General features: G+C 46.6%; 95 protein-coding genes and 2 pseudogenes (2 of these 97 only partly in view). 40 read left to right on the top strand and 57 right to left on the bottom strand.

Features of this window, described 5'->3' with window-relative positions:
• Positions 1 to 655, bottom strand: the beginning of a protein-coding gene (locus tag K7I13_RS09465) for an NAD(P)/FAD-dependent oxidoreductase (RefSeq protein WP_255945022.1). It extends 1019 nt beyond the left edge of the window; only the first 655 of its 1674 coding nucleotides appear in the window; its start codon is at positions 653 to 655; its stop codon lies off the left edge, out of view.
• A 300-nt stretch (positions 656 to 955) separates the two neighbouring features.
• On the opposite strand from K7I13_RS09465, the gene K7I13_RS09460 reads away from it, so the two are divergent.
• Entirely contained in the window at positions 956 to 2227 is a 1272-nt protein-coding gene (locus K7I13_RS09460) for an amidohydrolase family protein (RefSeq protein WP_255945020.1), read from the top strand.
• Between the two features lie 12 nt (positions 2228 to 2239).
• On the opposite strand, the gene K7I13_RS09455 is transcribed toward K7I13_RS09460, so the two are convergent.
• Positions 2240 to 4132: an ABC-F family ATP-binding cassette domain-containing protein gene (locus K7I13_RS09455; RefSeq protein ID WP_255945018.1), complete on the bottom strand. Its 1893-nt coding sequence runs from the start codon at positions 4130 to 4132 to the stop codon at positions 2240 to 2242.
• Between the two features lie 80 nt (positions 4133 to 4212).
• Here K7I13_RS09455 and nth point away from each other — a divergent pair.
• Positions 4213 to 4844: pseudogene (nth, locus tag K7I13_RS09450) on the top strand (endonuclease III).
• A gap of 85 nt (positions 4845 to 4929) precedes the next feature.
• On the opposite strand, the gene K7I13_RS09445 reads toward nth, so the two are convergent.
• Positions 4930 to 6042, bottom strand: coding sequence for a DNA adenine methylase (locus tag K7I13_RS09445; protein WP_255945016.1), 1113 nt, complete (start codon positions 6040 to 6042; stop codon positions 4930 to 4932).
• A 179-nt stretch (positions 6043 to 6221) separates the two neighbouring features.
• On the opposite strand from K7I13_RS09445, the gene K7I13_RS09440 reads away from it, so the two are divergent.
• On the top strand, positions 6222 to 6383 hold the full coding sequence (locus tag K7I13_RS09440; RefSeq protein ID WP_255945015.1) for a FeoB-associated Cys-rich membrane protein: 162 nt from the start codon (positions 6222 to 6224) through the stop codon (positions 6381 to 6383).
• Positions 6384 to 6409: 26 nt separating this feature from the next.
• On the opposite strand, the gene K7I13_RS09435 is transcribed toward K7I13_RS09440, so the two are convergent.
• The 20 genes from K7I13_RS09435 to K7I13_RS09340 all read right to left on the bottom strand — a co-directional run bounded on the left by K7I13_RS09435 (position 6410) and on the right by K7I13_RS09340 (position 42367).
• On the bottom strand, positions 6410 to 8212 hold the full coding sequence (locus K7I13_RS09435; RefSeq protein WP_255945014.1) for an ATP-binding protein: 1803 nt from the start codon (positions 8210 to 8212) through the stop codon (positions 6410 to 6412).
• Between the two features lie 79 nt (positions 8213 to 8291).
• A complete protein-coding gene (locus K7I13_RS09430; protein ID WP_255945013.1) occupies positions 8292 to 8510 on the bottom strand; it encodes a hypothetical protein in 219 nt (72 codons plus the stop codon).
• Between the two features lie 207 nt (positions 8511 to 8717).
• The gene (locus K7I13_RS09425) at positions 8718 to 10118 is read right to left on the bottom strand and encodes an MATE family efflux transporter (RefSeq protein WP_255945012.1); all 1401 of its coding nucleotides are present in this window, start codon (positions 10116 to 10118) and stop codon (positions 8718 to 8720) included.
• Between the two features lie 240 nt (positions 10119 to 10358).
• Positions 10359 to 11030, bottom strand: coding sequence for a 1-acyl-sn-glycerol-3-phosphate acyltransferase (locus K7I13_RS09420; protein ID WP_255945011.1), 672 nt, complete (start codon positions 11028 to 11030; stop codon positions 10359 to 10361).
• Between the two features lie 59 nt (positions 11031 to 11089).
• Positions 11090 to 12136, bottom strand: a complete 1047-nt coding sequence (locus K7I13_RS09415) for a glycosyltransferase family 2 protein (RefSeq protein ID WP_255945010.1) — start codon at positions 12134 to 12136, stop codon at positions 11090 to 11092.
• Positions 12137 to 12248: 112 nt separating this feature from the next.
• The gene (locus K7I13_RS09410) at positions 12249 to 12935 is read right to left on the bottom strand and encodes a tetratricopeptide repeat protein (protein WP_255945009.1); all 687 of its coding nucleotides are present in this window, start codon (positions 12933 to 12935) and stop codon (positions 12249 to 12251) included.
• A gap of 275 nt (positions 12936 to 13210) precedes the next feature.
• On the bottom strand, positions 13211 to 13693 hold the full coding sequence (locus tag K7I13_RS09405) for an HD domain-containing protein (protein WP_255945008.1): 483 nt from the start codon (positions 13691 to 13693) through the stop codon (positions 13211 to 13213).
• A gap of 210 nt (positions 13694 to 13903) precedes the next feature.
• On the bottom strand, positions 13904 to 14923 hold the full coding sequence (locus K7I13_RS09400; protein ID WP_255945007.1) for a Gfo/Idh/MocA family protein: 1020 nt from the start codon (positions 14921 to 14923) through the stop codon (positions 13904 to 13906).
• Positions 14924 to 15138: 215 nt separating this feature from the next.
• Entirely contained in the window at positions 15139 to 15522 is a 384-nt protein-coding gene (locus K7I13_RS09395) for a VOC family protein (protein WP_255945006.1), read from the bottom strand.
• Between the two features lie 47 nt (positions 15523 to 15569).
• The gene (locus K7I13_RS09390) at positions 15570 to 17723 is read right to left on the bottom strand and encodes a methyl-accepting chemotaxis protein (protein WP_255945005.1); all 2154 of its coding nucleotides are present in this window, start codon (positions 17721 to 17723) and stop codon (positions 15570 to 15572) included.
• 286 nt (positions 17724 to 18009) lie between these two features.
• Positions 18010 to 18387 (bottom strand): SH3 domain-containing protein, encoded by a 378-nt coding sequence (locus K7I13_RS09385; protein ID WP_255949286.1) that lies wholly within the window; start codon positions 18385 to 18387, stop codon positions 18010 to 18012.
• A gap of 464 nt (positions 18388 to 18851) precedes the next feature.
• Positions 18852 to 19274, bottom strand: a complete 423-nt coding sequence (locus tag K7I13_RS09380) for a hypothetical protein (protein ID WP_255945004.1) — start codon at positions 19272 to 19274, stop codon at positions 18852 to 18854.
• The gene (locus K7I13_RS09375; RefSeq protein ID WP_255945003.1) at positions 19271 to 23740 is read right to left on the bottom strand and encodes a hypothetical protein; all 4470 of its coding nucleotides are present in this window, start codon (positions 23738 to 23740) and stop codon (positions 19271 to 19273) included. Before K7I13_RS09375 ends, K7I13_RS09380 begins: the two co-directional genes overlap by 4 nt.
• On the bottom strand, positions 23733 to 29525 hold the full coding sequence (locus K7I13_RS09370; RefSeq protein WP_255945002.1) for an OmpL47-type beta-barrel domain-containing protein: 5793 nt from the start codon (positions 29523 to 29525) through the stop codon (positions 23733 to 23735). Before K7I13_RS09370 ends, K7I13_RS09375 begins: the two co-directional genes overlap by 8 nt.
• Positions 29504 to 35062: a hypothetical protein gene (locus tag K7I13_RS09365; RefSeq protein WP_255945001.1), complete on the bottom strand. Its 5559-nt coding sequence runs from the start codon at positions 35060 to 35062 to the stop codon at positions 29504 to 29506. The genes K7I13_RS09370 and K7I13_RS09365 overlap by 22 nt, the downstream gene beginning before the upstream one ends.
• Positions 35063 to 35100: 38 nt before the next feature.
• Positions 35101 to 37374, bottom strand: coding sequence for a hypothetical protein (locus K7I13_RS09360; protein ID WP_255945000.1), 2274 nt, complete (start codon positions 37372 to 37374; stop codon positions 35101 to 35103).
• Entirely contained in the window at positions 37365 to 39101 is a 1737-nt protein-coding gene (locus tag K7I13_RS09355) for an OmpL47-type beta-barrel domain-containing protein (protein ID WP_255944999.1), read from the bottom strand. The genes K7I13_RS09360 and K7I13_RS09355 overlap by 10 nt, the downstream gene beginning before the upstream one ends.
• A 5-nt stretch (positions 39102 to 39106) precedes the next feature.
• Positions 39107 to 40582 (bottom strand): hypothetical protein, encoded by a 1476-nt coding sequence (locus tag K7I13_RS09350; protein WP_255944998.1) that lies wholly within the window; start codon positions 40580 to 40582, stop codon positions 39107 to 39109.
• 658 nt (positions 40583 to 41240) lie between these two features.
• Positions 41241 to 41480, bottom strand: coding sequence for a thioredoxin domain-containing protein (locus K7I13_RS09345; RefSeq protein WP_255944997.1), 240 nt, complete (start codon positions 41478 to 41480; stop codon positions 41241 to 41243).
• Between the two features lie 17 nt (positions 41481 to 41497).
• On the bottom strand, positions 41498 to 42367 hold the full coding sequence (locus tag K7I13_RS09340) for a patatin-like phospholipase family protein (RefSeq protein ID WP_255944996.1): 870 nt from the start codon (positions 42365 to 42367) through the stop codon (positions 41498 to 41500).
• 336 nt (positions 42368 to 42703) lie between these two features.
• Between K7I13_RS09340 and K7I13_RS09335 the strand changes: the two genes are divergently transcribed.
• Entirely contained in the window at positions 42704 to 43465 is a 762-nt protein-coding gene (locus tag K7I13_RS09335; protein ID WP_255944995.1) for a transglutaminase-like domain-containing protein, read from the top strand.
• Positions 43466 to 43538: 73 nt separating this feature from the next.
• Here K7I13_RS09335 and K7I13_RS09330 read toward each other — a convergent pair whose 3' ends face one another.
• Positions 43539 to 44162, bottom strand: coding sequence for a hypothetical protein (locus tag K7I13_RS09330; protein ID WP_255944994.1), 624 nt, complete (start codon positions 44160 to 44162; stop codon positions 43539 to 43541).
• A gap of 267 nt (positions 44163 to 44429) precedes the next feature.
• On the opposite strand from K7I13_RS09330, the gene K7I13_RS09325 reads away from it, so the two are divergent.
• From K7I13_RS09325 to K7I13_RS09305, 5 genes are all read left to right on the top strand, one after another.
• Positions 44430 to 44780 (top strand): TolC family protein, encoded by a 351-nt coding sequence (locus K7I13_RS09325; protein WP_255944993.1) that lies wholly within the window; start codon positions 44430 to 44432, stop codon positions 44778 to 44780.
• A 50-nt stretch (positions 44781 to 44830) separates the two neighbouring features.
• The gene (locus tag K7I13_RS09320) at positions 44831 to 45652 is read left to right on the top strand and encodes a TolC family protein (protein WP_500789607.1); all 822 of its coding nucleotides are present in this window, start codon (positions 44831 to 44833) and stop codon (positions 45650 to 45652) included.
• Between the two features lie 56 nt (positions 45653 to 45708).
• Positions 45709 to 46671, top strand: coding sequence for an efflux RND transporter periplasmic adaptor subunit (locus tag K7I13_RS09315; protein ID WP_255944992.1), 963 nt, complete (start codon positions 45709 to 45711; stop codon positions 46669 to 46671).
• Positions 46668 to 49805 carry an efflux RND transporter permease subunit gene (locus K7I13_RS09310; protein ID WP_255944991.1) on the top strand — a complete coding sequence of 1046 codons (3138 nt, stop codon included), beginning with the start codon at positions 46668 to 46670 and terminating at the stop codon, positions 49803 to 49805. Before K7I13_RS09315 ends, K7I13_RS09310 begins: the two co-directional genes overlap by 4 nt.
• Before the next feature lie 150 nt (positions 49806 to 49955).
• Positions 49956 to 50459: a YchJ family protein gene (locus K7I13_RS09305; protein ID WP_255944990.1), complete on the top strand. Its 504-nt coding sequence runs from the start codon at positions 49956 to 49958 to the stop codon at positions 50457 to 50459.
• A gap of 15 nt (positions 50460 to 50474) precedes the next feature.
• On the opposite strand, the gene K7I13_RS09300 is transcribed toward K7I13_RS09305, so the two are convergent.
• From K7I13_RS09300 to K7I13_RS09290, 3 genes are read right to left on the bottom strand one after another with little or no spacing between them, the layout of a single operon-like run.
• Positions 50475 to 51290 (bottom strand): ABC transporter permease, encoded by an 816-nt coding sequence (locus K7I13_RS09300; RefSeq protein WP_255944989.1) that lies wholly within the window; start codon positions 51288 to 51290, stop codon positions 50475 to 50477.
• A complete protein-coding gene (locus K7I13_RS09295) occupies positions 51287 to 51457 on the bottom strand; it encodes a hypothetical protein (RefSeq protein ID WP_255944988.1) in 171 nt (56 codons plus the stop codon). The genes K7I13_RS09300 and K7I13_RS09295 overlap by 4 nt, the downstream gene beginning before the upstream one ends.
• Positions 51458 to 51516: 59 nt before the next feature.
• Positions 51517 to 52158, bottom strand: a complete 642-nt coding sequence (locus K7I13_RS09290; RefSeq protein ID WP_255944987.1) for an ABC transporter ATP-binding protein — start codon at positions 52156 to 52158, stop codon at positions 51517 to 51519.
• Positions 52159 to 52450: 292 nt separating this feature from the next.
• Between K7I13_RS09290 and K7I13_RS09285 the strand changes: the two genes are divergently transcribed.
• Both K7I13_RS09285 and K7I13_RS09280 read left to right on the top strand, forming a co-directional pair.
• Positions 52451 to 55735, top strand: coding sequence for a response regulator (locus K7I13_RS09285; RefSeq protein WP_255944986.1), 3285 nt, complete (start codon positions 52451 to 52453; stop codon positions 55733 to 55735).
• Complete coding sequence (locus K7I13_RS09280) at positions 55719 to 56780, top strand: HD-GYP domain-containing protein (protein ID WP_255944985.1); 1062 nt, start codon at positions 55719 to 55721, stop codon at positions 56778 to 56780. Before K7I13_RS09285 ends, K7I13_RS09280 begins: the two co-directional genes overlap by 17 nt.
• Before the next feature lie 2 nt (positions 56781 to 56782).
• Here K7I13_RS09280 and K7I13_RS09275 read toward each other — a convergent pair whose 3' ends face one another.
• The 3 genes from K7I13_RS09275 to K7I13_RS09265 are packed head-to-tail and all read right to left on the bottom strand — an operon-like array spanning position 56783 to position 59088.
• Positions 56783 to 57679, bottom strand: coding sequence for a DMT family transporter (locus K7I13_RS09275; RefSeq protein WP_255944984.1), 897 nt, complete (start codon positions 57677 to 57679; stop codon positions 56783 to 56785).
• The gene (locus tag K7I13_RS09270) at positions 57676 to 58323 is read right to left on the bottom strand and encodes a GNAT family N-acetyltransferase (protein ID WP_255944983.1); all 648 of its coding nucleotides are present in this window, start codon (positions 58321 to 58323) and stop codon (positions 57676 to 57678) included. Before K7I13_RS09270 ends, K7I13_RS09275 begins: the two co-directional genes overlap by 4 nt.
• Positions 58324 to 58329: 6 nt before the next feature.
• Positions 58330 to 59088 carry a uracil-DNA glycosylase family protein gene (locus K7I13_RS09265; protein WP_255944982.1) on the bottom strand — a complete coding sequence of 253 codons (759 nt, stop codon included), beginning with the start codon at positions 59086 to 59088 and terminating at the stop codon, positions 58330 to 58332.
• Positions 59089 to 59221: 133 nt separating this feature from the next.
• On the opposite strand from K7I13_RS09265, the gene K7I13_RS09260 reads away from it, so the two are divergent.
• Positions 59222 to 60124 carry an alpha-hydroxy-acid oxidizing protein gene (locus K7I13_RS09260; protein WP_255944981.1) on the top strand — a complete coding sequence of 301 codons (903 nt, stop codon included), beginning with the start codon at positions 59222 to 59224 and terminating at the stop codon, positions 60122 to 60124.
• A 194-nt stretch (positions 60125 to 60318) separates the two neighbouring features.
• Here the strand turns inward: K7I13_RS09260 and K7I13_RS09255 are convergent, their stop codons facing one another.
• The 4 genes from K7I13_RS09255 to K7I13_RS09240 form a co-directional block, all read right to left on the bottom strand.
• The gene (locus tag K7I13_RS09255) at positions 60319 to 60528 is read right to left on the bottom strand and encodes a PG0541 family transporter-associated protein (protein WP_255944980.1); all 210 of its coding nucleotides are present in this window, start codon (positions 60526 to 60528) and stop codon (positions 60319 to 60321) included.
• 1 nt (position 60529) lies between these two features.
• On the bottom strand, positions 60530 to 63679 hold the full coding sequence (locus tag K7I13_RS09250; protein ID WP_255944979.1) for an efflux RND transporter permease subunit: 3150 nt from the start codon (positions 63677 to 63679) through the stop codon (positions 60530 to 60532).
• Positions 63676 to 64605, bottom strand: coding sequence for an efflux RND transporter periplasmic adaptor subunit (locus K7I13_RS09245; protein WP_255944978.1), 930 nt, complete (start codon positions 64603 to 64605; stop codon positions 63676 to 63678). The genes K7I13_RS09250 and K7I13_RS09245 overlap by 4 nt, the downstream gene beginning before the upstream one ends.
• Before the next feature lie 198 nt (positions 64606 to 64803).
• Positions 64804 to 66051 carry a TolC family protein gene (locus K7I13_RS09240; protein ID WP_255944977.1) on the bottom strand — a complete coding sequence of 416 codons (1248 nt, stop codon included), beginning with the start codon at positions 66049 to 66051 and terminating at the stop codon, positions 64804 to 64806.
• Positions 66052 to 66227: 176 nt separating this feature from the next.
• Between K7I13_RS09240 and K7I13_RS09235 the strand changes: the two genes are divergently transcribed.
• Both K7I13_RS09235 and K7I13_RS09230 read left to right on the top strand, forming a co-directional pair.
• The gene (locus K7I13_RS09235; RefSeq protein WP_255944976.1) at positions 66228 to 66977 is read left to right on the top strand and encodes a response regulator transcription factor; all 750 of its coding nucleotides are present in this window, start codon (positions 66228 to 66230) and stop codon (positions 66975 to 66977) included.
• 214 nt (positions 66978 to 67191) lie between these two features.
• Positions 67192 to 67638 (top strand): MarR family winged helix-turn-helix transcriptional regulator, encoded by a 447-nt coding sequence (locus tag K7I13_RS09230; protein ID WP_255944975.1) that lies wholly within the window; start codon positions 67192 to 67194, stop codon positions 67636 to 67638.
• Between the two features lie 112 nt (positions 67639 to 67750).
• Here the strand turns inward: K7I13_RS09230 and K7I13_RS09225 are convergent, their stop codons facing one another.
• From K7I13_RS09225 to hflX, 6 genes are all read right to left on the bottom strand, one after another.
• A complete protein-coding gene (locus K7I13_RS09225; protein ID WP_255944974.1) occupies positions 67751 to 68251 on the bottom strand; it encodes a hypothetical protein in 501 nt (166 codons plus the stop codon).
• Positions 68248 to 68820, bottom strand: a complete 573-nt coding sequence (locus K7I13_RS09220; protein WP_255944973.1) for an RNA polymerase sigma factor — start codon at positions 68818 to 68820, stop codon at positions 68248 to 68250. The genes K7I13_RS09225 and K7I13_RS09220 overlap by 4 nt, the downstream gene beginning before the upstream one ends.
• Before the next feature lie 36 nt (positions 68821 to 68856).
• A complete protein-coding gene (locus tag K7I13_RS09215) occupies positions 68857 to 69171 on the bottom strand; it encodes a hypothetical protein (RefSeq protein WP_369413660.1) in 315 nt (104 codons plus the stop codon).
• 74 nt (positions 69172 to 69245) lie between these two features.
• Positions 69246 to 69410, bottom strand: coding sequence for a flagellar basal body-associated FliL family protein (locus tag K7I13_RS09210; protein ID WP_255944972.1), 165 nt, complete (start codon positions 69408 to 69410; stop codon positions 69246 to 69248).
• 14 nt (positions 69411 to 69424) lie between these two features.
• Positions 69425 to 69751: a hypothetical protein gene (locus K7I13_RS09205; protein ID WP_255944971.1), complete on the bottom strand. Its 327-nt coding sequence runs from the start codon at positions 69749 to 69751 to the stop codon at positions 69425 to 69427.
• A complete protein-coding gene (gene hflX / locus K7I13_RS09200) occupies positions 69735 to 71006 on the bottom strand; it encodes a GTPase HflX (RefSeq protein ID WP_255944970.1) in 1272 nt (423 codons plus the stop codon). Before hflX ends, K7I13_RS09205 begins: the two co-directional genes overlap by 17 nt.
• Positions 71007 to 71176: 170 nt before the next feature.
• Between hflX and K7I13_RS09195 the strand changes: the two genes are divergently transcribed.
• Positions 71177 to 71491, top strand: coding sequence for a hypothetical protein (locus K7I13_RS09195; RefSeq protein WP_255944969.1), 315 nt, complete (start codon positions 71177 to 71179; stop codon positions 71489 to 71491).
• Positions 71492 to 71546: 55 nt separating this feature from the next.
• Here K7I13_RS09195 and K7I13_RS09190 read toward each other — a convergent pair whose 3' ends face one another.
• Complete coding sequence (locus K7I13_RS09190; RefSeq protein WP_255944968.1) at positions 71547 to 72401, bottom strand: HAD family hydrolase; 855 nt, start codon at positions 72399 to 72401, stop codon at positions 71547 to 71549.
• Positions 72402 to 72670: 269 nt separating this feature from the next.
• Positions 72671 to 73114 (bottom strand): DUF3788 domain-containing protein, encoded by a 444-nt coding sequence (locus tag K7I13_RS09185; protein ID WP_255944967.1) that lies wholly within the window; start codon positions 73112 to 73114, stop codon positions 72671 to 72673.
• 155 nt (positions 73115 to 73269) lie between these two features.
• Between K7I13_RS09185 and K7I13_RS09180 the strand changes: the two genes are divergently transcribed.
• From K7I13_RS09180 to K7I13_RS09170, 3 genes are all read left to right on the top strand, one after another.
• Entirely contained in the window at positions 73270 to 73545 is a 276-nt protein-coding gene (locus K7I13_RS09180) for a metal-sensing transcriptional repressor (RefSeq protein WP_255944966.1), read from the top strand.
• A gap of 107 nt (positions 73546 to 73652) precedes the next feature.
• A complete protein-coding gene (locus K7I13_RS09175) occupies positions 73653 to 75512 on the top strand; it encodes a heavy metal translocating P-type ATPase (protein ID WP_255944965.1) in 1860 nt (619 codons plus the stop codon).
• Entirely contained in the window at positions 75509 to 75688 is a 180-nt protein-coding gene (locus K7I13_RS09170) for a hypothetical protein (RefSeq protein WP_255944964.1), read from the top strand. The genes K7I13_RS09175 and K7I13_RS09170 overlap by 4 nt, the downstream gene beginning before the upstream one ends.
• A gap of 49 nt (positions 75689 to 75737) precedes the next feature.
• Here the strand turns inward: K7I13_RS09170 and recQ are convergent, their stop codons facing one another.
• Together recQ and K7I13_RS09160 are read right to left on the bottom strand one after the other, a co-directional pair.
• Positions 75738 to 77567, bottom strand: coding sequence for a DNA helicase RecQ (gene recQ, locus K7I13_RS09165; RefSeq protein WP_255949282.1), 1830 nt, complete (start codon positions 77565 to 77567; stop codon positions 75738 to 75740).
• An 11-nt stretch (positions 77568 to 77578) separates the two neighbouring features.
• On the bottom strand, positions 77579 to 79186 hold the full coding sequence (locus K7I13_RS09160) for a peptide chain release factor 3 (RefSeq protein WP_255944963.1): 1608 nt from the start codon (positions 79184 to 79186) through the stop codon (positions 77579 to 77581).
• A 377-nt stretch (positions 79187 to 79563) separates the two neighbouring features.
• Here K7I13_RS09160 and K7I13_RS09155 point away from each other — a divergent pair, with 377 nt between their 5' ends.
• The 7 genes from K7I13_RS09155 to K7I13_RS09130 all read left to right on the top strand — a co-directional run bounded on the left by K7I13_RS09155 (position 79564) and on the right by K7I13_RS09130 (position 86832).
• Positions 79564 to 80808, top strand: coding sequence for a YARHG domain-containing protein (locus K7I13_RS09155; RefSeq protein ID WP_255944962.1), 1245 nt, complete (start codon positions 79564 to 79566; stop codon positions 80806 to 80808).
• Between the two features lie 332 nt (positions 80809 to 81140).
• Positions 81141 to 81806 carry a ZIP family metal transporter gene (locus K7I13_RS09150; protein ID WP_500789606.1) on the top strand — a complete coding sequence of 222 codons (666 nt, stop codon included), beginning with the start codon at positions 81141 to 81143 and terminating at the stop codon, positions 81804 to 81806.
• Entirely contained in the window at positions 81734 to 81955 is a 222-nt protein-coding gene (locus K7I13_RS15985; protein WP_500789605.1) for a ZIP family metal transporter, read from the top strand. Before K7I13_RS09150 ends, K7I13_RS15985 begins: the two co-directional genes overlap by 73 nt.
• A gap of 275 nt (positions 81956 to 82230) precedes the next feature.
• Positions 82231 to 83502, top strand: coding sequence for a membrane protein insertase YidC (gene yidC / locus K7I13_RS09145; protein ID WP_255944961.1), 1272 nt, complete (start codon positions 82231 to 82233; stop codon positions 83500 to 83502).
• 119 nt (positions 83503 to 83621) lie between these two features.
• The gene (locus K7I13_RS09140) at positions 83622 to 84893 is read left to right on the top strand and encodes an alkaline phosphatase family protein (protein ID WP_255944960.1); all 1272 of its coding nucleotides are present in this window, start codon (positions 83622 to 83624) and stop codon (positions 84891 to 84893) included.
• On the top strand, positions 84886 to 86199 hold the full coding sequence (locus K7I13_RS09135) for a CDP-glycerol glycerophosphotransferase family protein (RefSeq protein WP_255944959.1): 1314 nt from the start codon (positions 84886 to 84888) through the stop codon (positions 86197 to 86199). The genes K7I13_RS09140 and K7I13_RS09135 overlap by 8 nt, the downstream gene beginning before the upstream one ends.
• A 402-nt stretch (positions 86200 to 86601) precedes the next feature.
• On the top strand, positions 86602 to 86832 hold the full coding sequence (locus K7I13_RS09130) for a hypothetical protein (protein ID WP_255944958.1): 231 nt from the start codon (positions 86602 to 86604) through the stop codon (positions 86830 to 86832).
• 72 nt (positions 86833 to 86904) lie between these two features.
• Here K7I13_RS09130 and pheT read toward each other — a convergent pair.
• Positions 86905 to 88622, bottom strand: a pseudogene (gene pheT / locus K7I13_RS09125) (phenylalanine--tRNA ligase subunit beta).
• 54 nt (positions 88623 to 88676) lie between these two features.
• Positions 88677 to 90233, bottom strand: coding sequence for a phenylalanine--tRNA ligase subunit alpha (gene pheS / locus K7I13_RS09120; protein ID WP_255944957.1), 1557 nt, complete (start codon positions 90231 to 90233; stop codon positions 88677 to 88679).
• A gap of 445 nt (positions 90234 to 90678) precedes the next feature.
• Here pheS and K7I13_RS09115 point away from each other — a divergent pair, with 445 nt between their 5' ends.
• Positions 90679 to 90999, top strand: coding sequence for a DUF4143 domain-containing protein (locus K7I13_RS09115; RefSeq protein WP_255944956.1), 321 nt, complete (start codon positions 90679 to 90681; stop codon positions 90997 to 90999).
• Positions 91000 to 91132: 133 nt separating this feature from the next.
• On the opposite strand, the gene K7I13_RS09110 is transcribed toward K7I13_RS09115, so the two are convergent.
• From K7I13_RS09110 to K7I13_RS09075, 8 genes are all read right to left on the bottom strand, one after another.
• Positions 91133 to 91546: a hypothetical protein gene (locus tag K7I13_RS09110; protein ID WP_255944955.1), complete on the bottom strand. Its 414-nt coding sequence runs from the start codon at positions 91544 to 91546 to the stop codon at positions 91133 to 91135.
• A 539-nt stretch (positions 91547 to 92085) separates the two neighbouring features.
• Positions 92086 to 92775 (bottom strand): hypothetical protein, encoded by a 690-nt coding sequence (locus K7I13_RS09105; RefSeq protein ID WP_255944954.1) that lies wholly within the window; start codon positions 92773 to 92775, stop codon positions 92086 to 92088.
• Positions 92772 to 93401 (bottom strand): rhomboid family intramembrane serine protease, encoded by a 630-nt coding sequence (locus K7I13_RS09100; protein ID WP_255949280.1) that lies wholly within the window; start codon positions 93399 to 93401, stop codon positions 92772 to 92774. Before K7I13_RS09100 ends, K7I13_RS09105 begins: the two co-directional genes overlap by 4 nt.
• Positions 93402 to 93409: 8 nt before the next feature.
• Positions 93410 to 95032: an alpha-glucosidase gene (locus K7I13_RS09095; RefSeq protein WP_255944953.1), complete on the bottom strand. Its 1623-nt coding sequence runs from the start codon at positions 95030 to 95032 to the stop codon at positions 93410 to 93412.
• Between the two features lie 21 nt (positions 95033 to 95053).
• Positions 95054 to 96100, bottom strand: a complete 1047-nt coding sequence (gene dgcA, locus K7I13_RS09090) for a diguanylate cyclase DgcA (RefSeq protein WP_255944952.1) — start codon at positions 96098 to 96100, stop codon at positions 95054 to 95056.
• A 5-nt stretch (positions 96101 to 96105) separates the two neighbouring features.
• A complete protein-coding gene (locus K7I13_RS09085; protein ID WP_255944951.1) occupies positions 96106 to 97737 on the bottom strand; it encodes a DUF5312 family protein in 1632 nt (543 codons plus the stop codon).
• A 108-nt stretch (positions 97738 to 97845) separates the two neighbouring features.
• Entirely contained in the window at positions 97846 to 98856 is a 1011-nt protein-coding gene (gene dusB, locus K7I13_RS09080) for a tRNA dihydrouridine synthase DusB (protein WP_255944950.1), read from the bottom strand.
• Positions 98853 to 99626: a TatD family hydrolase gene (locus K7I13_RS09075; protein ID WP_255944949.1), complete on the bottom strand. Its 774-nt coding sequence runs from the start codon at positions 99624 to 99626 to the stop codon at positions 98853 to 98855. Before K7I13_RS09075 ends, dusB begins: the two co-directional genes overlap by 4 nt.
• A gap of 391 nt (positions 99627 to 100017) precedes the next feature.
• Here K7I13_RS09075 and K7I13_RS09070 point away from each other — a divergent pair, with 391 nt between their 5' ends.
• From K7I13_RS09070 to K7I13_RS09055, 4 genes are read left to right on the top strand one after another with little or no spacing between them, the layout of a single operon-like run.
• Complete coding sequence (locus K7I13_RS09070; RefSeq protein WP_255944948.1) at positions 100018 to 100905, top strand: M23 family metallopeptidase; 888 nt, start codon at positions 100018 to 100020, stop codon at positions 100903 to 100905.
• 16 nt (positions 100906 to 100921) lie between these two features.
• On the top strand, positions 100922 to 101368 hold the full coding sequence (locus tag K7I13_RS09065) for a bactofilin family protein (RefSeq protein ID WP_255944947.1): 447 nt from the start codon (positions 100922 to 100924) through the stop codon (positions 101366 to 101368).
• A complete protein-coding gene (locus tag K7I13_RS09060; protein WP_255944946.1) occupies positions 101368 to 101898 on the top strand; it encodes a YaaR family protein in 531 nt (176 codons plus the stop codon). The genes K7I13_RS09065 and K7I13_RS09060 overlap by 1 nt, the downstream gene beginning before the upstream one ends.
• 23 nt (positions 101899 to 101921) lie before the next feature.
• A complete protein-coding gene (locus K7I13_RS09055) occupies positions 101922 to 102863 on the top strand; it encodes a PSP1 domain-containing protein (protein ID WP_255944945.1) in 942 nt (313 codons plus the stop codon).
• A 6-nt stretch (positions 102864 to 102869) separates the two neighbouring features.
• Here K7I13_RS09055 and K7I13_RS09050 read toward each other — a convergent pair whose 3' ends face one another.
• The 3 genes from K7I13_RS09050 to K7I13_RS09040 form a co-directional block, all read right to left on the bottom strand.
• Entirely contained in the window at positions 102870 to 105347 is a 2478-nt protein-coding gene (locus tag K7I13_RS09050; RefSeq protein WP_255944944.1) for a hypothetical protein, read from the bottom strand.
• A 249-nt stretch (positions 105348 to 105596) separates the two neighbouring features.
• Positions 105597 to 106409 carry a class I SAM-dependent methyltransferase gene (locus tag K7I13_RS09045; RefSeq protein ID WP_255944943.1) on the bottom strand — a complete coding sequence of 271 codons (813 nt, stop codon included), beginning with the start codon at positions 106407 to 106409 and terminating at the stop codon, positions 105597 to 105599.
• Positions 106410 to 106794: 385 nt separating this feature from the next.
• Positions 106795 to 107178, bottom strand: coding sequence for a metal-dependent transcriptional regulator (locus K7I13_RS09040; protein ID WP_255944942.1), 384 nt, complete (start codon positions 107176 to 107178; stop codon positions 106795 to 106797).
• 764 nt (positions 107179 to 107942) lie between these two features.
• Between K7I13_RS09040 and K7I13_RS09035 the strand changes: the two genes are divergently transcribed.
• From K7I13_RS09035 to K7I13_RS08990, 10 genes are all read left to right on the top strand, one after another.
• Complete coding sequence (locus K7I13_RS09035; RefSeq protein WP_255944941.1) at positions 107943 to 108488, top strand: methylated-DNA--[protein]-cysteine S-methyltransferase; 546 nt, start codon at positions 107943 to 107945, stop codon at positions 108486 to 108488.
• A gap of 17 nt (positions 108489 to 108505) precedes the next feature.
• Entirely contained in the window at positions 108506 to 108853 is a 348-nt protein-coding gene (locus K7I13_RS09030) for an antibiotic biosynthesis monooxygenase family protein (protein ID WP_255944940.1), read from the top strand.
• A gap of 194 nt (positions 108854 to 109047) precedes the next feature.
• Positions 109048 to 109806, top strand: a complete 759-nt coding sequence (locus K7I13_RS09025) for a GNAT family N-acetyltransferase (RefSeq protein WP_255944939.1) — start codon at positions 109048 to 109050, stop codon at positions 109804 to 109806.
• A gap of 340 nt (positions 109807 to 110146) precedes the next feature.
• Positions 110147 to 110821: a DUF1007 family protein gene (locus K7I13_RS09020; RefSeq protein ID WP_255944938.1), complete on the top strand. Its 675-nt coding sequence runs from the start codon at positions 110147 to 110149 to the stop codon at positions 110819 to 110821.
• Positions 110822 to 110923: 102 nt separating this feature from the next.
• Positions 110924 to 111733, top strand: a complete 810-nt coding sequence (locus K7I13_RS09015) for a nickel/cobalt transporter (protein WP_255944937.1) — start codon at positions 110924 to 110926, stop codon at positions 111731 to 111733.
• A 137-nt stretch (positions 111734 to 111870) separates the two neighbouring features.
• Entirely contained in the window at positions 111871 to 112662 is a 792-nt protein-coding gene (locus tag K7I13_RS09010; RefSeq protein WP_255944936.1) for an amidohydrolase family protein, read from the top strand.
• Positions 112659 to 113138: a flavin reductase family protein gene (locus tag K7I13_RS09005; protein WP_255944935.1), complete on the top strand. Its 480-nt coding sequence runs from the start codon at positions 112659 to 112661 to the stop codon at positions 113136 to 113138. The genes K7I13_RS09010 and K7I13_RS09005 overlap by 4 nt, the downstream gene beginning before the upstream one ends.
• Before the next feature lie 164 nt (positions 113139 to 113302).
• Entirely contained in the window at positions 113303 to 114289 is a 987-nt protein-coding gene (locus tag K7I13_RS09000) for an efflux RND transporter periplasmic adaptor subunit (RefSeq protein WP_255944934.1), read from the top strand.
• Entirely contained in the window at positions 114276 to 115265 is a 990-nt protein-coding gene (locus K7I13_RS08995) for an efflux RND transporter permease subunit (protein WP_255944933.1), read from the top strand. The genes K7I13_RS09000 and K7I13_RS08995 overlap by 14 nt, the downstream gene beginning before the upstream one ends.
• Positions 115181 to 115343: the 5' portion of an efflux RND transporter permease subunit gene (locus K7I13_RS08990; protein ID WP_255944932.1), read on the top strand. Its footprint extends 2009 nt past the window's final position; the window shows 163 of its 2172 coding nt (coding positions 1-163); it begins with the start codon at positions 115181 to 115183; its stop codon lies beyond the right edge, outside the window. The genes K7I13_RS08995 and K7I13_RS08990 overlap by 85 nt, the downstream gene beginning before the upstream one ends.

The raw sequence follows: 115343 nt of genomic DNA, 5'->3' as shown, positions 1-115343 counted from the left end.
TAATCCCGGGAAGCCGGTCAGTACCGATATGCGGATGGGCGTCAGTGAGAATGGATGAGTCTGCGCCATGCCAGTGAAAAATCCGGAGAATCCTGTCTATATTTCCCCGTTTGTTTGATCTGCTGTATACCTTGCCGTCGGAAAAAGTCCCGGCGCCGCCCTCCCCGAAACAGTAATTTGAATCAGGATTGACTGTCTGCCTTGTACTGATAGCCGCTATATCCTGCTTGCGGTCTGACGCCGGAGGCCCCCGCTCAACTATAACGGGGGTAATACCGTCTTCGATAAGACGCAGCGCGGCAAAAAGGCCGGCGGGACCGGAACCCACAATTACCACTTTTTTACCGGGATCGCATTTTTTCCATGCCGGCACAAAAACACTTCCGTCCCCACCGGAAGGAATCTCTTCCGGTGACGGCGGGCCGTCTATATAAACGGTATATTTTAAATGTATTCTGATCCTTCCCCGGCGCGCGTCTATTGATTTTTTCCTGAAAACCAGCGCAGATATCCTGTCGCCGGAGACATGAATTCCGTTCCGTGAAAGTTCCTGACAGATTTTTTCCCTGACCAGCAACGGATTATTTTCTTCACCGGGCAATACGGTGATCATTACTTCCTGTACCATATAACCAGGAGTATAATCTTTTTTCATGAAAAGCGTAAATAACCTTATGCCTGATATGTTTTTTCCATTCAGCAACCGGGCTGTCTCAGCCTGGCATAGCGAAGAGAATTTTATTACCCGGGGCTATAATTCAAATTATTTTATTCCGGGTTGGCCCGGAGGGTTTGTAACAACTGAAAAAAACAGTATATTATAGTCAAATAATTTAAATTATTTGACTATTTCCGGTTATAAGTGTTCTGATATAAAAAATCAGCTAATTCTTTATATCAGAACACTTAAATTGAAGGTGTATACAATCAATGTACCATTTCTAAAGGAGTTTTTATGTCCGACCGGTTTAACAAAAATACTAATTTAAAATCCCTTGCATTTGACAGCCATTTGCATATACTTCCGATTGATCATGTATGTCTTTCTTCCTACTATTCTTTTATAAGAAAAAATGCCCTTGAAGAGTCATTCGCGGTGGCGACCTCGGCGGATTATATATTCAAAAGCCTGTTTCCGAATACTGATGAACTACCGAATGTACTCAGCGTTATGGAAAACAAACCGGCGGCAATGCTTATGCTGCTCGAAGACGATCTGAGGGGAAAATTCGGAGATCCGAAAGAACGGAAAAATCTCATAATTACCGATGACGGCCTCAATATCTGCGGGACCCATTATGATTATCTGGTGCTTACTCCTTTGATAATGGATTTTGAGCTTCCTGATTTTGTCCCTGACGCGTATTATGACCGCACCCCGAAACATGACCTGAAAGATCAGGCCCTTGATATTCTTGGGGGAATGCAGATTTACAGGAAAGAACGCCCCGGCGGAAAACTCATAGTCCGGCCCTATTTCGGAATGAACCCCCACTACAGAACGGGAGAGGAGATTGAAGGATACCTTCATAATTATTTTGACTCCTGGTCACCTCTGGGAAAAGAAGCGCTGAAAACCTGGGACAAGCTTCCCGGAGAAAGAATAAGGGACGGTGTTATTCCGAACAATTCCTTTACCGGCATTAAATTATACCCTCCCCTGAATTTCGATCCCTGGCCGGACGATTACGGACAGCGTGAAAAACTTAAGCTGCTGTATTCATACTGTGAAAAAAAACAGATACCGATAATTACCCATTGTGACGATCAGGGGTTCCGCGTGCTTCGGCTCGATGAGTCCTTCAAGGTTACCAGCCCGGAACGGTGGGCGCTTGTTCTGGAAGAATATCCCGACTTGTATCTTGATATTGCCCATTTCGGCAAACAGTATTACAAGGGCATGCGTTTCCGGCCTCACAGAAGCTGGGAAGAAATGATTCTCGAGCTGATACTGAAATACCCGAACGTTTATTCCGACTTTTCATTTACCGGCTTTGAAAAACCTTTCTGGGATACTATAGGAAAACTTCTCGCTTCCTATACACCTGACGAAGCGGAAACAATCGCGGACAGGCTTCTCTTTGGAACTGACTGGCCCCTCTGCCTGATGAAAATAGATTCGGCATACACGTATTGGGACCAGTTTATTACTTCATCCCTGCCGGATGCCGTCAAACAGAAATTCCTGAACGGAAATCCGGTGCGTTTTCATTTCAGGGAATCCTGAACGGAAAACCGATTACTCCTGCCCGCAGGATTCAAGATATTCCCAGCGGGTATACTTTTCCCCAATCTTTCCGGTAATTTCGTCATATTCGGCGGTAATTATTCCGAGCCTGCTGAAATCTTTTTCTCCGCCGGAAAGAAGGTTTTCAAGCTCGATTTTTCTGGTCTCAAGGCCTTCTATTTCCGATTCAATATTTTCAAATTCCTTCTGTTCCTTATAACTCAATTTTTTCTTCGGTCCCGACTCCGCTTTGCTTCCGGCTGTTGCCGGCGGAGAATCTTTTTTCTCCTTTATTTTCACAGCGGCCTGCTGGTCACGGTAAAGGAGATAATCCGAGCAGCTGCCGGGAAATCCCGAAATACGTCCATCTTCTTCCAGAACAAACAGGGATTCTACCGTGCGGTCCATAAAATACCGGTCATGGGAAACAACAAGAAGACAGCCGGAATACTGATTGAGAAATGATTCAAGAACGCTCATTGTATATATGTCAAAATCATTCGTCGGCTCATCCAGAACCAGAAAATTGGGATTCGCCATAAGGACCCTGATAAGATATACCCGTTTTCTTTCTCCGCCCGAAAGGGTTTCCAGAGGCGAAAACTGTATTTTTCCTCCGAAGCCGAAACTTTCCAGAAAGCGGGCGGCCGAAACGGTTTTGCCGTCCGCAAGCCGGATTATTTCAGCGGCTTCCCTTATATAATCCAGAACGGTCTGTCCGGTATCTTCAAACACCGGATTCTGGCAATAATAACCGAAAACCGTATTTTGTCCGGGGACAACGGAACCCGAATCGGGAGCAAGCGTTCCTGTCAGCATATTCAAAAGGGTCGTCTTCCCGGACCCGTTTTCCCCGAATACGCCTATTCTTTCTCCCTTTTTGAAGGTATGGGTAAAATCCGAAATAATGGCGCAGGAGCCGAACTGTTTTGAAATGTGTTTTGCCTCAAGGACCTTCCCTCCCAGACGCCTTTCTTCCACGCCAAAAGAAAAACCGCTTTCCTGTTCGGGACGGACCCGGTCCATCATTTGCCTGATCGCGTCTATACGGGCTTTCGCCTTTGTTCCGCGCGCCTTTGGCCCGCGCAGCAGCCACTCCCGCTCTGTCCGCAGAACAGACTCTATTCTGGCGTCAGTCCGCACGGCGAGTTCCTCGGCCTCCGCTTTTTTTTCCAGATACTGTGAAAAATTTCCGGCATAGTGAACAAGACGGGCCTGTTCCAGCTCATATATGGACGTACATACAGTATCCAGAAAGTAGCGGTCATGGGTTACCATAAAAACAGACCGGGGTGTTGTCCTGAGATATTCTTCCAGCCAGGCGATTGTATCAATATCAAGATGATTGGTGGGTTCATCAAGCAGCAGCAGTTTTGTATCGTCAATAAGGACCCGGGCCAGGGCAACTTTTTTTACCATGCCTCCGCTGAGAATTCCCATTCCGGCTTCAAGGTCGGTTATTCCGAGCCTGGCAAGTACGGAGCGGATCTGGGCTTCATAATCCCACAGATTGCCCGCGGTCATCTTCTGGGACAGTTCATCCATGAGCTGAAGTTCGCGGGGAGAACTGTTTCCGGCCGCGGCGCGGGAACAGACAGCTTCATAGGCCCTGATTGTCCGGAGCCCCGGGCTTTCACTTTTAAATATATGGTCGAGGATTGAATCTTCAGGATTAAAGGAAGGGTTCTGCGGCAAAAAGGAAATACCGGCTTCCCGGTTAAGGGCAATCGTTCCCGCGTCAGGACTGATCTGCCCGGCAAGACAGTTCAGAAGAGTTGTCTTGCCGCTTCCGTTCCTCCCTATGAGAGCGGCCTTTTCACCCTCATCAAAGCCGAAGGATATGCCGGTAAAAAGGGGGTATTCCCTGCCCATTTTTGTCAGACCGCTGACGGATAACAGATTCATGGAAAAAGTATATCAGGTTAACGGCAAAATGGGAAACACCGGCACTGGCAAAACCAGGAAAACCGGAGTATACTTGGAATATGAAAATGTTAAATCAGGAACAGATACGGGAAGTTTTTGAACGTTTCAAAAAGAACAATCCGGACCCGAAAACAGAGCTTGAAAACCATAACACTTTTACCCTCCTTGTTTCCGTGGTATTATCGGCCCAGATGACCGACAAGGGGTCAATATAGCGACGAAACCCCTTTTTGCTGTAGCCGACACTCCTGAAAAAATGTACGCCCTCGGCGAAGAAAAACTGAGAGAATATATCAAATCAATCAATCTGTACAGGAACAAGGCAAAGTACGTTATCGCTTTGAGCAAAATCCTTATTGATAAATACAACGGGGAAGTTCCGGGAACCCGCGAAGAACTTGAAAGCCTTCCCGGCGTCGGAAGAAAATCAGCAAGCGTTGTGCTGAATGTCGCTTTCGGCAAGCCGGAAATGCCGGTGGACACCCACCTGCTCAGGATTTGCCCGAGAATAGGATTGAGCGCGTCAACTACACCTCTGGGAGTTGAAAAGGACCTGCTGAAAATCATTCCCAAAGAATACCTGATGAACGCCCATCACTGGCTGATCCTGCACGGACGATATGTCTGCACGGCCCACAATCCGAAATGTGAAACATGCTGTATATCTGATATCTGCGCAAAAAATCTGTAAGGCAGAAATACCGCATACACCTCAAACCGGTATTCTATGTGTATAACCGACTGCCGGTCGCTAACAGTGTTAGATAATTTCTTTCCTATTTTTTTTCTAGAATATACAGATATTCCGTTACGTGAATGTTTCTGCCGTTCAGGTTCCGGCTGCCCCGGAACGCCGTATACGGTATTTCAAGAATTTCGAGCGCGCCGAAGCCGGTCAGAATATTCTGCATTTCCCCAAGACTGATGAACCCTTCGGAATTAAATGAAACAACAAGATATTTCGCCCTGATATGTTCGACAAGATCGGTAAAGGCAGAGACAGCGGCCTGACGCCGGTTAAAGCGCGACCGCTTCCAGTTTTCCGGAATGCCGGAAACCGGTGAAATTTTCTCCGGCACGCGGTAATCGGTAAGCAGATTAAGCATAAAATAATTCGAACCGTAAGGATGCTGGTTATACGGAGGATCGATATAAGCTATATCAACCTCCGGGACCGCGGCGCATACTTCGTTTGCGTCCCCGGAAAAGATATGCGTCTCGCATTCAAAATTACTGAATACAGGATACTGGAGCCGGATATCTCCGCATATCCTTGAAAGGGCATCCCTGTTTTTTCCGCCGAACTGGCCGACGCCTGTTTCCCGGTTTTTGTAAAACCCTTTAAAAACTCCCGCGGTATTCGCATGAATTGAAGCTTCCGAAAGAAGAGGCGCGAGAAAAAAATCCTGGAACTGTTCAGGAAGGGAAGAAATATAACTCCGCGCGGTATCCAGATACCTGGCGTTGCGGGAGGTGTAAAACACCCTCTCATCTTTCCTGATATTGGTATCATCCTGCGGAGCGTATAAACCGCTGATAATTCCGGGAACAAGCGGCTCCGTATCGAGCCTGCCCGAAATTTCCGAATACAGTTCCCGGAGAGCGGCTTCATCCAGTACGGTACTGTTTGCCAGATAGCACCGGTTAATAACCGCCGCATAGGGTTCCAGGTCATTCACGGCAAGAAGCGACGCATATTTTTTAAAATAGCGTGAAACCACGCCGGAACCTGAAAAAACATCAAAAAAGCTGTGCCGGGACTGTCCGGTCCGTTTCCGTATTCTGCCGACGGCTTCGCCGATAAAGGGCAGAAGATTCCTTTTGTTTCCGAGGTAGGTTATCAGCTGGTCCGTGAGAAAACAGGGATTTTCTTCTTGCTGTTCAGTCATTGTCTTTTACTGTATCCTAAAAATACAGTTTCGGAAACAGCCGGAAGTCCCGGCGGCGTATTCTGTATTTGACTTTTGTGGAAAAAACGGATACATTTAAGTTAGTTAACGCTAACAATAACATACCCCGCAGAGCTGCGGGGTATTAAATCCTCGCCTCGAATAAACAGGATGAAATTATGGCAACAATAATAATCAGTATACTATTATTAGCCGCTTTTGCTTTTGCACTATACAGTATTCTGAAAAAGAAGGGAAAGAACAGCTGCTGTGAGGGATGCAGCGGATGCGCGGGTATGACCGGAGAAAACCAGGATACCTGCCCCGGCTGCAAAAAGTAATATCCAAAATCAGATACGCGATTTTATTATGTGAGATAGGACGCGACAGTCTGAAGCAGTATACCCGCGTCAATCGGTTTCGCGATATGCTCGTTCATTCCGGCCTTTTTGCAGCGTTCCACATCCTCCGAGAAGGCATTTGCGGTCATCGCAATAATAGGGACGGTCCGGGCATGGGAATTGTCAAGTTTCCTGATTTTTTCCGAAGCAGTATATCCGTCCAGAATCGGCATATGTATATCCATGAAAATAATATCATAGCGTTCCGGGTTCGCTTCAAATAAATCAAGGGCAAGCTGGCCGTTTTCGGCGCATTCAACTTCAATACCGGTATCTTCAAGCAGGGCTATAACAATTTCACGGTTAATGGCCATATCCTCGGCAAGGAGCGCCGTATATCCCCCAAACTGATAGACTGCCGCTTCTTTTTCTTCCTGCCGGGGATTCAGCATATCGGTAGAACCCCGTTCGATACGGAAACGTAAGGTAAAGCAGCTTCCCTCTCCGGGAGTGCTTTCCACGGATATTTCACCGTCCATCAATTCGATGATGCTCTTGGTTATCGCCAGGCCAAGGCCGGTCCCCCCAAAGCGCCGGGCGGTCCCCCGGTCGGCCTGCTCAAAGGCATTGAATAAATGTTCCAGCTGGCCGGAGGAAATACCGATCCCGTTGTCCCTCACGCTTACTTCAAGTTCATCCCATGCGTCGCGGGTATCAATCCGACTGAGAGTCAGTTTAATTTCTCCCTGCTCCGGAGTAAATTTGACGGCATTTGAAAGGAGATTGATAAGGACCTGGGTTAATCGCATATCATCACCGACTACAACATCAGGTACATCGGGCGCAATATTCACAATAAGATCCTGTTTTTTTTCAGCGGCCCGGACCCCTATAATGCTTTTAATATTATAAATTGCCGCGATGAGATTAAACGGCTCGTGGGCCAGCTCGAGTTTTCCGGCTTCGATTTTTGACATATCGAGAATGTCATTAATGAGCCCGAGCAGCTGGTTGGACGCGGCGTCAATTTTATCCAGGCAGTCATTTATTCTGTCCATATCGCCGCTTTTTCTGGCGATGGCCGCCATTCCGGTGATGGCATTGATCGGCGTCCGGATTTCATGGCTCATCTTTGCCAGAAAATCTCCCTTGGCGCGGGTACTTGACAGCGCCTCTTCGCGGGCCTGCACAAGATTCTGTGTCATTTCATTGCGCAGCAGGGCGTTCGCGATAAGAAGACTGCCGGAACGGAGTATGGTTTCTTCTCCTTCGGAAAATTCGCGCTCCGTGTGGCAGTCATCAAAACCAACGAATCCCCAGAATTTATCCTGGAGGAAAACAGGCACGACCAGAATGGAAACGATCCCCTGCGGAAGGAGATGTTCCTGTTCTTTCCGGGAAAGATTTTTCACCAGTCCATTTATGCACTGACCGAAGGGGAGCGTATCTATCCAGCCCGGAATCTTTACATAGGGAACATCGGTGGTATACTCAGTACCCTGCTGGGGTTCGGCGCCTTCCGACCATTCAAAAAGCTGGGTGCAGCACAGCTGCCCGTCCTTGTTATGATTTTTCCAGATATACATCCGGTCAACGCCGACTGTGGTCGCCATCATCTCCATGCATTTCTGCAGGGAGGTTTCAAATTCATCCACATCCGACGCCAGCAGGATCGACGCCACATCATTTACCGTATGCAGGAGTTCATCCTGCATTATGATTTCCCTGAGTCTGGTTTCAATTTCCGCCTGAAGATCCCTGTTACTGGTTTCAATGTGTTTAAAGGCTTTTTGCAGCTCGCTGTTTTTTTCATACAGGGAATTTGTCATATATATCTGGTTTTGAACCAGGAAAAAATAAAGACGGCCCCGAGAAAAAACATGACCCCGACAAAAAGGAAGATCGGGTCTACATCCCGCAGTAGAACATCAAGCGCCCCACAATATATCCCACGATAAAGATAAAGGGCATAAAACGTGAAATAAACCCGGCAATCCGGACATGCCTGGACTGGCGGCTGGTTTTATTTTCTGAAGATTTTATCAGGCTATTATACCGGATGGCGGTAATGGTCATAAGAACACCGCCGGTCATGATCAAAATAGCGCAGAAGACCCGGAGCAGCATAGTATCGTTTCCCTTATCATTGTTCTTTACTGATTATATAACTTCCTTTAATCTGTGCGGTCCTATTGAAAACACCGCACTGGGTTCCTTTAATAATACGATATTTTCATGAATACCGCAAATAGTTAGAGAGGAATTGTCCGGAAAGAACCCGAAAAATGCGGATTTTTCCCTTTTTTGCGGAAAAACCGTCAGGCTTTTCCGCGGCTACATGATTACTTCGTCACCCTTACCCATCAGTGTAAGGTTTTTGAGCCATCGTTCCTTGCTGAGCTGCCAGGCGGCGACTCCAACTTTCACAAAATCAGTAATCTTAACAATTGCGTACATCGCGACCGGCCCGAAATCCGTAAACCAGGCAAGCAGGAAAATCCCCGGAAGGAAAAGAACCGTATTCACGCTTACGTCAACCCAGGCCCCCATAATCGCGTCTCCGCCCGCGCGGGCTATGGCAAACTGGGCGTTCAGGTAGGTCCAGACAGGCATATATGCGGATATGATCCAGAGAAGATTGCGGGTCACAATTCTGGAATCGGCGGACAGGTTGCCGAAAACCAGCGGGACAAGCAGGACTGAAAAAGACTCTATCAGGGCGATAAAACAGCCGAGTATAAAGGCCCCGTTCTTGAGCCAGCGCGCCTGATCGCGGGCAGCGTCAATTTCATTTTTCCCGAGGGTGCCGCCTACAATAACGCCGATTGCGGTATGTATGCCGCCGAAAATCAGCATAAAGAGGTTCGCAATGGCCCAGCCCGCCGCCATTCCGGAAACGATTTCAGCCCCGCCCCTGCCGTTGTAAACGGCTGTCATAATGGTTTCAATTATAACCCAGGAAAGCTCCGAGGCAAACAGCAGGCCCGACTTCCGCAGAATGGTCAGGAAAAGCTTTATCTTTATTTTAAACAAATCCCTGATCCGGGAATAAAACAGCGGACGGGTTTTCCTGATATATACTATGTATATTACCATTTCAACAATGCGGGCTATTATCGTCGCGATAGCCGCTCCCCTGACTTCGAGCCGGGGAGCCCCGAGGTTCCCGTAAATGAAAACCCAGTTAAAAAAGGTGTTTACCAGTGTGGCCGCGACGGAAATCACCAGGGGAGGTTTTACATTGCCTGTTTCCCTGAAGGACGTAGCGATACTTGTCGAAATGCCGATAGGGATCAGGGTAAAAATAATAAGTGCCAGATACTCGCTCCCGGCCTCGACAATTTCCGCGCTCTGGGTATTTCTGTTGACCAGAAGGCCAAGGAGCTGTTTCGGAAAAAAGGCGCACGCGAGGCCCACAACTATGGCGAGGATCATGGAAACATGAAATTTGAAGCGGAAAGACTGCTGCATGCCGTCCGAATCTTTTGCCCCGTTATACTGGGACATGAAAATTCCGCCGGCCACGGAAATGGTGTTCATTGAGACAAAGAAAATAAACAGGAGCTGGTTTGTTACATTGACTCCGCTCATTTTTACGTCGCCAAGTCCGGCAACCATAAAATTGTCAATAAGGGAAACAACATTCTGTAAAAGGGCCTGAAGCATTACGGGAATTGCAATGGCCAAAGCAGACTTGTAAAAAGCGGGACTGCCAAAGTGAGTTCGTTTAATCATATTGAGACTATACTGAATGTGAAAAATATTTACCAGCCGGAAGGAGTGATTTATTATGAGAAAAACATGGGAAATCTTTTTACGGAACAGTTTTCAGTATTAATCAACAAGCACGCCCTTAACGGACGGGATATTAAGCCCTCATGCGAAAACCCTATTCGGTATTGATACCCTTAATGCGGGCCATTTTTCCGCGGAAAAAAGCCCCGCAGCCATTACGCGAATTAATCTCATCCTGGATTATCTGCTGTACAGCCAGAGCGAACTGGCGGACGGAATCCATACAGACTTCACCGTTTTCATCCCGGGTAATATATTCGGACGGATAAACCGGATCAAGGGCAACAAGGGTTTCCCTGGGAAAGGCCCGGCCCAGAAAAGAAAAGGGTTTGAAGTTCCCTTCGGAAAAGACAGTAACAAGGGGATAACCGGAACATCAAAGTAGGCTGACAGGAGAAAGGCGCCGGTTTTGAATTCGACAACATTCTGATTGTACCGGTAACATTCACCTTCCGGATAAAAATGTATAAAGCGCCGGTACCGGAACGCTTCTTCGCATGATTCATAGAAACGTTTAAGCCCTTCCTTTCCCCGAGGGAGGGGCATGCCTCCGAGGAGGCGGGTAAGAGTGCCTATAACGGGAGCTTCGGCCGTCGGTTCAAGAAGCGTATGCCACATACGGTTCGGCAATACTATACCGCTGACCTTCACGGGATCGAGAAAGGTGGTGTGGTTCGAGACCAGCACGGCGCGGGAAATTCCTGCAAATTTTTTTCTGTTTTCATAGGCTGTGGAATGCATCATGGAATTCACAGCCTGGGCAATCGGCCATATCACATAAAAGGTCATGGCTGAAGCTATTCTGAAAGACAGCGAAGTGTCTATCAGGGGACGTCCACGTTTATACGGCATACATTTTCCTCAGTTAACACAATATCAGTATCAGAGAACTTTTTATTCGTAAGGAATGCTCAGGTTACCACACGCTCTTTCCAGACAAAGCCTTTTCCGGAAACAGTCCTGAACCACGACCAGCCCGCCATATACAGCAAATTGATAAAAAGAAGAGGCCACAGCAGTGCGTAATACCATGTTATCTTCCGGTCAATAAACAGCATAAGCCAGTCAAGTGTGTATAGGATATTAACAATAATGAGAGGAATTGTATACGGGTTTCCCGTAATCAGGAAATAAAACAGGAGGGGAAACGGACATAAAAGAAACAGGAACACAGCGATAACCGCAATAAAAAGCACCAGAGAATTCTTATTGAAAAAATCGAAAATGTTTTTACCTATTCCATGAACAGCGTTGGTATATCCGGAATACATCCGGCAGCAGACCTGATTGCTGATATCAAGAAACATAGTCTTGTAACCCAGGCTCTTTATATAGCGGGCCAGATAAATGTCCTCGCTTGTCTTTTTCTTTACGGCTTCATACCCGCCGTTTTTTTTGAAAACATCACTTTTTACCGCGATATACTGTCCGACCGCGGTCGAAAAAACTGACGCCTTTGAAAGGCGGTTCAAGAAAAGAGGAACAATAAAGCCTGTCAGCAAATACATCAGGGGAACGGTCATTTTTTCACCAAAAGTCCTTACGTCCTGCCCAATATACCCCGATACAAAGTCGGCTTTCAGCTCGTCCATATTGCTTACTGCCCAGGAAATTGATGTGGGCTGGTGAATGGTATCGGCATCGGTAAAAATCAGGATTTCACCTTTTGCATGGGCGGAAAGCTGCTGAAGCGCAAAAGGTTTCCCGTACCAGTCCGCGTGAAGGGGCTCGCCCTTGAATACCCGTATACGGGAATGCTCCGAAGCCATTCTTTTCAGAATGGCCATAGTCCCATCGGAAGAGTTATCATCAAGTACCAGTATTTCATAGTTCAGGTAATTCTGGTTGAGCAGGGAATTGAGGCAGGCTTCTATCAGTTGTTCTTCGTTCCGCGCAGGAATCAGCACGGAAACCAGGGGGCCGTCTGTCCGGGTTGCCGGCTTGGTCAATTTTTTCATATAGAGGATATTTCCCGCGGCAAGTACAAAAAAATAAACGGCCAGCACAACAATAATGAGACAGTATATGTCCCCATTATGTGAATAAATCCCTGCATATCATCATCCCGTTTTAAGTTTTACTTAGCATTTTTTGGACATATTTGTTTGTTGGATACACGGTGAGTGACTTCTCGAGCCAGGGCCGCGCATCCTGGTACTTTTTCTGTTCAAAATAGGCATAGCCTATGGCGGAGTATACATTAAACCGGTCGTCTTTTTCCATACCCGCATCGTTTTCAGTAATAATATCTTCCATCATTTTTATGCCTTTCTTAAAATTGTTGAAAGGGGACGGAGCGTATACATAACGCGCCGCAATCATATACTGGGCGGCCGCATTTTTCGGGTTAAGCTCAAGCGCTTTTTTCGCGTTTGACTCGACCTTCAATCCGTTCGCCATGGCATAGCCAACAGATTTTACCGCGCAGGCCTGGGAAATATTATCCGCAAGCATTTGATACCCTTCCGAAGTCGGCTTCAGCGCAAGCGCTTTTTCCGCCCAGTCTATGCCTTTTTCATAGCAGGCCGCCGCTTCGTTTTTGCGCTCTTCATACTGATAGGCCCTGCCCAGCATATATTCACAGCGGGAAAGTATTACATACAATTCCTGCCCGGTAAGTGTTTCGCCGGCTGTTTTAACCGTCGCTTCATATACAGGCACAATCTCATCCGCGGTAAGTTCCTGCTCGTATAAGGCGTCTCTTAAAACGATAAACCAGTCAGGAAGTGTTTCCGCATATATTATTAGAACACTCAAAAACAGAAAAGTTGCACTGAAGAATATTTTACGTATCATACACATATAATAAACATTTTTATATCAAATAGCTACATTCCGTCTTTTTTTATATACAATTAACTGCGGGGCATAAGGAGTCTTTTATATGGTGAAAAAAGAGTTTGCAGCGGATTATCCGGTGTGATGAGGGATGGTTGTATGCAAGCGGCAAAAAATTGTGAAGGAAAACTTTGGATAATGCCCTTTCCTGCCATACGGACAGGAAAGGTTTCAGGCGGCAGGACTGCTGACGCTTACCGGTTGCGGGAAGCGATTTTAACCCGGCAAAGCCTCGGTATTCGCTTGATAAAAGTCAGGGCTTCCATAAAAGCGCAGATTTTATCAACCAGAGAAACTATATAGGTTTCAAGAAACCGGGGAAACCTGCCGCAGAGAGGGAACATATGCAGGGCAATGATTTCTTCTTCCCTGCGGTTAAGTTTTGTTATTACACGGGCATTTTCCAGCGCGATCCGGGGATGCAGGAGGACATGACTTTTGGTATTTTCCGGCGATAAATCCTGCCAGTAATAAAAGAAGAGGTCATGCAGGAGTCCCGCCCTCGCGGCGTCCCTGTAATGGAGTCCGAAAATTCTGCATATAAGAAAACTGTAATATGAAACATTAAGCGAATGACGCAGCCGGGAAATATCGCCGTGCTGCGCATAGTGTTCAAGGTTTTGGACATCAGGGCTGAAAATCAGATCGCCCACACAATTCATGTACTTTTTTACCAAAGCCTTTTTAATGGAATCCAGACTGATTCCTGCTGTTAAAGAAGTAATTATTCTGCCTCCGTTGATAGTATCTGTTTCGTAATACTACAAAAGTAATATACTATTAAAAACAAAAACGGTATATACCTGTTACAGAATTCCTTTTCAAAAGGAGTTTGCTGTATTTGTATAATAATTCTGCATGTTTTTATGCGCGGGGTCAACTATTGGTTACTTCCATTTGCGTACGGAATTGAGGAATTCAATGACACGCAGGCCGTCTGAGGCCCCGGACACAGGCAGCCGCGAGGGATCGCGGACACAGGCGACGGCGTCTTTCAGCATATTGGTAAAATATCCGCTTTTTCCCTTAAACCCGTCTTCCGTCTTTTCAAGCGACCGGAAACCCTGTGCGTAGGGACTTTCCGCGCTTTGCCAGACTTCGTAGATTCCGTTTCCTATCCGCAGCAGGCCCCGGCTGCAGGAAAACTCAAGCTCAAAGACCAGATGGTCCCGGCCCGCGCCAAGTTCAAAGATAAAGGGGATTTCCGCTCCGGCCTCCGGAGGCTGAACACGGCCATAAAGATATGCCGTACCTTCACGGGAATCAAGGGGAACGCCCTGGCGTTTTGCATAATGGAGTCCTGAATTACACAGATACATAAGGGCGTCCGCGAGGTGGGTGCCGTCATGCCAGAAAACATCAATCAGCCGTCTTTTTTCGCCCATATACAGACAGCAGCGCACGGATAACAGCCTTCCGAGAAAGCCTTCTTCCAGGACCTTTTTTGCGGCAGCATAATCCTCCGCGTAACGGCGTTCATGATTTGTAATGATCCGGACCCCATACTGCTTTTGCAGGGAATTTATGCGGCGGGCCGCTTTCAGGGTGTCGGCAACCGGCTTTTCACAGACAATGACCGGGACGCCTCTTGAAGCCGCGAGCCCGCAATAATATTCGTGGCTGTCCGGATGGGTCGCGATATGCACAATCCCGGGCTTTTCGGTCTCAAGCATTGTTTCCGCGTTATCATATACCGGGCAGCCCCAGCGTTCGGCGAACAGGTCCCGGCGCTCGGCGCTGATATCCATTCCGGCGGCAAGGAAGCAGTCCGGATTTGCGGCAATGGCCCCTGCATGGGTGCAGGGCTTTTCCCTGAGCGGATCATCCTCAAGAAGGCTCGCTATTCTTCCCAGGCCGATAATTGCGGCGGAAATTCCGGACCGGCCGGGGTCTGTCTGGACTGTCATGGTTTTCAGTATAGGCTATAGAAAGAAAAATGGAAAGTATTTTCACGCAGTCCGCACAAATACAAGCGCATGGTTCTTCCGTTTATTCGAGGCGAGAGTTTAATCAGCCTGCGGCTGGTTCTGTAGGGTATGTAATGGCCTCTTTCGCGGCCTGCGAATATCCCACCGAAGGTCTGCTCTGCGGCGGAGTATTTTAATCCTATGGAAGCAAGAGACTATTCCGTAATTTCTATTGTATTGTTTTCCGGGTCCTGTATAACACTTTCATAATATCCATCGCCGGTTACCCGGGGCCCGGAAAGGACCGCATAGCCGTCTTTTTCCAGCTCCGCGGTCAGGGAGTCAACAGTCGCCCTGTTTCCCACGGATACGGCAAAATGGGCAGGGCCCAGAAGAATTCCGGCTTTGTTCCTGTCCGCGATATCGGGCCTGTGCATTAATTCCAGACGGCAGCCGTCTTCAAATGTAATAAAATATGACTGAAACTGTTTCACCCGGTTTGTGTACAGGGCGTTCGCCTTCCCGCTGAAATACCGCGTGTAAAATTCACGCATTTTTTCCAGATCGGAAACCCATAACGCGATATGCTCTATTTTCATACAAACCCTTTCCCGCCGGCTGTATGAACAGCCGGCAATACCGCAAACTAGATTTTCAGTTTATTCAGATTATCCGAGATATCGTTGATTTTTTCCTTCGTTTCAATGGCTACATTGAGGACATCCTCGGAAGCCTTATTGATTTCGGAAACGCTTGTCGTAACCTCGGTTATACTGTTATGGACTTCTTTTGAAATATCCCGGAGCAGGACCATTTCTTCTACAATGCTTTCGCTTCCCTTGCGCATTTCAAAGGCCCCGTTCTGGACCTGGCTGGTCACATTGGTAATGGTGTCGAGGTCCTGTTTAATCTGCTGCGACTTTGTATTCTGGCTCGTGACATCGGCGCTGATTATGGTGACAAGCTTGTTTACGTCGTTAATCTGCGTAACTATGGAATCAAAGGCTTTTTTCGAATCACCGGAAGATATGACAATGGAGCCTATTCCGTTCTGGATCATCTTGAGCTGCTCGCCTACGGTTTTCGACTGCTTCGATGATTCTTCCGCAAGCTTTCTGATTTCATCGGCGACAACGGCAAACCCTTTTCCTGACTCACCGGCGTGGGCGGCCTCAATGGCGGCGTTCATCGCGAGCAGGTTGGTCTGTGAAGCGATCCGGGCAATCACGTTATTAGTTTCATTCAGGGTCTCGGAGAAACTGACAATATTCTGCACCTGGTTTTTAACCTGTTCCTGTTTTTCGGCCCCGGTCCGGGAAGCGTCGACAAGCTCCGTAAATTCGGAAGCGATTTTTCCGAGCGTTGTATTCGCCGCGGTAATGCTCTGAAGCATCTCCTCGATTCCGATGGACGACTGGGAAACAACCGCGGACTGGTTATCGATGAGGGAATCGAGGGATTCAATGTTTCTTGTTATTTCTTCAACGGAAGAAGATACGTTTGAAACGCTCATTGTCTGGTTTGTTGTTTTGCCGGTCACATTCTTTATGTGGTTTCCGATATTCATAACCTGGCTCTGGGTTTCTTCCGCGTTCGCGGCGAGCGAGTCGCCTATTTCCTCAAGTTTTGTCATGCGGGTTTTAATTGAACCCACAATTCCGCCTACCTGTTCAACAGTGTTCAGGAAAGAGCGGGACATTTCGCCGGTTTCATCTTTTCTGGCAAGGTCTTTTTCAGTGGGGCGGACGGTAAAATCACCTTTTGCCATGGCGGCCAGAATAACGTTAAAGTCGCCGAGGGGCCTGAGGGTCCTTCTTACAAGGAAGGAAATAATTACCGAAAGAACAACCAGCGAACCGAATACAAAGAAGAATGAAACAATATTTTCACTGCGGGTCCGGTTTATAAGAGCCTCAAGGGGACTCCGCACCAGTTCCAGCGTGGAAAAGTACCGGTCGGTATTTATGTCCATAAAAAGCACATAGCGGGAGCTGCCGTTTTCAAGCACGGGATAAAAAATACGGGCGTCGTCGTCATTAATGGTGATCTGTATTTTTTCAGGGTCCCCGAACAGCGCGAAAACTTCAGGGTCGCTGATAACGGCCTGCTTTTTATATATGGAGGTCTGCCCATCTCCGATATTTTCAGTCAGGACAAGCCCCCAGGGATCGAATATGTTCAGGGACTTGATATGGGGATTATTGTTAAGGAAACGCTGGAGATATTCTTCTATTGTATCCGCGGCAAGGGCGGATTCTATAACGCCCCGGTTATTTGCCCTGGGGATCGCGGTGAATTTGAAAATTTCTCCGGTTTCTACCTTTATTTTCAGAAGCGAGGGAAGGTAGTCGGATTCGCCGGTGACCAGCATGCGGTATCCGTCCCATATATCAAAGAGAGACAACCCTATGGACGCGGGTTCGGTCGAGAGCGTGAAAACTCCCTGGCGGTTTCCGAGATACAGATCGGACATGCCTGTTTCGGATTTCATCTGCTCTAGTTCGGCCTGGGTCACTGCCCCTGCTTTAAGGCGGTCGACTTCGTACAGGACCATTGCCGCGTTCAGCATTGATTTATCCATTTCGGTTTCGGCGATCAGGACATACTGACTGACGTTCTCCGCAAGTTCGCGGAGCTGCTGGTCTATATTGTCTGTTATTGAAGCGGTAATTTCCCCGGTTATCTGTTCCTGCTGGTCACGGATCCGGCCTACATTCGTTGAAATGAGAATCAGGAAAACAATGGCAACATCAGCTACCATAAAAATCAGGAATGCCATTATTTTGGAGTGAATTTTCATTGTAACGTTCCGTCCTTATTGCACAATTTAAATGAAAGGCATATTGAAAGATAACACTATTTTTAAAATAATACCATTATATGCGGGGAAAATGGGTATTTTTGGCCGTAATCAGGAGATTTTTTGCCCGGCACACAGGGAAACAAGAGATAGAGTGAAAATATAATGGAAATATGAATGTACATATGGTCAGGGTTGACGGAAGACAGATGAAACCGGTCCCGGATGATTTCCGGGACCAGCGAGGCAAATAACTGTGTTTCCGGGCAGCGCCCGGGACAGGATTCTACCAGTCGGGTACGTTCGGCCAGGGAGGCGGCGAACCGTCCGGCCCGTCATACAGGTTATGCACAAAGGCGCCGAAAAACCAGCCCTCGGTCCCGTCAAGCAGACGCACTTTGTACCAGACATCAGTGTCCCCGGCTATGGTTTCTTCCCGGGTCCCTTTTTCCAGTATGCGGAAGCCTGTTTTTACCGGATAGGTGCCGACTACGGCCGCGTTTGTCGACGGCTCCGCCCTGAGGCGCACCCGGTCATCGTTCAGCCGCCCGAAGTATTTCAGGTAGTTGCGCACGACCACGAGTTCGGCGGGTTTGTCGGTAATAAAAGGATGGGGAACATCATAGTACTTACCGCCATAACGTCCTTCAGAAGAAGTCCACATTTCATCCGGAGGGATCAGACAATACAGTTCACCCCAGGGTCCGATACCGGTATTATAAATCCGGGCTGGATGTGTACTAGTTGGGGAGCGTCCAAACAATGTTACTGCCAATTCCGTCTGTCCCCGCGCGTTTCTTATTCCAAGTTTTGTTTCTTTGCCATCTGATCCTGCAAACCAGATAGCGTGACCACTTGCAAGCCTTCCTGCGTATCTTTCCCCAGGCTGGCTATCACGTAGTACAACAACTGACCACAGCACCCCGTTCCGGTATATATGACCGTCTTCGCCTATACTGAAACCGCCCGGCTTGCCCGGGAGCCAGGCCCTTGTTTCTTCCAGCGTACGCACAAAAAACCCACCGTTCTCCAGAAACTCCATCGAAAATAGTTTTTTATCGCTCTGGGATTCCTTGAACGCGCCCCAGGGGGTTATATAGTTTTTCTGTTCACTTAAATATCCGATATCTATATTTCCAAAGTAACTGTCCCTGTATTCGATTCTGTCATCCAGTATACGGTAATAGGCACCCCCTTCTCCTCCTCCCGTATAGCCCTGCTGGGAAATACAGGATGTTTCAGGGTGACCCCTCCAGTAATCAGGCATACCGGGGGCAGCGGTTTTGAACTCCATTTTCCTTTCTCATAAATCAGCAAATGGTCCCAGGTCCAAGTCGGAATGAATATGAGACGCCTCTGATCATCAACCCTGATACCGCCAGGAGAATAAAATCCTTCACCACTTGCGAAATAGTAGACTTTATCATTTTCTTCTCCGAGTTCTATACTTGACAGATACTCCTTTTCTGCCGGGATTGTTTCCTGCGCAGACAGAGTAAATATCAGAGTAAATATCAGGATAAATACCAATCGATTATCTTTATTTTTCATTGAATTCTCCTTATAGCCCATGTTTCACAGTTTGGTTTTATTCCTTGAGGAACAGGAACTGTATAATTGGAATATATTCTCTTTCCCTGAAGAATTTTGTTTGCGTTATACTCACTGAGCGTCAAACATCTTATGGCGCTCTGTATGTTCTCAGCGAAATCTTCCTCTACAAGTATTACTCCCTGCATGAATTCTTCCGCACTCATCCCTTCATGGTATTCAGGGACTACCGCGACAACCGCGATGTGGGCATTGGGAACATCTGTCATATCATTTTGTTTTACAAATATATCCCCGGGTACAATATTCCGCAATAGTTTAATTGCCTTTTCTTCCGCCGTCGAATCCCTGTTCTCCTTTTTTGATATCATATACGTAGCGGAATCATAATCGGCTTTAGTATGCACGACCGGTGAGGACCCCTGGCTTCTCTCCTGTATAGGGTATACCCGTCCATTTACGCCCGGATCATATGCGTTTATCTGGATCCAGATATTATTTTCGCCGGCCATGCTGTTCATTTCCGTCCAACCGGGATTCAGATCCCGCCATTTATACCGGTTCCCGCCATAACTCGCTGCCCGCTGCGCAAGCCCTACACAGTCGCTCCCGGCCTCGATAACATATTCTTTATTAAGATATGACATTTGTGTTATCGTTGTATTTGGCGGGTGGAATTCTTCATCCCACTCATGATTAAAATGCTTTTTAAATTTATGCCCAGTTGGCCAGGGATACGTAGAAATTTTCAATCCAAGACCGGGAACAAAAGCCTGCGTTGCCGGAATGTATGTGTTCGCATTCCATCCTTCGGGTGGGGAAACTTCATAATGCCACCACATATCATTCGGAGCCTGCATCTCTCTTTTCCATGAGGCAAGGCTGAAATTTTTAATTAGTTCATGTTCATACCACGATTTTTTCTGCTCGGCAGCCCAAGTGGTGACGGCGGACGTATTAACAGCCTGAACATTTTCCGCATACTGTTCCAGGCTTGAAAAGGCTTTAGGATCCAGCACGTTTGCTTTCGGCCAACTACTTTTCGGTTTAACAAAGCGCAGTCCTTGATCATTAAACCAATCCTTCAATTGGGCTTTCTGGATCAGCATTTTCTTTATATAATCAAACGGGCTGTCCATACTTCCGGCTTCACCGTCTGAGTTTGGTTCATAACTATGCAAAGGATAACTATAGGCAACCGTATTATTCAGAATATTAGTGGCATTCGGATTGCTTATTGTTCCGCCAAGAGTGCGAATAGGCGTGACAGGAAAGTACTGAACAACCTGTTTCCCATCCCCGACAGGAAGATCTTTCAACCCTACAAATGATTCAGCGACTGTTCCCGTTCCATCCCATTTTCTATTCCATTCATTATATCCCCACCGATCGCCGTCCCAGGAAGAAGCATTGGACGCGGTCAGACGGCCCCAGACAGGATTTCCACCCTGGGCCTTCAGGTTTTCTCCCGGCGGCGCGTTCCATGGGTGCATATTGTTCCAGTCAGTATCTTCTTCATCTATGTATAAATTCGCCCTCCATACAAGCTTTTTGTCATAGACAGCAATATAATCATTCTCGCCGACAACAGCTTCCGCTTTGTCAGCCCCAACAGTCATAACACCGGCCTCTCCAGCCTTCCTCAGTCCGAATTTGAGCAGCAGGTCATCTCCGGGACGGGCAGCCTTGGCATTTTCCGGGCGGATACCCAGTATATAGCCGCTTTGGCCATTAACTATTCCGGTAATACATACCTTTTCATCTACCCATAGCCGGTTTGCCGGGAAATTGGTATTATTTTTATTTATACCTGTTTGGGTATATAAAACATTACCTTCTTTATAGATTACTTCATACATGGATTCATCTGTTTGTTTTTGCTTTAATTCACCCAGCGAAAGGATTTCATTGTTTTTTATCAAGGCTATTTCAAATTTACAGTCGCCATTTCTGAATATGTTTCCGTCAGTTTCGAGAACCTGATTAGCAACATAACCCCTGTCCCTGGCTCCGGTCAGGACCATTTCAAGGTTATCGGCCCCTGACGAAAAATAGTCAAGTGTTGCTCCGGCGGCGTTTTTCATTGAAGGTTCGACTTCTTCAAGCAGAAGGAATTCCCCGGTATTCGGCATCCAGCGCTGTATCTTTGTTTCTTCAAGCGAGGTCTGTTCCTTCATGGCTTTTATTGTGACGTTCATTTCAGCGGGTACGGGATCACACACGTCCCAGGCAACTGAAGGATAGCCGCCGGTATTTCCGGAAACGCTGTTCCGTATTACCAGGCGGCGGACATGGCAGTTTTCGGGGTCCGTAGTAAATCCGTTGAATGTGTTATCCGGATTTCCCCAGGTGCCCATTGTTACCTGGGTAAAACCTTCGCGCACGCTTAATACAATGACATTGTTCATAAAATCGCGCTGGTTCCCGCCGAAAGCGGGCTTCGCCGAGCTGAAACCGATTATTATGCCGATTTCATTCCTTGCGGATATTGGATTATACCGGACAACAAGGTCGCCGGGCTGTATGAGGCTCAAATCGGGAATGATAATTGAACATCTTTCAAGGTCTTCCAGTGTCAGCCGGAAGGCCGCCCAGTCGGAAGGATAACGGCCTTCGCTGAATTTCGGTTTTCCTCCGCTGTCAAGCATGCTGTTTAATGCGGCTTCATCCATTTTATAGTATTGATCGAGATTTACCGCTGGACGTTCCGCTTGAAGATTATATACCTTATCAAAAAAACCGGTCATGGCAATACTGCCGGTTAAAAAGCCCATAGTATCCACTCCGGCGGCCTGCATTGTTTCAAGCTGTTCCTTTAAATATGCGCCGGGAATAAAGGGTTTATCTCCCGCGTCTTTGCCGGTCACTTCATAGGAATTTGACAGTGAGGTCGTTTCATCAGTCGTTCTGACCCGGCTTTTCTTTTTTGCCTGGACCCGGTTCTGCTCATACATTTTATACGCGAAAGTCCGCGGACTGTCGGCTCCGCTTTCCGCATAGGGGAGCGGATATCCGGCTATTCCCGTCGAGTGGGGAATGGTAAACAGCGAATTATTGATGGACGACAGGTTTATTCCGCTGATGCCCTTCGACGGAGTCACAGCTTCCGGAAGAAACCGCAGCCCGTACAGCTGTCCGTTCCAGTAATTATTTACGTTATCGACAGTCTTCGCGTGCCAGGGGGTGTCCCAGAAAAGGGAACCCCTGAAGGGATAAAACATACGGAAATAGGACGTATTGTTCCGGCTTTTATAATTTGAAATTCCTTCCGGAGAGAGTTTTGCGATACCGTATTCGGCACCCCAGGTGTAGAACTTCATGGCGGCCGCGGCGAGCTCCATTCCTTCAGCGGCGGAAAGGGCCGAATACTGTTTCGGGTTATATGCGGCTTCATCATTTTCCGTCCGGACGTATCCGGCGAAAACGGGCCAGTTCTGTTTCATGAGGTATAGCAGATAGAGGTCAATATATATATTCCGGTTGTTTCCGTATAACGTTGTCTTGGCGTCCGGGGTTATACCGCTGCCAAAAACAGTTTTTCCGTTTACATGCATCTGATAGGAAGCCCTCAGGGAGCGTTCAAGGATTGTCGCGAGATTGTCAAAAACTTCCTTTTTTTTGTCAGACGATACTCCGCTGAACAGGCCCCATTTACCATTCATTTCCGGCAGGGTAATGTTGAGATCGCTCAAAACGGCGGTCAGGGCATTTGCGGCCCCTGCCCGGTCAATAAAGAAATCGTTAAGAAGAGCCCTTGCTTTTATATTGTAGGACTGTGAGGCCACCGAAGAATCTGAAAAAAGTCCGGCTTCTCCGTTGAAAAAACCGGCATTTCTTTTAAATACTATTCCGGCTCCCTGGGATATGCTGGTTTTATATAATACAATTACTATGTCATCGCTTAAGCCTTTGCCGTCGGTTTTTATACTTCCGGTAACAGGCAAAGAGGCCGGTATTTTTTCTCCCGGAGAAAGGGCCTGTTCTGCGGCAGGATACCGCCCCATCGACTGATTAAGCCATACATCCTGCATGCTCATTTCATAGGCCTTCAGCCGCGCAAAGTCATCTTCGCCTATCAGCTTTTTTACTTCGACAGGTTTTTCATTTGCCGAAGCGGGCCGCAGGAGTTCCTGTATATTATCCAGCGCTGTTTTTTCGCCTGAGGAGGCCTGTGTCCAGCCTGTGTTTTTCCATACCTGCCAGTTATTATCGGTACCTCTGCAGCCCATAATATAATGGGAGTATCCGGTGGGTTTCAGATAATACTGTCCGTCCTCAAATAACAATTGAAAGATTACTTCAGCTTCAATGCCGGTTTTTTTCGTATCTTTATACTTGCTTATATTATATAGATTAATAACATTGTTCTGGCGGCTGAGCGTTGCGGGAGTATCCGCTTTCCCCGCTGCTGATACAGTCGCCGGCAGCAATGCCGCCAGCAGGATAAACAAGACTTTTTTACTCATCACCCGCTCCTTTTTTAAGGTCGTCACGTATAGTCCTGATAAGGTCATCTAAAATCCGTCCAAGGATATTTTTCCGCGGCAGAATGGTTATTTCGCGCTCCTGCCGGCTGAATACACTCCCGTCGGGAAGCAGGTATTCCACTCTGACTCCGGCGCGGGACAGAAAGGTTACTTCAGGAAGAGTGTATGCCGGTTCAGTGACTGGTTCCCAGCCAGAGTCTGTACGCACAAACCAACGCTCCGTAAGAGGAAGTACCTGCGCACTCCGGTACGGATCAAGCCGCGCTTTAAATCGTACTGTTGTACCAGCTTCAAACCTGGAACCGGAAGCCTGACTGTCAGGCATTTTTTCATGTGCTGTTTCGACCTGACTGCCCGTGACGGAAACTTCTTCCCGCCACATATATATATGACTTTCCGCGGATTCAATTGGCTGCGTGATTACAAGCGGAAGGATCTGGCCTTCCGGGGTCCCGGGAATTTCCACTTCAGCTTCCGCATCAAAAAGCCGCATATATACCGTACTGCCGTTTTCATAATACACACGGTTGATATCGAAAGCAGTTTCAACTTCAGTCCAGCCGGACGGAGCGGGCTGGCCTGCGGGAAGGAAGAGGTAAACGACAGCATCCTGCAGCACACGCATTCGTCCTCCCTCACTTTCATTCTTATCACGGTCGCTTTCCTGCCATAGAATATATTCGCCGCCGGCCGCGTACGAGGGCAAAGCTGAAATACGGTTATCAGAATCATCACTGCCGGTAAAATCCCAGTCAAACAGCATGGACCCGACAGCCGCACTAACATTGACCTGCCGGTCTTTTTCGCCGGTTTCCGCAAAAGCTGAAAGCACATGGGCAGCCTTTGTGGAATCGTTCAGGAAAGTCAGCGGTCTGGTGATACTTGAGACCCGTACCTGTGTCACCTTCCAGTCGCTTATTCTGTTTGCCTTGTCTGCCGCACGGAACCGGATAGTGTGTACACCTTTTTCAGTAAACAGGAGCGGCTCGCTGTAGCGTCGGACTCCTCCATTTTCAATTTCATATTCTATATACGCAACACCGGAAGCTGTATCCGTTGCAATGAGTTTTACCTCGGCCATGTTGCGGTCCCACTTTATTCTGCTTTCAGGACGCGGGGGCTCGAGATCAAGCCGAAGGGTGATTTCCTGCATGCTTTCGGCATTGCCGGCGCGGTCCACAGCCTGCCATGTGAATGTATGTATACCGTCTTTCGAAAATACGACCGGTGACTGATATACACCCTTACTGGTATTAATATGGTCCAGACCGGAAGTCACATCCTGTCCTCCAAGAGAGACCTGTACCGCATTGAGATACCAGCCCGTCGCGGGAACTGCCTGAGAAAGACGGTAAGAACTTTCAGGTTTGTCCGTATCAATTTGTACATACACGCTGACAGTTTCTCCCCGCAGTCCTCTGCTGTCCGTTCCATATGCAGACAGCTGCTGCGGTCCGTTTTCGAGAAGATGCGTCTGTTCTGCCGATTCTTCGGTAAATTCTTTTCCATTTATCCGAGCCCAGGTTTCACGGACATATGTTTCGCGGTCCCGGCTTGTTATATGGATTTCCGGTATTACTGTATACCAGCCGTTTTTGCCGTTCGGAGCCGGCGGCCATAACTGTATTTCAGTTACCGGCGCTTCGGTATTAGCTTCGCCATTATATGCCGTTATAATACCCTGCGCGCTGACGGCAAAGATTTTTTCTCCGTATAAAGCTACGGTCTGCTGTGCCTCTGAAGCGCTCCATATTTCTTCTCCCGTATACCGGTTCAGGACTCTGAGGCCGGCATCACCAGCGATTACTGTTTTTTCATTGGCCACTGCAAGCGCACCTTTGACATCTTTTATCCATCGCCGTTCAAGGGTATCTCTTGCATATTCCCGGAGAATATTCTGGTCATGTATCAGTATGGCGTCATCTGCTAAGGCAAGAATGACATTTTCACTTGCCGTCATCGGAACACGATGGATTTCAGTAAGCTCGCTGTCGAGCAGTATCAGCGAGTCGCGTGTGCTTACGGCGAATCCGTCGGCGTCGCACACAGCCATGTATAGGACATCACCGGACTCCCATCTATTATCTCTGCCATAGACAGCCTGCAGAATATTTTTATTCCATTCATACGCCGCTCCACCGGTCCATAATACCTTGTCAGCATCGCGGTAGCAACTGTTGATTTTTTCGATCAGCATTCCCTGTTCAGCATTAAACACAAGCATTCCGTCAGCAGTTTCCGCAAGCAGGGTCCATCCGTCAGTTGTAAATGATTTTACATCTTCGCGTTCCCATGCCAGCGAACCGACCGATAATGTCCTTGCTTCCAGTATCCCTTCTTCGGTGAGGCAATACAAATATCCTCCGGCATATGCTGTTTTCCGGTATGTTTTATCGGTACTCCATTTCAGGTTACCGCTGTGTATATCAAGCACAGTCATCCCGGTATTACACTTTACAATTACATGCTGAGAGGCAACCAGTATTTCCTGCGCGTCATCGCGGATTTCTCTTCTCCATGCATTTTTATCATTTGAAGGAACATCCGTTTTGACACTTCTGTTCCGGCCCCCGTCTTTTGCATATTGGCCCCACATATCTTCCCTGACTATTATTGAATAATTTCTTGAATCATAACGTCCGGATGAATCCGTCGCGGCAACAGTAAACTGCCATTGGCCTGTTTCACTTGGCCGGCCGGTAATTATCCCGCTGCTGTTCAAGAACAGACCATTCGGCAATTCTCCCGATTCAAGCCGGTAATAAATTCCGCCTGTATTATTTTTTGCCTCGAGTACGGCCCTGTAACTAACATCGCGCATTGCGTCAGGCAAAGAGGGCGTCTGTATAGCAAAGGCATCGGCAACATATACGGAAAATTCTGCGGCGGCCTTATATCCCCGGCTTTGGCCGGAAACCCGTACGGTCCAACTGCCATTTCCCGCATTGCTGTCGGCCCGGAGCGCAACACGAACTATCGCGTTCGGTTTTACCCGATTGTCTACCAGCCACGTCTCTACCGGCGCGCCGGCATCCTTTTCAACTTCAAGGACTACTTCATCTGCGTATCCATTCAGCGCTATTTCAACATAGGCTGTTTCCCCACGAAGCAATTCGACCCGGGGAGAATTTACCCGTAAAGTAAAGCCCCTGTTAAGGACAGTGACCCGTACTTCATTTGAACGGCCGGACTCTGTTTCCAGCGCCGCATATCCGCTGGAAGCATCATCGGGCATATAGAAACTGACGAGGCCTGGTTCCCATTTATCGTATTCAATAGACGACCCGTTATAAACCAGACGCCCGGCGGCCCCAAACCCATATCCATGCAACGTCACCAGATTTCCGGTGTAAACGGTTGACGGGTACGCACTGCTGATTGTCGGGCCAGGCACAGCTTCTGTAACATTTGTAACCAGTTCAAAAGTTTTACCCTCGCCGCCGCTGATTACAGTTGTATAAGTACCCGTACTTGCACTGTCAGAGACCTGTATACTGATAACACCGGTATTTCCCGCGGCAATTGCAGGAAGTGTTACGCTGAATCCCTGCGGCACATCTATTGCCGTGAACAAGGCGTTTCCATCATATCCATCGACACTTTCTATGAGAATTGCATACTCCGCGGTCCCGGCGGGCTTTGTCTCCGCTGTGCGGGTCAACAAAGCGGCCTTCCAGTCAGGAAGTTTTACGTTTACGGAGGCTTCCGCCTTCATACCGGCAGGATTAATTACAGTTAGTGAAGTATCTCCCTTCCGGTTTTGCGGATTAATTTTTGCTGTAATAAAACTGGTCTCAGTGTATGTTTTGTCCGTGTCCTCATCGCTCATTACTAATTCCGATTCCCCAAGGAAAACCCTCGTTCCGGCAACGAAACCTCGTCCATAAATTTCCAGCAGCTGCGATTCCCGGCCATCTATTTCGTCAGGATAGATTTCATAAATTTCCGGTGCAGGATATACAATTGTGACTTCAACTTTAAACTCATCATTCAATAACCGGTTCCCTTCATTAATTACTTCACACAGGAAAGTGTGAACTTCAGGAACAGCGTTACGGGAAGCGCTGACAGTACATTCAAGATTATTGATAGAAGGAAGAACCTGCTGCGCCCCGTCAAAGGCCAGCGCTATTGTTTCTGAACCGCTGCTATCTTTCATCTGCCGGGCAAATATATAACCTTCGGAAGCATTGCTTTTCTGATATGAATTGACAACTACCGGGATTTCAACTATCCGCTGTTCTCCTGCCGGAACTTCCACCCGGATAATTTTTTCAGTTACCCGCGGACTATTCACATCGGAATTTTCGCCGCCAATTACAAATCCGACAGCGTTTGACCGGGGGCTTTCCCTGTTTCCCGCATCGGCCGCAATAAGAGAGAACTCGATCTGCTCACCCTTAGTAAACCCGGACAGTTCCAGTTGTGTTAGATAACCAATAAAAATTTTGTTTTCATTTTGTTCCGGACCATTTTTCTGGACAAGATAGTAACCTGCTGTTTGCATACCATTCGGATCATCCCAGGTAATACGCACCCGACCGTCTTCTATTTCGCCGGCACGGATTGTCGGAGACTTAAGCGAGACAGCGGTGCGGTCAACATAAACACTACCAGGGGCATACACAGTCGGAGATACGTCTACGTCTGCGGATTCTATTTGTACATATATCTGATACGCGCCGTCAGGAATGTCAAGTGTCGGTACTTCCCCACGGTAAGAACCATCCTGTTGTATATCAACGGTACCAAGGGGCCAGCCAATAGACTCATTTTCACCTACCGCATAAACCGCGATAGAACCTTCACTGCGATTAACAGTTCCAGAAACGGATATTGTTTCAGTTACACGCCGGCCTTCATAGGAAGGGTCCAGCACGGTTATCACTGGGCTGGAAAAACTGCCCATAACTTCTATAAAATATGAATCTGATGGCACGTTATCTACCGTAACACCCCATTCCCCTGCTTCAGGTTCCGCAATAATAAAAACAACACAGTTTTCATAATACTCGGAGGATGTTCCTTCATCACCAAGTCGATACTCTCTGCCGGATGGAGCCGCAGCCAATATTTCAGGATCACCTTCCGTATAGCCGACAATGAAAATCAGTTTTTCAACTCCGCTGTCTGAAGACAGAGTATTGCTTTGCTCTGCAACTGTAAATGTATACATATCTTCACGGTAAGAACTCCTGTCTCTTACATCAACTGAGCGTATTGATGTATTAGCAGCGTTATATTGCATAGTGCTATTTGATATACTCCATGTCTGAGCGCCGTCCGGAATCAGCAGGGTATAACTGCTGACATTCCCTATATCAAATTTACTTGGTGATACAAAAACCCCCTTCCAGCCTAAAAGCGGCAAATCCACTTCACCCTTAAAGCCGCGCCTGTTTCCGCTAAAATCACCGGCCTCGGCTCTTATCCGCCCCAGCCACAGAGTACTCGGGGGAATTTGTACGCGCCCTACTTCATAACCAAAAAAATATACACCTCTATCAACAATAGCTCCTTTTGCCAACCTGAACTTTACCTCGCCGGCTCCTGAAAAACGGACCTTTTTATCCTTTTCAAAAATGAAAAAATCAACATGCCCTTCGGCAATCTTAATATTCACATACATCCCTGTTGCAAATACACCTGGTTTCAATACTGCGTAAGCTTCCGCTTTTATATCAAGAACGCCGGTGAGTACCGTAGCGCTGCCGTGCGTTGCGAAAGTTACATTGGCTATATCTATCCACACCGTCCCGTCCATCTGGAAAACATTTTTTCAGCGGCCCCTATTCCCAAGAGCAATGACAAACGGGTACCGTCTCCAAAATAACCCCTTATGGAATTCGGGATTTTGGAACTTGGAGGTCCGTATTCGAGGCCGCCCCCTATTTTGTTCCAGTACAAGCCGGTCGCTCCAAGCGGAATGCCCGGACCGTCGGCCGTAAAACTGAAATAGGCCCTTTCCAGCCCCAGAGGGTAGGTAGACGATCTGCTTCTGAATATAAGTTCTGCTTCCAGTTCTCCGAGACCCCGCAGCAGGACCGCGCCGCCGCCGCCAATTCTGTACTGATTGCCTTCTAACTCGAATTCAACAAATACATTGGAAAACCGGAGCGCCTGCAGATCAAAGTCAGGAAGTCTGACGCCTCCGCCCGTTATTTCCAAACCATTTTTAGCCGAAATCTTCACGCCGGAAAGTGAGATTTCCGCATTTTGCATAAAATCAGGGGTAATAAGCGTTACTTTCTCAAAAGTTATCTGTTGCTTTGTAAATTCAAGGGAAGGTTTTACCATTTCAAGAGTAAACCCGCAAACAGACGGACTGAGGCGGGAAACTTCCACGTCCCCCATAAAATCACCATTGGAAGGATTAAACTTTGCGTTCTTTATGGCAATGCTTTCTCCTCCCATACTGCCGAAGTTGGAAGGAAGCGTCACCCGGCATTCAGCGAGGGTTACATAATATTGGCCGCTGTCATCCTTAAGAAAGTACAATTTGTTTATGCTTGCGCCAAAGCCCGCAAGCGTTATAGACATCTGGCCGAGTCCGCCTTCTATATTCCGTATCGTGCCGCTCCAGGCCATTTCAAAATTTTTCAAATCAAATTGCAGCCCGGCAAGTCCGGTCGGATATGAAGAAGGAAGACGGGCATTTGCGGACAGTGACAGACCCCATTCGCTGACAGCCAGACGTTCGACAGTGACTCCGACGCCCCCAAGAATATCAAATTCTATATTTCCCGCAGCTACTGTAAAAGCCCGGAGACCGGTACTGGTGGATAATTCAAATTTTTCTATTCCGAGTGTTATATTTTTAAGATTGCTGGGGAGGCCTTCAGCAATTAATTTTATATTCCCGCCGATATCCACAAGCAGTTCACTGTTTGTCAGTTTGCTGAACGATATGTGACCATCCTGTAATCCGACAGTATTGAAAACTGTTAAGTTTATATTCTCCGCGCCAATATCAAGAGCCTGGATATCGGCCCTTGTGTTTATTTTGAATTCGCGTATGTTAACAATAGTTCCCCGCAAACCCTGCGGAAAATTTTCAGGCAGTGTAAGCATTCCGGCAAGGGAAAGCATAAGAGGATCCTGTTCCTTTTTCTCTATCGCAAGAGTAACGCCCTGCATTCCGAGCTGCCCGAAAAGTTTTCCATCCGGAAGGGTACATTCAGCAAAGGCCTCTTTCAATCCACTTTTACTGTCAAAGGCCATTCTGATTACCGTTTCCGTGCCCGCGACACCTTCAGGGAATTTTCCGGAAGGCAGAATTATCGTTCCCCCGAGATCGAAAGAGAGCTGCTGGGTTTCCTCAAGGGCTATGGAGATGTTTACATCTTTCATTTGTATAGCATCAAATGCGTCGTATACCTGTCCAGGAGCGGTCACGTATCCTGCGCCAAACTGCTTTACCGTTCCATCAAATTCAATTACAAAAGTATTTATGCGCGCTTCCTGGCCTACAAGAAAATCCGGGAAATTTGACGGGAATATTATTCCTCCGGAAACCTGTACATAGCCGTTTTGGTTTTCCGCATTCCATTCGAGTCCTGCATAGACATCATTAAATTCAACATTAAACAGAATAGGATCAAAATCGATAATCGCAGGATCATTGCTCCAGTCTCCGTTATGTTCAACAGCAAGACCGGCTTTCAGTTCGGTTATGGCCGGTGTTTTTGCGTCTATGGTAAAGACATCCACCTTCATGGCTTTCTGCCGGAGCTCACCGGGCGCTTCATCGGTGAAGACTATCGAACCGCTGACAGAAACAAACAGGTTAGTGTCTCCTTCCTTTTTGAGTGAAACAAGGCCCTGTTCAAGCCGGAGCAATTTTATATCAGGATGTATGCTGCCACTGAGCCCTCCAAGGCTGACGGATATATCTCCGATTGTCCCGTTTCGCTTGATTTCAAATGTTTCAATAATTGCTGTTTTCCCCGCGATAAATTCGGGCATTTCAGCTCCATTGAACATTACGCTTCCGCCAAAACCTACGGTCAGATCATTTGTAATAGTCATTTCATTCAGATAAAAAGCTATACCGCAGAATTCCGTCTGAAGTTCGGTTTTAATCCGTATTTTCTCATAATCAAAAGAACCCGCGATCGGGTTAAAAGCAATATCAGTTACAGTCGCGGAGGTTACCATAAATCCCTGCGGAAACCGGAGATCGGCTTCACTGATTATAATCCACGGAATATGATCCTCATATTTGACTTTCAGATTTTCAAAACTCAGAGCCCAGCTGTCCATAAACGGAATAGTATACCGTCCAAGCAGTTCAATTTCAAAAGCTTCTACTTCGGCTCCGTCAATCCTGATGCGGAAATCCTTGATATCAACCTTGCGGCCGGCAAGCAACCCGGGCATAGTTTTCGGCAAGCCGACCTGTCCGGCAAAATGTATCAACCCATTTTCTATCGAAAAATCCTGGAGCCAGAATGTCATTCCCCATAATTCAAACGGACTGATATTGAAATTTTTAATACTTACTTTATCAGCATTTATCTCAAGTCCGTTGAGTACTATTGTTGTACTGCCGATTGATTCAGGCAGGGTTATAACGGCCTGCCGTATATCAATTCCGTTTGAGGTAAAGGCAATTCCTTCAAAATCAAAACGAATGCCGCTAATATAAAAACCGTATGATCCTATCGGCTGTTTGATCCAGAGAGATCCATCCGGATACAGATAAACCGGATTGAAAAACAGCGTACTTCCTCCCAGCATTTCGGGCAAAGCAACAAAGATGGAAACCTGCAGGCCGTTATTTCCGAACCGGCTCTCCACCATGGTTACTTCTTTTCCAAAGCCGGGCAGGATTTCTTCATGGCTTTTTCGCGCTTCTTTTGTAATATCACCCCTGGTAGTAAAAGTAAGAGGACCAAGGCTTATTTTTCCGCTTCTAAAGCCGGTTTCATTTTCCGCTATATCTATATCAATTTGCCCGAAGCTGATTTCTTTGCCGTCTATTTCCCAACCGGCATACTGATAGGTAACATTCGAATCCGCCTTTTCCGCAGTTATTATATAACGGTCCTGAAGCATAATTTCATCCGCGTCAAATTGAACCTTTGAACCGTTGCCCCACCATTGGGCAGCAACAGAACCGCTTAATTGAATAGCTTCCGTTCCGATATACGCGCTGACAGCCTCAACCACATACCGGTTCAGCGAAGTAAATTTTACATTCCGGGTTGCTTTTTCTCCGATAACAATTTCGCCTGTTGAATCAATAGCTGTTTTTCCGAACGGTATATAGTCGCTCCCGATCCATTCCAAATCCAATCTGGGCTGAGCGCTTGTCAGAATATAAGATCCGTCGTCGAGTAATTCCATCTGGGCATTGACAAATTGGATTGGGAGATAATGAATATATACGGTATTATATTCATTATCGGCCAGGCCGCTGGCCACTTTTCCGTCACTGCTGACGCGGCTTTCAGGAAAGCAAATTTCTTCTCCCCCATTGTTGTCAGGAAGAAGCAGATATCCGCAGCCTCCGAGTCCGCTTTCATCAAGAAGAATTGTTTCGTAAAAAATGGTCCATCCGTCGAATTCATAACTGACACTTTCGTCTTTGCCGGCGCTTTCTATTATTCTATCCCAATTGAATTCCAATCCGTCCAGTGTAAGTGTACCGGCGCCGAACCCGGCAGGAGCTTCTATTAAAAGATGCGGAACTTTCACCGTTTTTCCGTCAAAAATAAGACCTGCGGCTTTTCCCTGATAACTTCCTATTTCCACATCTCTGTTATTTTCATCACTGCCGGCGCAGGTTTCATTTGCAAGTATTACTACATCAGCAATTTCCCATGCCGTATTCTCACTGGAAATATGCACGGGAAGAGGTATTACATACGTCCCTGTTACCGCATTTTTACCTATTCTGCCGTTTTTTATTCCGACAGTAGTTCCGTATCCGGAAGTATTTGTGCCGAACTCCTGTATTGTTCCCGCATGGTACACTGTATCTGCCGCGGTAGTTTCCAATCCGAGATTTTCAAAAACCTGTTCCGCCCTATAGATGCGTATATTTCCGCGGCGTATGAACAGACCTGCTCCGGTAAGATATGTTTCCTCGGCAGTAACAAGAAAGCCGTGTACAGTTGTGCTGAAATTCTTTACCGCCGCGCCTTCGGTCCAATCGGCGCCCTCGTCTGTGATAACAAGATCATATATATCATAGGTCCCGTAAATATCTGTTATTGCCGAACCGCTGCCGAGGAGCCGCCCATTCCGGTCAATATATATTTCCGTGAGATGAAGAATACTGCCGTCAGGACTTGTAATACTGATCGTTACTTCTCCATCGAAGGCAGAACCGGTTAAAACCTCACCAGTCAGTCCGTTTATCGAAAAATCCTGCAGTGTTAATACTGATGGTTCATATCCGGAAGGCAGATGGATTTCAGCTTCATAAATATCAATTATATTTCCGCGGAGACCACTATGCTTTACATCATATTGAACATTCTGCATCCTGAGAATAAGTTCTTCAGCACTCTCTCCCCGGATACCCGTGCTGTTATTATAGGCGTATACGTCTCTGATTGATATCTGTTCACTTCCATCGCTCAGGCGTGTTAAATCAATTCCATTATTAAACTCGTTTGCCCGGAAACTGATACCGCCGCCGAATTTTTCCCGGCCGCCAGTTAACTGTATTGTTTCAACATTGTCAATGCTGAAGCCCCGTTCTGTTATTCCGGATTCTGTATATGTATCTACACTGCCGGCGGTGCCAATACTTACCGCACTGCCTGACAAACGCAGAACAGGAGGAAAGCCGAGAGATACTGTCTGTAACTGTATTTCTCTCTCTTCGGTATTCTGTCCTGTACGGACTGGCCGCCGGTAGATGCTTCCGGCGAGAGCAAGTCCCTGGGTTCTTTCAAAAGTAAGCGTATCGCCCCGGAGCAGGAATCCGTCAAGATCGACCTCATATACAGCAATATCGCTGCTGCCATAGGAGAGTTCCTTTTCTGCGTTCATCGCGGAGGAAATAAATCCGACGGTTTCCAGACGCTGCCGCTGTTCGTTCCCATCAACGGTTTCTATTTTGTAAATATCAATAGTATCGGGGAAATGAAGAATAATATTTTCAAGACTTTCATCGCCGGTCGACACGGAAATGCGCCGGTCCCCTGTTACAGTATATCCATTTATCGAATCATGATATGAAACAACATAATCCACCGGTATTACCGCATTGTCCCCGGTAGTGAAAAAAGTTTTTATCTCCGCTTTATTTCCGGCGGCATCATATCCTTTTACAATAACCGTATACAATACATCGGCTTCAAGTCCTTCTATAGTTGTTTGATTTTTTATATCACTGTTTTCTTTTGGCTTATTATTATTTTCCTGATCACATTATTATTTTCATCGCTAATTTCTACTTCAACTCTTTCGGAGCCGGAATGCTCATCTTCCAGCAGCGGCCAGCGGATAATTTTGCTTGTTTGTACGCCGCTTACGACATCCTCTATTTCCGGGATAGCGGGAATATTTTTGCTTCCGAAAAATGGTTTTGTATAATCAACTTTTATTGTCTGATACGCAAAAGTCCTGTTTCCCGCATAATCTTCAGCACACGCTCCTATGTATACTGTAAAATCATCCGCACCAAGCAGGTTCTGCAGATTTATCCTTACTTCATTTTCATGGATAACGGTCCAGCTTTCTGCAGCAGATTCACGCTCGTCAGTAATTCCTGCATAATACCGGTATTCCTTTATTCCGCTCATATCAGCGGGGCGGTTCCATTCAATTACCGTTTCCTGCGCGTTGTACCATTCCTCCTCATCAGTCTGGGGATACGTCCAGACCCTTAAACCTTCCGGAGGAGTTGTATCGACACGGAAGGGATACCCTGTCTCCGCGCTGGGCATCCCGTTTCCTCCGATACTCCATGCAACAAAGTGGTAATATTCATCTTCGAGGTTGTCGGGCAGATCCCTAAAAACAATCTCCCCACCCTGCCCGGCAAATATATCATCTATTACGCCTTCTTCCATTACGGTGGCAGGTCCGGGATTTCCTTCCGTATACTGTATGTATTTTTCAAGTCTCCATCCGTAACCCATTATTCCGGAAGAAGAATTTGCGGTCTGCACGGTAAATTGCGCCGTATTTTTTATTCCGGTATCCTGCGGACTCTTCGCGCTTTTGTGGGTCGCGCTTTGAATTTTCGGACGGTCCGGGCCGCGTCTGTCTACCAGGATTTTCCTGAAAGCACCGGAGCTCCGGTTGCCGCTGCCGTCTTCCGCCTGCAGATATAAATAATTAACGCCTTCGGCAAATCCGGAAATCTGGAACAGGCCCTTTGCTTCTGCTTTTGTTTTTTTATTTTCATCAGGGTCTTCGTTGCCGGAACCGGTAACGGCCCAGTACCAGTACGCTATTTCGCCTTCTTCTGTTCCTTCCGTATTACGGAATGTATCAGCCCCTCCGGGCAGAACATACAGCAAATCACTTCCGGCGTATTCTTCAGCCTCAAGCAATTCTTCGCCCGTTTCATCACGGTAAACAAGAATTCCGGTTATGTCCGGAGAAACAAGGTCCAGAATTATAGTCCGGTTCAGGTACCCGTTATTTTCCGCATTATCGGTTGCCCGGATGGAAAGTGTATTTTCGCCTTCAGCCAGACTGGAAGCATCAAGAATTATCGCGCCTGAACCGTTTGCCGCGGGAAGCTGCTTGAATGTGTCGGTATTGAATCTGTATTCGCTTTTATTCACGCCGCTTATTGTGTCGGATGCTTCATATCCTTTTATTGTTATCTGCCGGCTGTCAGCCCGGATATATTTTTCAATTTCAGCTGTTATGACGGGTGGCGTTATATCAACAGTAAGGGAAAAGACGCCTTCATTGCTCCAGTTGCCCGCATTGTCCCTGACACGGACACGGAGAACCCGGGTGGTTCCTTCCTCAAGTTCCGCCGTCTGACCGTCGGTCCAGGGATCGGCTTCGGAACGCCTCCACTGGTAACTGCCGCTGGCTATTCCGCTCAAACTGTCCGACGCGGTAATAACAATAAATGTTGTATTCTGTATGGTCTGGGGAGCTGTTATTACCGGATTTGTCAGATCAATATTCGCGTAAATTTCCTGTTCCGTTACATTGAGCGCGCTGTCCTTTGCGCTCAGGGTTATCCGGTATATTCCCTCACTGGTAAAGGACAGGGAGTCTTCGACAAGCGACACCCCGCTCGCGGAGGTCCAGTTATTGGCAATAAAAACTTCCGCTTTTTTAACGGAAAACTCTTCAATACTGCTTTCGCTATCGGCCGCGCTTACGGAAAAACTTTTTGCGTTTGTCCAGGCCGCGTTTTCCTGAGTTGTTCCAAGCCGTGAATCAGCGGTAACGACCGGACCTGTCCCGTCAAACAGAACATTTTCCGCTTTGCGGGTCCCTGTGTTGCCCGCGTTATCGGTACACAGTATTTCTATTGTATGCCTTCCGGCGGTAATACCGGCGGCTGATATTGTTACCAAACCGGACTGTCCGTCATAGGTAAAACTTTTTGCGGCGCCGTTATCGACCGTATATTCCCATTTTTGTATACCGCTGTGTATCTCGCTGATATCTGTTATCCGCACGAGGATGTTCCAGCTGCCGCCCCCATGTTTTTTACCGCGCCGCCGTTTTCAAGGACAAAGGCAGGGGCAGTGGTATCAATTTTCACCGAACATTCGGCGGAACTCCGGTTTCCCAGAATATCTTCAGCGGAAAGCGTGAGAGTATGAATCCCGTCGGAAAGCCCGCTTACGGTAAGAGTCCCTCCGGAAAAGCTGAACTGCGCATCACTGGTATTGCCGTCTGTTCCGGTTTTGACAGAAAGGCTCTGATCATTCACTCCGGACGCCCCTCCGCCCTGGACAGGGTCGGTAATTGTCACGCCGGTAAAAGAAACAGTTCCGCTGTTTTTCCACTCGGTCCCTGCCGTAAAGCCCGTAAACCTGGGCCCGGTCCGGTCTATCCTGACTGTAACCGTTTCCTCGGAATAATTGCCCGCCTGGTCTTCGGCCCTGAAGACCACTTCATGAAGGCCTTCATTTGTAACTCTTACACAATTATCTCCGGGAACGTTAAAATAGGCGCTCCCGTTAATGCTGTACTGCCATTTTTTTATGCCGGAAAGTCCGTCTGACGCGGCCGCGGAAAGAACAACTTCGGAGGCGTTTGTCCACTGCCCGCCCGAACTGTCTGTTATGCTCCCGATAACAGGAGGAGTGCGGTCAATCCGGACCGTGGAGGACGCTTCGGAGAAATTCCCAGCCACATCCCAGACTTTAAAGGTTGCCGTATTCTCGCCTTCCCCGGTAATCCTGACCGTTTTGTTGGAAGCGGACCTTAAACCATAAGCCCCGTCATTTATTTTATACTGGCACCATGATTCCTGGACGCCTGAAAGCGCGTCGCTGGCCATAACTTCCAGTGTTACCCCTTCTGCATTTGTCCAGGGTTCTCCGTCATTGCCTGAAACGCTCACGGCAGGCGCTGTGTAATCCGCTATAATGGTATATATTCCAGGCGCGCTTTCATGTCCAAAACGATCTTTGATTTTACAGGTTACGGTATGAGTTCCTTCAGTAACATCCGCAAGCGTGATGCTGGAAGCATTTATAAATTCACCATCATCAAGTTTATACTGGAGCGTACTGTAATCATCTCCGGAAGAAACCCCTCTAATATCAGAATGAGGATATGAACAGGGATCGCCTCTGCTTGGGTAAAAACTTATGGGAGATGAATTGAAATAACGCGGTGTTTCTGTACCCTCAAAAACCGGACCTGTGTTATCACGGGTCACGGAGATTTCAATAATAAAAATTTCCTGCAATTCGGGATCAAGGGTGGTATCCCGCCTTTCAAAAGTAATCCGAAGCATGCTGCTTGTCTGGTTGTAATATATAAGATGGTCCGCGTTATTTAAATCAACCGAAACATTCCCAAGCGGATCAATAATTTCTGTTGTCCACGACCAGCGGCGCGTGGGGTTTCCCGGCTGTGTCACGTTTATTTTACAGTCTATTTTTGCCTGACGACCGGTTTCATTGTCATGGGCAATAAATACGGTTTTCGAATATTGTATACTGAAAGAATGTGTTGAATACTGTGACTCTGATAAAACAAGGGATTCCACGCCGGAGATTGTTAATGATATGCGGACCTTATCTGTATCTGTTACGTAAGTCACGTTATCAGCTATACAATGGTCATACGTAAATGAATCCGTATAATTCAGATCATGCTTTGTCTGCGGAAACATGAGGCCCGAAAACAGGCAGAAAACCGTCAGTAAAATACCAGCTTTTTTTATCATCTGTATTATTCTCCGGGCAAAACAGTAATGAGTTCTTTTCCGTTAAACAGGATCCGCCACCGGAAACCGTTAAGATTCAGGCTCTGCCATTGCCGTACGCCGGCGCGGTGTACGGCCGTTTTTGCGGTGTTATCCATTTCGATTATGCCCCCGTCCGTTTCCAGATACATTATCCGGCTTCTTCCTGTCAGAAATTCATGGAGGTTTATTATTCCAGAGGATTCCGTCCGGGCCAAAAGTCTGCTGCCCGAAGAATCGCAGGCGAAGCCGGACAGGCTTTCCCAGCGGCCATCCTGATATTTCAGGAACAGAATTTCCGCGTCATTGTGCAATAGTAATACGGGATAATCAGGATTGCCCGCGTACAATACTTTCGCGCCGGGATTTTTCACGGTACTTTTTTCTTCGATTTCACCTGTCGGAATATTCAGTAAAAGCGTCTCCCGCCGCGCCGGTTCCCGCAGGAGAATTAAAGCCTTTGTATAATCAAGATAGATAATTCCCTCAAAAACCGAACCGGCGGGAATTTCTATTTCTTCGGACCTTGGCGCATTCAAATGTATATGTTCAAACCGGTATATCCTGTCCCCATCATCGCCGCCCGTAACAACAAGCGCGGCGCCCTTTGCGAGATCATCCAGGCCGATATACTGTTTTATTTTTTCCGGCATGCCGATTTCAAGGGTCCTGACAAATGACTTGTTTCTGACCGAGAACTCAGTCATTGTGTCTGCAGAATATATATTAAAATATATTGTGCCCCGGAACGATTCTTTTATTTCAACCCGCGCATCAGGTGAAAAAACCTGTACTTTTTCCGTCTGCCGGATATTATTATCTTCTGTCAGAAAAAAGACAGCTTCCCTGTATCCGGTATTTTTTTCCGTCAGATACCACCCGTATTGAAGGTTTTCACGATTCATTACAGCCGGCTTCACCTCATACGAAGAAACCCGTTCGCCGGCATCGGATACATATTCATATATGATGCGCCCGCTTTTTTCACGGGGTAACATTGCTTTTATCAGCGCGGAATTTTTTAAATAATATACATCTATAGTTCCGTCTCTTTTTCCTATTATGGTGAAGGTCTCTATGCCGCCGGTCTTCATATCGGCTACCGCTTCATGGTAAAAGGACAGCATCCCGCCGGTATCCACCCTGAATATGTATATCTGTTCCCGCCCGTTTTCCGTCCCGATAAATCCTCCGGTTGAAGCGGAAGAAAACCTGTCGTTTTTAAGCATCCGTACATTCCGGATATTTCGCTGCGTATGGAAGGGATTATAGTCTTCAAACTGTCCGTCGGAGGTGACCTTCAGGGTATGCAGCTGTCCGGCCTCGGTATAAAGGACATAGGCGCCTCCCGCGTAATCATGAAACACAACCAGTTCGTCAGGCGAACCCGCGACAGTCCGGGTTCCGGCAAAGCAAAATGACAAAGCGGCCAGTGTCATGAACAGGGCGAAAACTTTTTTCATACGTCCTTCCTTTTTTCACGGCAAATAAAAAACTGAGTATATTATGGAAAATCAATCCGGGTTTTGTACCCTCCCGGTTTCAGGGAACGGAACCCAAAGTATCACAGGGCTGAACAGCGTTTGCAAATTTCCGAAAGAAAGGATAAAATACGAATATACGTATAGAGGCGGAAAAAACTTCTTTCAATCAGAATTACTGTTCGTACTAAAAAAACTGTAAATTGTAACTTTTTATCTGTCAAGTTGTTTTATTTCTTTTTACTCTGTATTTTCGCCGAAGTCTGTTTTTATCTCCCCACAGAGGATTTTCTTTTCCCAATGGATATTGACTGGTAAATCTTTGCTTTTATGGAAAGAGCCTTGCCGCCGGTAAGAAAAAACGTGTCCGGGATGTTTCAAATGCGGTTTTCGCGGATGAACCGCCGCATAATTCCGGACAGGGCATAGTGAAAAACGCGGCTCTGATACGATGGCAGATACGATGCGCTATCGTATGGCGCAGGCATTTTTGCCCGTTCCGCGATAAGATGAAAGGACCGCCGGCGGGCTTTTGACATGGATTCAAAACCGGGTCAGAGCGGCAGCTGTTTCAGATCGGGCCGGATAAATGCTTTTTTATCAATGCGGACAACCGGCAGTTTAAGCAGAAGATTGTCAGTCAGGATAGTTTCAAAAGCGTCATACTCCATCCAGGCGTATTTTCCTTTTCATAGCTTTTTGAATCGGTGTCTATCAGGTCGGAGGGGTCGCGGCCCGCGCAGATATTTTTGAGCTCGCCTTCCGAAAGGGGTTTATCGGAGAGATCCCGGAACTGGAACGGTATCTGCCGTTCCCTGAAAAACCGCTCGGCGGCTCTGGTAGCGTTGTCTTTTTTTGTTCCATATAACAGTATATTCATGTGTCTGTCAGTTTCCTTTATTTTTCGAGAAATTCTTTCAGGGCGGGGAAAAGAGCGGCCATATCTTCATAGCCGCTCCGGTACAGGCCGTTCAGTTTTTCGGGATCACGTTCCAGCCTTTTCAGACCGGGCTGCGGTTTGGGCCGGACAACAAAAACAGTCCCTTCGGCTTCAAGCCGGTCTATATGATCAAGGACTTCATTGTACGCCCTGTTTCTGTTTTCCATAGTATGTATGAATTCAGGATATTCGCGGTACATTTTTCTGACAATAAGGGACTTACCCTTTTCCTTTTTCCGGTATCCGGCAGGCTGCGTAAGGACCAGAACTGCTTTCCGGTTTCCGTCCGCGAGGGCATGTCTTACCGGAATTGAATCGCTGATTCCTCCGTCCAGATAGGGGTCGCCGTCAATAACGACCGGGACCGATACAAAAGGCAGCGAGCAGGACGCCTGCGCGGCCGGCAGTACGTCCTGAGCTGTCCGGGGCGTAAGATATCCGGGCTGTCCCGTTTTCATGTTAGTGGCCACCGCGTAATAGATCCCGGCAAATTTTTCGAAGGCCTCAAAATCATAGGGATCAAGTTCATAGGGTATTTTCCGGAACAGAAGGTCCATGCCGAAAAGGGATTTTTCCCGCCGCAGACAGCCGAGCCCCAGATAATCCGGACGCCGGCAGTAATCGACATTTACCCGCTTCGCCCTTCCCTTCTGTCTGGTGATATATGAAAGGGCATGGCTCGCGCCGGCCGAAACCCCGATGACATAATCAAAATAAAGGTTATTGTCCAGAAAAAAATCCAGGACACCGGTGGTATAAATACCCCTCATCCCGCCGCCCTCAAGGACAAGCGCTGTTCCGTCTGTTTTTATTTCTTCGTTTTGCATAATATCCGCCTGACAGTCAGTATACACGGAATGGAGGTCCGGCGAAAAGACCGGAAAAGAAAATTCCGGACACCGGATGATATTGCCCTCCAAAAATAATCTCCGGCACTCAGGCAGCTGAATACATAATAAAAAACCATGACACCGCATGTCATAATAAACCGGGTATAATATTCCCTGATATTTCCGTATTTTTGAGGAGGAAAAAATGATATACGAACAGGAATACTATGCCTCGACGGATATTTTAACCGATCCGAAAGAACTGGCCGGTTTCTTTGAGGCTTTTCCGGCGGACCCGGCCGGAATAAACCGGCAATTACTGCAAACGGTAACATGCGATTTTTTTCTGAATATTCCATCGTACGCCATTCCGCCGGAATACGCGCAGGACATGAATATCAGAAGCGTTTATGGAAAAATAAAAAGATAATTGAAAGGTCAAAAACCGGAAAAAAGTGTAACGGCAAAACCACGTATCTCATCTGTAACTGCAGGGACCTTTCGCTGCTCATATGCGCGATACTGAGGTACTATGCCATTCCCTCAAGAATACGCTCAGGGTTCGGACTTTTTTTTCACCCTGACAAAAGATTTGACCACTGGATTGTTGAATACCGGGACGCGTCCGGAAAGAGCTGGAAGCGGATCGATCCCTGGATGTATCAGATACAGGCGGAACTGGATAATCTGCCCGGTGAATATACAGCGGGATTTAAAAACATCAGCATGGACCCGCTCGATCTCAGGGAAGGGCGGTTCATAACAGGGGCGGCTGCCTGGACCAAATGCAGGAGCGGGAAAGACAGTTTTGAAAGATTCGGTACCTATGAGGAAAGCCTGAGAGGGAAATGGTTTGTGCGGGACAATCTGATACGGGACCTGTTCTGCATGAACAGAAAAGAACCTCTTCCGTGGGTCATCTGGGGCAATATGGGAAGAAAACATAAAAAAATCGGCGCGGGAGAAGAAAAAATAATCGATGAGACCGCGCTTTTTCTGGAAACAGAGACCTTTGACCATTCAGTACTTTTTGATTGCTGCCGGATATTCAACGGAGATAATGGATTTGATAGATTGATAAAAGAACAGGACTGACCGCGCGGCCCGTTTCGCTCCCGGCCGCCGGATACCGGAATACGCGGGGAGCGCTTTCAGGAAACGGCAGCGCTTATCTGTTTTTAAAATATCCGTATGATAAAAGGCATATAGGCATAAAATATATACACCAGAATTCCAGCACAATTGTTCCTATTATATTCCCGCCGGCCATATCCGCGGAAAACACACCCAGTATGGGCATTACAAAACAGCTTACCGCGAATATGCCGTGAATGCATAACAGGTACTTCAATATTTTTTCGTTTCTGCTTTTTGTTTCCAGTTTTACGCCAGTGAAAAACGTCGCCAGCGCCATAAACGCATACCCAAGCAAATCATAATTAAAAAACAAGCCAAATTCCGAATAATCAAGGAGCGCTTTTGCTTCTTCAGATAATACCTGTAAACGCAGGGTTGTCAGTTGTGTAAAGTACACAATTATTATTGTTACACAGTACATTATTGAAAAAGATAACGCGATTAAACCAACAGCTTTATTCTCGCTTGGCATATAGGATATATACGCGCAAACCATGGAAACAAAACCCAGCGCGATGCATATGCTGGAAAAATAACTTCCCGCTTTACCCGGCGAGTCATTGTTTAAAATGGCCCCGAACAACATACAGAGCGCAAACACTGCTACGGCAATAAATGTTATTATTGAAGCATATATTCCTGTTTTTCTATTCATTTGAGCCCCTGGAATATTTTATTTCAAAAACCGGCCATGCGCAATCATGCATAACCAATTTCCGGAATGGCGTATACTTTTATCTTTTGTAAAAGCCCCTTTTGTGCGATAATTAAATATTACCGTTCCTTGTGACTTTTTTTTCATTTAGCTGTTATATTTTAGTCGGGAGTACATGATTTCCATGAGTTCACAGCCGTACAGAAAGATTTTTTTTCTTTTTTGTTTTTAGCAGCTGGGGTATTTTTATATGCCGACGCCGAATCGATGATAATTGACCTTGAGAAGGCCCTGCAGTTTGCTCTTGATAACAACCAGGACCTGAAAAAACAGAAAATCAGCTATCTTCTTTCAGACAGACAGTATAAATTTTCCTGGAACAATTTCCTTCCTTCCCTGAGTTTGTCCGGCTCACTGAAAAATACCCACGCCTTTCCGAATGCCCCGGAGTCGACGTCGACCGGTACTGATTTGAGCGTGTCCGGAGGGATAAGCCTGTCGCTGAGTCCCGGTGTACCCACTGTAATACAGCAGGCCAGAATCTCGCAGAATACTGCTTCCCTGCAGTACGCGCAGGCCGAAGCAACACTGGTCAGGGCGGTAAAAAAGCCTATATAAATCTGATTTTCCATACGGAATCCATAAACCTTGCCGAAAAAAACCTGGAAATGGCAAAATCCCGCGAAGAACAGGTTAAAATAAATTACCAGAACGGCCTTACCTCGGAACTTGAATATCTGCAGGCCCAGTACACGGTCCTTACCCTGCATCTTGAAACCACCCAGAGCAGGCAGCTCCATCAGCAGGCAATGAGACAATTCAATGTTCTCATCGGGCTTCCGCTTGATATGAAACTTGTTCTTGCGGGGACTCCCGATTATACCTTTCCTGAAATCAATATGCCCGGAAATATCGCGACATTTATTGATAACCGCCCCGATGTCCAGCTTGCCGCCCTGGCCCTGGCGCAGGCAAAAAGCCAGCAGCTGGGGGCAAATATCAACCGCTACGCGCCGTCCGTTTCCCTCTCGGAAACCGCCAGTATTTCGGACCTGATTGACAGTCCGGGACTGCCGAAAACAGGAACATTTACACTCTCCGTTTCAATTCCCCTTAACGGTTATATATACGGTTCCAAAGAAAGCATGACCATATACACCAACCGCTCGGCTGTTGAACAGGCTGAAATAAACCTGTCGCAGACCAAGCTGGCGGCCAGAGATGAAATCGAAGCCATCATCGACACGCTTGAGCAGCTAAAGGAAAATATTGAAATCAAAAAGCTTAATGAAATTATTGCGGGCAGGGCCTATGAGCTTTCAGTGCAGGCCCATGAGGCCGGCCTGATTACCCAGACCGCGCTTGATGACGCCCTGGCAAAACATCTTTCCGCGCAGCTGTCGGTATTGTCAACAGCAAATAATTACAGGACAAGCATTATAGATTTTGCCCATGCATTAAATATATCAGAACGTGATTTATATAAATAAATAGAGAAAAAACGCAAAAAAATGTATTGAAAGCGGACGATTTATGGGGGTACCTAATGGCCGATAAAACGGAAAATTCTCTGTTTGACAGAATAGTAAAAATCATTCTTCTGATTTTGATAGGAATATGTGTCATCTATATTGGCGTGGCGGTCTTTTCAAATATCCTGAAGGGAAACGGACAGGAAGCCTCCGGGCCCGCCGCGGTACGCACGGCTCTGACCGGCGTTATAACAGTGGAAGCGGTTACCATTTCGCCGGCGACTATTATCCAGACAATCAGGCTGAACGGCGATATCTCTTCCCGGTCCCAGATATCCCTTTATCCGGACACATCAGGGAAACTGGTACAATATGAAAAAAACGTAGGGGATCCGGTGCGGACAGGCGACATAGTGGCTCTTGTCGATCCTTCGCGGCCCGGGGCCGCATATACGGCGAGTCCGGTGCGTTCCACAATAAACGGGACAATAATTTCCCTGCCCTATACAATAGGTGAAACGGTTTCCACCACCTCACCAATTGCCACGGTCGGCAGATTAAATGATCTGGAAATAATCACTCATGTGCCGGAAAAATACATTGCCGTACTCCGGACAGGCCTGCCGGCAAGCGTAACTCTTGCCCCCTACCCGGATGAGGTTTTCGGCGCTGTTGTCGATCAGGTCAGTCCTGTTGTTGATGTTTCATCAAGGACCGTTGAAATTCATCTGCGGATAACCAGTACGGGACGGGACCTGAAACCGGGAATGTTTGCCGTTGTTACGCTGGTAACCCAGCAGGCTTCGGGTACAATGGTTGTCCCGAAAACTGCGGTCCGCACATATAATAATACATCCGTGGTCTATACCATTGATGAAGATTCAATCGCGCACAGGCGGGAAATTGTAACCGGTCTGACTAATGATAATGAGGTGCAGATTCTTGCGGGAATTTCTCTCGGCGATCAGGTCGTTGTTTCAGGGTCCATTTCCGAAGGCACCCCGGTCCGCGTTCTTTCCCAGGATACAGAATTATGAGCATATATGAATTATCTGTCCGGCAGCCGGTAACAATCTCCATGGTGTATGTCCTGGTCTGTGTTGTTGCCGCTATATTTGTTCCGAGGCTCGGGGTCGCGCTGTACCCCGCTACAACCAATCCGGTTTTGTCAGTTACAACCACCTACGATAATGTCGGACCCGAAGAAATAGAAAAAACAGTAACAAGAATTCTGGAATCGCGGCTGAGTGTTGTTTCGGGACTGAAATCAATGTCGTCAACATCTTCCTTCGGACGGAGCAATATCCGCCTCACCTTCGGGTATGATATTGACCTCGATGAAGCCTCGAATACCATAAAGGATATTCTGACAAGAGCTGTGTACGCGCTGCCCGACGGGGCGGACGCTCCCACTCTGCGCAAGTTTGATGTCAATATGATGCCCATCATGCGGCTGTCCGTATCAGGGGATTTGCCGATAAGCGAGCTGAGGGTCCTTGCCGAAGACACTATCGCGCCCCTGCTGGAAAGAATCGAGGGCGTCGCGTCCGCGTCGGTAAGCGGCGGAGCGTCGCGGATAGTCCGCGTCGATATTATGGAAAACCGGCTGAAGGCTTACAATCTGACCCTCAGCACGGTTGCCTCGGCTCTCGCCGCCAGAAATATTCAGGCCTCCGGCGGGACGGTAACCGAAAACGGCATGAACTACGAAATTTATTTCAATGAATCTTTTAATTCCATTGATGATATACGCCAGAGTGTTGTAGCGGGAGTATCCATACCTTCATCCAGCTCATCAGTAACCCGTTCGAATGTTATCCGCCTCGAGGATATTGCCAATGTATATGAAATGTATGATTACACCGGCCAGAAAGTCTATATAGACGGCGTACCCGGTTTATATATTTCCATTTCCAATGAAACGGACTCAAACAGTACGACAGTAGCAAAGGCTGTCAGAGAAGCTTTTGGTGAAATTAACTCGATCCTCCCGTACGGAGTATCCATCGCGACCATCAGTGACAATACCACCATGATAACGGCGACAATGAATGAAGTGTATAATTCGGCCTTCCAGGGCGGTATCCTTGCCATACTGATTATCCTTCTTTTTCTGCGGAGCATTAAAAGTACTTTTGTTATCGCCCTTTCAATGCCCATATCCATTCTGGTCACACTGCTCTGTATGTCGCTCCTGGACCTGACCCTGAATATGATGACCATGTCGGGCCTGATCCTCGGTATCGGGATGATCGTCGACTCTTCCATAGTAGTACTGGATGATATTCACCGGTTCAGGGAAGCGGGCGAAAATCCCGCGGTGGCTTCAATACATGGAACTAAAGAAGTCGCGGTCGCAATAACGGCGTCGACACTGACAACCCTGTGTGTATTTGTACCCATTCTGATTTATAAAGCCGAACTCGAAACGCTCGGGCAGATGTTTAACGACATGGTTATTACCGTGGCCATATCGCTGACGGTTTCACTCATTGTTTCCGTAACCCTTGTTCCGGCATTGTGCGGAAGCATTCTCCGCCTGGACACCAGAGTCCAGAAACCCCTGAAAAACAGATTTTTCAGGGCCCTTGATTCCGGCATTGAAACAGGAATTAAGGCTCTGGAAAACGCGTACGGAAAGATGCTGGCGTTTGTTCTGCGCAACCGGCTTCTGGTGATGACGCTGGTAGTTCTTCTTCTGGTTGTTTCCATTATGAAATTTATGGACCTGGGTATGAGTTTTTCTCCGGCAACAACTTCGGATGATACCATTACAGTCTCTCTTACCCTGCCGCAGGGAACAAATAAAAGTGTGACTGAAGAAGTGCTGTTTCAGGTCCAGGAAATTGTCGAACAGAAAGTAACGGGATACCAGACGCTCATTCTTACTGTCGGAAACGGAAATACGGGAAACATCCAGATCAATCTGCCGCCGGTAAGCGAACAGAAAATGACTCCGCTAATGATACGCGAGCTGATAAAGCCCGATCTGGACAATATACCGAACGCGACCTTTACCTATACCGCGGGACGGGGATTCAGAAGCGGGGCTCCCATTGACGTCAAACTCATATCCAATGATACGGCCGCCGTAAGCCAGACCGCGGAAAAAATAGTTGATATTCTGGAGATGTACGTCCCGGAGGTTACCGATGTCGCTACCGATCTGGAAACAGGCAGCCCCCAGTATATAGTCAGAGTCGACAGGGACCGGGCAGCCGCGCTCGGCGTTTCCATGTCGGCTATTTCCTCCGTCTTGCGGGCCTCCATAAACGGAGTTGAAGCTACGACCTGGCAGTCAGGGAATGATGAAGTAACGGTCAGTGTATATCTGCCTGAAGATGAGGTTTCCTCTCCCTCGGACCTGAGCCGTCTGTATGTTAACGGTTCGGCGGGAAGGGTCCCGCTTGACAGCCTCTTATCTTTCGAGCCGGCAGTATCACCGCGGGCTATAACAAGGGAGGAAGGCCAGAGGGTCAATCATGTGACGGCGAACCTCCAGACAGGACTTGCGGCAAACAAGATACAGCCCCTGGTAGAGGCGGCGATCCGCGACAATCTGGTAGTCCCGGAAACCGTAAGAATAGAGTATGCCGGAGAAGTACAGGACCTCGCCGATTCCGGTGGCGTAATGATTCTGGTTATTCTTGTCGCGGTGTTTCTGGTCTTTATTGTTATGGCCGCGCAGTTTGAATCACTGGTGGATCCTCTTATTATCTTCTTTTCAATACCATTGCTGGCTATCGGCGTTGTCTGGATGTATGTCTTTACCGGACAGACCTTCAGTCTATTTTCCGCGGTCGGCGTTGTCGCGCTGGTCGGTATTGTTGTTAATAACGGCATTGTTCTTATTGACTTTATGAACCAGCTCGTAAAAAAGAAAACGCCGGTTTTTGAAGCCTGCATCATTGCGGGGAAAAATCGTCTGCGGCCCATTCTGATGACAACTCTCACTACCATTATCGCGACAATTCCGATGGGCTTTTTCCCTGGAGACGGGGCGGAAATGACCCAGCCGATAGGCGTAACAATGGTCGGCGGGCTTCTTTCGGGAGCCATTATGACCCTGTTTGTCACTCCAATTATGTACAGCCTTCTTAACAAACGCCGGGAAAAACGGTTTGACGATCCCAATTCGCTGCAGAATATGCTTGCGGAATATAAGGGATAGGCAACCGCAAAAAAACACTATATATCACGCTGTGATATTATATCACGTTGTGATATATAAGTGTATAGCACCTATACACTATGGCTGCGCCGCTTTTCCGGCTGTACAAACAGGAGTCCGATATGCTATAACTCCGGAAAGGAATATTGTATGGAAAAAGACTTCTGCTCCTGCGGCTCCGGAAAAAAATACCAGGATTGCTGCGAACCGATAATATCAGGAAAAACTCTTGCGCCGACCGCGGAAACGCTCATGCGGGCCCGGTATACGGCTTATGCGGTACATAATATTGACTTTATCACGGATTCCTGCCTCAGGGAGAAGGGACAGAATGATATTGATCTTGAAGAAACACGCCGCTGGAGCGAGGACTCGCAGTGGCTCGGTTTAAAAATACACCGGACGGAAAAGGGGTCCGCAAGTGATCAGGAAGGCGTCGTTGAGTTCTCCGCGTCCTATATCCGCAACGGCCTGAAAGACGAACACCGCGAAACCGCTTCATTCAAAAAGGTTAACGGAAAATGGTATTTCTCGGAAGGAAGGCTTGCGAATACTACAATTGTGCGCGCCTCTCCAAAAGTCGGACGGAACGACCCCTGCCCCTGCGGCTCCGGGAAAAAATACAAACAGTGCTGCCTCAGTAAAAACGGCTGAACCGGGACCGTACCCCTACAAAAGCGAAATTATTGATTCCCTCGTAAACCTCGGAAGGACCCTGTACAAAAGCAGCCAGTCCAGAAGCGCGAGAGCTGCGGCGCCGATGATAATGGCGGCCAGATTAAGAACAAGAACTCCGAAAAGCTGACCCATTAATACCGCGATCAGGGGAAGCACAACAAGAACGGAAACCTGCTGGGCCTCCATAAAGCTCTTTGCTTTCAGGGAAGAAAACAGGGCAATTGCCAGTCCGAGGACGGATATCCCGGGAGAAAGGAGGAGGACGACCGCCAGCCAGTTTCCCCAGGCTATAATGCCATAGCCCCTGAATACATTGTAAAGAATGGTTACCGTGGCCGAAAACAGCGCAAACCCGCCCGCACTGATACAGAACGCGGGAATAAAACCCGCAAGCAGCTTTGCCAGAATGAATTCCCTGTTGCTGATCGGAGTCAGTAAAAGGGTTTCCAGCGTTTTGCGTTCTTTTTCCCCGATTATTCCATTTGTTACGATTATTATCGAACACATCAGGGGAACAATAAGGAACAGAGGGATAAAGACAAAATTCATGAAAAACCACATCAGTTTGTCTTCATCCAGCAGAATATGCCCCGGAACGGGATATTCGGCAATGATATCCATAATCATATCCGCCCCGTTCATTGCGTTTGCCCCGTATACAAGAACAAGAACAGTCATTAGCACGGGCAAAAAAACGCAGATAATAACAGGCACAATTATCATGGGAACAAGAACCATAGGATTCGAAGTCAGTTCACCTATATCCTTACTGAAAACGGTTTTTATTCTTCTGCCGGACTGTTTCATAGAATTATTCCTTCTTCCACATTTCTTCTGTATACATCCAAAAGTGTCGGACGTACCCTGACCGCCTCAATTACAGCTTCTCCGGCATCCAGAAGCTTTTTCAGAATTGCCGGTATTTCTTTTTCATCCGTATACTCGAAATCCCTGGTCCCGGAAACAGCCGTCACTCTCAGGACTTTTTTATCGGTGGCCGCTTCTATCAGTTCGTCCGGCGTACCGTAAGCCGTCAGGACCCTTTAGAAATAAAGCCGAAAATATCACAGATTGACTGCGCAAGGGAAAGATTGTGGGTGCATAAAAAAACCGTTGTTTTTTCCTCGTCAGCCAGCAGACGGATCATCCGGTTTACCTCATCAGCCGCATCGGGATCCAGACCGCTGGTCGGTTCGTCAAGAAAAAGCAGCCTGGGATGATGGAGCATAACCCTTGCCAGCTGGACCCGTTTTGTCAGACCGGTTGAAAGCGTTCCGAGAGGAGCGTCTATTTTGTCGTTCAGGTGCAGCTTGTCAATGACTTCTTCTATCCGCTTTTCCGTCCGGTCTTTTTCCATGCCGTACATGGCGGCAAAAAACCGCAGATTATTCCGGACCGTCAGGGACGCATACATACCGGTATGGTCTCCCAGAGTCGCGGTTATGCTCCGGAGCATGGAATCATCCCCGGATGAGCTGAACACCTTATAGGTTCCTGACGTAGGGGTGAGCGATCCGTTTAAAATACGCACCGTTGTTGTTTTTCCGGCGCCGTTCGGACCGAGAAACCCGAATACCGTTCCTTCCGGTATTTTCAAATTCAGGGATTTTACCGCAGTCACTCCGTTCGGGAATATTTTGGTAATATCTTCCGTTTCAATAGCATAGCCGCTCATATATAACTCCGCAGTAATGTATCCCAAAGTAGCCTTTTCGTAAAAAAAATGATTACTTTGTATAGGGTGATACCGTATTTTATGATATTATATCATTAATATACTCTTTTAAGTCACGTTTCTGATATAAAAAATTACTTCTTTATATCAGAAACACGTACAATCGGAAATAGGCAAATAATTTAGATTATTTGCCTATATATGACATAAGATAGAATGTCTGTTAATAAATCAAGATAAATCAGCTCCTCCGGGGCTGTCGCTGCAGCGGGGTAAATAAGGAATTTTTTTAATGGCAGGTGCGTTTTCCAAGAAACAAAAAGCGCAGGAGGTTTTTCATTTTTTCGAAAATATGGAAAGCCTGTATATAGTTGATATCCGGACAAAAAAACTGCTTTATTATAACAATGGTATGGAAAAAATTCTGGCCCGGACCTGTTTTGCGACCGATGATTTTGACGCATATATCCATGAAGTTGTAACAAAACATCCTGTTTATGAAAACCCGGATATGCTTAATGATACCGACCCGCTGGTATGGGAAACCAAAACAACTCACAACAATTATATCTTCAAAAATTTCAGCAGCATCCTGACAGGCCCGGATGGGGAAAAATACCACCTCTGCCAGGTTTCGGATGTAACACAATTGGCGCAGACACAAACGGAACTGGAAATCCAGCTCAAGCGGCGGGACATAATACTGCAGATGACAACTATATTTGCCTCGCTTATCAGTCTTGATGATATGATTAATACCGCGCTGCAGATTCTGGGAAATTTTCTGAAGCTGGACCGGACCTGTCTCTTCAAACAGGAAAACAGTAACAGGGATTATTTTTTCCGCTGCGACTATGAATGGACAATGCCGGCGGTTACGGCCCGGAAGGACACCTTACAGCATGAATCTTTTGATCCCCACTCTCCGGAGTATCTGGCGCTTTTGAACAATGATTATATTATTGTGGAAGGAAGTCCGTCCGGGGGAAAAAGCGGCGAACAAGCACAGTATCCAAACGGTCTTGTAAGAGTCCCTGTGTATATGCTCGGCAAATTCTGGGGGTTCCTTGGCTGCGATAATAACATTCCCGCGAGGGAGTGGAACAAAAATGATCTCAAATTAATGCGTCTGGCGGCAAATATTATCGCCACCGGGATAGAAAGAAAGAACGCTGAAAATTCGATTATTCTGGCGAAAGAAACACTCCGGAAAGTTGTTGATAACACGGGCGCCATTATTTTCTGGAAAGATATGCAGCTCCGGTATATTGGCTGCAATACTTCATTTCTCGAATATTTCGGAAAAACGGAATTTGAAATGATCGGGAAAACGGATGAAACCATTTATATGCCGCAGGCCGCGGAACAGCTGCGCGCAGAGGAAATAGCCCTGATCGAAAGCAAAAACTCCCTGCTCGCATATGAAAAAAACTTTATAGACCTTCATGGGGAAGAACGCTGGTTCAGTATCAGCAAAACGGTTGTATGTGATAATCTTGGCGAGGCCGTTATTCTGGTCGGCATATATGTTGATATAACTGAAAGGAAACGGATAGAACTGGAACGGTCAAAAACCGAAAGCCAGCTTCGCCTTTCCTTCGAAGAAGCGCAAAAGGCGAACAGGGCCAAGTCGGATTTTCTTTCACGTATGAGTCATGAAATCAGGACACCGATGAACGCAATTATCGGAATGACCCATATCGCGAAAAACGCCAGTGACCCTGACGTAATCCGGGACTGTCTGAATAAAACGGAAACATCATCAAGTCATCTGCTTTCAATTATCAACGATATTCTGGATATGTCAAAAATCGAAGCCGATAAATTCGAATTGTATGAAGAAGAATTCAGCCTTGAAAAAGCGCTTATCGACTTAACGAACATTATGATTGTGCGTTCGGATGAAAAAAACCAGGAACTCGTTATTGATATAGATCCGTCCATGCCTACCCATTTTATAGGCGATTCACTCAGATTGTCCCAGGTAATTACCAATCTCTTCAGCAATGCCATTAAATTTACTCCGGAGTACGGAACAATAAAACTGAAAGTTATTCCTGTTTCACTGGGAGATGAATACAGCGTTCTGAAATTTGAGGTTTCAGATAACGGAATAGGAATGACCTCGGAACAGTGTGAAAACGTCTTTTCACCCTTTGAGCAGGCGGACGGAGGCATCGCGAGAAGGTTCGGGGGGACAGGTCTTGGCTTATCGATTTCCAAAAAGATAGTACAGCTGATGAGCGGTGAAATACATACGGAAAGCAGGCCGGGAAAGGGAAGTACCTTTACATTTACGGTAAAACTTAAAACGTCCTCTTCCCACAAGCGCATAACTCTGTCGGAAAAGATAAACAGGGATAATCTCAGAGTCCTTGCTGTCGATGATTCCCCGGCAATACTGGAATACTTTGCCTTTATCTTTTCCATGCTCAATATTCCGGTTACTACAGCGGAAAACGGAAAAACCGCGCTGGAGCTGTTCAAAAAAGCAAAGGACCAGGGAAAGCCGTATACCGTAATTTTCGTTGACTGGCAAATGCCCGGAATGAACGGGATTGAACTGGCAAAGGCATTAAAACAGGAACCCGAAGAAAAGGCTGTCATAATCCTTATTTCCATAGCCCAGCTTCATGTAATAGAAGAAAGGGCTGTCGAAGCCGGAATAAACAAATTTCTGCCCAAACCGCTGTTTCCGTCCGCTATTGTTAATGTAATAAATGAAATAACCGGAGTTCCGGAAATCAAAACCGCGGATATTGTTAAGCAGGTTCCCGATTTCAGCGCTTATAAGGTCCTGCTGGTGGAAGATATTGCTATTAACAGGGAAATAATAGTATCTTTCTTAAAAGAAACCGGTATTACTATTGATTGCGCGGAAAATGGCGCCATTGCGATTGAAAAAATATCACGCGGAAATACGTATGATCTTATTCTAATGGACATTCACATGCCTGTTATGGACGGCTATACGACAACCAGAAATATCCGCCAGCTTGAAACGAATAAGAATACCAGAACACCTATTGTTGCCATGACCGCGAATGTTTTCAGGGAGGATGTGGAAAAATGCCTGGCTGTCGGTATGGACGACCATATTGCAAAACCCGTAGAATATAATACAATCATAGCCAAGCTGAGCCATTTTTTAGCGGGGAAAAACCGCACGTCCGCTGATGAAGACAGGCCGGATACCGAAGCTGACCCAAAGGAGAATATAATGGACATTTCGGATGAAGAATATCTTAATCTTGAAGAGGGCCTTGGCCGCGTTATGGGAAACAAGGCCCTTTATACAAAACTTTTGTCCCGGTTTAAGGCTGAAACAAACCCGGATGAACTTTTTACAGAGATTGAGCAGAAGAATTTTGACAAAGCGCAGGTTTTGGCGCATACTATAAAGGGCGTGGCAGCCAATCTGTCACTGAAAAAATTATTCATGCTTATGCAAAAACTGGAACTTGAACTGAAAAACGGAGTTGTTGAACCTGGCATACAGGAAGAAATCAAAGAATGTATTGCACAAACGTATGCAGTTATTGATAAGGTAATAAAAGAATATGGCGCTAACGGATAATACGGACTTACCCACTGTTCTTGTTGTTGACGATGTTGAGACAAATCTCCTGATTCTTGAAGAAATTCTCAAGAATGATTACCGTATACTGACAGCAAAAAACGGTGTGGAAGCACTGGAAATCCTGCAAACAATGGATGTTCTCCCAAAAATCATTCTGCTGGATATTATAATGCCGGTAATGAACGGATACCAGATGCTGGATGTTTTGAAAGCCCACAGTGTATTCCGGAAAATCCCCGTTATTTTTATAACAACCTCCGATTCGGAAGTACTGGCCCTTTCATCCGGGGCGGTTGATTTTATTTCCAAGCCGTTCCATCCCGAAATAGTAAAGCTGAGAGTCGCGAATCACATAAAACTGAAGAATTACAGTGATAAGCTGGAAGCAATGGTCGAGCAGAAGACCGCGGAAGTAACCGGAACGCTGGACAATATACTCGAGGCAATGGCGAATATTATCGAATACCGGAACCTTGAATCAGGAAGTCATGTAAAGCGGACAACATATTTTACCAGGGCTCTGGTGGATTATCTCCTTGAAAATTCGGAATATGCCGAGGACTTGAGAGCGCTTGAACCGGATATCATTGTAAAAGCCGTACCACTCCATGACGTGGGAAAAATAGGCATCCCCGATAAAATACTGCTGAAACCCGGCAAACTTACGCCGGAGGAATTTGACGTAATCAAAACCCATACCACAATCGGAAAAGACATCATTGAATCCATTTTGAACAAAAGCGATCCGATATATCTGAATCACAGCAGGGATATCTGTTATTGCCACCACGAACGCTATGACGGAAAAGGATATCCAAGAGGCCTGAAGGGCGATGACATACCTCTTTCCGCCCGCATATTGTCGATTGTAGACGTATATGACGCGCTGGTGTGCGCGCGGGTATATAAAGACGCTTTTCCGTATGAGGAAGCCATCCGGATAATAACCGAAGGCAAAGGAACCCAGTTTGATCCGGTAATTACCGACGCGGTTATTGCCATTCAGGAAATATTTAAAGAAATCTCCATCCAAAACCAGTAAGGCTAGGAAACCGTTTCCCGCTCCACTTTCTTTCTTCCGGTTATATATACGCCGCCTACGATAAAAACAGCCCCCAGCAATGCATAAAAGGTCAATGGTTCGGAAAGAATTATTGCCGATTCTATTAATGTAAGAAGGGGAATAAAATAAATAAAATTGTTTGCCCTGGTCGCGCCGAAAACGCTTATAACCTTATTCCATGCGACATAGGCGCCGCAGGAAGCAAAAACTGAAAGAATCAGCAGATTTACGGTAATTTTCCAGTCCAGCAGGGGAGAAAAATCAAATCTCACCGGGAAAATAAACAGAAAGGGAAGGACCGTAACAAGGGTCCAGAAAAATATTTTCCGGGTTATATAATAAAATGAATATCGGCTGTCAAGTTTTTTAATAAGTATTGAATATACGGCCCAGGAGACCGAAGACAAAAGGGCAAGAATATCACCCAGAGGGTTCAGGTTCAGAACAAATTTCCCGTTAAAAATAACCAGCGCAACTCCTATAAAAGCGATGACGCCGCCTAACACCGTAAACCGCGTCAGTTTTTCATTTTTGAGAAAAAAGTGGGCGCATACCGCGGTCAGAATCGGGGCCGTAGCGACAATCAGGGCAACGTTTGACGCGAGAGAAAAGTTAAGCGCAAAATTTTCACAAAGAAAATACAGGGTGCCGCCGGACAAGCCGGCAAAAAAAATCATTGCTTCTGTTTTCAGACTTTCCGGCTTATGAACCCGCGGATAAACTGCAAACATCAGAATATAGGCAAGGAAAAAACGGTAAAGCAGTATTTCGATAGGCGAGAACGCAGTCAGGAGAATTTTTGTACAAATAAAGGTTGCGCTCCAGACAATAACCGTAAGGAAAGCAAGGAGGAGATACCGGTTTCCGGAAAAGGTCATATATCTTTTTCCATAATCAGAGCGGCTCTCTTCTCCTGTGCGTTTTCCGATCCCGGGCTTTTTTTGAAAAAATTTTCAATTCTTCCGGTATAGATGAATCCTTCGGTTTCATAAATATGCCGGGCGGCCTGCCATTCCTCGTTAACCACAAATACTATTTTCCGGAGCTGGGGATATTTTTTCTTCATAACGCGGAACGCGGAATTAAAAAGAAAACGGCCCGTCCCGCGCGCGACAGGATCCACGGCAAACGAAGACAGATACAGAACCGTTCCTTCCGGATTATGGCGGGAGGAAGCGGAATGCCCCAACTGGTAAAATTCCGCCGTTTGAGGGGGAACCTCATCCCAGATTTCCGAAACAAAATATCCGGCAAGCTGTTTCGCTATAAATCTTATCTTCCTTGATCTGCTAGTATCAGATACCGACTCATTAACGTATTCTTCCGGGACCAGAACAAAAAAGCCTTCAGGAAAAGTGTACAAGCGGTCAAGAAAAACATTATGCGCTTCCTGAATACCTGTCGCGAAGCATATTTCTTCAATCCTCATTATCTCGTCTATATCATCAGGCTGCGCCTGTCTGACAAGAAAACTGATATCATTTCTAATGATCGTATCCATATCCGTTACCGTCCTATCCATACTTTATTACCATCCTATAACTTCTTTCCGGTGCATTAACCCGATACTGCGGAGATTTTCTGCAAGCGTTATACTGCCATTATAATGCGACTTCAGGTCAATTGAAAACCGGTTCATTGAAAAATGCTGATATAAATATACATCGGCATCGCTCAGCTTTCGTTTTTTTTCATATTCTTTTTTCAGTGTTTCCGCATATAAGGAAAAAAGCCCGCTTTTCCGCAACTCTCCATACCCTACCAGCCAGAGACTGCATTTCAGCTTTTGCTGCAGAAGCGCGGTCTGTTCCGCCATCCATTTCTGGGACTCTTCAAAGAGTTTGTTAAACCTGTCTCCGCCATTTTTGCAGAGCAGGGCAAGCTGCTTTGTTTTTGCCGTATGTATGGGCGTTTTGTTAAGAATAATTACATTTTTTCTGAAGTCTATTCCCAATTCCGGATTTTTCCTGAAAAATCCTTCACCCAGTTTTCCGGCCTGTCCCACAAGATAACGGTTATTCCCGGCAAGCTGCTCATTTTTTCCCGGATTATCCCCCACCAGAATGAGTTTTATGAGGTCGTTTTGTGTAACATCATCCAAAGAACGATTATAAACTATCGATGTTTCCAGAGGATATGCCGGTGTTTTGTCCGCCTCGGCGGCCTGTTTTTGCAGGCGGCCCAGCCAGTTGTCCTTCCCGCAGACCGCTTCTTTTTTCCATGTTTCGCACTGCGCCTGAAAAGAGTCCCTGAAGTTTACAAAGTAAGTCCATCCGCTTCGGGTCATGCAGACAGTATATCAGAAAAGACAGGAAAAGGTGAATTTTTTATATGTAAATTTATATTTCTGTATATTGAATCTCTCTTATGCGCGTATACATTATTGATTCGGCATTCATTCTTCTTTATAGTGTGCATATATGATTGAAAAAGAGCAGTATAAATGCCACTTTTGCGCTGCCTGCGACGGACAGGGATGTATTAATGAGCTTCCGGGAATGGGCGGGGTGCGGAATAACACGAATTTCATACGGAATTGCGCCGACTGGGATTTATTCCGGACAGCCGCCGGAGCCGACACGGAAAAACGGGCTTTTTCTCTTCCCAGAATACGGCTGGCCCCGATCACAGGAGCTGTTGAAAATATAGGTTACCATGACGAAAAACCGTTCTATATGGATATACTGGCATCAGCGGTTTTTGCTGATATTAATCTTTCAATAGGCGACGGATGCCCTGATGAAAAACTGCGCTATGGAATCGAAGCGCTTGAAACGCTGCATACAAAAGGCGCGATTTTCATTAAGCCCTATGAAAACAGGAAAATACTGGAACGCATGGAATGGGCGGCAAACACGGCGGAATACATTGGAATTGATATAGATTCCTATGCCATACTGACCATGAGAGAAAAGGCGAAACTGGAAAGAAAAACGGCAGGAGCTCTCACGGAAATAAAACAGCAGGCCAAAGTTCCTTTTATAATAAAGGGTATTTTCCGGCCTGAAGATATTGATCTTGTCAGAGAGGTCCGGCCTGATATTGTTGTTGTCTCAAATCACGGCGGACGTGTTGAAACCCTGGAAGGCAGTACTGTCAGTTTTCTTGCGAAATACAGCACCCAGCTTTCGCAGTTTGCCGGAGAAATCTGGATAGACGGAGGTATCCGCAAACAGCAGGATTTATATACCGCAAAGGCCCTCGGGGCGGAAGAAGTTATGCTGGCCCGTCCCTTTATAACAGCCCTCCTTAAATCAGGAAAAAAGGGCATAAAAGAATATGTTCAGGAACAGCTTATGAGCGGCGGGACCAATAGTACATAAATTTTTGTTCGGAGAAAACGCGGCGGCTTTTCAAAAAAAGGTCAGGGATACCGGAAAAAGTGGTATCCCTGACCTTTATATTTTTTCTATTCTTTATTTTATTCTGGTTCTGAAAATAAACGGTTATGTCGCGTTTATTATAAACATTTTAATACCCTCCTCGGGGAAGTTCTTTTTTACTCCCTCGAGGACCTTCAATGCCTTATCTGCGTTTTTTCATCGAGATAGCTTATAATCATGAAATTTTCTTCGGGCCATGTTGCGGTCCCGAGGCGGTACTGACACTTCCCTCTTCCATTGACCACCGGGATCAGGGTATAGTAGAAGTCAGTTATTGCATCTTCAAGCCCGCCAATGATTTCATCCTGCACCGACCGGTTTGCAAATATTTCAATCCGTTTCATTCTAAACACCCTCCTTTAAAGGCAGTTCGATAATTGTCTCATCCTTTTCCTTGCGCTGTTTCTTTCCCCTGTGTTCATTGATGATGGAATACATAACCGGGATAAAGAAGAGCGTAATAAATGTCGAGGACACAAGCCCGCCGATAACGGTGAGACCAATAGGCTGTATCATCTGTGAAGATTCCCCGGGGAAGAAGGCCATCGGGACCATACCCAGTACCGTGGTGAGAGTGGTCATCAATACCGGACGGAGCCTTGACTCACCGGCATCGAGACAGGCCTGCCGGACAGGAACACCGCGTCCGACCAGAAGGTTAGTATAGTCCACCAGAATGATACCATTATTTACAACAATACCAACCAGCATAACCAGCCCTATCATTGTAAAGATACTCATAGTCTGACCGGTTATAAGGTAAATAGCCACGACCCCGATCAGCATCAGAGGTATGGTACAGAGGTTGATCAACGGATCCTTGAAAGATTCATACTGTCCCGCCATTACCCCGAAGACCAGCAGAACCGCCAGAGTCAGAATAAGGATAAAGGTCATCAGCATGTCGGTAATTTCACCCCACTGCCCTTCGTACACAATGGTTACACCGTTGGGGAGTACGTAATTACTGTTGATGGCGTCCTTTATTTTATTTTCCACCACATCGGCCCGGTCATTGGTAAGAATGGTTCCGGTAATATGGATAACCCTGGTCTGGTTTTCCCGGCTTATACTTACCGGACCAACACCTTTGTCAAGGCTGGCAAAATTCGAGAGCGGCACAATTCCGCCATAGGAGGAGGATACAAAGATTTTGTCCAGATCAACGACTTTTTTCCGGTCTTCATCCTGGAACATCAATACCACGTCATATTCATCACCTTCGTACCGGTAGGTGGTGGCAGTTACGCCATCCATGGCGGCGGCGATTTCATTGGCAATGCCGCTGATATTAAGGCCCAGATTATAGGCCCTGTTCCGGTCGATCACGATTTCAACCTGAGGCAATCCGCTGGAGGTATCAATAGTAACCTCCGTCACTTCCGGCACAAATTCTTCAATGATATCCTTTATTTCAGTGGCCGCCGCCAGCCCGATGTTTATGTCATCGATACGCAGAGCTATGTCAATATCCGAGCCGCCGGCCATTTGCTGGGCCATGCCTTCCCCGAAAGTTATGGTAGCATTGGGAAAATCGCCGAAATGAGCCCGGAGCTTCTCCTTTACCGTTTCACTGGTATCGGCCCCCTGCTGATTCAAATCCAGGGTAATGCTCAATTCTCCCTTATGGGTGTTAACCCCGGTCTGCAGAGCCTGCCCGCTGCTGCCCACATTGGTGATGATACTTTTAGCTCCCACAATTTCATCGATGGCGAATTCCTGAAGCTGGAGCATTACTGCCCGGGTGTCTTCGTATCTGGTACCCAGAGGCATTTCCACGCTCACCGATACCGAATCTTCATTCATTGGAGGTATCATCACGATATTCATCTTTGATAATGCCCCAACCGACCCGAGGAACGCCGCGACAATGATGATAATGGTTATCATCCGGTGCTTGACCGCCGCGTCCAGTGCCCGGCGGTACGCCCGGGTTAATCCCGCAAGAAGTTTTTCAACAAAGGAATCAAGACTCCTTAATATCGGGCTCTTCAGAGGCTTCTGGGTCCGGGTGTTTATCGGCAGGTATTTACTGGCCAGTACGGGAACCAGGAAAATAGCCACAAGAAGACTCGAAAGAAGGGCTATTCCAACAGTGAAAATAAGACCTTCAACCATCTGGCCCATCATGCCCAATTGGTTTTTGAATAACAGTATTGGGATGAAAACACAGATGGTGGTAAGGGTTGATGAAATAATGGAAGACATTACTTCCTGGGTTCCGAGAATAGCCGCTATGGTAGGCTTCGCTCCCCGTTCCCGGAATTTGAAAATATTCTCGATAATAACAATCGATGAGTCTACAATCATTCCTACCCCCAATATAAGACCGGTAAGGGTCATCATATTCAGGGTAATTCCCGCCAGGCTCATGACCAGGAGGGTGACCAGAATGGAAAAGGGTATTGAGATTGCGATGATAACGGAACTCTTTATATTCCGCAGGAATATGATCAGAATGATTACCGCCAGAACACCGCCGAGAACCGCTGAATTGATGAGCTCATTGATCATATCCCGGGTCATTTCAGTATCATCCTGGGTAATTTCGAGCGTAATATCCGCGGGAAGTTCCTGCCGTATCTCATCGAGCCGCGCATACACCTTGTCGGCGACAGCGACCGAATTGGTTCCGCTCTGTTTTGTAACCGATACGTATACCCCCAGCTCGCCGTTTATGTAGACTGTGGAGTTCTCATCCTCATACCCCCAGAAAACATCGCCGATATCCCGGAGCCGGATATCGGCGCCTTCTATTTTGGTCACCACCGTCTCCGAAATATCCAGGAGGCTGGAATATTCCCCGGTGGTCCGGATGGAATAATTTTTCGCGCCGTCCACAATGGATCCCGCACCCAGCTCAACATTCTGGCTGGCCAGGGTCCTAGCGATATCGGTAATGGTCAGGCCATAGGCCTCCAGGCGGTTCTGCGACAATGAAACCTTGACTATCCGGTCCTGGCCGCCCACAACACTGGTGGAAGCGACACCGTCGATCTGTTCAAGCTTATCAAGGATCATATCATCGGCGATCTTCCGCAGTTCATTCTGGGTCCGGTCTCCCTTAACGGCGATGCGCATTATGGGCATGGACGATGGATCCATCTGCATGATTATAGGAGAATCCGATGCATCGGGAAGATAATCCCTGATCTGGTCAATTTTGTCCCGGATATCATTTACCTTGTTATCCAGGTTGGATCCGTACTCGAATTCCAGCATTATCAAGCTTGTTTCTTCGGATGACTGGGAGGTCATGTCCGTCAATCCGCTGATATTAACCAGCGCGGATTCAAGTATTTTTGTTACCGTTTTTTCAACAGTCTCCGGGCCGGCGCTGTCATAGGAGGTATATACAATTACCATCGGTATATCAATGTCCGGGAACATATCAATCGCCACATCGGATACCATATAAATTCCAACGATGGCTATGAGAGCGAATATAATGACAAACAGTACAGGCCTGTTAACTACACTTTTTGCTACACTCATGCCTGCGTCCTCTGATTAACCACTTTAACGGTAGCGCCGTCAGTCAGGAACTGCTGTCCCTGGATAATTATTGTTTCGCCGGCGGCGAGCCCCGATTTAATTTCAAGGAAATCATCTACCGTTACGCCGGGGACCACTTCCCTGAGACTGACATGGCTGAGGCCATCTAGGACGTACACATAGTTGGAGCCCCGGGTTTCCACCAGAGCGTCCGACGGGATAGTGACCGCATTCTCATAGGTCCGGGTATTCAGCTTAACCCGGGCGAACATCCCCGTGTTTATCCGGCTGTCATTGGTGTCAAATTTCAGTATTACTTTTTTTGTCCGGCTGTTCGGGTCAACCACCGGGGATACATTGGTGACTGTCGCGGAAAAAACTTCTCCGGGAAAGGCCTGAAGGGTTATCTCCGCTTTCAGTCCGGTCCTGAGCTGACCGACTTCCCGTTCCGGAATAAAAGTTTCTATCTCGAGATCACTGGTAACCGAAATGGTGAGTATGGAGGTGGACGTAGTGACCGTACTTCCCACGGCAAGCGGGGTCGTGGTAACGGTTCCCGCTATAGGAGCGTATACCGGACTCAGGGAATAACTGGTTCCGGGGCGGGAAGGATCAACTTCGGCAAGAAGCTGGTTCTTCTGGACCGATGAACCGAGCCCCACTTTCAGGGAAACAATTTTTCCGCCCGCATCAGGGACCACCGACACCTGCTGTTCCGTAATGATATCCCCGTTAATTTCAATATATGACTGGAGCGTCCGTATTTCAGCATCTTCCGTCCGCACCGAGAAGACTGTTTCATTCGCATTTATTCCTTCCAGTCCCGGATTCATACCGTTCCCGTTTCCTGCAAACATAGAGGGAACAAAAATAAGTCCCGCAACGATAACAATACACACCGCAATAATAATAATTTTCTTTTTCATTTCTTTACTCCTTTCGCTTATTCGAGGCGAGGCTTTAATCCCTCAGACCGAAGGTCTGCCCTGCTCTGCGACGGTTTTTATAACAACCTATAAAAACGTTCGTTTTTGTAGGTTCCATGGTATTAAACCCGAGACCAATTCCTCGGGAGAGAAAAACACTCCAGACCGAAGGTCTGCCCTGCTCTGCGGCGAGGTGTTTTATTGCCATAATGTTCCAAAAGGAACATTTAATTCTTTTTCGAGATCCAGGGAAACAGAGAGAAGATTATAATACTCCTGTTGAACCTGATTCTTCGCTTCTGCCAAACTGTCATAGGCGGAGCGGAGACTCTGAAGGTCCGCTGTTCCTCTGCTGTAGGCTTCTTCATACATGGCATACGTTTCTTCTGCCAGCTCGACGTTAAGTTTGAGCGATTCAATACTTTCCAGCGATTGATGAATGGACCGATGGTGCTGGCGGATCTGGTTTTCCGAATTCATTTGCGCCTCGGTAATCTGACTCTGATAATTCACAATGCTATCATTGTATGAATCGATCTTTTCGCGGGCAGAGGACCAGGGCAGATAATTATCAAGCTGAAAAGACAGTCCTACGGAAAAGGATCCGTTATCAGTCCACGTCCGGCTTGTCATGCCATAGGTGGGAGTTGCATTCCAGGACAGCGTCAGTGACGGCATATACGCCTGGTTCCATGCGGATGATTTCTGGGCTTCCAGAACTTCCAGTGATTTTTGCAGAGATAAGACACTGTAGGACTCATTACCCTTCATGAGATATTCCACCTGTATGCTTTCGCTGCTCTGGTCCAGTGTTCCGGTCAGACTGATTTCACTATCTGCCGGAATGCCGAGAATCTGCTTGAATGAATCCATGGCATTCATGTACTGCGCCTCAGCGCTCCTGAAAGAAGGCTTCAGGTTTTCAAGATCAACCCGGGCGGATAATTCATCAAGCCTCGGCACCTGCCCGGCCCGTGCGCTCTGGGCTGCCTGTTCATACCTTGCCTGGGCAGTCTCGATACTTTGCTCAATCAGATCCGCATTTGCCTTGTACAGCAGGATCTGGTAAAAAGCCTTGCGGACCTGGAGTTCAAGATTCTGCCTCGCTTCTTCATAGGTAATAACACCAGATTCATAATCGGTCTTGGCCCGCTTGATTTCCGATACAATCGCCGGCGAAAGACTCCATGTCGCGGAAAGAGAAGCTCCGCCGTTCCATTCATCTCTGCCTGCAGAAAGATCTCCAACTAATGACGTGCCATGGCTGACCGAACCCGAAGCGGAGACCGATGGAACAAGGCCATTCCATGAACGGTCGGAAGCGCGTTTTTTCCCTTCCATATCAACCTTTGTCCTGCTGAGGGAAAGATTGTTTTCCAGGACTAAACTGACGGCTTCATCCACAGTGAGATTCGTTTGGGCCGAAAGCATTCCTGCATAAACCATAATGAATATGCATACGATCAGTATTGTTTTTTGTTTCATAAAAAAGAGTATATTTATCCCATTTTATATTTACCATTAAAAAAATATATAAAGCACATAATTATTTGTTATATATTGATTTAAATATTGAATAAAGTTATTAGCCTGCTATATTTTATTTTCAGGGAGTAACGCGTATGAAAAAACATATTCTACTTATAATAGAACCCGGTGATGCTATACGGAATCTTATCGCCGAGTCGTCATTGGAAGAAAGAATGGAAATTGTGCAGGCCCAAAGCATGGAACAGGCACAGAACAATCTTTCCTGTTCACCGGAGATCATTATTATTGATCTGGATCATTATCCGGAAGAGGCCTGCCAGTTTATCGATTCCTACCGGGAGGCAGGGACGGCCTTAGTCCTTGTCTACCTCTGCCGGTTTGATGAAAAACTGGTTTTGTCCGGACTCGACAGCGGCGCGGACAATTATATTCTCGGCAGTCATCCCTGCAGGATCTCATCCGCCCGCATTCGCGCCGCGCTCAGAAGAGAGCAGGGAATGCTCACCCGCCGGGAGGAACATATTGTCCGGTTTGGCCCATTTTCCCTGAACCTTAACACGGAATGCCTATTTAAAAACGGAGAGAAGGTGCATATTTCTGAAAGGGGCATCAACATTTTACTGTACCTTGGCAAACATGCGGGGACGCCTGTTACGCCGGAAGAAATTTATACCCATGCCCTGAAAAAGGAACACGGCGATATAACCATTATCGGAGTATATATTCAGAGACTCCGGAAAATGCTCGAACCCAATCCGGAAATACCGGACTTCATCAAGACAATTCATGGTTTTGGGTATATGCTCAATGCCGCCCCGTCCCGGAAACTCGATACGCAGATCAATCATGCATATCTCAATTATAAAAAAGAGTATTCATGACGGAAGACACAAATATACATGAATTTGCCAAAGGCACTGGTGTCCGTGGATTATAACAATAGCAAAATATTTTTCACGAGGTGCCAGTACCTATTCTCCCGCAATACAAAGGTGAATGTCCTTAACAGGGATATTCGCCCTTGCAGGAGTCTTTCTGTTTCATAGCCCTTATCCACTGTTTACTGTTTAAAAAATAGTATACTATAAAGATAAAATGAAGCACTTTGATGATATAGGATTTCAGATAAAAAGAATCAGCGACTCCATGAGCAAAAAGGCCAATCATGATTTGGAAAAATTCGGGATTACCTTTTCACAGTTTCAGATACTGTTTTTTTTGCACCAGCGCAAACGTATCAAGACATCCCAGAAGGATCTGGAAAATCATTTTGAAGTCAGCTCTCCCACAATTTCCGGCATCCTTAAACGCCTTGAAAGCAAGGGATTCATTACAACTGAATTTGATGACCAGGACAAAAGAGTAAAGCATATATACCTGACGCAAAAGGAACGTAAACTGTTTTATCAAATGAAATCATCAAGAGGTGATATGGAAAAAACCCTGACCAGGAATTTTACGGAACCGGAAGTTTGGGAATTAAAAGCCCTGCTCGAAAAAGTGTATGAGAATGTTAACAGCCCGGAGGATATTGCAGATTGACCTGTTTTCAGTTCATATAAAAAGTGATCCGGTTCATAATCAGGCAGGCATGTAACTTTTTAATTCAAAACCTGTCTTCGCCCCCGGCGGGACAAGTCCCGGAGGAAGTCCGCTATACGGGCTGATCTATATCGAATTTCTTTACAAAAATATCTATGTTTGTTGCTACAAAAAGCCCGCAGTATATGGCAACCGCAATTCCGCAGAGCAGATAAAACGGAATCAGATACGTATTTCCGAAAGTCCGGATAAACCAGTCTCCTATAAATGTAAAGGGAACCATTGCAAATCCGAAAGCCAGGACAATACCTGAAACAACCCACCTGAAAAGAGAAACCCGTGAATCATCCCCGAGAGAAGGATAAGCCAGTCCGGCTTTTTTCAGCTGTTCCATCGCGGCAAGTATAATAGGATCCGCCGACGCTTCCGAAACCATAATTTCGGAAACCGCCTTCATTTTCAGAGGACGCGCAAGCAGGGCCTCCGCTCTGGTAATCTGTCTGACTGATGTACGGCAGACGGGACATATAAGCAAGTGCAGGGAAACCGTAAAAGGAACCCTCTCATGTTTATCAAGAGAAAGATACCGATCAAACGCCTTATCGCAACTCATTTTTGTTCTCCTTCATTCAAGTACTCACGCAGCAATTTTTTTGCCCGGAACACGTGGGACTTTATGGTATTGACAGGCAAACCGGTTACCTCTGAAATATCCGCATAGGGCATATCATAAAAGAAAAACATATCAACACAAATCCGGTATTTTTCCGGAAGAATCTTTATGGCTTCACGGATAGCTTCACAGGAACAGGCCTTTAAATGTTCTTCTTCCGGATTTTCATCCGGATCAGCTATCTCGTAGTCTTCCGCCAGCGAGGTATATTCTTTTTTCCGCTTTATGGAATTTATTGCGGTGTTATATGCAATACGCATCAGCCAGGTCGAAAACTGGGATTCAAACCTGAAACTGGCAAGCGATATATACACCTTTACAAGCACATCCTGAACAAAATCCTCCGCGTCGTCGGGATTTTTAAAAAAACCCATCCCCAGGGAAAAAATCCGTCTCCGGTATTTTTCCGCCAGCACGGAGAAAGAAGACATGTTGCCGGAAAGAACTTCCCGGCACAGAAACATGTCTTCATTTCCGCCGGGATGCCGGTGGTCACTTTTCGGATTCATTGTGCTTTCTGTTCGGGCGGGTTACAAAATAAAAACCTAACAGACTGATGCCAAGAGCCAGAGGAATAAGCCCCCAAGCAAAGTATAGCTGATGCCATCAACCAACAGAAAAAGCACTGTAAGAACCGCACCGATCCCTGAAAGCAGGAATCCGGCAAGGACGGAAAACAGATACAGATCAAAAACAGGTTTTTTATAAATACCGGTTTCAATCTGCCGGACAACTTCACGATGATGCCACAATAAATAGAAAAATATTACCACCGCAGCCATTACTATTCCGACTATCGGAATTATCGCAATGATTATCTGCGCGACGGGCTCGGCCATTGCTGTACCGGCTCCATTCATAATAAACCTCCTACACTATACCCGACCCCGAAAACCTCTCTCAGGTTGCAAATTTCCCCGATTTTTCGTAAGCGTCAGTCAAGTACCATAAATTGTTCAAAATATAAAACCGATACCTGCCCGAGGACAAGATCCCGGTTTATCTCCTGTATTAATTCCTGTTTTATTTTTGCCTCTCCCATTCCGGTAATTTCCGCCAGGGTCCGCCGGGAAAACCAGTCCAGTATTATTGAACGCATTGCGCGGGTTTTGCTTACCAGTTCTTCCTGAAACGGTATATTTCCCGCGTCATAAGGAAAAAAGGAGAAATAACGATAGTTACAGGTTCGGCGTCCGCGGTAGCGGCCCTTAGCACGCCTATATCGGCAAAAACGGCGATACCGGAAGATTCTACCGATTTCTGGCTGTCCTGGGCAAATAAATTTCTTCCCCGGACTTCCCGTCCGCCGGGATTTGCCTTCCCGGAAATAAATACATACAGAGTGCCGATTATTATCAGACAGGCAATGAAAAGCGCGATAAGAGAAAGCAGAATAACAGAAAAACTCCTGTTTCCACCGGAATCATTTTTTTTCGGCATATTCAAACTCCTTCAGCACTGCGGCGAGCCGCCCGTCCGTATGGGCCTTCAAAAGGATATAATCAGCTTCATATACCACACCAGTTACCGTTCCTTCCCGATGCGCATAGGAAACAAGGTCCGACCGGGCTGCCGGCAGTTTATACAAATGCTCCTCGCCGCTGAAAAGCAGGTCAAGGCGGGAAAGCAATTCCTGCATTCCTTCCCCTGTCCGGGTACTTATCTGAACGGCCCGCGGATATTCAGCGTGCAGCCGTTCCCGCGTAAATTCGTCAACACAGTCAATTTTATTCAAAACCTGCAGCATATACTGATTTTCCGCGCCGATTTCCTTAAGAACTTCATATGTTGTTTCAAGATGCAGCTTTATATCCTCATCAGAGGCGTCCAGCAGTATGATTATTCCATCAGCAAAAACGGCTTCTTCCAGGGTAGAGCGGAAAGCATCTATCAGCGTGTGCGGCAAATTCCTTATAAACCCGACCGTATCGGTTAAAAGAATAGACCGTCCAGTCACAGATGTAAAGCGTCTTGTTGTAGGATCCAGCGTCGCAAACAGCTTGTTTTCCGCAGCAACGGACGCTCCCGTCACCGCATTCAGAAGGCTGGATTTGCCTGCATTGGTATAGCCCACAATGGCACAGGAAGGAACATCGGAGCGTTCCCGCCTTTTGCGCCGGACAGCCCGGTCTGATCTGACTGTTTTAAGCTCCCGGCGGATTTGGGCCATCCTGCTGATTATGGAACGCCGGTCCAGCTCAAGCTGGGTCTCTCCCGCGCCCTTGGTCCCGTAACGCCCTCCCCGCTGGCGGGAAAGAGCGCTGTATGTATGCGCGAGCCGGGGCAGCGCATAGGTAAGCCTGGCCAGTTCTATCTGCAAAACGGCCTCTCTGGTCATAGCCCTTTCCGCAAAAATCCGGATAACCAGCTCCTGCCTGTCCATACAAATACAGGAAGACAGGGCTTCCCAGTTTCTCTGCTGGGTCGGGGTTATTTCGAAATCAAATATAATATATGAGGCGTCAAGCTCGGCGGCATACCCGGCGATTTCCTTTGCCTTTCCGGAACCCATGGCATACCGGGCCGCCGGCTCATTTCTGGTCAGAACCACCGCGCCCGCTATAGTAAAGCCCGCCGTGTCCGCCAGGCTGGAAATCTCACGTATGACAGTTTCATCAGGAACTGTCCGGTCAGTATTCCGGGCAACGAGGAGTATTTTCTCCGCCTGCCCGTATTCCTCTTCAATTTCAATCATCTGTGATTAATCATATACCACAAACCTGAAAAAAAATACATCTGAATGAATAAAGCAGTGTTTTTTTCATATTTAGAAGCTTTATCCCATTCCCAGATTCCCTTTTTAGATTTATATTATGAGTATAAATAACTGCAAATGTAAAAAACTTGAGAAGGACAATGCTGGTAATGGATAGAAATTTACTTAACACCCCGGGGCAGAACTGTCCGGAAAAGGATGAATCCCAGATTCATGATATTTCCGGCGGGAAACTGTTATATTCCGGCAGAGAGGATCTTTTCACGCCTTTCAGTGAAAAGAATATTTCAGGCGTGCTGGAAACAGCCAATCCCGCGGACATACTTTCCCTTTCCGGGGGAGAGCTGCCGGGACAAAATACCGCCATACTCAATAAAAACGGGGTTTTCGTGATTGCGGAAAATTCCGTATCAGATAATATTGATCCCGATTTTCAGGCTCTGGTTAATTCGGTATTGCATTAATTTCTGAACGATAAAATACCTCACCACAGAGCAGGCAGACCTTCGGTCTGAGATATTAAACCCTCGCCGCGAATAAAAGGTAGTCCGCTATTTCGGCAAAACCTTCCCCATAGCGTCCGGCGGAAACCCAGGACGGAAAATGCGTAATGGAGTTTTTCCATATATCAATATTTGCCACCGCACAGGCATTGGGAAAATGCTCAAACATTGATTCGTCATTTGGAGCGTCGCCTACAAACAGGACCTGTTCGCGGCAGCCGGAATCGGTATAGTTTTCCAGGGTTGTTAAAACCTGCAGGGCCGCTTCAAGTTTGTTATAGGTCCCGAACCAGGCGTTAACATGAATGGAACTGGCCTTGGCCATGCAGCCTTCATCCTTGAAAATCCTGACAATTGACGCGACATCTGCTTCCGAAAGAGGGGGCGACACATATTCGGCATGGTCTACGGCATAATCATACAGCCGGAACCGGTTGTCCAGGGCAGGTTTCGCGCAGGGAATCGTTTCATAGACTTTCTGCGCGGCCCTCAGCAGGGCAGGATGATTGTTCCGCACCGCTGACGGATGGATTATAGTGTCAAAAGAGGCTTCGTGGGCAGCCGGTTCGCCGGCGACAGGGGGAGAACAGGACGAGTCCCTGCCTTTTGAATATTCCGGGCTGCAGTAAGATATTGCCCCATTTTCAGCTATCGCGCCGTCAATAGGCCATTCCTGTAAATGAATCTGGCCCCAGCCGGCGGAACGGCCTGTTATTACAAAAACCTTAAATCCCGCCTTTTTAAGATCACACAGCGCCCGGTATGCGTCCGGAACAATTTTATTGTCTTTTGTAATTGTATCGTCAATATCGCTGAATATCCATTTTATTGAACGGGCTGTTTCGGCAGGCATAGTCTGAATAGGTTTCACAAAAGCATTATACTCCTTTAAGTTACGTTTCTGATATAAAGAATCAGCTAATTCTTTATATCAGAAACACGTATAATCGGAAATAGTCAAATAATTTAAATTATTTGACTATATCTCCGTCTGATAAAAACCGGTCAATACCATAACATAATTTCATCTTTTTCCCGCAGCGTTTTGTATTGCCGGTCAAGTCCGAAAAGCTGCGGAAAATCTTACACATTGCAGTGTGTAAGATTTTGCTTTTTTACACATGACCATGTGTTAAGACCTCAGATCCCTGCAGGCATTTTATCAGTTTTAACCCTGATTAACTCAAATACATCTCTTAATTCATCCTCACTGAGGACCCGGTAGTGTATCCAGCCGCCTCCGCCGCAGGGATAACGGTTTGTCCATAGCTCCTGTGTTTTCGGCAAAAAGGTTCTCAGGTTTTCATCCAGTTTTCCGGCCCCGTTTTTTCCTATCTGGATCATGACAGTAAAGGCCCCGGATTCAAAAAAAACGTAACAGATATGCGTTTTTTTATTCCCGTATTTATATCCCCACCCGTAATTATTTCCAAAGGGAAACTGCAGGGATTTTGTCATTTCATAATTTTCTGAAATGAATTGTTCCAGTTTTTCCAGCCGCCGCGCGGCGGCTTTGCCTGTATATGCAGAGATTTTTTCAGGTGCAGGGGGATTTTCCCTGTCCAGCATTTTTTCAAATGGCATAACAGCCTCTTCCGGATTAACAATGGTTCAGTAAAATATATAGTAGCATAGTTTTCAGAGTAATTTATACAAAATTGTTTTGTTATAGAAACAAATCGGGCAATATCGTACTATTTATTATATATTACCCTATAGGATAAAGAGGGAGGCCATATATGCGTCAATGCATGGATGCGGAAAACCTTCATAGAAGGCTTAATAAAATAATGGGACAGATGAGGGCCATTGATAAAATGGTCGAAGAAGATATTCCCTGCGAAGATATTCTCATCCAAATCAATGCGGTTAAAAGCGCTTTGCATAAAGTTGGTCAAATCGTTTTAGAAGGCCATCTGAACCACTGTGTCCGGGAGGGTATTGAACATGGTGACCCGGATAAAACCATTGCGGAGTTTGCGAAAGCAGTCGAACACTTCTCCCGAATGACCTGATTCCGGAAAAAACAAAATTATCAGGAAGCTCTCTATTGACAACATATACCCATAGGGGTATATGTATATTCAGGTAATATACGAATTTTTTCAAAGGAGAACCCTTTTTGATAAATTTTTTGAAAGATGATCAAAAGCGGACTATTTTATTCCTGTGTATTTCCGCCGTATCGCTCATCGTCAGTTTTTTTAACCCTGGCCGCATGCCCTTCGATGCGGCGTGGGCAGCTATTCTTCTCTGCGGAATCCCGATTATTACAGGCGCTATTGCCGGGCTTGTCACCGAGTTTGATATTAAGGCGGATGTCCTTGTGTCCATTGCCCTGATCGCCTCTGTAATTATCGGAGAAACTTTTGCCGCCGGCGAAGTCGCCTTTATCATGACAATCGGCGCGTATCTGGAAGAACGCACCGTGGCAAAAGCGCGGGCAGGGATAGAAAAACTGGTCCGCCTGACTCCGGCAACAGCCAGGGTTATCCGTAATGGAACTGAAAATATAATTTCCGCTGAACAGGTACAGGTTGGGGATATTGTCCGGGTTCTGGCCGGGGAAACTATTGCTGTCGATGGGATTATCATTAAAGGGCAGACTTCCGTTGACCAGTCCGTAATGACCGGGGAATCGCTTCCTGTTGATAAAAGTGAAGGCGATGAAGTCCAGAGCGGCACAGTCAACCAATTCGGCACCTTTGATATGGAGGCAAAAAAGGTCGGTGAAGACAGTTCCCTGCAAAGAATGATACGCCTGGTGGAATCGGCTGACGCCGGAAAGGCAAAAATTGTAGGCATCGCCGACCGCTGGGCCACATGGATTGTCGTGATTGCTCTTACCGCGGCGGGAATTACCTGGTTTGTCACCGGGGAAGTAATCCGGGCGGTTACGATTCTGGTTGTCTTCTGTCCCTGCGCGCTGGTACTTGCAACTCCTACGGCAATCATGGCGGGAATAGGCAACGCCGCAAAATTCGGCATTCTTGTGAGTCAGGGAGACGCCCTGGAACGGCTGGCGACGGTCCGGCGGATTGCCTTTGACAAGACAGGGACCCTTACCTACGGCAAACCGTCGGTGGTAAGGATAGAAAGCTGTGAACCGTCCATCAGCAAAGATGCCTTACTTGGAATAACCGCAACGGCGGAATTACACTCGGAACATCCATTGGGAAAAGCCATCACAACCCATTACAGGGAAGCCTTTGGCAAGAATCCCCAGGAACCGGAGTCGTTCCGTTTGCTGCCGGGCCGCGGAGTAAACGCGGTTACCGGGGGAACGGAAATCTTTGCCGGAAACGAAGCTCTTGTCAGCGACCTCAGCCTGACTATTCCCGAATCCCTCGCGGAAACCGCAGAAGAAGTAAGGGAGGACGGCAGTATTGTAATCTATATCATGGACAGGGAGCGCGTTCTCGGATTAATCGCGCTTTCCGACACGCTCCGTCCCAACGCGGCCCAAACCATCAAAGAAATCCGGGCGACAGGCATCAGCACGGTCCTTCTCACCGGAGACGCTCCGCAGGCGGCCAATCATATTGCCGCGATCACGGGAATCAATGAAGTTGAATCCGGCTGCCTTCCCGAGGATAAATTAATGGCTATCCGGCATTATCAGGAGAATGAAGAAGCGATTTGCATGGTAGGCGACGGTATCAATGACGCGCCCGCCCTCAAAACCGCAAGGGTCGGGATTGCCATGGGCGGAATCGGAAGTGACATTGCCATCGAAGCGGCGGATATTGTGCTTGTGAGTGATGATATCAAGGAAATTCCCCATCTTATACTGCTGTCAAAAAAAGTCATGCGTACTATCAATATAAATCTTGCCGCGGCTATGACGCTTAATTTTGCCGCGATCGCCCTGGCGATTACCGGTATACTCAATCCCGTAGTAGGGGCGCTGGTGCATAACGTCGGTTCGGTAGCGGTTATTATCAATTCATCATTATTATTGCATTGGAGGAAAAAGTCATGAAGGAATGGTTATTGTTCTGTATGTTTTTAATTGCCGGGATCGGTCTGCTGATTGCCGGAATTATGTTTATGCGGAAGGACAAGGGAGACAGGGAATCAATGAAAATTTACAGCACATTTGCCGTCATCGGCGGAATAATAACCGCCGGCGCGATTGTCTACAGATTCCTGGTATGATTATTCTGTAGCGGCGGCCTGCGCATTTCCGGACGGACAAAAAACCTGTCTATTCCGACAGGACCCGCTTCACAGTCTGGGTTATGAAATCACCGTAGCGTTCGGCCTTTACCTCACCTATTCCGTATATATCGAGCAAAGCGGACCGGCTAACCGGTTCTCTTGCGGCAATATGTTCTATTGTTTTATCGGAAAAAATGACATAGGGAGGGACAGAAGATTCCTTTGCCAGACGGCGGCGGAGGTCCTTCAGCTCGGAGGAAATCCGCCTGAAGCGGTCCGGGTTTTGAAAACTGATATGCCCATCCATTTCCCCTGCTTTTTTCTTCTTTACAGAACCGGCGGCGCCGGAAGCGGCAAAAGGCAGGTCAACAGGGGAGCGTTCTTTTAAAACATTACGGCCCGCCTGCGACAGGGTGAGAACATTATAATCTTCACTTTTGCGGAGATACTCATTTTCCACAAGAAGCCGTATAATTTCAAACCAGTCTTCCTTCGGCATATCCCTGCCGATTCCCCAGACAGGCAGTTTGTTATGTCCGTTGTCCACTATCCGTTTTTGTCCGGAACCGAGCAGAATATCAATAATATAGGCGGCGCCGAACCTTTCACCCGTGCGGATGATACAGGACAGGATTTTCTGTACGGGAATGGTCATGTCAGTTTCGGGAGAAGGTCCCTGCCGGCAGATATCGCAGCAGTCTGTTTTTTCCGATACCGGCCCGTGTTCAGGCAGTTTTTCACCGAAATATTCAAGCAGTATTTTCCGTCTGCAGATACGGCTTCCCGCAAAATCCGTCATGGCCTTTAAATGTATTTCAGCTTTCCGGAACTCGTCAGGCGGTTTCTGTTCAATAAAAAACCTTATTTTACGGGTGTCGCCGTAACTGTACAGTAACAGCGCGTAAGCCGGCTCACCGTCCCTTCCGGCGCGGCCCACTTCCTGATAATACTGTTCAAGGCTTTTCGGCAAATCGAAATGAATAACGAATCTGACATTCGGTTTATTGATCCCCATTCCAAAGGCAACTGTGGCTATCATGATTTGAACGTCATCCTGAATAAACTGCGCCTGATTTGCCGTCCGCTCTTCATCGCTTAATCCGGCGTGATACGGCAGCGCGGAAATACGCCGGCCCCGCAGTTCGGCGGTCAGGCTGTCAACCTGCTTCCGTGAAAAACAGTATATAATCCCGCTTTCACCCTGATGGTCTTCAAGGAATTCGAGAACCTGTGCAAGGGGCTTTTGCCGGGGCTTCACATCAAGAAAAATATTGGTCCGGTTAAAGCTCGCCGTAAAAACAGCGGGAGACTCCATTTTGAGCGTTTTTTTAATGTCCGCACAAACCTGGGGCGTGGCCGTAGCCGTAAGCGCCAGACAGACCGCGTCCGGAAAAAGTTCGCGGATTTCCGCGATTCTTCTGTATTCCGGCCGGAAGTCATGGCCCCATTCGGAAATACAGTGGGCTTCATCAATTGCTATACAATCTACCCTGACGGAAAACAGCAGTTCCTGCAGACGGTTTGTCATCAGGGTTTCCGGCGCGGCAAAAAGAAGTTTTATTTTTCCGCTTCTTACATGGGCCATATTGCTGCGGTAGGTCTCCCAGTCAAGGGCGCTGTTTAAAAACAGGGCCTCGACACCGGCAAGAGCGAGCGCCGAAACCTGGTCCTGCATAAGGGCGATCAGGGGAGAGACGACCACCGTCAGCCCGGGAAACAGAAGAGCGGGGATTTGATAACAGACCGATTTTCCGCCGCCGGTCGGCATAACCGCAAGCGTGTCCCGTTTTTCCAGAATCCCTTCAATTATTTCCTCCTGAAGCGGGCGGAAAGAATCATATCCGAACACGGTTTTCAGTATTTTTCGCGGGGCCATGTTTGCAGTATTCAATTCTGTCTCCGGGGCTCCGTCATTTCCGATGTGACAAAAAACTGTATGCCGGGATTTTTTTCCTGCACCCGGTTTAAACTCCATTCCGAGTCCGTAACATAAATATGGGTCCCCCTGATATCAGTCAGAATGCGTCTAGAATTTGCGTCAATAAAATTCTGCAGGATATGCTTATCGGCCGCAGTAATCCAGCGGGCTATTGTCACATCAACCGGTTCATATTTACAGTCGGCGGCGTATTCATTCTGGAGACGCGACTGGAGGACTTCAAGCTGAAGCTGTCCTACTACGCCCAGAATGCGGACATTGGGCTGGTGCAGTTTTGAGAATATCTGGACGACCCCTTCTTCCGCAAGCTGGTTCAGCCCCTTGTGAAACTGCTTTTCTTTCAGCGGGTCGGCGTTCATAATCGAACGGAAAATCTGGGGAGCGAAGCTGGGAATTCCCTTAAAGTTTATCCCTTCGCCTTCGGTCAGCGTGTCCCCTATTTTAAATGTTCCCGTATCATGCAGGCCGATAATGTCTCCGGGCCAGGCTTCATCTATTATTTCACGGTCCTGGGACATAAAAGCGGTCGGGTTTGCAGCCCGGAAAGACTTGCCGCTTCTCACATGGTAATACATTTTATTCCGTTCAAACGTACCGGATACGATCCGCAGAAAGGCGATTCTGTCACGGTGGCGGGGATTCATGTTTGCGTGAATCTTGAAAACAAAACCGGTAAACTTTGGTTCTTCAGGGATAATTTCCCGTTCATCGGATTCCTTCGGGGTCGGATAGGGGGCGATGCTGATCAGATTATCAAGAAGCTCCCTTACCCCGAAATTATTCAGCGCGGAACCAAAAAACACAGGCGTTACGGTTCCGTGCATATACTCTTCCCTGTCAAACGGAGGATATACTCCGGATATTATTTCCACATCCTCCCTCAGTCTGTTCGCCAGGGAAGTTCCGACAGACTGATCAAGAACAGGATCTGAAAGGCCGTTAATTGAAATAGTATCGGAGGGGAGCTGTTCCTGTCCGGGCCTGAACAGATAAATCCTGTTTTCAGGAATGTTCAGCACCCCTTTGAATGCCCGGCCCTGTCCTATAGGCCAGCTCACCGGACAAACCCGGACACCCAGTTCCTTTTCAACCTCATCAAGAAGTTCTATAGGGTCCTTGCCCTCACGGTCAAGTTTATTGATAAAAGTCGTAATGGGGGTATTCCGCATCCGGCAAACCGCGCAGAGCTGCCTGGTGCGTTCCTCGACCCCTTTTACGGAATCAATAACCATAAGAGCGCTGTCAACTGCCGATAACCCCCGGTACGTGTCCTCGGAAAAATCAGCGTGTCCCGGAGTGTCAAGCAGATTGATTTTTCTGTTTTTGTATTCGAAGCCCATTACGGAAGTACTGATGGAAATCCCCCTGTCCTGTTCCATCTTCATAAAGTCGGAAACGGTTGTCCTGCCGGTCTTCCCGCTTTTTACCGCTCCGGCAATATGGATGGCGCCGCCGAACAGAAGGAGCTTTTCGGTGATAGTAGTTTTCCCCGCGTCGGGGTGTGAAACAATGGCAAAGGTAAGCCTCTTGTGAATTTCAGTACTTAGTTCAGTCATAATTATTCCAGAATACAGGGGAGACGGGGGCTCAATCAATAGGGTCCCTGCCGTTCCACTGTTCCTGTATCTTATCATAATTAAAGAAGTTTTTTGCCATTTTTAAAATACCGGCCGGAATGTATGCAAAAAAAGAATTGCTGCAAATCGTTCGGGAGCAGCCTGCCGGTGAATACAGCTGCGCGCCGGAGGATTTCACGGGAGCGAAAAATATTATAACAGAACAGGAACAGAACGCTTTTTTGTTGCTGTTCCTGTGATATAGTGTGACTATAAAAACAGTATATGGCACTGCGCATTATATGAAGTAATACAGCTGAATGCTGCCCGGTGTTTCCGTCTGATTCTGTTGCAAACTATAAGCTGAAGAGGTTTGAATGAATATTAAAACAGCATTTAAATGGATTTTCCTATTGTTTTCCCTGTCAGTGGGCAATAGCCAGGATTTTACGGCAATAGAAAGAATCGCCGTAATAGACGGCTATATATGTAAAGATCCTGGACAAGGACGGTTTCCTGGCCCCAATGTACTGATAGTAAATGAATTGATGCAGACTATCGAGATACCGCAGGGAACTACTACAAACAGCGTTATCATCAGGATAAAAGAAGACGGTTCTTTTATCCTGGCGCAGTCAACACATCGGAAAACCGATGAAGGTTTTTTTGTTCCTCTGTCCCGATGGAAGATAGGGGCGTCTTCAATTTTTATTGTTATTCTGGAAGGTGAAAAAAGAATAGCCTATATTAATTCAACAGAAATGACTTTAGGGATATCCTTTATCCTCAAAGCTGATGACCGGTATATTGTTTTCTTTATTGATAAAAACGGACATCCTTGTGCGGTAGATACCAATGGGTTCCGGTACAAAGGGAAAGATGTCCCAGCTCTGCTGGAAAACTGTGATCCCGAAAAATACCTGGAAAGCCAGCTGCGCGCCCGTGAACTGAAAATGGAACGAAAATTCCTCGCCGGCGAAGCGCTGATCTGGGGCCGGACATATTACGGGAAAGTAGAGTCATTAACGAGTCTCTGGAACAAAATGGTATACCTGACTACTGGAACACCCCTACAATACGATTTGCAGGGAAACGGGTATCAGGCAAATTTCAGATATAAAAGTATCAACCTTCCCTCCTCAATCTGGATTCTTGATCCTGGAGGTAGACACCTCGAGAAAATAGACATAGTCCCACATTCAAGAATATTGGATGAATATGAATCCGGACGGCTGTTTTCCGCTTCCTGGTATGTGGGCTTTGGCGGCAATATCTATTACTTCGTAAGCGGAGATGAATTTACCGAAGTGTTCCGCATCCGGCGGACCTGGGGAACGCCCGATATGTACGCGCTGGCCATAAACGGCTACACGGAAGATACGTATGGGGAGTATGTAAAAAAGGTGCTTCCTGAAATGTCCGCTGAAGAACTGCGGCTGCTGAGGAATTATCTGTATGCGATATACGGGTATGAATTCAGGGATGCAACGCTTGCCGCGTTTTTTGAAAAACAGGTCTGGTATGAACGGAAAGCGGGCGTCGGTTCTGAAGGTATCGCATTATCCGAAAGCCGGCAGCGGCTGCTGGAACTGGTCCGGACGGAAGAACAAACCCGGCGGTAAAAAAGCGATCCTGCCTGGGCGCGAAGTCATGAGCGCCGCGTAAAAACTGCGGGACGCTTGCGGGTAAATCCGTTACCTTCAGCCGATACGATGGGCTATCGTATATATGTGGTACAGAGAGTTGTTTTGAATATCACAAGTGTATAGCTGCTATACACTTTCTTTTGTACTCTTTTGAAATCCCCGGGAAAATTTTCCGGGGGTATCGATAAGGGTAATAGTTCTGATTGTTTCAAATATACGATGGCTGATACGATGAGCGATCGTATCAGCGGTATCAAAGGCCGGGGGTATCTCTTGCCTTTCAGCAAAACACGGTTTATATTCAAGATATGACCCAAGCTCTGCAAAATCCCATCTTTCTCGCTCTCCTCGCGTCCCTGTTTACCTGGGGAATGACCGCTCTCGGCGGCGCGATGGTTTTTTTCTTCAAAACAATTAACCAGCGTATTCTCAATATGATGCTCGGCTTTGCTTCCGGAGTTATGATCGCGGCCAGTTTCTGGTCACTGATAGCGCCGGCCATTGAACTTGCCGAAGGGGCCGGAGGCCCTCCAGCGTGGCTTGTTGCGGCTATCGGTTTTGTCGCGGGCGCCGGGTTTTTATGGCTTGCGGACCGGCTCATGCCTCATATACATTTCAGCAGCAAGGCCGGCGAAGAAGAAGGAATTCATACAAATCTGCGCAGGAGTATCCTGCTCGTTTTTTCAATAACACTGCATAATATTCCGGAAGGACTTGCGGTCGGCGTTGCCTTCGGCGCGCTGAGCGGCACAATTACAATGGAAACAGCCATGCCTGCTCTCGCTGTTGCTCTCGGAATTGGCATCCAGAATTTTCCGGAAGGCGCCGCCGTTTCAATTCCGCTGCGCAGGGAAGGTCTTTCCCGGGGAAAAGTTTCTTTTACGGACAGGCCTCCGGCCTTGTGGAACCCGTGGCAGCCATTCTCGGGGCCCTTCTGGTCTCCTTTGTTAAACCCATTCTCCCTTACGCGCTGACCTTTGCGGCGGGAGCAATGATTTATGTTGTTGTGGAAGAGCTTATCCCCGCCGCGCAGGAAGGAGACCACAGAAGCACCGATCTTTCGGCAATAGGCACAATCATCGGTTTTACCGCAATGATGATTCTTGATGTGGCGCTCGGATAATTGCAGTCCTGATCTGTTCCTGTCAGGCTAAAAAACCTCATTTATACCTTTATATATTATAATCCTGTCCGGCCGGAAAATGCTCACTGATTTTCCGGCTATGATTTATTATCTGCAAGAAAAGCCCTGTCTCCCCGCCGGTGAAACCCGGAAATGGCTTCTGATCTATATTCATGTTTTTTCCGCAATTACCCGTTTCTTCCCTGACAAACCATTCAAAGTATTATAAAGTACCTTCATAAATAACCAAGTTTAAAATAAAAAAAGGAGCCTGTATGTCTTTTCCCGATATATTATACACCCTTTTTATCTGGCCGATCCGGGCGTTAACCGAATTTCTGTTTGTCGCGTTTCATGTGGCGTTCAATGATAATGCGGGCATGGCTATTATTTTTCTGAGCATTGTGATTAACTCGCTTTTGCTGCCCATTTATTCAGTCGCGGACAGATGGCAGAAAGAAGAGCGGGATTTGCAGAATCTTATGAGCAAAAAGCTTGCCGACATAAAGGCTGTCTTCAGAGGCGACGAACGCCAGATGATGATCAGTACCTATTACCGGCAAATGGGGTACACACCCTTCAATGCCCTCAAATCGAGCATGGGCCTGCTGCTCCAAATACCCTTTTTTATTGCAGCTTACCAGTTTCTTTCGCATACCGCGACCCTGAACGGCGCGTCCTTTTTCATCTTGAAAAATCTAGGAAAACCGGACGGCTTGATCAGCCTGGGAAATTTCAGCATTAACGTCCTGCCAATACTGATGACCGCGGTCAATATCTGTTCATCGTTTGTGTATACAAAGAATCTGGGCAGGCGGGAGCGGATCCAGCTTCTGGTTGTTTCCCTTGTATTTCTTGTGCTGCTGTATAATTCCCCATCCGGGCTTGTTTTATACTGGACAGCAAACAATATTTTTTCCCTCGGCAAAAATATCGCGGCAGCGAAATTGAAACATCCTGCCCGTGCCCTGCAGATACTCAGCACGGTGTGTGCGGTTCTTGTAATTTTTGCCGCGCTTTCCGGAATCACCCCGCTGAAAAAAATATACAAATATGCCCTGGTTGCGGTGGGACTTCTGGTTATTGCGGCTCCCTTTGCGTGGAAAGGACTGACTGCTCTCGGGAAAAAATCAAAAGCCCCGGATAAAGACAATACTATCCTGTTTTTTTCATCCTGCGCGGTTATGTGCCTGCTTCTCGGACTTCTCGTTCCCGCCCAGGTGACAGCGGCATCACCTGCTGAGTTCGACACCCCCTGGCTGGACATTTTCAGGACTTTTCTGCAGAGCATAGCAGCGACCATTCTGGTGCCGTTGCTGATATGGTGTTTTGCCGGCAAAACAGTGAGGAAAATTATTGCTCCCGTTTTTTCCGGTCTTTGTGTTCTGGGACTGATTTGTTTCTTTATGCTCAGCTCTTCATATGGAACCATGACGCGCGGGTTTATGTTTGAAAACCCGCAGCGCCTCAGGACCGCGTTTTCCGCAGGCACAAATATACTGGCCCTTTTGGCCGCGGTTCTGATCCCCTGCCTTTTTATTTTCTGAACAGATACCGTATTCTTTCCACTGTCTTTCAGGCCGCCTGCTTTGCGGTCCTGGTTTCCGGAATTGTAAATATTGTTTCAATCAATTCGGCGCAGCGCGAAATCGAGCAGGCCGAAACTATGTTGCAGAATTCAAAGGCGGAAGGAATCTTTAAATATACAACAACAGGAAAAAACACGGCCATTATTTTTCTTGATAAGGGTATCAGCATCGCTTTGCACAGAGCTCTTGAGGAGATGCCTGAGCTTTCCGAAAACCTTGACGGTTTTGTCTGGTATCCCGAAACGCTCTCGTTCGGGGATGTTACGATTATCGGGGTCCCGTCTTTTATGGGCGGCTATGAGTATTCACCGTGGAAAATTAATGCGCGGGAAGATGGGCTTCTCACAGATAAAATAAATGAAGCCCTTACCCTGCTCCCCAGAATATTCGGGGAATCAGGACACCGTGTGGCGATCACTGATCCGAGTCTGGCTAATTTGCGCTGGATCCCTGACATATCAATTTATGATGATATTGAAAATGTAACAGCGAAAAATTTAAAAGGATATTATACGCACCGGTTTAAAAAAGAATTTCCGTCCGAGAGTGAAAAAGCTATCGAGTCATTTGATTTCGATATTTTATTCCGCTACGGCCTTTTCAGGGTTGTATTACCCAAATTGAGATACGCCGTATATTATAACGGAGGCTGGTGGCGTGACGGGCGTTCGAACAGTTATGAACGCGCGCTTGATGTTTTTCCCAATCTGTATTATCTGAAAGATTTATGCCTGGTCGATGACGGTTCAGACACGCTGAATATTTTTATGAATGAAACCACTCATGAAGAAGGGGCTTATACCGCGGACCTGATTCCTGTTTCGGGACAGATTCAGTACAGCAAAGAAGAAATTGAAAAATTCGGGTCCTATGGAAATGTTTCATATATGTACGCGTTCCTTGCCGCGATGAAGTCAATAACTGTCTGGATCGATTATTTAAAGGATATGGATGTATATGATAACACCCGGATTATAATTGTTTCCGACCATGGCGGAACCTTCCGGAACTCACTGTTTGAGGAAGAAAGAATGGAGCGGTATAATCCTCTCCTGATAGTCAAGGATCGGGACACTCGCGGACCGCTTGCAGTTTCAGACGAGTTTATGACAAATGCGGATGTTCCGACCTTTGTGGTCCGGGATATTCCCGATCCCGTTAATCCGTACCTTGGACTCCCGATAAACTCTGAAGAAAAAAACGGTCCGCTATTTATTTACAAAGCGCCCGGCTCGCAAAACAGGCACGGCCCGGCAAACTTCACGCTTGGTAAAGCCCGGCCTCTTCTTGGTCATGATATTTTCAGGACTTCTTCCTGGGGTGAATGGGAGGATGTAGAAAATGATTAAACTCATCTGCGCGGGGATTATGATTACTTTTCCCGCATTGCCGGCGTTCTGCTATATTGATCCGGGAACGGGAAGTATGCTTTTTTCGTTTTTGACGGGAATCGCGGTAACGCTTTTTTTCTTTATGAAAAATCTGGTGATTAAAATAAAAACGGGATCTTATTCCGGAAGGTCAAAAGCAAAACAGGCAAAGCGCCATTCCATAGTTATATATTCGGAAGGAAAACAGTATTGGAATGTGTTTGCGCCGGTTCTCAGGGAATTGGACGCGAGAAAAATTCCCTGTGTGTATTATACCAGCGGAGAAGATGACCCGGGCCTGGCTTTTGAGGCGCCTCTGATCCACCGGGAATTTATAGGAAAGGGAAATACCGCATACCGGTTCCTCAATTTTCTCGAAGCCGATATCTGCCTTATGACAACCCCGGGACTGGATGTACTCCAGCTCAAGCGGTCGCCTGGCGTTTCCCATTACGCGCATATCCTGCACGCGGTAGTCGATACCGGCCTGTACCGCCTTTTCAGCTTTGATTATTTTGATTCCGTTTTTCTCACCGGGGAACACCAGATTGCCGGGATCCGGGAACTGGAAAAGAAACGGGGCCTTGCCGGAAAATCCCTGCCGGTAATCGGCTGTACTTATCTGGATGTTCTGCAGGAACATATTGCGGCTCTTCCTGCGAAGGAAAATATAAAAACGGTCCTTGTTGCCCCGTCTTGGGGACAGAATGGCATACTCAAACGTTACGGACTGGCCCTTCTCGAACCGCTTGCGCAGTCTTCCTATAATCTCATTATACGGCCGCACCCGCAGAGCATGATTTCGGAAACTGATACGGTCGAAACCCTGAAACAGGCTCTTTCCGGGTACCGGAATGTGGAATGGAATTTCGCCGCGGAAAACCTTGCGGCGCTTTCCCGTTCAGATATTCTTATTTCAGATTTTTCAGGTGTGATTTTTGATTACGTTTTTCTGTTTAACCGGCCCGTTCTTTACACCCGGTTCGAATTCGATAAACGCCCCTATGATCTTTCCGATCTTGATGAAGAAGCGTGGACCTTCCGCGCCATACGCGAAATCGGAACCCCCATTGAAGAAGAATCTTTTGCAGGTATCGAAACTGTTCTCGACGCAGCAATTGCCCGCTTAAAAACAGACGCAGCGATCGACCGGTTAAAAGCACAGGCATATATGTTCCGGGGAGAGGCCGGGAAAAATGCGGTACAGGAAGTCTGCAAAATAAGGGATACATTACAGGCAGCATCCCCGGAAACAGAAAAAAAGGAAGCCGGGACAGCCACCTGACCGGCTCCGGAAATACTTTTGCAAAGAGCATCTGAAGATTTTACCGCATTTTTACAAATCTGACAAATTATGTCAAAGTGTTTGACAAAACAATACAAATTCTCTATCCTTGATACATTGATTATTTCTTAAGGAGAAACACATGAAAAAGGTATTGGCGATTGTCACTGCGGTACTGGTGCTCGGGGAGCGCTTACTGCACAGACAGCGGAAACGGGAAGTTCAAACGATATTTCCCTGTTCGGTTTCGAAATCGGAGCCGGTGTTGCGTACGAATTCTCAAACAAGGAATTTGTTCCCACCCAGACGTTCTCGATCATTTACGCGTTCAACAGTCTGATCCAGGCGGGAGCAACATTTATTACACAGCCGAATGATGTATATTCATTATTCAGAATGGCAGTGTATCCCATTAACAACCTGAGTATTAACCTTCTGTTCGGAGCTTTTACGCCGGCGGGTCCTGTAGAACTTGCGTGCGGTCTTGGCGTCGGATATGCGGTATTCACCAACAGTGTTGGCCCGCTGAAAACATCATTCAATGTTAATATTCAGTATATGTTTACAAGCGATACAAAACCCATTGCTGAAGGCGATTTCAGTTTAAATCTGGGAGTTAAACTCGGATTCTAACATATCCCTGTTAAAAATAAAGGCTGAATTAAACCTGGTTTAATTCAGCCTTTTGCATTTTAAATCCGCCTGCTATTTTTCAAGGAGAATTTCAAGATCAATTTCTCCCGCGACACAGGGGGTCGTTATTGTCCAGTTTTCAAGTACCTGGGGGTGAAGTTCGCCGAAAATTCCCGCGCGCCTGCCGTTTACCAGAACAGCGGCCTGCCTGCCGGTAATAAAGCGAGGGTCATCCGTTTCCTCAACAACATATTCATGATTCAGATAATACAGCAGATTCGCGACCTGACTGGCAGCCTCATTAAAATTGGCGTCCGAGGAAGCGGTGAGGAAACCAAGACTCTGTCTTGTCAGGGTCCCGGTCACTTCTTCTTTTGCGGGAAAAGCTATTTTCCCGATTTCGAATATACGGTGGGGGTACACGGCATTACCCGACTGGGCCTCGGCCCCGAGCAGACAGGGTATAATAGAGGAGCGGACATACTGGTAGTTTTCCGTCATGGGATTTGAAATTTCGATAACGCCGCCTGCGTCTATATTCATCCGGGTTATAAAATCCTTGCCGGAACCCAGGTAATTGAATATCATTTCCTGATATCCCATACCTATCATCAGATTCTTTGCTTTGCGGCTGAAAACGGTGAGCGGCGAAAGTCTGCCTATGGTAAACGACTTCGGCGTTTCCGATTTAAAAAATGATATTTCCTTGCCTATCATCACATCCTCGATGATATCCGTTTCATGCAGAAAGTCGTTCCTGTATTCAGGGGGCAGGACTGTTATATCATCTCCGGAAATTGTAACACCACAGCCCATGCGTTCAAGCGCTTCCCGTATCCCATCAGCGGAAAGAGCGGAACCCAGCAGTTTGTTAACAGCGCTTGCGGTAGTCTTTGTCGGCTGCTGAAAATAAAAAGGAGTTGTTACTGTTTTTCCGAATCCTGTTTCATAGGGATGTTCAATACGGCAGGGCAAAATTTCATAGCCGGCGTCGGCAAAATCACAGGCCACAATGCTTGTCGCAAGCAGAAGAGAGGGCATATCGGTCCCGGTCATTTCAACCAGCAGATTCGCGTCTCCCACCTTTACCGCACCCAGCGTTGCGCTGTTGATAATAGGGGCCATGGACATAACTTCGTCTTTTGCGTCAATAAGCAGAGGATATTTTTTGGCGTCTTTCAGGATCCAGCCATATTCCTTTCCTTTTGGATGTTCGCTTAAAATACTGCGGCAGGTCATTTTTTCTTCAAAGGCAAGCGGAACAAAACTTGTCGTATCAGGGTCAATTGCCTTGTAATACACTGGCCATTCAATATTCGCGGACCGGTAAATACCCATGGAGATTGAACGGCGTTTTCTTCCGAAATTCCAGCACAGCTTTTCCTGGGTCTGGATTATGTCCAGCAGCATGGGTTCATCAATCGGTTTCCCGGAAATAACAAAGGCTGTCATAAACGGGCGGATGTCTTTGAGCTCCGCGTCAACCTTTACAATCCGGTTTCCGGCGTCCTGCGTTTTTTCAGGACCGGAAAAAATCCGGCATAGTTATTTTTTTTGCCGCCGGCGTGGAGCCGTAACTGCCGCGCGATACCGGCGGTTGACCACAGGTCAGGCCGGTTTGTGTCATTCAGTTCTATTTTTATTGTCCGTTCATCTTCAGGAAACGAGAGGTCCGGCTTTTCATCGAGTTCGGCTTTTCCGCACGGAAGCCGGTCTTCCAGCTCTTCATATGAATATTTTTTTCCCAGCAAATTGAAAAACAGCTTTTCATTGACATCTATTTTTGGCATCCCATAACTCCCTTAATAACTCCGCGGCCCTGTTTCTTTTTCATTGTCCGCATATCAATACTCCGCCCGGCGCAGCCGTACGGCTTCAATATCGGAACTGAACAGTTCCCGCAAATCATTCAGGCCAAGCGCCATGAGGGCCATGCGGTCAATACCGATTCCCCAGGCTATAACAGGAACAGTAACGCCCATCGGGCGTGTAACTTCCGGACGGAAAATCCCGGCCCCGCCCAGCTCAAACCAGCCAAGGACAGGATGTTTTATATGAACTTCAACAGACGGTTCCGTAAACGGAAAATATCCCGGAACATATTTTACATCGGTAGCGCCCGCGACCTCTACAGCAAACATTTCCAGAAAGCCGAGCAGGGTCCGCAGATTGACCTCTTCTCCCAGGACAATGCCTTCAGTCTGGTAAAAATCGGAAAGATGGGTCGCGTCAACCTTGTCATAACGGAAACAGCGGGCAATCCCAAAGTATTTTCCCGGTATTTTTGCCTTCGCCAGCTGATGGGCGGAAAGCACGGTCCCCTGGCTCCGCAAAATAAGGCGTTTGGTAAATTCCCGGTCAAACTGGTAATTCCAGCCCCGGCTGCCTGTATCGCCGCCATTTTCATGAGCCGCCGCTACATTGGACAGAAAAGGTTCTTCTATTTCTTTTGCCTTTGTCGGTTCCTTAAGATAATATACGTCATGAATATCCCTCGCCGCATGGAACTGGGGCATAAACAGAGCGTCTGAATTCCAGAATTCCGTTTCAACAAGAGGACCGTCAAATTCCTCAAAACCAAGCGAGCAGAGTTTGTCTTTTACACTTTCAAGAAAACTGACATAGGGATTGGTCCGGCCCGGAATAACCCGCGGCGGTGGAATGGCAATATTGTATCCCCGGAAAGCACCATCCTTCCATTTTCCTGATTTGAGCAGTTCGGGAGTAATTGACCCTATTTCTTCTCCCGTAAGCCCGGCGGCATCAAGGGCTTTTTTTACGTCAGCGGCCCCTGAAGTCAGGGTATATACAACAGTTTCCCGCTCAATAATCCGGAAAGGAGCGTCGGCGGCACCGCGTTTTTTCGCGAGAGTACCAATGACGGCCTGTTCTTCCTCGGTCAGTTTTTTCTGATCAAGGAGACCGGTTTCCTGTGCGGAAGCCTGTTTCAGTAAATCACGGACGGCTGCTGTGCGTCCGCTTTTCGGCTCACCTGCATAAACTGCCTTTTTATTTTCATCCATTTTTACGGCGGCCTCTTTAGCAAGCATGCCGTAGGCTGATCCCACATCCTTATTATCCAGACGCAGCGCCGAAGCAATTTCCGGAAGCGTATGGGCCCCTTTTTCCTTCAGAAAAAGCAGGATTCTGTCTTCGGGTGTTCCTTCCGCGGAATATATTTTTCCCAGTTCAGTCAGTTCATAAAACACCTGCGGTTCCCGGCGGACTTCTTCGACCAGGCCCTTGCCGGAAAGCCATGAAAAAGCCTGGTTCGCATGACCGGCCTTATAATTCAGTTCTTTTTCCAGTTTATCCGCGGTAAGTTCAGCTCCGGGCGCAAAAGCCCTCAGCACACGGATTTCAAGCGGATGCAGATTTTTAATAATAGATTGTACGTCCATATCAGAACCCCACTTAGCAGTATAGCCTCCCCTCTAACGCGAGGAAATCTTTCATTTCTCTGAATTGTTCCGGAAGACTCTTGGTATTTGTTATATCATTTTCTCCGGGTCGCAGTAAAGGGGCGGGATGAGGGTGAAAATGTGTAAATCAAAACGGCACAAAATGATATTGAAATATTCAAGGTATGCCGCCTACCGTATTATGGGTTATTTCAAACTCTCTCCAACATTATTGGATTGTTCTTTATTGAAATTATAATCTAATATTTTAGCTAAGTTTTCTGCAAACCAATCCGGACGGATATTGCACTATGTTACCATTGCCGAAATCTGCGGCAAGGATGTAAAAACAGGCCCGGCCTGATTAATCTGTACCGGAATCAAGCAGGCGGGTGTTCCTGCTGGAGCCTTACTACAATAATTTCAACAAACGGTTAATGGAATTATGCAGAGACATATTTTTGAAAGTTTCGTTTTTGCTGAGGTCTTAAAAAGCTATTATAATGACGGTATTGTAAAACCGCCGCTTTACTACTATCGCGACAAGGATAAGAACGAAATTGACCTCCTGATTGAGGACGGTGACACACTGCATCCCGTAGAAATCAAGACCTCAAGCGATCCCACAAAATCCATGGTTTCCGCCTTTCACGTTCTTGACAAAATTCCGAACAAAAAGATTGGGGATGGAGCGGTGATTTGCCTGGTGAAAGAGCAACTGCCGCTTACCGATAAGGTATGGATTATGCCCGTAAATTTGATTTGATTGTATCTTGTTTAAGATAGGTCATTTGATTGTTTCGGCTACTATCGGTATCAATCCTTCTGAACCGATATTCATTCATTGGACAAGAATCAATTTAGTAATTCATCAGCTGAACTGGATGAAAGCTGGATAACTACTTTTTTACAATTACTTGAATATACGGCCATGGGTTCAGAGCTTCAAACTCATCAGAAACAGCAGTTCCCTTCGTATTATAAATAGTAAGTTTGGAATAACGATCAACTCCCGGACACCAATACATTTGTCCTTTACCATGCGTCAGAGAAGTCCCAAAGTAAGTGTGCGGAGAACCAAATCCATAGAATGTTCCCGCCGGAAAATTTGTATTGCTGTAATTGAAGATAAACCAATCATTAGGCCCTAAAGAAGCCATACTTTTTCCTAAAGCATTGTGCAGATATGTTTCTACAACAGCTTCAGAAGGTAATCTTCGATCCACAGGTGGTGAGGTCTCAATGCCCAGGAAACTCAAGCACCCGGTAAATACCAGCAGTACAATTAATGACAGAAATACAAGTTTTTTCATGGCTCCTCCTGCATAGAATTATTTTTTATAAAAAAATACCGATCATATTTCGGTTTGCTGTCCCGTTTATCAAGCAGGCAGCCATATTCCCGCTGTCCTGTTTCGGGGGACCAATCTCTTGCGTTACCTGGATGTACAGCTTGTTTTCCTGCTTTGCCGCGACGAGCCTCCGTTCCATAAATGCTTTTCGTTAAAGATATCGCAGAACTCTGCTCTGCGGAGGCTCCTTTTACATATTATATCGCAAAACAAGGAAAAACAAAGGAGTTTTTATGGTTATAACCGGTGAAATATCTGCCCTTGTGACATCTTTTCTAAAAAACAGAAAAACTTGACAAGCCGCTAAGTTATTATAGTAGCATGGGGTTAACAATATATCATTAAGGCAGTCGTACCACGAAGACCTTTCGTGGTACGCGAGTGAAGGGAATCGAACCCTCAATACAAGCTTGGGACCTTGAGGCGCTGGTGCTGAGAAGCATGCTGGTTCAAGTCCAGTTCGCCGCAAAAGTCAGATTTTTCGCGAATGTGATAGTTTTTCAGAAAACCCTGTACGGGACAATTTCCTTAATATTTATAAGAACATTTATGTCGGCGACAAAATTTCCGCCGCTGAGGTATAGCCGAGGATTGTCCTTAATGAGTATTTCCCCTGTTATTTCCTTTGGTTTGTTTTTTTCCAGTTTTCGCGCGTGTTCCCGGACAGCGTTCAGAACAGCCTGGCTGTAGGCGGTACGGATTCCGTTGGTTTCGTCGAGGCGGCTTCCAACACCGCGGCCCTTCCCGTTTTTAAATAACACGGAATTCCAGTATTTATTCCAGTATCCGCTTGCTTCATCAAAAGTGAATTCGGCCCAGCTGTTCAGTCTCGGGTAGGCAGGCGTTATTCCGGTCAGTTTGAATCTGGGGTCGCCCCGGGGAATTTCCTGAATCGGTTCCATGGAAAAGTATTCTTCCACGTTCCGGACTTTGTCGCTCGGCGTATATGTAAATTTCCAGCCATAAACCATTCCCGACATCACAAACCGGGCGACGCTGTCCAGCTCTCTGATCGGAAGCAGTTTTTCCCGGGAATCTTCCCCGGTTTCTTCTTCGGAACCGGCCGGCATGATTCCGGGAACAGGTTCAAGGTATACCCATATAGGCGCGCGGAGAACCCGGGGAGCTTCTTCAGCAAACAGGCATATACAGAAAACAATAAAAAAACAGAACGCTGTTTTTCTTTTCATCTTCTACCGAACCACACCTTTAAGGGATTTACCCCGAAACGCACCAGACAATAAATCCAGGCAATTGCGAAACCTATCAGGTGTGTACTGTGCGCGACGCCCTGGTTCCTTCCTGAAACCATATAAAATGTTTCTATCGCAGCGTAGCCTATAATAAGCAGAGGCGCGGGAACAGGAATAATCCACCACAGATAAATAGTTGATCTCGGAAAAAAGACAGCGTACATCAGGAGGATGGCAAAGACAGCCCCGGAAGCGCCCATCAGCATCACCTTCATGGTACCGGTCGCCAGATAGATTATCAGGGAAAACAGGCCGCAAAGCGTTCCCGAAAGCAGATACACCAGTAAAAATTCCTTCGACCCTATCCTGCGCTCAAGTGTAAAGCCGAAAAAGAACAGTCCTATCATGTTGGAAAGTAAATGCCCCATTCCGCCGTGAACAAATTGATAGGTAAAAATCTGCCAGTACCAGTGATATTTTGTTACAAGGACCGGATTCAGGGAAAGATAAGCGACAAAATTATCATTCCATTCGGTCAGCAAAAAAACAGCCAGATTGATTCCAATAAGGATAAAAGTTGTATTCCAGTTTGCATACCTGAAAGGTTTGCGCAATATTGACATATTCATACTTATATTTTTACCAGCAAAGCCTCATATGGAGCAAGCTCCAGACGGCCGGCGGGCAGCTTTTCCTGTTCACCGCGGAAATTACCTAACACGACCTGTACGTCAACAGGCAGTCCGACTCTTTTTTTTCTGTTTGAAAAATTCAGATAACATTCTATCAAACCGGTTTCACCGGCACGGCGGAAGGCGAGTACGGAGTTTTTCCCCTTCTTTATAAACGAAAACCTTCCTGTCCGCAGCTCTTCATGGGTTTTGCGTATCGCGAGAAGTTTCCGGTACCAGTGCCACAAAGACCCCGGATCAGCCTGCTGTTTTTCCGCGTTCACTTCCCTGTAATTTTTATGGATGGGAAGCCAGGGAAGGACACCGCTTTCAGTAAAACCGGCGTTTTCCGCGGAAGACCACTGCATGGGGGTCCGCTGTCCGTCCCGCCCGAGCGGAAGAGGCCAGAAGGTCTTTCCGCTTGGGTCGGACATTTCAGAATGCGGAACACGGACATTTTTCATGCCTATCTCCTCTCCATAATACATAAACGGCGTCCCGCGCAGCGTAAGCAGGAGCATTGCTATAATCTGCATGCGGGCAAGCTGGTGGTCCTCGTTCCTCACCCCGAACCGGGTCGCGTGCCTCGGCTGGTCATGATTGCTGAACGTAAAATTCGGCCAGCCTGACCCGGGCAGCGCGGCATACCAGCGGGCAATAGTTTTCGCGAAAACACGCGCGCTCCACCGGATATACAGCATCTCCATGTTAAACGCCAAATGGAGCTCATCGTTACCATTTCCCTGATAAGAAGCGGCTATTTCCACGTCGCGGACAAAAATTTCCCCGACAAGGACCCTGCTGCCGTCATAGGAATCCGTAAGGCCCCGGATTTCCCGGCAAATATCATGGGTTTCCGGCTGGTTCCGGTCATAAATGTGTTTCTGGAAAATATCGGGATTAACCCTCCAGGAAAAAGGATTTGAACGGAGTTTTTCATCCTTGATATACCAATTCACCACGTCCATCCGGAACCCGTCAACATGCAAATCAAGCCAGAACCGTATTACATCGTACATCGCGTTTTTAAGGTCAGGGTTCCGCCAGTTTACCTCCGGCTGGTGTTGGGTAAAGGTACCAAGAAACCATTCATCCGTTGCATCATTGTCCCGCCAGGCATTTGTCAGCTCAAACATACCTATCCAGTTATTCGGTTTTGGCCGGGGTTTCCCCGTTTCCCGGTCTGTTCTGGGCTGCCAGATATACCAGTCATGCTTCGGATTGTCGGGGGAAGATCTCGCTTCAACAAACCAGGGATGCTGGTCTGAAGTATGGTTAATTACCAAATCAAAAATTACTTTCAGGCCTCGCTTGTGAATTTCTTCTATCAGCAAAGTAACATCCTGCATTGTCCCGAATATGCGGTCAATATCGCAATAATCGCTGATATCATAACCGAAATCGTCCATAGGAGACTTGAAAAAGGGAGAAATCCACAGGGCGTCAATGCCAAGCGATACCAGATAGTCAAGTTTTGAAATAATGCCGGGTATATCGCCGATACCGTCATTGCCGGAATCTTTAAAGCTCCGCGGATAAATTTGATAAAAAACGGCTGTCTGCCACCAGGGGATTGTTTTCATGACTGATTCACACTACTCTGCTTAATTTGCTACGGTTACACGGTTGCGGCCGGCCTGTTTGGACGCATACAGGGCCTTGTCCGCCCGTTCAACCAGTTTTTTCGGTGATGTATCCACTTCAGAATTATATTCGGCAACGCCAATAGAAATAGTAAGGCTTAAATGCTGTTCATCATATAAAATATCAAGATTTTCTATTGAAGACCTGATCCGTTCGGCTATTTTTTTCGCTGTCGCAAGTTCCGTTTCGGAAAGCAGGACCACAAATTCTTCCCCGCCGTAACGGGCCGCCATATCCTGGGTCCGGGTATTCTGCTGTATAATGGAAGCAACCATCTGCAGCACAAAATCTCCGCAGGCGTGCCCATAGGTATCATTAAAGCGTTTGAAAAAGTCTATATCAAGCATTAAAACGGAAAGCGGAGAATTCTGGTCGTCGCTTATTTCCAGCTTTTCCGAAAGAACGGCATAAAAATAGTGTTTCAGCTTGAGGTGCGTCATCATGTCCGTTGTGCTCATTTCAAGAAGCGCGGCGTTATTGATGGCAATGGACGCGAGCGCGGCAATATTCAGAATATGCTCTTTATCGTATATCGAATATTCTTCAGAAGTTATCTGCTCTCCAAGCAGAAGAATTCCGTTTATATGGGTCCTGGCCTTTAGGGGAACAACCAGGGAAGGATTTAACGAAATAAGCTCATTAATCGGAGTATCTATCTCAATGGAACTTTTCTTTATTTCATCAATTGAAAAACAGGTATTCTGTTTGCTCAGCAGCTTAACAAAGGAATGGTCTTCGGGGATGGAGTATTCAAAATCATTTGACAGTTCAAACCCGTAATAATTCTGGTTCATCTGAAAGCAGCTTGCGTCAAAACTTTTCCGTGTAAAAATCGCAACGCCCAGGGTTTTCATCTGCCCCATACAGGTATACAGCAACGCATCTATCAGAGTAGAAAAATCAAGGGAAGAATTAAGACTCTTTGAAATTTCCAGCAACTGCTTTAAATCATATATTTGCTTATCAACAGAAGCAGAACTTGTTATTCGCCGTCGCTGTTTACCCATTACAACTATTTCTCCGCTTTTTCCGACATATTAGTGGAAACAGATATGGTGCCAATTATAGCATATTTCTTCATGATTTGCAAAAAGTTTTGGTAAATATCTATTTCTTTCTCCAGCAAAAGAAAGGAATCATTATTTTTTGCTGATTTTGTTATGGTCCTGATGTTCGTTATCATTTCCGGCATTGATTTTTTATTATCATCAAGGATGATCTGGCTGTATTCATATACCTCAGCAAACTGGGTAACAGCCTGCTGGATAAAGGTTTTGGCGTTATAATTCATTGTATCGACCATATTTCTGAGCGGGGCTTCAAAATCCTGTCCCTTTTTCAATTCGCTGAGGTATCCCATCATTATTCTGTAACTGCAGGACTTCCCGTCCTGAAAAAGCTCCTCAAATTCCGCTATTTTATCCATAACAGCCGCGCAGTAATAATAGGCGCTGGAACAGGCCGCCTGCACTGCCCGGTTATTGAAAAACCCTTCAATTATTACCGCTTCTAGAATCTGGCCGAAATGGGGAAGAAAATAATGAATGGTAAAAGTTTTTATTATTTCCATCGGCCGGACCCATTCGAGGGAAAACGGCGTCAGTTCCTGCAAAAGGCTGTTTGTGGATTCATTGTAATATTCGAGCTGCTCAAGGGGCTGTCCGTTAAAAACCGACGCGATAAGAGTCTGCATTTCATTTGCTTCTTTTTCCTTGAGCAGTTTTTTTGAATCACTGTGAAACAGTTCCGTAAGTCTTGTTTTATACTGCTGAATATAATCGGGCTTTATACGCGGCTGGGCCGGAATAAAAGAGGCGTCTTTTTTTGCCAGCCTGATAATGGATAAAACTATATTTTTACTGAATTTGTTCTGGATCTGGCTGTACAGGGCCCGGAAGGTATTTCCTATCTTTCCGGTAATCTCCTCGCTCAGCTGAACATTCTGGCTCTTTGCCTCAAGCAGAGACACGACATTAACTATGGATGTACTCAGGTCGAGATTATCCAGCAGATAATACACATCCATCAGATAGGGAATTACGGTCGAAACCTCTATTGTACGGAAACTGGTTTTATCAAGGTAGCCTGCCTGCGCGGCGGTTTTGAAACCGGGGTCAAAGCAGGAAAAAAAACCGTAAAAATCAAAACGGCAGAAATCGTTAAGTACATCAAGCTTGTCAATTATTCTTTCCGCCTGTTTCATACTGGTTGTATCAAGCGTTTTGAGAAACTGGGTCAGTTTTTTTGCCTGATTCTCAATAACTGTTTCCGGCTTGACCGTTTCGGAAACAACAGCCGCCGACCTTTCGGAAAAATGAAAGGACTTTCGCATTTCCCTCTGTTCTTTTGTCATCGCGAGTTCAAGAATGAAATCGCGGTACCGGTCGGCCATCCGCCGGTCAGGATTTGCTATGGTTTTTCCCAGAATCTCGCTTATTGGCATCAGAAGCTGGTATATCTGATAAACCGCTATCGGAAAGGCGGGCAGGAGAATGCCCTCAGGCCGGTAAATGGGAGGATTTATTGCTTTCAGGGAGGCCTGCATTTGTTTGAGCTGCTGTTTATTTTTATGTTCTGCCGATGAGGAAAAAACAGAGCCGAATATGCCCTGGAAAAATTCCAATACATCGTTTAATAAAGCCATACGTTCCAAGTGTAGTCCCTTGTTATTGAATTTTCAAGGGATTGTTTCATTCTATTTTCATTATTTTCACAGTTTTTCAGCCCCGGAAAACCGCGGAGCAGGGTCCCGTTATTCGGAAAACCCGTATTCGGCAAGAATTTCCCGGTAATCCTGTATGGCCGCGGCTTTTACCAGGGAAGCGCGCATGGCCCCGCCGTTCTGGATTCCCCTGGAATAGGCGCAGAATCTTTTTCTCATCTCCCTGCACGCGGGAATTTCTCCGATAAGGTCCGAAAGACCGAGCAGTTCCTGCCACGCGGCGGTCATACGCTCCTGTGCGGTCACTTCAGAGTAAGACCCTGCCGTCAGAAGGTCCCGGGTCTGGGCAAAAATAAAGGGATTTCCCATTGCCCCGCGCGCGAACATTATGCCGTCACAGCCGGTTTCCTCGAGCATCCGCTTTCCGTCTTCCGGAGAAAAAAGATCGCCGGACCCGAAAACGGGTATGGAGGGGTTTTTTGCATGAACAATTCCGGAAAGTTCCGCAAGAAGGGTCCAGTCTGACTTTCCCTCATATCCCTGGGCCCTTGTCCGGGGATGAAGCGTTATCGCGGAGGCTCCGCCGTCCAGCGCCGCGAAGGCGGCCTGTTTCCAGGTACATTGCGTTTCGTCCCAGCCGGACCGGATTTTCACACTGACTGGAATTCCGCCGGCGGCTTTGACGACAGCCTCCGTAACGGAGAATAATCTTTCAGGATCTCTGGTTAAAGCCGAGCCGGCGCCGGTTTTTACAATCTTCGGAACAGGACAGCCCGCGTTAATGTCGATACACTCTGTCCCTGTTTTTTCGAGTACAATACAGGCGGCTTCAGCCATATAAGCAGGATTGCTTCCGAAAATCTGCACCGCATACTGTTTTTCATTCGGGGCGCGCCGCATTAACAGCTCAGTCTTGCCGGAATTCCGGACAAGGGCTTCCGCGGAAACCATTTCCGTATAGGTAAAGGCCGCTCCGTGCGCAATACAGATAGACCTGAAGGCAGGATCGGAATATCCCGCCACAGGCGCAAGAAAAATATTGCCCGAAAGGGCAATATTTCCTATACGGACGGGATGAAAAAGTTGTGAGGCATTACTCATTCAGGCAAGCGGAAAAAGGTACAGCTGTTTTTCCATAACTGGTCGGCGAGTTCTTCAATGTCCATTTCCAGCATTTCAGCCATAAATTTCACCGTTGACGGAGTATACGCGGGCATATTCCGTTTTCCGCGGAATTCAGCGGGAACCATAAAAGGACTTTCGGATTCCACAAGAATGCGGTCAATCGGCAAAGTGAGGATGGTTTCATGGAGATTACGGGCGTTCCGGTAGGTCAAATTTCCCGCAAAGGAAAACCAGAGGTTCAGATCGAGCGCAATCCGCGCATATTCCGCGTCTTCGGAATAACAATGTAAAACTCCGCCCGCTTCCGGCAATCTTTCTGCAAGAATATCTAATACATCCTTGCCCGCGTCCCGATTATGTATAATAACAGGAACATCTGCTTTATTTGCCAGCTCAAGCTGGGTAATAAACAGTTCAATCTGGGAACGTTTATCGCCGAATTTTCGGTAATAATCGAGGCCTATTTCGCCCAATGCGACAACATTCGGCAGTTTAAGGCCTTCTTCAATAATATGTATCCAGTCCCTGCCGGGATTGGTAACTTCGGAGGGAGACACACCTATAGCGTGATATACAGAAGGTGCGGATTTGAGTGTTGCGTATACAACCTCAAAATCATGCAGACTATTGCATATACTGACAATGCGGTTAACGTGTGCCTGTTTTGCTTCCTGTATAACACGAAGCTGCTCAATAGGGTCTTCATAGATAAGCCCTATGTGAGCGTGAGTATCAAAAACTTGCATGGCTGACATCCGGGTTGAGATTTGTAGCTGCCCTTGGGCAGAGAAAGTATCCTATAAAGGATATGGATATATAATACCATCGAGTTGACGTATCGTCAACAAAAAAAGTATCGTTAGGGATACCGGGTAAAAAGGCGGGTGTAATTACATAATTTTACACTAATTTTATGTTATGAGGCAAGGAAAATTTGACAATATTTTTTCTTCCATGATATACTTTTTAGCAAGTGATATGCTTTAATTGGAGAATTGAAAGTGCCAAAGACCAGGGGCTATAAACGCTTTGAAAATAATATCATTCGTTCAATAGGCCGTTTTTTAAGAGAATTTTTACTTCTATCGGAAATTTTTTCGTTTCAATATTCAGAGGGGACGCTGTAAGCTGACCATTATGGTGGTCCCGCATTCGCAGAAAAAAGTTATTAACTTTCAGGCATCGGTTTTTTCCCTTCTGTTTTTTATTGTCCTTCTGGCAGGCGGAATTTCCGCTTTTTTCTGGTTTTCCCGCCGGGTAATCGTTTCAAACCAGGAAGTCGCCTCCCTGCAGAAGGAATTGAGGGAAACTGTTGCGACGCTTAATAAGCTGCAGGATGAAACAGGGAATCTGCTTAAAGCCGCGCAGAATTTCCAGCCTGCCCTTTCCGGAACCCTGGGACTGCTTGGAATAGATACTTCTTCCGGGACAACCCAGAGCAATACACAGGGCGGAGATCTGGCTTCTCTTTTCAATATAAAGGAAACAGCCTTCGGCACCATGCAGGAAATTGCCGAATTGCAGAGGCTCGCCGGATATCTTGAGAATTCCGTACAGCCCATTGAAGAAATAGGCAAGCTACTTAACTCACAGAACGCTCTTTTCTCGGATATACCAAGCCTCTGGCCTATCAAGGGCGGAATCGGGCATATTTCCATGGCATTCGGACAGAACAAGCACCCCTTTACCGGACAATGGTACATACACAAGGGGGTTGATCTTTCAACATACCGCTCCGGAGATTCGGTCCTTGCCACCGCGGACGGGACTATCGCGACGGTTGCCTATGATCCGAGCTTCGGGAATTATGTGATTATCCGTCACAAACACGGGTTTTACACCCGTTATGCCCACCTCCAGCGGGCGGCTGCTCAAAAGGGAGATTATGTGCGTCAGGGCGACGTTATCGGATATATCGGAAATACCGGAATTTCCACGGGACCCCATCTTCACTATGAAATTCATGTAGGATCCGATGTTGTCGATCCCATGAAGTATATTAACGTTAAATCCATTAACAAATAACAGGGACGATTCCGGGATGGCTTTTGCTTCTTCTGACCCCGTTTCCATCAACACCCTGATCGGACCGGACTCCTTTGTAAAAGGGGAACTGAAAATTTCCGGCTTTGTCCGTATTGACGGGGATATAGACGGCAATCTTGAAACAACAGGGCGGATTATTATAGGCGAAAACGCCCGTATCCGCGGCAATATAAGCTCAAATGTGGTTACCATCGGCGGCATTGTGCAGGGCGATGTTATTGCCCCGGAAGGTGTAACGATTCTGTCAACCGGGCTGGTTTTGGGGACTATTTTAACAAAGCATTTACAGATTGAAGACTCCGTTATTATAAACGGCTATTGTTTTGCCGTTAATGACGAAACAAAATTTGACGCGGCGCTTGCGACATATAAAAACCGGCAGGCGCTGGCCGATTCGGCGCTCAGCATTCCGTCCAACGGAATATACGGAGATCATACATAATGGCCGCGCCGGGCCCTATAGACAGCTCATCTCCCTTTTTTGCTTCAATAGCGGGCCAGGCGGCCATAACCAATAAAAATACCAAGGACGACCGCAAAAAAAAGGTCTCGGAAAATTCCCGGTTTGATAAACTTTTAAAAAAAGAGATTGAAACTTCCGAAAAGCCGGGAACTGAGGCTATTCCTCAGCATCTGGCCCATCTTCCCCCGGAAAAAATCCTGGAAGCGCTTCTGGATGATGTTCATAATTCCGGCGATTTATTAAAAAAAAGTCCTGTTCCGGAAAATATTATCGCCTATAAAAACGCGGTCAGATCCTTTGTCAAATTTGTGGTTGCACGTACGTATGATGTAACGGAAACCATATCCGGAAATAATATCCTGAAAAGAAAAAAATATGTTCAGATCCAGGTTATCGATCAAAAACTTGAACAGCTGGCGGCAGGTATTCTTTCTAACCAGAACCCGCAGCTTAAATTACTGGAAAAAATAGAAGAAATTAACGGACTGTTAGTGGATTTGCTTTCCTAACAGCTGAAAATAAGGCAGGAAAAATGCATTCAGAATTTGAAACAACCGGTATTCCGGATGATGATTTGGAAAATCTTGAAGAACTTGAGCAGCTCGAAGATCTTGAAGCGGAAGCCGCGGAACCGCTCCCGTCAGGAAATTTTGTTTTCCCTGAGCCCCTGTATTATCTGAAACTTGATTATTCAAGCGAAGGCCTGTACGCAACGCATAATACGCTGGAAATCGCAAAAGGTGATCATGTGTTTGTCCAGACCCGTTACGGCAAGGATATTGCCTGTGTGATGGGGAAAGCCCGCGCGCCAATCGGGATCAGGCCGGATGATGTTATTACTATTGAAAGAAAGGCGACGGAGCAGGACCTTTCGCGGGTTAAGGAAAACAGGGAAAAAGAAACCATTGCCTTTAAGTCCTTTAAGGAAAAAGTACTGCAGCATAAGCTTGATATGAAGCTGATCGCGGCGCATTATCTGCTCGATGAACCTAAAATCCTGTTCTTTTTCAGCGCCGAGAACAGAGTGGATTTCAGGGACCTGGTAAAAGACCTTGTGGCTATTTTTAAAATGCGGATAGAATTGCGGCAAATAGGAGTGCGGGACGAATCCCGTATTACCGGCGGACTGGGTGTCTGCGGCAGACCTTATTGCTGCCACGCGGTGACTGATAAACTGCGGCCTGTTTCAATCCGGATGGCAAAAGACCAGAACCTGTCGCTCAATTCCATGAAAATTTCCGGGCAATGCGGCCGTTTGCTATGCTGTCTTGCCTATGAGCATGACTGGTATTGCGACGCCCGCAAAACGCTGCCAAATGAGGGGATATCCCTGCGGTATGATAACTGCAACTTCCGGGTATCGGAAGTTAACCCGCTGACGCGGATAGTTAAACTTAATGGCGAAGACGGCAGAATTCTTGAAATTCCGGCGGACCAGATGAAAAAGACAGACGGAAAATGGAGAATTCAATAGGCTGAACTAATCCGGGCTGGCTTCCTCGTAATCAAAATCCGTGAGAGGGTTTGCCGTTCCGATAAACAGAATTCGTCCGGACCGTTCCCTGACTGAAAGCTCTTCCCCGTTCCAGTGAACTTTTATGGCCTTGCCCTTTGGCTTTGATAACTTATTAATTGTCTCTTCATACTGGCTTTGCTCTCCTTCCGGAAAATTACCGGCGGCAATGAATAAATATCCGTCAAAAACATAGGGGTTTTCCGGGGCCGGGACATTAGCCCTTTTATAAATTGTCTCATACGCCTTATTAAGCTCAATCAGAATGGCCACATCAACATCTTCTTCGCCGATAATTATAACCCAGCCCGGATATTCACTTTCCGAGGGCGCGCTTAACAAAACAGCGGGGGCTGAGTCCTTTTGTTTTGAGAACAATGTAAAAGAACCATCGAGTTTTATCGGTAACCCCGCGAATTCCCAGTAACCGAGCCAGGTTTCCGAAAAATTGGCGGGAAGATAAACCTGCGCCGCGCCCTTTTTCAGAGCTTCTTCCATGGTTTCATAAGCGGATATCCGCAATTCAATCATTTCCAGCAGCTTTTTATCGATTCTGATCCTTGTCCCGGTAATCAGGTCGACATTCGCATCATTTGATTCCATTATTGTATCCCCGAAACGGGTTATGGTGTATATTTTGGGGAAATCGATTCTGTACAAAAGTGTTATATGGGTGAGCACATTAAAGGCGGAATAGGCAAACAGTGACCTTGATGCATTTTTCTGGGCATTTTCATAACTTTTAATCCGCTGTTTTATATCATCCCTGAGCCATTTGTTTGCTGAAATCTTTTCCCTTATTTCCGCATACCGGTCACGGCCGAAAGCGGGGCCGTCTGACAGTTTCAGGTATTCCGAGTGGTATAAGGCCATTTCTTCCATGTCCGCGATATTTATAAAGCGCATAAACTGCGGAAAAACCAGGGGAGATATGCCGTTAGTCAAAAAAAGCGAAAAATTTCTTTGCAGTTTTTCCCGCTTCTGAAGAATGACATACTCGGTTGAAGCTTCCATTATATAGGAAAAAAGCTTGTGCTGTTCGGGGAGAAGATACTCGTTGAGAATCTGTCGGAATTCCTCGGAAACGGAATCAAAAGCACCGTCCGGGATTTCTATTGTGACAAAGAAGTTTTTCGGAGTTCCGTCCCTGCCCGGAATATTTCTTTTGTAATATGTCCACAATTCTGCGGGATACAGTTTTATTCTGCAGGATTCTTCTTTTCTGGAAATTATAAGCTCACAAGAACCTTCCAGAATATTGAAGTTTTCTATCTCGAACTGCCAATTGGGGATTATCGCGTTATTTTCCCACAAAAACCCTTCCAGCCGGATATCAGCGGAAGTTCCCCGCAGGGTTCCGGCGGCGGTATCGGTCGGCTGCGCGGCAAGAAAGTCCGATTCGCTGAAAGTCAGGGGGGCCGGCACAAATATCCATTCAGTCCCGAAAACGGGCTTTGTCCAGTATCCGGTGACGCCGTCCCTGTTTAATCCGGCGACACGCAATTCGCGCGCGGCGTTGCCCATTCCGTTCTGGAGAATGGTAATATGCCTGGTAAGCAAAGCTTTCCCGGTAAGGGGTATTTTTGGCTGGTACAGCCATTCTTCGGAGGGCAAACCCCAGAGGCTGTAATTGGAACGGTAATCAGTACCTTCCAGATCCGATTTATACGGAGTATACGTGTATTTAAAAAACATAGGATCACTGCCTATGGTGTCAAAGTCGGCGAGTCTGGTATACATTTCGCCGGTTTCATTTATAAGAAACATTGTGGAGGCGCTTGCGGAGAGCGCCACGCTTTTGAATGTTCCCCGTTCCGGGCCGATCAGGTTATGGCTGAAATCGCTGGGCAGCCCGGTATCGCCTATGCAGATTTCCTGCCCATCCTCGAGAAGAATATAGGTAGTCGCGATTTCCATGGTCCCGTAATGATGGGCATTGCCGAAAATATCTTCATAGTATCTGACGTGGGAATTCCGTTTTCCCATAGCCCACGCTATATTCGCGGCTGTCCTGTTATTCAGAACGAGCGGCTCTTCATTCGGCCAGCCCTGGGCGTCATACCAGTAATTTTTTTTACGGGTTATAATTTTATCAAAGCAGATCCTGTAAAAACGGCCCGCATCCGATAGGGCGACAAGTTCATCAGCATCCGCCGAAATTTCAACGATTTTCCCGGGCGCGGCAAAATTCCGTCTTTTTTTATTATGGGGCAAGCCTGTTTCCATAAAAAGGGTCCATAAATCAGGACCCGGGACCTCTGCGCCGGGAATCCCCTTATACCAGATATGACCGTCCTGCAAAATATAATAATGATAAGAATTAAATGTCTGTGTCCGGGTTTTTATATATACTTTATCAGGAAAAAACCCGTTAATATTTTCAGATACATATTCTTCATGGGGAAAGTTTTTCAGTTCATAGGTATATAAGCCCCCGCTTTTCATGATGGAGCTGTTTGTTGTACACGCGGCTGAAAAAAGCACCGGGATTATTATGAATAAAATAATCCGCCTCATAGGGGAAATTTGGATTTCAGGTAAATGTGGCATTGTTACTATTATTATAAACAGAAAAATTGGTATAAGCCAACTGAATTCCGGTTTTAGTATGGTTTCCCGGGTTTTAAATAAAAAACAGGCGGAGGAAGTTTATCCGCCGCCTGTTTTATACAACTTTATTATTTTTATGCTACTTTATAAACTGAAAACCATTACGGTCATCGGACTTTCCGGCGACCATTTGTCTTTGGCAAAGCTGCCATAGCGCTCACAGCCGGTAAATCCGGCTTCTTTTGCAAACATTTCCGCTTTTTCAGCTGTGAGCGGAAAGATTTCCGTTCCTTTTTGAAGCACGATTTTTTTCCCGTTTCCCATTTCAAGGGTCGCGTCCAGCTGGAGCATATTGTTTTCCAACGGAGTATATCCCCGCTCAAAACTCACCCTGATGGACCCCTTTGAGGGCAGGGAAAAAGGCTGCCCGGTATTAAACGAGTCAAAATTCATTGTCTGAATAACCAGTTTTCCACCGGGTTTCAGCAATTCCCGCGCATCATAAAAGAATTTCCGTATCAGCGTTTCATTTCCTATATATTCTATAGTGTCATCTATACAACTGATAATATGAAATGAATCCTTTTTAAGATAACGCGCCATATCTATGGTTGACATCTCAAAAAGACGTACTCCGGAATATCCTTTTTGTATTCTGCGCTTTGCGGTTTCTACCATCTCATGGTTGCTATCAATGCAGGTAATATCCATACCGCTGTTTATGAGACGGCCTTCGAGTTTTGCAGTAGCGCAGCCTACGCCAAGATACCTGAGGACCGGAGGGGGTTGTATTACAGAATCTGTTTTCATTTTTTCCTGTAAACCAAGAAAAAACTTAGAAACATCTTCATCCAGAGGAAACAATTCGTCATAATATTCAAGAATTGCCGTGTAAAATTCCTGCATGTTCTGGACGATTGTCAGTGCATTTTGATTTTGAGGCAAATCAAACTTCATAACTTCTCCTTAAATAAAACCGGCCTTTTTTGATATAATGCTCATAATAAATTCAAGAACTGCATAACTACCTACATTCCTGAACCCCATATTATCTTATCGCTATCAATTACAGCGTTTCGAGAAAATATTTGTTGTGTATGGAAAATAAAAATGCTTTTTTGTGTGCTTTGTTAGTTTTTAAATACAAAATTTTCCAATTCAGTTTCAGTAATGGTTAACATGAAATCTTCTAAACTATATTACATAGTTAGGAATATCAAAAGCCGGTTTCAAGTATTTACCAAATACCGTATATACATAAAAACCCGAAAAGGAAATTTTGTTACACTTTTCTTTTAATCCTGTATAATTGCAAAAATTGGCATAATTATTCAAACTCCGGTCAACTTTTTAAGAGTTTTTTCATAAATGCATCCAACTGCTCCGCCGTTTCTGCACTGATAACGTGCTCCATGCGGCAGGCATCCTTTTCTGCAATTTCAGGATCAACGCCTAATATCTCAATCAGAAACTTTTTGAGCATATTATGGCGTGATCTGACTTTTTTTGCTACTTTTAACCCTTCTTCCGTTAATTTTATTGTGCCGTAATGTTCATGTTTTACCAGTCCTGACTCCTTGAGGACATTCAGGGACTTGTTAACACTGGCACGCGATACGCCCAAGGCATTGGCGATATCAATTGACCGGGCAACGCCTGGTTCCGCGGAAAAATCAAGTATAGCTTCCAAATAGTCTTCTTTTGAAGCACTTATTACATCATCCATACGTTTAATAATTATACTCCTTTTTTTTTTCAAAACAACTCTAATTTAGCATACTATCAATTATTTGGAGGATATAAATGCGTCTTGACAAGTTAAAAACCGGGAATTCATACAAAAGTGTGAAAAATTTGCACGGTATTTTGGCCGGAAATCAAAATTCAGGAAAAATCGGCTACTGAAAATAGCCGATTTCCCGAAATTTACTTTCTTTCGCCATATTATAAAGGTATTGATGAACCACATTTTACAGCCTTTATGGCTGTCGGACATGGGATTAAGGCGCGGGTCAATGGTTCAACGGTCCAGAAAAACCGGGTTTTTACCCCTTTACAGGATAAAAATATTATAAAGAGGTACCGTTTAACACCATGATAAAATGCGTGTTTTTCTCCAGCGTACTAAAATGTATACAAAGGGGAGGGAAAATGCGCCTTTTTTATTCGCAGATTGCATGAGCAATCACGTATAACCAATTTCCTTTATGAACACAGGTGAAATCCGCGTTCCCAGAGAAGGAGGACGCCCTCCATACCAACCATTTCTTACAGAACAAAGCTATCTATAAATCCGCCGCCAATGCCATTCGGACAACAACACTTCCCGCAGAAATCCATGTCCGAAAACAGCCGGATTCTCCTGGTGGGTATGATATATTAAAACCGTAGTCCTAAAACAAGCTGTTGAAAACAACAGAAGCCCGGCGCCCGCGGCGAGGCTATACCGCCGTCAATCTTTGGAGCGCACTATAATAAGGAGGCTGATGAATGTACTACTCAACTGTATACCTGTCACCGATAGGGAAAATCACGATAGCGTGTGACGGCCCCGGACAGAACCTTGCGGGTCTATGGATAGAAGGACAAAAGTATCATGGGGATACCATCCCCGAAGCCATGGTGGGACGGGATGATATGCCAATATTCGATACCGCAAAAAAATGGCTGGACAGATATTTTGCCGGAGAGAAGCCTGTTATTTCCGAATTGCCTCTCGCTCCCATCGGCAGCGGATTCCGCCAAGAGGTATGGCAAATTTTGTGTAAAATCCCCTATGGCAAAGTTATCACCTATGGCGGCATCGCAGAAAAAATGGCGGTGAAATTAAAGAAGGAAAACATGTCGAGCCGGGCGGCAGGCGGAGCGGTCGCGCATAATCCAATTTCCATCATCATCCCCTGCCATCGGGTCGTCGGTTCAGACGGCAGCCTGACAGGATATTCCGGGGGAGTCCAAATGAAAGTAAAGCTGCTTGAACTGGAGGGCGCTGATATGTCCCGGTTCTTTGTGCCCGCAAAGGGCACCGCACTGTAAGATAAGGAAGAAAAACGATGGTACTTGTCATTTTCGAGGTCACGGTTAAAGAAGGATGTATGGACGATTACTTAGCCGCCGCCAGCAAGTTGAAAGAAGAACTTGCCCGGGCAAATGGTTTTATCCGCGCCGAGCGGTTTTCCAGCCTTGCCGCCGGACGGAAGCTGTTAAGCCTTTCGGAGTGGGACAACGAAAACGCGGTAACTGAATGGCGCAACCAGTATGAACACCGCCAGGAGCAGAGACAGGGCCGGGACTCCCTGTTTGAAAGTTACACAATTACTGTTGCTTCCGCGCTCCGCACATATACGGATAAAGAACGGCACGAAGCTCCGGCGGACAGCGACGTTCTGTATATCCAATAAACAATTAACAGGGGACCAATGAACTCAGGATAACCGGCGGCCCCTGTTATCCTAAGCCAGGAGGTCTCCGCTGCCGAATGAATTAATACTGCACGCTCTTTTTTGAATATTGATATTGGAAAGTATCAAGTGTGGTGATAAACTCTGTGTCATAGAGCTTGAAGTATAGAGTTTTGCGAGAGGAGCGGTATCAAATGAGTGATTGCCCGGAGTTTCTTAATCTGACAGAGGAAAACCTTTCAGAGCAGCATTTGTGCTGTACCATAAACAGCAAAAAGTTTTCCCAGGGCGTTGAAACCAAAAAAAAATGGTTGTCAGACAGACTTGAGGAAGGTCATGTATTCAGAAAATTAAACGCCCGGGCTACCGTATTTATTGAATATGCGCCCCTTGAAACAGCCTGGGTCCCGGTTACCGGGGATAATTATCTTTATATGTATTGCCTGTGGGTTTTAGGAGACCATAAAGGCAAGGGCTATGGGAAAACATTGATGGAATATTGTATTGCGGATGCCAGACAAAAGAAAAAATCAGGCATCTGTATGCTCAGTTCCGTTAAGCAGAAAAACTGGCTTTCCGACAAGGCCTTTGCCATGAAATACGGTTTTGAAATTGTGGATACTACCCAGGACGGCTACGAATTACTGGCCTTATCATTTGATGGAACAGTCCCGCGTTTCTCGGAGAACGCCAAAAAGCAGAGCATTAAAAGCCAGACGCTGACTATTTATTACGGTTTACAGTGTCCCTATATCCCATACACTGTGGAAACAGTACGGCAGTACTGCGAAGAGAATGCTATTCCTGTGGATTTTATTAAGGTGGATACGCTGAAAAAGGCAAAGGCATTGCCCTGTGTTTTTAACAACTGGGGAGTATTTTACAAGGGTAAATTTGAAACAGTGAATTTGCTGCTTGATATATCATATCTTCAGAGGATTTTGAAAAAGTAATGCTATTTTAACACACAGGATATTTGCCCGTTTTTTTTACAGCCTTTAAGGCTTTCATTTTCCGGTAACCTTTGGTTCCGCGGGTTCTTTTATATAGTATACATCTTTATTCTTTTCCGCCAATTCCGGAAGAGGACATTCGTTTTATGTCCTGTCCGGCACAGGTTCCTATATGCTGGTTTCAGCGCCTGTGCTTCCGGTTGGACATTTGCCGGGTTTTTATAGTCAAATAATTTAAATTATTTGACTATTTCCGATTGGACGTGTTTCTGATATAAAGAATTAGCTAATTCTTTATATCAGAAACGTAACTTAAAGGAGTATAATATACAACAGGAGTATGAATCTGAAAAACCATTTCCGGCATAATCCGGATTTTAAAATCATATTTTTTGTAATTTTTCTCTGTTTTCTTCCTTTTTCAGCGGCTGCCCATCCGCACATGTTTTTTTCCTGTACCGCGGAATTTATATGGGAAGGTGAAAAGCTGAAGGGTGTTTATCAGGAATGGACGCTGGACCAGTTTTTCAGTGCCGATATTATCAGGGCGTATGACAGGGACATGGACGGAAAATTCAATACGGCAGAGAACAGGGACGTGTATAACAATGCGTTTATTAATCTGCGTCATTATTATTTCTATACTTTTATACGGCAGGGAAAAACCCGGACAAGTCCGCCCTCGGTATCCGAATTTACCGCCTCGCAAAAAAACAATCTGCTTGTATACCGGTTTTATGTTGATCTGACCCAATTCGATTCTTCGCAGGAACTGTTTATTGCTGTGTATGACTATACATTCTTTTGTGATATAGCGTATCCGGAAAAGGACCCGATCAGGCTGGTCCATAATTCGAGTATAGTCCATCCGAAATATGAAATTGTCGAAAACAAAAATTTTCCGGTTTATTATAATCCGATCGGAGCCATAGACGATACAACCATTTATTATGAATGGAAACCGGGGCTTCAGACATATTATCCCCGGGAAATAAGAATATATTATGAGAAATAGATTTTTTTTGCCTGGTTTTCCGGCTTTTTTAAAAAAAAAGCCCTGCTTTTTTTAACGCTTCTTATTTTTACAGGAAATTTCCGCATTTTTTCAAATCCCTTTATGGGTAGCGGCCCTGCCCTGCCCGAAACGGAAATCTCTGACGGCGAGATACATCCCGATGACCTGCCGAATGCCGCGCAGCCTTCGCCGGTCAGAGCAGGCGCGCCCAAAAGAGAACTTGTTGTCCGCCAGGCAAAATTAAGGGAGAATCTTGGAAATTTTTTATATTCATGGAAAGAAACGGGATCTTCTTCAGTCTTTTTTGCCATTCTGGGCGTCGCATTTTTATATGGGATATTACACGCGCTCGGCCCCGGGCACCGGAAAACTGTTGTATTTTCCCTATACATAGCGCGGAAGGCCCCTGTATGGGAACCGGCCGTTATTGGGCTGGTGCTCTCCCTGCTGCATGGCGGAACAGCGCTTGTTCTCCTGCTTCTTTTGAGAGGAATTTCGGGCCCTTTGAGCGGGCGGGCCGATAATATTGCAATATACATGGAAGGATTTACCTACCTTTTGCTTATTGTCCTTGCCTGTTATCTGGTAATTCACGCGCTGGTGGATATGATTTCCGCATCCCATAATCATTCCGGAGACAAAAAAAAAGACAGCATGAGCCTTGGAGCATTACTCTTAACCGGAATATATCCGTGTCCGGGCGCGATTCTCGTGCTAATTCTTGCCCTGACGCTTGATGTTGTGAGCGTAGGGGCCGCCGCGGTCCTTGTTATGTCCGTGGGAATGAGTATTCCCATAATTGCGGCCGGGTATCTTGCGTGGTTCGGCCGGACCGGGCTGTTTTACGGCCTGAAAAAAACGAGGTCCTTCTTGGGAGAATTTCCTCGGGAATCGAGCTGCTTGGATATGTAATCCTGCTCGTTTTTTCCGTATATATTGCAATGCCCTTTATCGTAAGTCTTCCCGCCCTGTTTGGAAAATAAATACTGTCATTCCGGTAAATTCGGTGTTACAATACGGATATATCCTTTATTGCAAGGTTCGGCTGTATGGATTATCCCATATTTGATTTACACGGACACAGTGGCAAATGGCAGCAGCATATTATCGATAAAAATATGCTCTGCTCTCTGGCGCAAAAGGAAAATATCCGGAAAGTTCTGATTTCAAGTCTGTCAGGGATGGAAACGCCCGGACATATCCCCGGAGGAATACCATTTTCCGGACAGACACAGGCCGCGCTGGAAACCCTTGAAGAATGCCGGGATACCTCATGTCTGATTCCCGCACTGGTATGCCAGCCGGGACACGCAAAAGCCGATGAACTTGTTCCCCTTCTTGAAAATAATACATTCGCGGCCCTGAAATTTCATCCGTATATGCTGGATGTCGACGCGGACAATGAATTGTATGATCCTTTTATGGAACTTGCGGAACAGTACGGGCTTCCTGCGGTGTTTCATTCCGCGCCCGGAACGTCCGATCCCGCCAAAATCTACCGGCTCGCCCGGCGCCACCCCAAAGTAAAAACCGTATTGTATCATATCAATTTAACCGGTGATATTGATTACGGAATTGAAATAATCAAAACAGCCATGGACCGGCATGACGCGGAATTATACGGCGAAGTTTCCTGGGTTCCCGCGGAATATGTGCTGAAAGCCATAGAAACATGCGGATTTGACCGTATTTTGTTCGGTACGGACCTGCCTCTCGACGGAGAGACCCATTATTCATTTTACTATCCTGTTATCAGGGCTGTTGAATCCAGGTACGGGGAAAAAGCAACAGCCCGTTTTTTGTATGACAATAACCTTGCTTTTATCGGAGAAAAAACATGAATACAGACTTTTCCGGATATGACCCTGTAGACCTTACCGAAGCCTACACTCTGCTGACGCCCGGGCTTCCTATTCTCGTTGCTTCAAAAGGAATGCATTATAATCTCGCGCCTATAGCCTGGAACACGCCGATGGATTACGAACCTGTCAGTAAAATCCTTTTTGTGAGCGACCCCGCGCACCAGACGGCAAAAAATATACACGAAACAATGGAATTTGCCGCCTGCATTCCTTCTTCAGCAAACGACCCGATTATAGAGCAGTGCGGTTCCGTATCTTCTCCCGAGTCCGATAAATTCGAGCAGTTTTCAATCCGGTCTTTTCCCGCCGCAGATATTGATGTGCGGATTCCGGAAGTCTGTTCCGCGTGGATTGAGTGCAGGGTGATCCGCATTATTCAGGAAGGATCCGTTGAAATTTTCATGGGGGAAGCAACCGCGGCCTATAAAAGAAAACAGGAAAATTTCCAGGAATAAAATATATAAAAAGAAAAAGTAAGTGCCTCTTTTTCTTTTCATATATTATTATATAATATAGAAACTATGAAAAAGAAGGATCGGGACTTCTCACACCCCATATTAAAAAGCGCCTGAAACAGCTAGCCGCAATACTGATTATTGCGGGCATTTTTGCGCTTCTCATGTTTTTTAACGCACGCAAAAAAACGGTGGAGGCGGAAGAGGTCCTCCCTCCTGTTAAAATTCTGACTCCGGAATTGGGGTCCATTCAGAAAAATTTCCGCGTTAACGGTTTTCTGGAAAGCGAATCAATGATTACCGTTACCCCGAAAACGCAGGGCCTTATAACAAGGGTTTTTTTTGACACCGGTGATGTGGTCTCAAAAGGCGCCATTATCGCGGAAATTGATCCCGAACCATACCGGCTGCAGCTTGAGCAGGCTGAAGCAGGATATATAGCCATAAAAAATACCTTTGACAGGGTCTCTACACTGTATCAGTCAGGATCCGCCTCAAGGCAGAATTATGATCAGGTAAAAGGCCAGTTTGACGCCGCTAAATCCCAGTATGAACTGGCAAAACTGCAGCTTGAATACACAAGGATTGAATCGCCTATCAGCGGGACTATTCTTGTCCGGCATATCTCCCAGGGGGCAATGGCGGGGCAGACCACTCCGCTGTTTACGGTAGGCAATTTAAACGACGTACAGATACGGGTCCAAATGCCGGAGCAGTATTACGCGCTCTTTTTGAGGCAAAGGGATTCCATCACCATTCAAACCCAGATCCCTGCGCTGGAAAATGCTGTTTATGAGGCGGAACTGAAAACAGTTTCCCCGTATATTTCTCCGGAAACACGGAATTTTGAAGTTATATGTACTATCAGTGACGATAAAAACGAAATCCGCCCCGGAATGTTTACAAAAGTTATTGTCAATCTGGAAAAACGTGATAATGTTTACAGCCTTCCGTATGAATGCCTGGTCGGCGGAACGTCGTTATGGTATCTGGAAGGAGGAAAAGCGAAGATCCTGCCGTATACGGTGATTTTTGAGGGCGACTCCCGTTTCCAGATCAGTGATGAATACGCGGAGTATCTTTTCCTGTATGAAGGACAGCATTTTCTGCGCGACGGTATTCCGGTTACGGTGATACATGAAAATTACTGACTTTTCAATCCGTCATCCCGTAATAATAACAATTCTTCTTGTAGCGCTCGCCGTTTTCGGATTTATTACAGTTTCAGGAATGAGTCAGGAGCTGTTTGCCCAGGTCGATATGCCTACCCTGATTGTCGTTACCGTGTATCCCGGAGCCGGCCCGGATGATGTTGAACGGGAAGTAACGAGGGTTATAGAAAATGAAGTTTCAAACCTGACCGGGATTTCAAAAATTTCTTCACGCTCGATGAATTCCGTTTCAACGGTAAATATCGAATTCGTATGGAATACGGATATAGAGCTGAAAATAGGCGACCTGCGTGAAAAGCTCAATGATGTGGCAAAAAAACTGCCTTCGGGTATTAACGGCGCGCCCCAGATTCTCCGATTCAGTTCGTCAATTCTGCCGGTATATTCCATGTCGGTTGAAAGCGGAATGGACCGCCAATCCCTTGCCGAATTTACGGATGACAGCATTGTCCCCCTGCTTGCCCGGATACCCGGAGTTGCCCAGGTAAATGTTACCGGAAAGGCGGAAATGATTGTTGATATTATTCTCAGAATAGATGATCTGGTTTCACGGGAGGTTTCAATTCTGACCGTGTTCCAGATTCTGCAGGCGAACAATGTTGCGCTGCCCGCCGGGTCTGTTATCTATCAGCAAAACACGCTGAATATCCGTACCAACGGACAATACCAGTCGCTGGATGATATCCGCAATCAGGTTATAGGTTTTAAGGATAATTCCTATATCAGACTTTCCGATGTGGCAGACGTACTGCTGGTTGAGCAGAGGCCCGACCGCTATGTCACTTCGGGAGACCGGGAACTGGTCGTGATTGATATAATCAAACAGCAGGGCGCCGACACCGTCAAATTAATCCGGCAGGTCAGGGCTGTATGCGAAGGGATAAAAAAGACTCGGGCAACGCGGTCAGTTTTACCACAATTAATGATGACAGTTATAATGTCTCGCTCACCATAAATTCTGTCCGGGATTCGGCTCTGCAGGGGGCCCTTCTGGCGATTCTCGTTATCCTCCTTTTTCTGCATAATTTCAGGA

This window comes from Brucepastera parasyntrophica (assembly GCF_022376835.1).
Classification (GTDB): domain Bacteria; phylum Spirochaetota; class Spirochaetia; order Treponematales; family Treponemataceae; genus Brucepastera; species Brucepastera parasyntrophica.
Note: the sequence above shows the minus strand (reverse complement) of the source record. Positions and strands in the feature narration are given on the sequence as shown.

Coding starts and splice junctions, on each gene's coding strand:
- K7I13_RS09460 (WP_255945020.1), top strand. CDS start 956: ATGTCCGACCGGTTTAACAAAAATACTAATTTAAAATCCCTTGCATTT.
- K7I13_RS09455 (WP_255945018.1), bottom strand. CDS start 4,132: ATGAATCTGTTATCCGTCAGCGGTCTGACAAAAATGGGCAGGGAATAC.
- K7I13_RS09445 (WP_255945016.1), bottom strand. CDS start 6,042: ATGACTGAACAGCAAGAAGAAAATCCCTGTTTTCTCACGGACCAGCTG.
- K7I13_RS09440 (WP_255945015.1), top strand. CDS start 6,222: ATGGCAACAATAATAATCAGTATACTATTATTAGCCGCTTTTGCTTTT.
- K7I13_RS09435 (WP_255945014.1), bottom strand. CDS start 8,212: ATGACAAATTCCCTGTATGAAAAAAACAGCGAGCTGCAAAAAGCCTTT.
- K7I13_RS09430 (WP_255945013.1), bottom strand. CDS start 8,510: ATGCTGCTCCGGGTCTTCTGCGCTATTTTGATCATGACCGGCGGTGTT.
- K7I13_RS09425 (WP_255945012.1), bottom strand. CDS start 10,118: ATGATTAAACGAACTCACTTTGGCAGTCCCGCTTTTTACAAGTCTGCT.
- K7I13_RS09420 (WP_255945011.1), bottom strand. CDS start 11,030: ATGCCGTATAAACGTGGACGTCCCCTGATAGACACTTCGCTGTCTTTC.
- K7I13_RS09415 (WP_255945010.1), bottom strand. CDS start 12,136: ATGAAAAAATTGACCAAGCCGGCAACCCGGACAGACGGCCCCCTGGTT.
- K7I13_RS09400 (WP_255945007.1), bottom strand. CDS start 14,923: ATGACAGTCCAGACAGACCCCGGCCGGTCCGGAATTTCCGCCGCAATT.
- K7I13_RS09395 (WP_255945006.1), bottom strand. CDS start 15,522: ATGAAAATAGAGCATATCGCGTTATGGGTTTCCGATCTGGAAAAAATG.
- K7I13_RS09390 (WP_255945005.1), bottom strand. CDS start 17,723: ATGAAAATTCACTCCAAAATAATGGCATTCCTGATTTTTATGGTAGCT.
- K7I13_RS09385 (WP_255949286.1), bottom strand. CDS start 18,387: ATGTGGACTTCTTCTGAAGGACGTTATGGCGGTAAGTACTATGATGTT.
- K7I13_RS09380 (WP_255945004.1), bottom strand. CDS start 19,274: ATGAAAAATAAAGATAATCGATTGGTATTTATCCTGATATTTACTCTG.
- K7I13_RS09375 (WP_255945003.1), bottom strand. CDS start 23,740: ATGAGTAAAAAAGTCTTGTTTATCCTGCTGGCGGCATTGCTGCCGGCG.
- K7I13_RS09370 (WP_255945002.1), bottom strand. CDS start 29,525: ATGGACGGGACGGTGTGGATAGATATAGCCAATGTAACTTTCGCAACG.
- K7I13_RS09355 (WP_255944999.1), bottom strand. CDS start 39,101: ATGATAAAAAAAGCTGGTATTTTACTGACGGTTTTCTGCCTGTTTTCG.
- K7I13_RS09350 (WP_255944998.1), bottom strand. CDS start 40,582: ATGAAAAAAGTTTTCGCCCTGTTCATGACACTGGCCGCTTTGTCATTT.
- K7I13_RS09345 (WP_255944997.1), bottom strand. CDS start 41,480: ATGAATATACTGTTATATGGAACAAAAAAAGACAACGCTACCAGAGCC.
- K7I13_RS09340 (WP_255944996.1), bottom strand. CDS start 42,367: ATGCAAAACGAAGAAATAAAAACAGACGGAACAGCGCTTGTCCTTGAG.
- K7I13_RS09335 (WP_255944995.1), top strand. CDS start 42,704: ATGCGATTTTTTTCTGAATATTCCATCGTACGCCATTCCGCCGGAATA.
- K7I13_RS09330 (WP_255944994.1), bottom strand. CDS start 44,162: ATGAATAGAAAAACAGGAATATATGCTTCAATAATAACATTTATTGCC.
- K7I13_RS09325 (WP_255944993.1), top strand. CDS start 44,430: ATGATAATTGACCTTGAGAAGGCCCTGCAGTTTGCTCTTGATAACAAC.
- K7I13_RS09320 (WP_500789607.1), top strand. CDS start 44,831: ATGGCAAAATCCCGCGAAGAACAGGTTAAAATAAATTACCAGAACGGC.
- K7I13_RS09315 (WP_255944992.1), top strand. CDS start 45,709: ATGGCCGATAAAACGGAAAATTCTCTGTTTGACAGAATAGTAAAAATC.
- K7I13_RS09310 (WP_255944991.1), top strand. CDS start 46,668: ATGAGCATATATGAATTATCTGTCCGGCAGCCGGTAACAATCTCCATG.
- K7I13_RS09305 (WP_255944990.1), top strand. CDS start 49,956: ATGGAAAAAGACTTCTGCTCCTGCGGCTCCGGAAAAAAATACCAGGAT.
- K7I13_RS09300 (WP_255944989.1), bottom strand. CDS start 51,290: ATGAAACAGTCCGGCAGAAGAATAAAAACCGTTTTCAGTAAGGATATA.
- K7I13_RS09290 (WP_255944987.1), bottom strand. CDS start 52,158: ATGAGCGGCTATGCTATTGAAACGGAAGATATTACCAAAATATTCCCG.
- K7I13_RS09285 (WP_255944986.1), top strand. CDS start 52,451: ATGGCAGGTGCGTTTTCCAAGAAACAAAAAGCGCAGGAGGTTTTTCAT.
- K7I13_RS09280 (WP_255944985.1), top strand. CDS start 55,719: ATGGCGCTAACGGATAATACGGACTTACCCACTGTTCTTGTTGTTGAC.
- K7I13_RS09275 (WP_255944984.1), bottom strand. CDS start 57,679: ATGACCTTTTCCGGAAACCGGTATCTCCTCCTTGCTTTCCTTACGGTT.
- K7I13_RS09270 (WP_255944983.1), bottom strand. CDS start 58,323: ATGGATAGGACGGTAACGGATATGGATACGATCATTAGAAATGATATC.
- K7I13_RS09265 (WP_255944982.1), bottom strand. CDS start 59,088: ATGACCCGAAGCGGATGGACTTACTTTGTAAACTTCAGGGACTCTTTT.
- K7I13_RS09260 (WP_255944981.1), top strand. CDS start 59,222: ATGATTGAAAAAGAGCAGTATAAATGCCACTTTTGCGCTGCCTGCGAC.
- K7I13_RS09255 (WP_255944980.1), bottom strand. CDS start 60,528: ATGAAACGGATTGAAATATTTGCAAACCGGTCGGTGCAGGATGAAATC.
- K7I13_RS09250 (WP_255944979.1), bottom strand. CDS start 63,679: ATGAGTGTAGCAAAAAGTGTAGTTAACAGGCCTGTACTGTTTGTCATT.
- K7I13_RS09245 (WP_255944978.1), bottom strand. CDS start 64,605: ATGAAAAAGAAAATTATTATTATTGCGGTGTGTATTGTTATCGTTGCG.
- K7I13_RS09240 (WP_255944977.1), bottom strand. CDS start 66,051: ATGGTTTATGCAGGAATGCTTTCGGCCCAAACGAATCTCACTGTGGAT.
- K7I13_RS09235 (WP_255944976.1), top strand. CDS start 66,228: ATGAAAAAACATATTCTACTTATAATAGAACCCGGTGATGCTATACGG.
- K7I13_RS09230 (WP_255944975.1), top strand. CDS start 67,192: ATGAAGCACTTTGATGATATAGGATTTCAGATAAAAAGAATCAGCGAC.
- K7I13_RS09225 (WP_255944974.1), bottom strand. CDS start 68,251: ATGAGTTGCGATAAGGCGTTTGATCGGTATCTTTCTCTTGATAAACAT.
- K7I13_RS09220 (WP_255944973.1), bottom strand. CDS start 68,820: ATGAATCCGAAAAGTGACCACCGGCATCCCGGCGGAAATGAAGACATG.
- K7I13_RS09215 (WP_369413660.1), bottom strand. CDS start 69,171: ATGAATGGAGCCGGTACAGCAATGGCCGAGCCCGTCGCGCAGATAATC.
- K7I13_RS09210 (WP_255944972.1), bottom strand. CDS start 69,410: ATGCGTTCAATAATACTGGACTGGTTTTCCCGGCGGACCCTGGCGGAA.
- K7I13_RS09205 (WP_255944971.1), bottom strand. CDS start 69,751: ATGCCGAAAAAAAATGATTCCGGTGGAAACAGGAGTTTTTCTGTTATT.
- hflX (WP_255944970.1), bottom strand. CDS start 71,006: ATGATTGAAATTGAAGAGGAATACGGGCAGGCGGAGAAAATACTCCTC.
- K7I13_RS09195 (WP_255944969.1), top strand. CDS start 71,177: ATGGATAGAAATTTACTTAACACCCCGGGGCAGAACTGTCCGGAAAAG.
- K7I13_RS09185 (WP_255944967.1), bottom strand. CDS start 73,114: ATGCCATTTGAAAAAATGCTGGACAGGGAAAATCCCCCTGCACCTGAA.
- K7I13_RS09180 (WP_255944966.1), top strand. CDS start 73,270: ATGCGTCAATGCATGGATGCGGAAAACCTTCATAGAAGGCTTAATAAA.
- K7I13_RS09170 (WP_255944964.1), top strand. CDS start 75,509: ATGAAGGAATGGTTATTGTTCTGTATGTTTTTAATTGCCGGGATCGGT.
- recQ (WP_255949282.1), bottom strand. CDS start 77,567: ATGGCCCCGCGAAAAATACTGAAAACCGTGTTCGGATATGATTCTTTC.
- K7I13_RS09160 (WP_255944963.1), bottom strand. CDS start 79,186: ATGACTGAACTAAGTACTGAAATTCACAAGAGGCTTACCTTTGCCATT.
- K7I13_RS09155 (WP_255944962.1), top strand. CDS start 79,564: ATGAATATTAAAACAGCATTTAAATGGATTTTCCTATTGTTTTCCCTG.
- K7I13_RS09150 (WP_500789606.1), top strand. CDS start 81,141: ATGACCCAAGCTCTGCAAAATCCCATCTTTCTCGCTCTCCTCGCGTCC.
- yidC (WP_255944961.1), top strand. CDS start 82,231: ATGTCTTTTCCCGATATATTATACACCCTTTTTATCTGGCCGATCCGG.
- K7I13_RS09140 (WP_255944960.1), top strand. CDS start 83,622: ATGTTGCAGAATTCAAAGGCGGAAGGAATCTTTAAATATACAACAACA.
- K7I13_RS09135 (WP_255944959.1), top strand. CDS start 84,886: ATGATTAAACTCATCTGCGCGGGGATTATGATTACTTTTCCCGCATTG.
- pheS (WP_255944957.1), bottom strand. CDS start 90,233: ATGGACGTACAATCTATTATTAAAAATCTGCATCCGCTTGAAATCCGT.
- K7I13_RS09115 (WP_255944956.1), top strand. CDS start 90,679: ATGCAGAGACATATTTTTGAAAGTTTCGTTTTTGCTGAGGTCTTAAAA.
- K7I13_RS09110 (WP_255944955.1), bottom strand. CDS start 91,546: ATGAAAAAACTTGTATTTCTGTCATTAATTGTACTGCTGGTATTTACC.
- K7I13_RS09105 (WP_255944954.1), bottom strand. CDS start 92,775: ATGAAAAGAAAAACAGCGTTCTGTTTTTTTATTGTTTTCTGTATATGC.
- K7I13_RS09100 (WP_255949280.1), bottom strand. CDS start 93,401: ATGTCAATATTGCGCAAACCTTTCAGGTATGCAAACTGGAATACAACT.
- K7I13_RS09095 (WP_255944953.1), bottom strand. CDS start 95,032: ATGAAAACAATCCCCTGGTGGCAGACAGCCGTTTTTTATCAAATTTAT.
- dgcA (WP_255944952.1), bottom strand. CDS start 96,100: ATGGGTAAACAGCGACGGCGAATAACAAGTTCTGCTTCTGTTGATAAG.
- K7I13_RS09085 (WP_255944951.1), bottom strand. CDS start 97,737: ATGGCTTTATTAAACGATGTATTGGAATTTTTCCAGGGCATATTCGGC.
- dusB (WP_255944950.1), bottom strand. CDS start 98,856: ATGAGTAATGCCTCACAACTTTTTCATCCCGTCCGTATAGGAAATATT.
- K7I13_RS09075 (WP_255944949.1), bottom strand. CDS start 99,626: ATGCAAGTTTTTGATACTCACGCTCACATAGGGCTTATCTATGAAGAC.
- K7I13_RS09070 (WP_255944948.1), top strand. CDS start 100,018: ATGGTGGTCCCGCATTCGCAGAAAAAAGTTATTAACTTTCAGGCATCG.
- K7I13_RS09065 (WP_255944947.1), top strand. CDS start 100,922: ATGGCTTTTGCTTCTTCTGACCCCGTTTCCATCAACACCCTGATCGGA.
- K7I13_RS09060 (WP_255944946.1), top strand. CDS start 101,368: ATGGCCGCGCCGGGCCCTATAGACAGCTCATCTCCCTTTTTTGCTTCA.
- K7I13_RS09055 (WP_255944945.1), top strand. CDS start 101,922: ATGCATTCAGAATTTGAAACAACCGGTATTCCGGATGATGATTTGGAA.
- K7I13_RS09050 (WP_255944944.1), bottom strand. CDS start 105,347: ATGAAAAGCGGGGGCTTATATACCTATGAACTGAAAAACTTTCCCCAT.
- K7I13_RS09045 (WP_255944943.1), bottom strand. CDS start 106,409: ATGAAGTTTGATTTGCCTCAAAATCAAAATGCACTGACAATCGTCCAG.
- K7I13_RS09040 (WP_255944942.1), bottom strand. CDS start 107,178: ATGGATGATGTAATAAGTGCTTCAAAAGAAGACTATTTGGAAGCTATA.
- K7I13_RS09035 (WP_255944941.1), top strand. CDS start 107,943: ATGTACTACTCAACTGTATACCTGTCACCGATAGGGAAAATCACGATA.
- K7I13_RS09030 (WP_255944940.1), top strand. CDS start 108,506: ATGGTACTTGTCATTTTCGAGGTCACGGTTAAAGAAGGATGTATGGAC.
- K7I13_RS09025 (WP_255944939.1), top strand. CDS start 109,048: ATGAGTGATTGCCCGGAGTTTCTTAATCTGACAGAGGAAAACCTTTCA.
- K7I13_RS09020 (WP_255944938.1), top strand. CDS start 110,147: ATGAATCTGAAAAACCATTTCCGGCATAATCCGGATTTTAAAATCATA.
- K7I13_RS09015 (WP_255944937.1), top strand. CDS start 110,924: ATGGGTAGCGGCCCTGCCCTGCCCGAAACGGAAATCTCTGACGGCGAG.
- K7I13_RS09010 (WP_255944936.1), top strand. CDS start 111,871: ATGGATTATCCCATATTTGATTTACACGGACACAGTGGCAAATGGCAG.
- K7I13_RS09005 (WP_255944935.1), top strand. CDS start 112,659: ATGAATACAGACTTTTCCGGATATGACCCTGTAGACCTTACCGAAGCC.
- K7I13_RS09000 (WP_255944934.1), top strand. CDS start 113,303: ATGTTTTTTAACGCACGCAAAAAAACGGTGGAGGCGGAAGAGGTCCTC.
- K7I13_RS08995 (WP_255944933.1), top strand. CDS start 114,276: ATGAAAATTACTGACTTTTCAATCCGTCATCCCGTAATAATAACAATT.